We start from the raw sequence: 115,343 nt of genomic DNA, 5'->3' as shown, positions 1-115,343 counted from the left end.
TGCTTCCTTCAAAAAAATTGAGACTCAACCGTTAAAAGTCTTCAGCTATGAAGTGGATATCAAAGGAAAGATCAAACCAGAAACACAAACAGCCTTAGTAGAAGGGACGGACTACACGATCACCTCAAATAGTCTTTACAATACTGCTGTTGAAGTCAAACAAATGGACAAGCAAAAGGCCTATGGTGTTTCTTATCAATTCACGATGAGTTTGACCGCGTTGACGGATTATACTTCTTCTTTTTCAAAAGGGTATCCGACGACCGGATTTGGTTCGGTACAGCTAAAACAAACAGCTGCCCAAAACAGAGGGTTTTCCTTCACGGCAGCAACCAGTAAAGATGAAAAAGAAGTCGATTCTAGGTATTATATGGGGGTTGCTTCTGCCAGTTTTATGAATGGCCTTTCTAAAGGAAACTACTATGTATCAATTCATCAAATGCCGACGGAGATGAAAGCAGGTCAACAAATCATTCTTTCGAGTCAAAACGGACAGCCGATCACGGCGAAACAGTTAACAGCAAGAGACGCCTTCTATCAAAATGTGACTTTTACGGATTATTTTTCTGTCGAAAATAATGGGGACAAACTGATTGTGACGGCCACAAAAGACAGCAATCTCACTCTTGGTTCCACGAACATAACCGTACCCTTTGATCAGAAAGATATCATCCTCAATGTCTCGACACCGTTAATTGCTAATAAAGAATTCAAAATCGTTGAAGACAACTACGTCGAACCAATCAGTGTTCTTAATCCCAATAACGCTGAAACTGCTTGGGGAAATTATGATCAAAATGGTGCCTATGCCAGTGACACTTCAGTCAATATCGAAGGCAGCACCTCACAACCGATCGAAAATTTACAAATGTTTATTGAACATCCCGAGTATCTTTCTTTAAGAAAGGTACCAAAAGTCGGCTTCTATTATACTTTAGGAACTGATTATACGATTGAAGAAGTAGCAGGCGGAACGATGGTCACCTTTACGTCGCCCATTACCTATTCTGTTCAATTTGATATTGGCTTCAATTATGTGCCAGATAGTTTAGCACCGACAAAATCAATTCCTAACGATACAATTCCAATCACGATTTCCGCGACAGGACTTGACACGGTTCATACCTCCGTCTATACCGGAAGAAAACTGTATTCTGAACGCACGCTCCAAAGCAGTAAGAATCAGTTTTTAGTCAACGCTCGTCAAGATACCATCAGTGATTTGACTGTTGAGACCCATGTTCCGAAAAATACGGATGTTGTGTTTTCGATCATCGATGTTTCCAATGAACAAGTCAGTGGCATTTATCCACAGTACTGGGATCGTGGTTATTATGATAATCAAGCCATGAAAGAAAGCGATCCGAATTATCCAACGATCACCCATGATGAGGCAACCAACTATTATACCTTTGATTTTGGGACGACTAACCATCGCTACATCATTTCCTATCAGTACGCCAATGGTTGGCAGGAAATGAGTACGATTTATGTACCTGGTTTTGCAAAAGAGCCGCTATCAAATAATCAGCAAGGCTCAACTACCGTTTCGGTTTCCAATACAGCGACGGATATTATTGGGATTACTCAAAATACCGTGAATAATACAAAAAACATGACTCAGGTCAAGGTCACAACAAAAAATATCGATGATGGCTCGAAAAAAGTAGCAAATCCAACGATCCTTCTAAAATCATTGGGAAATACCAATGGTGAAATCGATCTTAGGTCAATCAATGTTTCAAATGTGCCAGACGATAGCTACGAAATCAAAGAAATTGACGGAGACGTACAGCTTGTCTTTTCAAACTATGTTTTAACGAAAAATATCGAAATCAGTTACAACGTCCTTTCACAAAACGCCGGCCAAATCTCAGCTTCAGCAACGATCGTTTCTGATACGATTGATACCTTGTCGGAAGCCAAACGGACGGCTACTTCGACGGTGACTAACCTGCAATTTTCGGCAGGTGATTCAAACGGGATCATTTACAAAACTAGTGCGTCACTTGATGTTTATAATACCGAAGAACCAACTCAGAAAATTGCAGGCGTTACATTGATGCTTTGGAATCAGTTGACTGGAGATGTTATTTCTGTTGTAACGGATGAGAAGGGAGAGTATCAATTAGCTGATATTTATACAGGGACCTATATGCTTTATGTTTCCTACGTCCCAGAAGGTTACGTCATACCACAGGAACTTCAGCTTGGTAAAGAGGTGCAAGTGAACCGGACGGGCAATCATCTTTCTGTCGGCATCACACCAGAAGAAGACTTGTCGACGATCGACGCCAAAGATAGCACGATCTACGTGGGAGATGAATGGCATGCTGAAGACAACTTTGTTTCAGCGACAGACAAGCATGGCAATGCGTTGACCTTCTCGGAAATTACCGTCAACGGTGAGGTCGACACATCTAAAGTCGGCACTTATGAAGTCAAATACATGAATGGCAACGTGAGCGAGACAGCGACGATCACTGTGGTGGCCAACCAAGAAACGGTGGCAGCCAAAGACAGCACGTTATATGTGGGCGATGACTGGACAGCAGCTGATAATTTTCTAGCGGCAACGGATAAAGACGGTAACACAGTGGCAATCACAGAAGTGACCATCACCGGTGAAGTTGACACGGATACACCTGGAGAATACCAAGTGATCTATCGTAACGGCAAAGCCGAAGCAACAGCGACGATCACGGTCTTAGCAGACCAAACTTCGGTTAAAGCCAAAGACAGCACCTTATACATCGGGGACGACTGGCATGCGGTTGATAACTTTGTTTCGGCAACGGACAAAACAGGAGCGAACGTTCCATTTTCAAATGTGACAGTTAGTGGAGCCGTGGATACTTCCAAAGAAGGTCAATATCCAGTAATTTACCAAAATGGCAATCAAAAAGCAGTCGCAACAATTACGGTCGTTACCAACCAAGAAACAGTCGTGGCCAAGGATAGTACACTTTATGTTGGAGATGCATGGGAGCTTGCGGACAACTTTGTTTCAGCAACGGATAAGAATGGGCAACCGTTAAGCTTGGCAGAAGTCACCACCAGTGGTGAAGTGGATACGAAAGTACCAGGAGAATACCAAGTAACCTATCGCAATGGCAAAGCCGAAGCAACTGCCACGATTACCGTGTTAGCGGATCAAACGAGCGTTCAAGCTAAAGACAGTACTTTATATGTCGGTGATGAATGGGAAGCCGCCGACAACTTTGTTTCCGCAACGGACAAAACCGGATCAAACCTACCATTTTCAGGAGTGACGGTTAGTGGGTCAGTCGATACCTCCAAAGCAGGCGAATATCCAGTGGTTTACCAGAATGGCCATGTTAAAGCAACGGCGACGATTACGGTCGTTGCCAACCAAGAAACGGTAGTCGCCAAAGATAGTACGATTTATGAAGGCGATGACTGGCAAGTCGCCGATAACTTTGTGTCGGCAACAGACAAAGACGGTAACGCAGTAAAACTGGCTGATATCACAACGATAGGTACAGTCGACAGCGCCATACCAGGGAAATATGAAGTAATTTATCGCAATGGCAAAGCTGAGGCGAAAGCGACGATCACCGTGTTAGCTGAGCAAACATCAGTTAAAGCCAAAGATAGCACCTTATATGTCGGGGATGACTGGCAAGCAATCGACAACTTTGTCTCAGCCACAGACAAAACCGGAGCAAACCTACCATTTTCAGGAGTGATCGTTAGCGGATCAGTTGATACCAGCAAAGAAGGTCAGTATAAAGTTACTTATAGCAATGAGAAAATGGAAGCTATTGCTACGATTACGGTCGTTGCCAACCAAGAAACGGTAGTCGCCAAAGATAGTACGATTTATGAAGGCGATGACTGGCAAGCCGCCGATAACTTTGTGTCGGCAACAGACAAAGACGGCAACGAAGTAAAACTGGCTGACATCACAACAGTAGGTACAGTCGATAGCGATACACCAGGGAAATACGAAGTGGTTTACCGCAATGGCAAAGCCGAAGCAAAAGCGACGATCACCGTGTTAGCTGATCAAACAAGCATTAAAGCTAAAGACAGTACCCTATACGTCGGCGACGAATGGGAAGCTGCCGATAACTTTGTCTTAGCCACAGACAAAACGGGAGCAAATCTACCGTTTTCAGGAGTGACGGTTAGTGGCACAGTCGATACCTCCAAAGCAGACGAGTACCCAGTGGTTTATCAAAATGGCAATGTAAAAGCAACTGCGATGATTACCGTGGTGGCTGACCAAGAAACGGTAGTTGCCAAAGACAGTACGATTTATGAGGGTGAAGACTGGCAAGCAGCCGATAACTTTGTGTCTGCAACAGATAAAGACGGCAACGAAGTGCAACTGACTGATATCATAACAGTAGGTACAGTTGACAGCACCACACCAGGCAGATACCAAGTAACCTATCGCAATGGCAAAGCCGAAGCCACTGCCACAATCACCGTGTTGGCAGACCAAACGTCTGTGACTGTGAAAGATAGCGTGATTTATGTCGGTGATAACTGGACAGCTGGCGACAATTTTGTCTCCGCTACAGATCGTGATGGTAAGACACTTACGTTGGAGCAACTGTTGGTGGACGGTTCGGTTGATACCAAAAAAACCGGAACCTATCAAGTCACCTATTCAATCGTAACCGATGAAGCAGCAACTCCTAACTTTTTCGCACGCTTATTTGGTACTCGCTCACAAGAAGCAGTCACCGCCACAGCGAAGATCAAAGTCGTTGAAAAAGCAGAAGAACCAGAGGAAAATGATAAGCAGCCAGAGAAAGATGATTCTAATAAAGGGCAAGAAAAACCAACGGATGCAGGGCAGCCTGGTAAACAAAGCAAAGCGACCGCAAAGGACAAGCGGGTGTTACCAAAGACCGGTACAGCCATCACTCAAGGCTATTCGATTGCAGGAGTGAGCCTTATTGCACTAGCGGGGATCGTCTTCTTTCGTAAGAAACACACGAACAAAAGCAGAAAAACAAAATAAGTCTCAATGACTCTAACAGCGGATATCCTTCACGATATCCGCTGTTTTTGTTTTTTTTCTAAAAAAAACCTGCTGTATTGCGGTTTTCTTGTCCGATAAGCAGCCGTATAAAGAAGATATAAAGATGCTAGCAGAAGATTTACACTATTTTTATTTCTTTTTGCGTATGCTTACGTCATGAAGGAGTGAAGAATATGAATCTTGTTTTAGGAATAATCGGAGTGATCGTAATGATCTATCTCTTTTGGTACTTGTTTGAGGGGGGAGAACGATGAGTAGCTATTTTGTGCAAGGCTTTTTATTTTTACTGATCTTACTAGCAGTAGCGGTTCCTTTGGGCTGGTATATCAAAGAAATCATGCAAGGAAAAACACCGCGGTTTGTCCGCTTTATTCAACCCATTGAACGGTTGACCTATCGAGTGATTGGTTCGGTCAGCAAAAAAGAAATGACCGCCAAAACCTATCTATTTTCCGTCTTGGCCGTCAGCGTCTTTTCCATCATCGGATTGACCGGATTATTGATGGTCCAGCACTGGTTACCGCAAGGGGCGGCCGTTGAGAATTTGTCCTTTGACTTAGCATTGAACACAGCCGTCAGTTTTGTGACGAACACGAACTGGCAAGCTTACGCTGGGGAAGAAGCACTGACCAATCTTTCCCAAGCATTAGGATTAACGGTGCAAAATTTCTTATCTGCGGCAGTAGGACTAGCTGTACTGTGTGCCTTGATTCGTGGGCTGCAGCAAAAACAAAAACGAACAGTAGGAAATTTTTGGCAAGACATCACCCGTTCCTTGCTCTATATCCTTTTACCACTCTCATTGATTTTAGCAATCTTGCTCCTGTCTCAAGGCGTCGTCCAAACGTTGAGCAGCGGCGTTGAAGTCAATGGATTTGAGGGAGAATCCTTTTGGATGGCGCTCGGACCGGTAGCGAGTCAAATCGCCATCAAGCAATTAGGGACCAACGGCGGCGGTTTTTTTGGCGCCAACGCCGCCCATCCATTTGAAAACCCAACGATGTTCAGTAATTTTTTAGAAAACTTAGCGATCTTGTTGCTGCCAGCTGCTTTGATTTTTGCCTTTGGCTTTTGGATCAAAGAGTGGAAACAAGGACGTACGATCTTGATCACCGCAACCGTCTTTTTGATCCTTGCTTTTATTGGCGTAGTGATCAGTGAAGCTTATGGACCGCAATTCAGTCAAGTGCTTGGAACGGCCAATCTAGAAGGCAAAGAAGTACGTTTTGGTATCGGTTGGTCGAGCCTCTGGGCAGTGAGTACCACCGCCGCTTCCAGTGGATCAGTCAATGCCATGCTGGATAGTTTCACACCACTCGGGGGTGCGATCCCAATGTTCTTGATGCAGCTGGGGGAAATCATCTTTGGCGGTGTCGGTAGCGGACTTTATGGCATGATCGCTTTTCTATTATTGACGGTCTTTATCGCTGGTTTACTCGTGGGACGAACACCAGAATATATCGGCAAAAAAATCGAAGCCTTTGACATTAAAATGACGAGTATCGTTATTTTGACGCCATTGCTACTGACGCTTTTCGGGGCTATGTTGATGACCTTGCATCCTGACATCATGAGCTGGCTAACCAACCAAGGCGCCCATGGCTTTAGCGAACTGTTGTATGCAGCAACTTCCTTCAGCAACAACAACGGGAGTGCCTTTGGCGGCTTGACCGCAGATACTGTTTTCCTGAATAGTTTGGGTAGTATCTTGATGTTCGTTTCACGTTTCGTTCCCATCGCAGCCATCTTGTATCTGGCAGAAAACATGGGGGCCAAAAAGAAAACCGTTCGTAATGAAGGAACCTTGTCAACCACGAGTCCAGTCTTTGTCACGATGCTAATCATTGTGATCATCGTGATCGGTGCACTGAGCTTTTTACCAGCGATGGCTTTAGGACCAATCGCAGACTTTTTTACAACGAAATAGGAGAGAGAAAAAATGAAAAAAATCTATCAATGGGCGATCGGCGAATCCTTTAAGAAATTGGACCCTCGCCAACAAATCAAAAACCCCGTGATGTTTGTGGTTTACCTAGGGGCGATCTTGACAACGATTTTATGTTTTCAAGAACAAACGGTCCCGTTGTGGTTTAGCATCAGTGTGACCGTCTTCTTATGGTTGACTATATTGTTTGCCAATTTTGCCGAAGCAGTGGCAGAAGGGCGCGGCAAAGCACAAGCGGATAGTTTGAAGCAAGCCAAAAAAGACATCATGACCTACAAAGTCATGTCCTTGGAAGATGTCGCCAAAGAGGCTTTTATCGAAGTCCGTTCCTCCGATTTGAAAAAAGGCGACTTGGTTTATGTTCCTTCTGGCGAACAAATTCCTGCCGATGGGGATGTCGTGGAAGGTGCTGCTTCGGTGGACGAAAGTGCCATCACAGGAGAATCAGCACCTGTCATTCGTGAATCTGGTGGCGACCGTAGTGCAGTCACGGGAGGAACCTTAGTCGTTTCCGATTACTTGGTCATTAAAGTGACCGCTGAAAATGGTCATTCTTTTTTGGATAAGATGATTGCGATGGTGGAAGGGACACAGCGGAAAAAAACACCCAATGAGATTGGCTTGCAGCTGTTCTTAGTGACACTGACCATCATCTTCTTGGCTGTTTCCATCACATTGATTCCCTTTACTGATTTTAGCAGTCAGTTATCTGGTCGGGGAACGGCGATTTCCAGTGTGATCGTGATCGCTTTACTGATTTGTCTCGCACCAACCACGATTGGCGCCTTGATTTCCTCGATTGGGATCGCTGGAATGAGCCGTTTGACCAAAGAAAACGTCATCGCCATGAGTGGACGCGCGATTGAAGCTGCAGGAGATGTGGATGTTTTGCTGCTGGATAAAACAGGAACCATTACTTTGGGAAATCGCCGTGCCAGCGAGTTCTTGCCGGTACCAGGGGTCACCGCCAAAGAGTTAGCAGATGCAGCGCAGTTGGCATCTTTTGCCGATGAAACGGCGGAAGGCCGCAGTATCGTGATTTTAGCCAAAGAAGCCTTCAATATTCGTGAACGGGTATTTCAGCAAGCCGATGTCCATTGGATCGATTTTAGTGCCAAAACCCGGATGTCTGGGATCGATTATCGTGGCGATGAGATCCGTAAAGGAGCTGCCGATACGATCAAGCAATATGTGACGGCAAAAGGGCAGACCTATCCCACTGCATGTGACGAGATTGTGGAAAAAGTCGCTAAAGCTGGTGGAACCCCATTGGTCGTAGTGAAAAATGGCCAGGTACTCGGGGTCGTTTATTTAAAAGACATCGTGAAAAATGGCGTCAAAGAAAAATTTGCCGACATGCGAAAGATGGGCATCAAGACGATCATGATCACTGGAGACAACCCTTTGACGGCAGCTGCTATTGCTGCGGAAGCGGGCGTCGATGATTTCTTAGCCGAAGCAACACCAGAAAACAAAATGAACCTGATTCGCGAATATCAGGAAAAAGGGCATTTGGTGGCGATGACGGGGGATGGAACCAACGATGCACCCGCACTCGCCCAAGCCGATGTGGCAATGGCGATGAATACCGGTACGCAAGCAGCCAAAGAAGCGGGCAATATGATCGACCTTGATTCCAGCCCAACCAAATTACTGCAAGTAGTCCAAATTGGTAAACAGCTGCTGATGACCCGAGGAGCATTGACGACCTTTAGTATCGCGAATGATATCGCCAAATATTTCGCAGTGATCCCTGTCCTGTTTTATGCGATTTATCCAGAACTTGCAGCGCTGAACATCATGAATCTTGGTAGTCCCTTAACGGCGATTTTGTCCGCAGTCATTTACAATGCAGTCGTGATCATCGCCTTGATCCCTCTGGCGTTAAAAGGGGTCAAATACCAAGAAAAACCAGCCAGCCAAATGCTGCGGCACAATCTTGTCGTCTACGGCCTAGGCGGCATCATCGCACCATTCATTTGTATCAAGCTAGTAGATTTGCTTTTGTCAGCTGTTCTACTATAAGAGAAGTCCATCAGAGTCAAAGAGTCATTTAGGAGGAAAACATGATGAAGAACACCCTCTTTGCCAGTATCAAATTTTTACTAGTTAGTACCGTGCTATTTGGCGGTCTCTATACATTATTGGTCACCGGTGTCGGACAAGTCTTTTTTGCCCATCAAGCCAACGGCAGTCAGATCGTGGAAGACGGAGCGGTTAAAGGGTCTGAGCTGCTTGCACAACCCTTTGACCAAGCGGGTTACTTCCAAGGACGTGATCAAACCGTTTCACAATTGTCGCCCTATGATCCGACCCAAAAAAAGACTGTAGCTGAGCGGACAGCGGCGTTACTGGCAGAAAACCCAACCCAAACCAGTGTGCCGATCGATCTCGTGACCGCTTCGGGTAGTGGCGTTGATCCTGATATCAGTGTCGAAGCGGCACTTTTTCAACTGCCGCGGATCGCTGACACAAGAGGCATCGATGAACAAACAATTCATGATATAATAAACAGAAATAAAGTAGCTGATCTGTTCTCCACGAGAGAATATGTCAATATCATGACCTTGAATCAGCAGCTCGATCAATTACCCGAAGAATAGGGGGAAGCATCTATGAGTGAAAACAACCAGCAGACGATCCCAGAAGAGATGCTGCTGCAAGCCGGATTTGGCCCCAAACGTGGCAAGCTGCGGGTATTTTTCGGTTTTGCTGCCGGTGTCGGAAAAACCTATACGATGTTAACCGAAGCCCATGAGTGTTTGCTCATGGGCAAAAATGTGGTGATCGGCTATATCGAACCCCACAAACGTCCCGATACCAATCGATTGCTTGAAGGGTTACCACAAGTACCATTAAAGCAATACCAGCACAAGCAATTGACCCTATATGAGCCGGATATCGATCGACTGATCCAACTAAAACCAGATATCGTCTTGATCGATGAGTTAGCACATACCAATCCCATTGGTGCGCGAAACAAAAAACGTTACCAAGATGTTGATGAACTTTTGCATGCAGGAATCACCGTCTACACGACCATCAATGTCCAGCATATCGAAAGTCTGAATGACATCGTGGAAAAGGTCACGGAAGTGGAAGTCAGAGAAACTGTACCCGACACCTTTTTCCAGCACGCCAGCTTACGAGTGGTGGACGTTGAACCAGACGAACTGATTGATCGGTTGGAACAAGGCAAAATCTATGCCGATGAAAATGCCAAGCGGGCACTAAAAAACTTTTTTACGCCAGAAAAACTTGATCATTTACGTGGATTAGCGATCCAAAAAGCTTCCAATCATATCAATCAAATGAACGGCGGTCGAAAACGAGTCCAAAGCAAGCTTTTGACGATTATTGATGATCGCTTGCCGAAAATGGCAGAGAAATGCATTCGTTGGACCGCCCGCTTAGCCCAAGGAGTGGGGGCGGAATGGACGGTGATTCAAGTTCGATCGTTAGATGATACACCTACCGAGGTGCCATTGGCAGAGCGTTTGGGAGCAGAAGTCATCAACATCGAAGCGGATGACAGTTTTGAGACCATCGTAGAGTATGCCAAAATGACGGGTGCCAGTGACATTATCATGGGGAAACAGGTTTCTCAGAAGTGGTTCCAAAAATTGTTTGTCGAGGATTTGGAAGACCGCTTGATTCGGCGCCTTGATGATATTGAGATCCATTTGATTCCTTTTAAAGAAAAAATGCAGCGACCACGGCTGACGTTTTCGCAATTATTTGAAGGCGGCGGTCGAGATTTCAGCTTGACCTTTGGGCTGATCATGCTCGCTACCATAGTGACAGAAGGCATGCAGTACTTACATTTCGGCGATCAGAATTTGATGCTGGTTTATATCTTTTTTGTTCTCTTAGTGGCACGTTACACGAGTGGCTATCTATGGAGTGCCATGGCATCAATCATTAGTGTCCTTTCTTACAACTGGTTCTTTGTCGAACCTTTGTATTCCTTGACGGTCTATAAAGCAGGCTATCCAATCACATTAGTGATCATGCTGATCGTTGCCTTAATGATCAGTAATTTGATGGTTCGATTGAAGACCCAGGCAGAAAATGCCAAGGAAAAAGAGCATCAAATGGAGATATTGTATGAGTTGAACAAACAATACATGGAAACGCGGAATGAGCAAGACATTTATGAAAGTACGACCACCTATTTGGCACGCTTACTCCAGCGAGAAGTGGCGTTATATGACAGAGAAGGTCACTTGAGAAGTCTGCATTCTTCAAGAGAAACATTGTCTCAACTAACTGGCAAGGATGAGAAAGCCGTCGCTTTTTGGGTCGTGAAAAATCAAAAAGAAGCCGGTCGCGGCACAGATACTCTGATTGGTGCCAATGGATTTTACTTGCCGATCGTTTTAAACGGCAAACCACTAGGCGCCCTTGGGGTAGAACGCAACGAGGAGCATCAGTTGGCCAATAGTCAATTGAATTACTTGCGCCTTGTGATCACCCAAATTGCTACCGTGTTGGAGCAAGTCTCTCTGGCGAGTGAGAAAGAACAGATCCAATTAGAAAACGAACGGGAAAAAGTCCGCAGCAATCTACTGCGTGCGGTTTCTCATGACTTGCGGACGCCACTGACGACGATTTCTGGCATTGCCGAAACATTGAGCGAAACCGAAGGCGCGATCAAAAAGGAAACGAAACAAAAGCTGCTAGGAGATATCCAAAGTGAATCCCAGTGGTTGATCCGCATGGTCGAAAACTTACTGTCGGTGACCCGCATCAATTTGACTAACATGGCGGTCAAGCGCAGTGAAGAACCAATCGAAGAAATTATCGAAGCGGTTTTAACGCACCTAAAAAAAGTCTATCCGCAACAAAAAATCATCGTGAAGATGCCCGATCAGCTGATTTTTGTCAAAGTCGATCCAATCTTGATCGAACAAGCCTTGTTTAATTTGATTGAAAATGGCGTACGCCATGGAACCGCCGATACACCGATTTTCTTGCGAGTTTTTCAGGAGCAAGAAGTGGTCATTGAAATCGAGAACCAAGGGGAGATCCCCCTAGGGCAATACCAAAAAATCCAAGCGAATTTGACTAATGACACCGAAGTGCCGGTGGATTCCAAAAATGGACTAGGCATCGGACTGAGTATCGTTAAAACCATCATCCATGCCCATGAAGGCAAATTGGCGATCGAAACGAAAGCTGGCAGTACCATCTTTCGTATTTATTTAAAGCAGTAAGGAGGAAGAGCATGCAGCGACATTTTTTATTGATTGAAGATGATTCGAATATCGTTGATTTTATGGAGGTCGTCTTGCAAAGAGAACACTACAACTTTACGTCAGTTGGCACGGGCATGGAGGCATTGATACTCTTGCAGGAAGAAACTATCGACTTCATCTTGCTGGATCTGGGCTTACCGGACATTGACGGCATGGAGCTGTTAAAAATCATTCGTAAGCGCATGAACACACCGATCATCGTGATCTCTGCCCGCAAAGATGAACAAGACAAAGTGCAAGCGTTAGACCTCGGTGCCGATGATTATGTAACAAAGCCCTTCAGTACCAATGAATTATTTGCCCGTATCCGCACGGCATTGCGGCACAAGGAGTCAGCTGCCTTTAGCAGCAGCCCGATTCTCGTAAACAAGGAGTTAACGATCGATTTTGAGAAGAAAATCCTGTACAAGAATCAAAATGAGATCCATTTGACCAAAAACGAATACCGTATCATGGCAGTAATGTTCAAGAATTTAGGCAAAGTCGTCACTTACGATACGCTGACCAGTGAAGTCTGGGGACCTTTTGCAGCGGATGCACAAACCTTACGAGTCAATATCTCAAACATTCGCAAAAAAATCGAAACCAATACGCTGCAGCCAGAATATTTGATCACTGAAATCGGCGTCGGGTATCGCTTGCGGGAGTATCCAGCAGAATCTTCTGTATAAGTTCGATTCAATCCTAAACAGCCTCCTCCTAAAATTTAGGAGGAGGCTGTTTACTTTCATTGCATCAATGACCATAGTATCCACTGCTTTATACCATTTGACAGTGCCAATCCAAGGGAAGATGGGATTGCACGAAGGGGAAAATGTCGCTCATTCAAATTTTGTATATTTGTCCTATATGTATTGCTGGGAAATATGATGTTTGATCAGTCAATTTTTTTTTATTAAACAGTTTCCAAAGGGTTCGTTAACTAACAGGTAGAAAAAAATAGGAAAAAGAGCAGCATCAACGATGCCACTCCATGGTGTTTTCGATTTCATTGGTATCAGAATCCAGTTGTTCAGAAACGATGGTAAAGCCGTTTTTGAGATAAAACGCAATAGCAGCTGTATTTTTTTGGTAGACATTCAGAGTCAGCTTCTCGTGTTCTGCTTGTGCTTTTTGTAAAAGCTGCTTGCCAATGCCGTGGGCACGATAGTCTTTCAAAACGAAAATACCAGCGATATAATCACCCAACATCCCGATGAAGCCGACGGGCTGATCATCCACCGAATAGGTGTAAATAAGGGCATCAGAGAAGGCTTTTTTCACAAAATCATAGTTATCTTGCCAATGGGCAGCCGAAATAAAGTCATGGGCATCCAAATTACTTTGCAGCCAAATCTGGGCGATGGTTTCTAATTCAGAATCAGTAAATTGGGTCACTTGTTGTATCATGAGAACCTCCGTTTTTATTCAGTATAGCATAGGTCCAGTACTGATTGCTGCAAATAGCGGCACTTTTGTAGGCAATCGGTCAGGAGACGAACCGCTTGATAAGTAACGAAGGTTAAATGACGAAGAAAAGCAATCTTTTTCGTTGAAATATTCTAACAATTTTGTTTCAGCTAGATGTCAATTTCTTGCAGCCAGATGTTATTTGTGTGAAAACAGCCCCAAGAATGAAATCTTTCGGTATGCTAGAGAAAGCGATAAGACACATCTAGTTAAGGAGAAAAAATGAAAAAGACACTTTTGGTTGCAAGTTCACTTGTTTTGCTGACGCTGCCTGTCGTGACGGTATCCGCAGACAGCTTTGATCAGAAGATCCAGCAGCAAAATGAAAAAATCAATGACATAAAAAATGAATCTACCTCATTAGAATTACTGAAACGATCCACAGAGGCAGAGATTCAATCGATTGAAGGAGAAATCCAAGCAATCCTACAAAAGAAAACGACGACGGAAGAAGAAGTCAATGCCTTGGCACAAGAGATCCAAGTCCTTGAAGAAAAAATCATCAAGCGCACAGAGGTACTGGCGAATCAAGCGCGTGACATTCAAACGTCGGAACCTTCCAATCGGTTGTTCCAAAAAATCGTTGATGCTGAATCCATCGGAGAAGCCATTCAACGGGCGATTGCTTCAGTAACGATCATGAATGCCAGCAATAGCATCGTCGAACAACAGCAAGAAGATATCGCAACGAGCCAGCAATTGGAAAAAGAGTTGCAGGAACAATTGGTTGTGATCGAAGAGCAGTCAAACGCATTGCAAGGAAAACAAGCGGAATTAGCTGATGTCAAATTGAATCAAGAAGTTGAACTAGCGGACCTTGCCTTGGCATTGAACACCGAAGAAGAGAAAAAAGACCGATTGGAAGCGGACCAAGCAGAAGCAAAACGGCAACGAGAAGCAGCGTTGAAGCAACTGGCTGAGCAAGAAGCACAAGAAGCAAAAGCGCGCAAAGAAGCAGAAGAAGCAGCAAAACGCCAGCAAGCAGCAGAAGCCGAGTCAGCTAAAACTGCTGAAAATCCTGCCGTTCAACAAGCAGCAGTGGCAGCAGCACAGCCGAAGACGGAAGCCGCAGTGTCGTCAGAAACATCGGTGTCGTCAGAAAAACCTGCAGCTACTCCTGCACCTGTGCAGCAAGCAACTGAGCCAAAAGAACAAGCAAGCACAGGTGGATGGCAAATGCCAGTCGATTCGGTTCATATTTCGAGTCGTTTTGGGTATCGAACAGATCCAACAGGGGCATCAGGAAATCAACATAATGGCATCGACTTTACCGGGGGGACAGGAACACCGATCTATGCGATTCAAGCAGGCGAAGTTGTCGAAGCGGGCTATGGTCCGTCAACTGGTAACTATGTGATCATCAAACATGCCAATGGCATTTACAGCTACTACATGCACTTTAGTACACTGCCAGCTGTCTCGGTCGGACAAAGCGTCTCAGCTAGACAATATGTAGGCGGTATGGGAACGACTGGAAATTCAACTGGCGTCCATCTACATTTAGGGATGTCAACAAGCTTATGGTCAGGATTCTTTGATCCGGCACCAGAATTGGGCTTATAATAGTCAGAAAATCCGCAGAAGCGAACAGGCTTCTGCGGATTTTTTGGTTGCTATTCTTTTACGAAGTCTCAATTGGCTCAGCGCCAAAAGCGGGTCATCTCCGCTTTGTCTTTCAGGTTGAAAGCGATCATGTCTTCAATCAATGCTTGATCGATCGGCTCAGTCCACTTGATGCGAAAAATGTTATCCGTATGGCTGTAGCCAGCTTTTTCAATGGCATCGATAAACTGTTCAAGACACTTGGTTTCTGGAGAGACAGAAAAGTGCGGTTTTGAAACGCTGAAACCGATAATAAAGGTTTCATGTGCGGTGAACATCGGCTGATTCCATTTAATGACTGGAACGAGGTCAGGAAATTTCTTGGTAATAGCGGCAAATAAGGCACGCAGTTTTTCTTGTTTTACTGGATCTTCAATGCTGGTTAAGTAAGTTTCTAATACATCCATTGGGAGATCTCCTTTCGTTTTAAGGAACGAGTACAGGCAATGTCGATTAATAAAAATAACGCATGTTTGAAATCAACTATTTTGTCACTTAGAGTGTACTGTAAAGTTAGTAAGTTGACAAACCTGTTGCCTTGCATGGGGGATAAAGCCTTCAGAAACAAACATTTTTTGCAAAAAGTAACGCTAAAAACAACTTTTTTTCTGCTCGAACAAAAGCCAAACATCAGGAACATTCCAGTATTATCCTGCACGGTTCCTTGAGATCAGCTTAACTTTTCAGAAATAACAAATGAAAAAGCAGATTATTTTCAGAGAAAACTTTCAAAAAGAAATCGGTTGCATTCAACAAGAATTCTGCTAGAATATAACTTGTTCGAACAAGTTGTTGAGCGAAAGCAAAAAGAAAGGAGGAGGACTTGTGACCAAAAGGAAACCGGTAACCCAAGCAGCCAAGAAAGAATATGCAAACAAAAGTATGCGGTTTAATCGTTTTTTACTTTTTCGTTATATGACTGCGATCTTTTTCTTTGTCAATCTTTATTGGACCCTATTGAGTCTGTCTCAATGGACATGGGCTGGTTTGATTCCCATTGCCTTATTGATCGTTGATGGACTTATACTTATTGAACAAACTCAAAAATATTGGCAGCAATCGAATCGTTTACTGGTGACAAAAATCGGATATTGGCTCCAATTCGGTGTCAATCTGATTGCAATTCTATTTATTTTGATCGGGCAGCAAGCAACATTGATTCCTTTTATGAATCAATCGGGTAGAGGCATCTTACTTGCCTTGTTTACTGTCGGCATGATCGCGTGCCTGTTCATCCAGCGTAAAGCGTGGTTGATCGAGCATGACCGCGACAAATATTTCACGTATTTGACTACATTTGAAACTCAAGGAGGAACAGTCAATGGATTCAGAAAATAACAAAATGTTTGCCTTCTTGGACCGCTACTTAATGGGTCCAATGGGGAAAATCTCACAATTACGGATCGTTCGTGGGGTCATGGCAGCCGGGATGGCGTCGATTCCTTTCACTATTGTAGGATCAATGTTCTTGATCGTCAGCGTTTTGCCACAAAGCTTCCCTGCATTAGAGGGCATTTGGAGTGCTTCATTCGATAAGATCCAAAATCTTTACATGTTAGGTAATACCGCAACGATGGGGATTTTAGCACTTTACTTCTGTGTCGTGTTTGGTTACGAGTACACCAAAATCCAAGCACAAGAAGAAAAAATCGTTCTTAGCCCAGTCAATGGCGCGTTGCTTTCAATGATGGCGTTCTTTATGTGCTTGCCACAATTAGTTTTTGAAGGCGGTATGGCAACATTAGTCAATGTCATTTCTGATGACCAAAAAATCATCGATGGTTGGGAAATGGCTGGCGGGGTGACTCGTTTAGGAACAACTGGGATCTTTACAGCGATCATCATGGCGATTATTGCCGTAAAAATCTACGCATTCTGTGTGAAACGCAATATTGTCATCAAAATGCCTGACACAGTGCCAACAGGAGTATCTTCCTCTTTTACAGCATTGATCCCAACGGCACTGACTTCATTAGCTGTAATCGTCATCAATGGTGCATTAGTCGCAATGGGCACAGATATTTTCAAAGTCATTGCGATTCCTTTTAGTTTCGTGACGCAATTGACCAGTACCTGGGTCGGACTACTTGTTATCTACTTCTTCATGCATGCGCTCTGGATCGTGGGTATTCATGGGGCAACGATCGTGACCTCATTCTTGACGCCAATCGTATTGTCGAATATGGTGGAAAACCAAAATGGTGCCAACATTGCCTTTGCGGGTGAGTTTAACAATAGTTTCGTAACGATCGGTGGTTCAGGAGCAACGTTAGGAATGGTGATTTTCATCGCCTTCTTTGCAAAATCAGCACAGTTAAGTGCTTTAGGAAAAGCAGCGATCGTGCCATCCTTCTTCAATATCAATGAACCGATTTTGTTCGGGATGCCAGTGGTATACAACCCGTACACAGCGATCCCATTCTTCTTAGCACCGATGGTTTCAATGTCCGTTGCTTATTTTGGCATCAACTTAGGCTTTGTTAACCCACCGATTGCCCAAGTAGCGTGGCCAACCCCAATTGGCTTATCCGGCTTTATTGGTTCAGGTGGTGACTGGCGTGCCTTTGTCTTAGCAATCATCTGTGCAGTCGTTGCTTTCTTGATTTGGTTCCCATTCATCAAAATGTATGATGGCAAATTATACAAGGACGAACAAGCAAACGCAACGAAGGCATAATCTATCCGTTTTTTTGATAAGCCGGCTATGAAAAATAGCTGGCTTTTTTTACGCCAAAGACGATAATAGTAGTAGAGAATCGCAAGGAAAGGAGTAGGCAGATGACGAAACTCAGTATTGAAGACTTAGCAGCAGAATTGATCAGAAAGATCGAAGCCGGTGACATTGGAAATGAGCAGGGGAAGATGCCTAGTGAACGAGAGCTTTTGGCAATTTATCCAGTTTCTCGTTATACGTTACGCCAAGCCCTCAATAAGTTGAGCAAGATGGGCTGGATCTACCAGATGCAAGGCCGCGGCTCTTATATTCGTTTTCATAACAACCAAAAACCGACCATTGAACAAGGAGATCTTGGCTTCAATGAAGACTTGACCCGAGGCGAGAAAAACATTCGAACGGTCAAAGCCTCAAAGCGACTGGTCAAGGTATCAGAGGCGTTGTTTCTACCAAGTCAAAAACAATTTGCGAAAGATCAGCACTTTATCGAAGTCCAACGGTTTCGCACGCTAGATGACAAACCGTATTTGATTGAGCGTTCCTATTATATACCTGAAATCGTAGGGGAGATCTCCGAAACGATGATGGAGGGGTCAATGTTCCAAGCTTTGGCAGAAGAAAAACAACTGACAGTCGCCTTTATCGACAAGTTCATCCAAAGCAAACCGCTATCACAGGAACAAGCTGCGTTTTTTCATCTAGAAGAAGGCATGCCCGCACTGATCGTACGAGACGACAGCTATCTGAGAAATGGGGAGCTATTAGCCTTTTCGATGATCCATTATGATTATCGGATGGCGACATTATACATGCATAAAAAGTTGTTCGTTTAAAGAAAACTGATTTTCAAGAAACGGTTCTTTCTTTTTTTGAAGGCAAGAGAAGAGCAGCCCATTAGGGAGAAAAAACTTACAGTTGCGGATCGGTAGACAGGAACCGGCTTTCAAACTGAGAGAAAAGGGATCGCTTCCAATGGATGAAAGATGACTGAGCAGCAAAACTATATAATAGGTAAAGAATCGATCAGCGACCTTGGCTTATAAGGTCGCTGATTTTTTTTGAGGGGATTGATCGGCGGTTAGGAAGGCGTGATTGTTGATTTAAGATAAAGATCGTTTAAAGAAGACCATTCGTTTCCTTAACACGAAGATATTTTGCTCAATTTTTAACAATATCGTTGAGATGAATGGTTTCCTCTGACAAATATTTCATCAAGTGAAGAAATATCTGATTTTTCAATCTGTTATTGCTTTGATACTATCAAATAGACAACAGATGTTCTGCGAACGGAAGCCGTCTTTTCGTTTAATGGCTATTTTATTGAGAAACAGGCCGATTCATTTACTTGATTTCTATCTTCCAAAATAAATGGAGGTCGTGGAAATCAAGGGATGTGGTGGTCTTTGCTTTCTTTTTTTAAGCGAAGGGGGACAAGAAGCAAGCGGACATCACTGCTCAAAAGGTCACAGCAGAAACGTCAGCTCGTTTGAAAAAAAGACCGAGGTTAGAACAACCAAAGTGCAACTTTTCACGAAAGCAGACGAACAAGCAGACCAATTTGTAGACACATTAAATTGTTCAACGAATCAAATCATCGATGAGTGAGGAATCAGGAGGGGTAACATGGCATTATTTCGCAAAAAGAAAGATGAAGAAACTTACGAAGGCGTTCATGTCTACGACGAGGAATATGATGAAGAAGAGTACGACGAAGACGAGTACGATGATGAAGAATATGATGACGATGAGTATGACGATGAAGAATATGATGACGACGAGTACGAGGACGATGAGTACGAGGATGAAGAATACGAGGAAGACGAGTATGACGATGATGCCCAAGAAGAGCTGCTGGCATTAGAAAATACCGTTTCACAACTGACCAAGACAGTCGAACATTTGACCAAGCAATTGGAAAACAAACAAGAATCCATCAATCGGATGGCTTCGCAAGCGACGCAACAAGAAAGTATCATTTATGAAAACAAGCAGCTGCAAATGCGCTACAACGAGTTACAGCAGCAGTTAAAAGAAGCAGAACGTCAACAAGAAGCCCTCAAAACCAATTATGAGCAAGAAATTGAGCAGTTGACGAGTCAAGAAGACGAATTGATCGAAGTAGAAGAAGAGCTCGAACAATTGCGTCAAAGAGAAGATGAACTGCTAAAAGAATTAGAAGAGAAAAGCAAACAAGTCCAAGCTTTTGAAGAAAAAGCGATTCATTTAGAAGAAAAAGCGGCGATAATCGAAAACTACAAATTAAAAGAAGTCGAAAGCATGCGCCGGATCACTTCGCTTGAAAATGAAAATCAACAGTTGAACTTGCGCTTGCAAGAAGCGGAAGCGAAATATCGGGATCTCGAACGTTCAAGAGTCGAACAATTGGCAGATAAGAATGTCTTACAGCGTGACTTGGAACGTGAGCTGGCAAAGGTCGAACAAATGAAGGACGAGCTGGCGACGATTTTGATCGAAGCAAAAGAAAAAGCACGGGAAACCGCTGCTGAAGCAGAACTGGAAGCCGACAGAAGACGTCAGATGGCGGAAAATGAAGCCCACAAGATCATTTCAGAAGCATCGATGGAGGTGATGAAAATCCGTCAAGAGATCAAGCAATACCAAGAACGACTTACGACGTTTCATCATGAATCGAAAGGGTTGTTTGAGCAGTTGATCCAGCATAGCAAAGTGTTGAATCTGCCAGACTAAAAAGAAGGTTATGAGTCGGAATAGACGAAAAGGTCTGCTAAATAATTTCCGAGAGCGACACGACAAAGGAGGGAAACCCACTAGGACCATATATGCTGTATAAGAAATCACAGGCAACAACTACGACTTGATTTCTTATGAGCATGTTGGTTATTGGGACGAATGTGACGAATGATATTTTAAAAATTGCCATCTATCCAACCTTGAGTCCAAATCTTGAGGAATTATTTTACAAACAAGAGGCACTTCCATCAGTAATCACTGCCTGTGACAACCTCTATCAAAAAAAGTGGCCGCTCAAATCGTCGATTCGCAAACAAGTGACGCATTACTTTGAGCAATTTTATTCCATCGAAGCCTTCACCCATCATATCGAGATGGAGATCTTACGGAAAAAAATCGATTACTCAAAATTACGCATTCCATTGGAACAGCAATTTCCTCAGTTTGTGTGGACGCAAATCGGCATCAATCATGTGTCCGATGAGAAAAGCAATTTGTTTTTGGAGTTTGTACCAATCGCATACACAGAAGAAGAGTTTCCCTTTACGATGCAGTTGCATGCTAGCTTGCAGCAGCAAGCCCCCGCTGGTGTAAGTGATGCGAACGACTTTAAAGAGCAACTGGTAAAAATCGTACAAAGCGTGATCGACGAACAAAATGTCACGTTTGTGAGTCGCCCGAAAGCGCAAGTCCATGAAGAAAAACGTCAGGGCAAAACCAATGCAATGAAAAAAGAACTGGAAGACACGCTCGAGTTCCAAAAGGTCAGTGCGGATGAGCCACCAAAGTTCAAAAAGAAAGTTCGAAAAAAAAGCAGCAAAAAAAAACAGTCAAAAAAAGCCAAGCAATTGTCCAAAGTCAACGCCAATGAATTAGCGTTGGAGGAAGAGGCGAAACGAGAACGAGCAAGCAAAGAGCGCTTGCGCTTGGCCAATCAAAAGCTTGAGATCTACATCGAAAACTTAGAAGCCTCTTTGATCAAAAATAGTATCCACTATTTAAACAGCTTGACCGATGAAGAAGACGAGAACTGGCATACGCAATTGAAAATCAGCTTACGAGAATATACCTATCTTTTTCAAAAAGCCAAATACCTCGAACAGGTTTGGCGCATCAATGACAATCTCGTACAAAAGATCGAAAAAATGACGTTGAACGAAAAAGAATTGACCTATGAGAGAGGGCAAGTGCAGCAAGTGGTCGACAACAACCTATCTGCTAAAGATATCAGTTTAGTTTTTTATGAATGCAGCGTGATTGAATCACGAGTCAAATTGTATGAGCGACCATGGTTTAGAAAACCTTACGCACGCATTATGAAGATGGACTATGACAATCTTTTACGAAAAGCCGCTTACTTTGATCTTCTCCAAAGCGAAAGCTATCTATTAGAAAAAAAAGCATTGATCGAAGGCAATACAGACGTTAGGAGCAGTCTATGAGAACCCAAAAGCAAAAACAACGATTCTTATTCTTATACCGCATCTACTTTATTGCTTCTTTGATCCCATTAGCGGTATTTTTGCAGCTGACCGCCTATTTTTATCTCTCTGCCTTTCGAGAATATGTCACTATCAGTCACTTGTTTTTACTCGCTCTTTTGCTAGGTTTTACGATGTATTTGCGGAACAATGCCTTTCATTATCAATTGCTGCTTGTGCAGCTTGAGAAAAATGAAAGCAAAGACCATGAACGACCAAAAAAAGGCACCAGCAAGAACAGCCCCAAGGAGGAGGATCAAGAAGATGAAAAAGCCCAGAAGAAACGTAAAAAGTCTGTTAGCGATCGGAGCATTTATCGGAATCATCAATAATCAAACGATTTCTGAAGCCATGGTTCGATCGATCTTAGGTGTAGAACCATCTACTTATATGGAAACCATCGATGCACAACGAGAAAGTCGTGGGCAATCGATAACGGATGCCCTCCGACCGGTCTCTTACGAAGGAGCTGACAGGATAACGGAGCAACTTGATACTCCTCCAGAACAAACAAAAGAAACCCTTCCAGAAGAAGCGGAGCAGGGCGAAAAAGGAACGGAAGTCCAAGTCGTAAATGATGTGGAACGACCGGCAGACGAGGGACAGACAGACGAGGAAGAAATGGAGAGCGGCACGGATGAAACAGAAAATCAAGAGGCCGAAGACGTTCCGTCGACGCCAGATCCTTCAGAAGGCGATCAACAGCCGAATCAGCCTGCTGGACCTGAAACGAATGAGCAAGAAACCAACGATACCAACAGCAGCAACAATAGCGGAAACAACCAATCAAATGGGAATCAAACCAATCAGGACAAAGAAAAAGAGCCCGATCCAATCACTGAAGAACCCGAATCGCCGATCGATGAAGAAGAGCGGGAAAGCAACTTTCAATTTTCGGTTTCTCGTAATCTAACGACACAACAATTCATCAATGAGATTGGTTCTGACGCGCAGGATGTTGCCTATAACAATGATCTTTATGCTTCAGTGATGATCGCACAAGCCATCTTGGAGACTGGCTCAGGAAATAGTGCCTTATCCAGTCCGCCAAACCACAATCTCTTTGGCATCAAGGGCAGCTTTCGTGGGCAAAAAGTGACCTTCAATACGCAAGAAGATGATGGAAGTGGTGCGTGGTATACGATCTCTTCCAATTTCCGTAAATACCCAAGTTACCGTGAATCCATCGAAGATTACGCTCGCTTACTAAGAGGAGGCATCACAGGCAACCCGCGCTTTTATGCCCCCGTTTGGAAAGAAAATGCCCCAACTTATCGGGAAGCAACTGCGTGGTTGACAGGGCGCTATGCTACGGACATCCATTATGACCAAAAGCTGAATGCGTTGATTGAGGCCTATGATCTAACCATTTATGATAATGAGCCGACCGAAGAGATTTTGGAAGAGATTGAACGCACACGTGCACAAGCAATCGAAGCAGCCCGCAAGGAAGAAGCGGAGACGACCCGTTCGTTGTTTGAAGACTTGCAAAGAAGCGCGGCAAATCGTCGAGGCTCAGGGAATTTGCCAGCGTCCATTCGGACCGTCAAGGATCGCTTGCAGGAAAATGCCAATGCCAATACTTATGCAAACCAATTAAGAGGGATGGAACGAGCGGGCAGCGAGGTAGATGCCAATGAGTAATCAGTCGCAAGCACCTAGAAGAAAAAAACGTCCGCCACAGCCTGCCAAACGTGAAAAAAAACGAGACCAATCAGAGGATACACCGAGAAATCCCCGAATCGAAAAGTTTCAGGCGCAAGGAAAGCAAGCCAGCCCTTCTAGTGGCAAGAAACGACCAAAAAAGCCGACCCAAAAAGAACCGACAGGACAGGCGCCAGTGAAAAAGAAACGAAAAAAAGCGGCTGGCACAGCGAATCGCCCCAAATTACCGACCGAAAAGCAGCATCCTAGCAAGCAAAAAGAAAGAGCAGCTGCCAGTACGACCAGTGAAGCACCACGCAAAAAGAAAAAGCGTCCACCGCAGCAAGCACGTCCAAGTCAGCACAACGAGCAGGGGAAAATCAAAAAATCAAGTCATCCTAATGCCAAATCAAAAGGGACCCACAAGCACGGCAAAAAACCAGCGGAAGTTTCCCAGAAACGACGTCCCCCGCAAAAAGGCAAAGCCGCGACGAAGAAACCAACAGCCAAAAAGAAATCTGGCAATCTCGTACTGAAAATCATCTATCTGATTTTCTTGGTTTGTAGCATGACTGTCCTATTTACGTTTATCGGCTTATATGTGACTGATCAAAACGAAATGACAGTTTTTAATCATCGGGTGGTGCGTTTATCAGATAATGGGATGGCGAATCTTGACAGCTCCGCATTACGCACACAAGATTTGATCATTTTAAGAGAACAAGCCTTCACTCAAGTACAGCCAAACGGGCTCGCGGTCTTTACAAATGGCTCAGGAACCGGCTATATTGCTCGCCGAGTACTATCGATCGAGGCTGACGAAGAGCAGGGCTATCATTTATCCGTCATTGGTGATGGACAGGCATTTGGGGAAGAAGCCATCGAAGCAGACCGTTTCGTTGGAGAAGTCTCAATGAGTATCAACCATGTAGCAGATGTGTTTCGTTTTATTGATCAAAACTTGATATTATCCATCATCTTCTGTGTATCATTGATCGCCTTATTCATTCTATTAGGCATTTATCTCTTTACTTGAGAGCCGTCATTACTTGAGAAAAGAGGAAACAAGGGTGCAAAAAAAAATTGTGTTAAGAAATAGTATCGCGGGTCTGCTTTTCTTTCTTTTGTTGCTTAGCATCTTGATTTGGCAGAATAATCAGTCTATTCATATTCGTCGATTAGCGGATGAAAATGAAGTGTTCGAAAAAATCGAGATTTTGGAAGAATGGCAGGAACGAATGACCCTTACAGGGACGACGATCCAACGATCCGTTCGGGTAATGAACGCTAGTGAAGTGCCAGTCTTTGTCCGAGCAAGTTTTGAAGAAGTGCTGCGCTATATCGCGCCAGACAGTGAGGAAGCAGCTTTTGAGCAGGCGGCAGATGCGACTGATGCGCCAGACTTATTACCAGTACTGTCTCGCTTTGATGAAAACGAAATTTTAGCAAGGGGGTATCAGAACGTGACCCAGCAGATCCCAGAACTCATTGGAAATGCTCTTGATGGTCAAGTGATGGTTTGGATCAGCGATGAGACGATCGAAGAGTTGGCACCCACGCCTCCCTTGGATGCCTTCGATAGTGAAGAGATGCAGGAGTTATTGGGGGAACTAGACGCTGAAGAACAGGAAAATCCTGAGAACTTCTACGATCGCACCGAAGGCAATGAAGAAATGGAGGAGCTACCGTCATCAGACTTGATCGATGGTCCACCAGATCTCTGGCAAGAACCGGTCCTTGTCGAAGCTCACTTCAGCTATTCCTTTCGACGAAACCAACAACCGGTCATGCAGAAAATGAGTGGGGAACTGCTGCTGCTCAATCCTGCTGATCCGGTTGCTGAGTGGACCTTTGAAGCAGCCAACTTGACCTATAGTTATTATCTTGAAGGGTATCGTTATTTTGTTCGAAACTGGGCGGAGTCGCAGCTAGCCAGCCCCTTTTCCACCAGTGAGAAACCTACGGGATTCACGTATCTCGGAGAACAGGGAACGATTGACCAGTCGTCATTTGATTACACGACGACAGAATCTGGGTTAGGCAGTGCCTTTCACTTGCCAGAGATGATCAGTGCGTTTCCCGATGCTGCTGGCTTGTATCCGACCCAAACGGTGAAAACGCTAAGCAGCTTTGTCTCTGAAAGTCCCGCCCAGATCGATTCAGAAGCCATTATGATCGAATTCGGTTCTTTGAGCGATTACCGTCAGATTGATCGAAATACTTGGATCTATAATCCCGATGATGGCTGGTTTTATTATAGTTTCCCTTTGGACCGATCCTATCAAAGTGAAGACGGTTATGGCGTCACCCGTTCACTGATCGAACAAGTGATGATCGATACAAGTGTCGCAGACGATAGCCATCTTGCCTACGAACTTTTACCGAAAGTCGAAGTCATTCAGGCTTCTGATCGACAATCATTAAAGGAGGTCTTTCAGTTAGACAATGATCGGCCAGAGAGTGCCACTGCGATCATCTATCGGCATTTGCACTCACTTCAATAAGTTGCTAGAAAATAAGTCAAGGAGAGATTCACGTGAAAATGGTCATTGAAGAAATTGAATACCGTTATTTTCTTCAATACGGGAAGTATTTGGATTATTTCTATCAACAATACATGCAAGCGAATGTCGAAGATCCTGATGTTGAAAAAGGGATCGCCGAGATTCAGCGACTGGTTGAAGAAGAAAGGTATCATTATATCAGGGAACGAATCCGCATCACACGCAAAGCCAAAAAAAGTATTCCATTAGCTGACTACCCTGATTTCAATAAACTGATTCACTGGGGGTTTACCCTTAGCAAATTATCTTTTCTTGACCCAGATACAAGTATCAACCAGCTAGAAGAAAAGGATTCTCCTTGATCGGAGGCTAGGCAAAAAGCAGGTGATAAAACTGAAAAACGGCAGACATGCACATAGTGTACTTGATGAATCGGGGTTCAGCCTGGTTGAGATCCTTGGAGCGATCGTCATTCTCGGGATCGCAATGGTCATGATCGCCATGCTGATCATCCAAAACAACCTGATCCTTAGCTACAATACCCGAATGGAAGAAGCCATCGCAGCACGAGATGATGTCAAGGAATGGCTAATATACCGGGCACAGACTCAAGACTTGGCGGATTTGAATATCGGGATCTTTACGGCTAGACCTTCTTGGATGATGGTCGATCCAGATGATCCCTCAGAAGTTCGCCGACACCATTTGGTCCTCGATAATTCAGGGATTCAATACAATGCGCAAGGGCAACCGATGTATGAAGAAATCCCGATTGCTGTAGATGATCTCAATCGGGGCCGATTTATTCGCAAGGTGGTATACGATCATTCTGGCGCTCATTTGCCGCAGCCCTTGGTAAATTCGGAAGAAAATCGCCTCTATATGGGAACGTACTTGTCGGAGAATGAAGAAACCACCAACTATTTGGTCAAGGTCTCCATTCGCGAAGACCCCAGTCATGGACTGCGAGAAGACAGTTACGACCGTCGTCAGCTCGGGCTCGGACTTATTATTCAGGTCTTCGATAAACAAACGGGCGCATTTTTGACAGAAACGTATCTGCATTGGGTAGTAGACTATTGAAAGGGCTGGCTGTTCTTGCGGAGTTGCAAAGGAGGGGCGCAGATGAAGCATCGATTACAGGATGAGCAAGGAATCACGCTTGTCGAATTGTTAGGGGCGATGGTCATATTCGGCATCATCATTGCACTCTTTTCTGGGACACTCTTTTTGATCGTCCAAGCCTCTGTTCGTCAAGGTCGAATTGCTGCCTTTCAAGGGATAGCGAATGAAATCTTGGCGCAAGCAGACCAAATCGCCAAAATTGATGGTATCTATGAACATGCGGGGTATTTAGGAAAATATGATAGTCTTCTTTTCCACGAGGAACATATTGTCAAAACAATGCCCGAAGGAACCTTAGGGGCAACGATTACGGAAGAGGGCAGTCCTCGAATGGTTGTGACGGATATCACAGATACCAACAATATTCGTGCCAGAGTCTATGATACGAAAGATCCTACGATTAAGTTAAAGATCATTCAACAAAAAAATGAGAATGAAGCGACGTTGACCCATCACTATACGCCAAATTATCGCGATACGTTCAGTATCCAGACCAAGTTTTTCGTTTTATTTTACACGGAAACGATCAACTTTGCGGATTATTATGATGATTTGACTGGCTGGTGGCAGATGGAGGATCTGGTCACTGATTACCACAAGCAGATTATCTATAAACGAGAATTTACGATCAATTATCGTGACAATGAGAAAGCAAGAGGGGGGGTACCCGGGAATGGAAGATGGTAGACAAAATGAAGCTGGTTTTGCGCTGATTTATGCCCTTGCGGCGATCATTCTTTCCTCTTTGATGATTGGCTTGGTCTTCCTTGTTGCTCGAAATGTCAATTCACAAATTCGAACGATAGATAGCTTCCGTCGAGTGGAAGATGTACACGAATATTCCTTTCAACTCGCTTCTCAGGAGCTAAAACTGAGAATAGATGATTTCATCACTCGAACCATGCAGAATGGCGGCTTCTATTCTAATAATAATGACTGGCAAGACCATCTAGATAACGAATTGAGATTTGTGCTGGACGAAGTCGATGTGAATGAGACCATCGATGATAAATTTTCTTTTACCTCCTCTGTCGTTGACTATGAATATAATGAGATCGCCCCTTATGTAATGACCAAATCTGGTGGGGAGCAAGGATGGATCCAATCCGCCTCGATGCTGCCAGATAAAACCAATCTTCAAATCATTATTCGAATTCAATCGCAAGTCACGGATCAGACGCAATTGGCTGAAGGGCAACCGCGAGTACATACAGCTTCTGCCGAATATATCTATGAAATGCAGCTTGAAGAAGAAGACCTCGAACAAAGACAAACACAGCTGGATATTTGGCGAAACATTTTTTATCCCTATTACTTACCCTCTACAGCAGGGCAAGCTGTATCCGCCGATACTTGGGTTCGAAAATTGTTTGAAGTCGCCGATTTTCAACGCGTACGTCCATCGTTTGATTATCTCGCTTTTGAATCGGATGACTTCTTGCAATTCGGGTTTGCCAACAATGTCCTGCAAGATTTTCAAGACGGCAGATTTTTAGATTTTCGAACAAAGCCGATTCTTAATTGGCTGCATTTCGATGGTTCCTTTTTCTTTAATCATGGGGTCCAGATGGAAGGACAGGGAAGCGGGCAATTTTCGGCAAAAAGTCTGCTTGCGATCCAGAATGATGGCGGACAGCCTAGTAACGGGTTGAACGTGATCAAAGACATCTTCTTGCAAGCCGGTTTAGGAATGTATATCGATTTGGGCAGTCGAGCTGGCAGTCGCTTGGTCCTCTCACAAGCATATACGGATATCCTTGCTGGAAACGTATGGATCAACAACACCAATAGTTCGGCTTCGAGAGTTGAGCAAGAAGGGGTTCTCTTTGCTGAAGGCCATCTGAATGTTTCCGTAAATTCACCGGATGCGGGCACTGGGTTAGGCGAATTAAATACCAATTATTTTAATTTTTATCATCGAGAAGCCACGAAACAGAACCCTGCGGCAGATGGTAGTTTGACGTTTATGAAGCCGTCGATGGTTCTGACGAGCAGCAATTTTTATGCGGGACCAGTCACGGAAGGCTCGATCGTGCATAGTACCGAAGATACGGAACGAAGGATTACTGTTTATGGTGATTTTATGCTGACGAATACGATGATGCCTAGTGGTGGAACGATCGATGATTTCTCGTATTTTCAGAATCAAAATCAATTCACAGTGCCCCATGACCCGTCAAGAATCACATTGGATGGCAGCAATACCATAATGGAGGTTCACGGGCTTTCATTTATCGATGCGCCGAAAACTGCTCGTAGATTGGCATTAGCAGAAGCCGGCAGTTCCGCGGTTTTTGATTCTTATTATGAAGATCCAGCGTATTGGAATCAAATCACCTTAAAAAATGGTGCCCAGCTGATCTTGGGTCATACAGGCGTTGAACCCTTTCATTTAGCTGTGGATAGAGAGTCGACCTTTGTCATGGAAATACTGCCAGATTTGGCATTATTTGACCCGACTTTTTTAGCAACAGGGGCTCATAACCGTCGTCTTGAAGGAACGGTCGTTCTCGTACCTTACTATATGGATGACCAGGTGGAACTAGAAAATCAACTGCAACAATTAGGCGTCAATTATCGCGTCCGCGACTTTGAAAGTCAGGCGCAATCGGGGGAGGTAACGATCCTCAGAAGTTTTTTGGATCGAAACATGTGGTCTGATGATGAAGCATATTTAACCGTTACACGAATGTTTGACTATATCAACAAACTCGATTATTGAAAGGAGGGCGCCAGTTGCCGCAATCAAGTGAAAGAACGCCACGTAGAAAACCTAGAAGGCCTCTCAAAAAGTCAGAGAACACCACAAGTTCAACCACTGCTGAGAAAACACAAACAGGCAACCTGTTTGACTTAGAGATCAGCTCAGAGGTTTTGTCACTGATCCCCCGCTCGTTTGCCAAACAGCACAGCGTCTTTCCATTAGAAAAAAAAGGCAACCGCTTGACCGTTGCGATGGCAAACCCTGGGGATTATGCGGCGATCAATGAAATGCGTTTGATCACTGGGTTATTGATTCGTCCGCAAAAAGCCCACAATGCCGATATCCAACAACTGATCGTTCGCGATTACCCTTCTGAGATCAGTTTGGATGGCTTGAGCGACTCTCTCGTTGAAACCATCGATCCAGAAGGCGACTCAAAATTAGATGATTCGCCAATCGTAAAATTGGTCAATACCCTGCTGCAAGATGCAGTGGATCGGGGCGCCAGTGATATCCATTTCGATCCCCAAGAAAAAGGATTAGTTGTCCGCTTACGGGTCGATGGGGAGCTTCGTACCCATGAAAACTTGCCTAAGAGTATTCAGACTGGTGTGACTTCACGACTGAAAATCATTTCCTCCTTGGATATCACCGAAACACGTGTGCCACAAGATGGTCGGGCAATGATTCGTAACGGGGGCAACGTGGTTGATTTGCGGGTCTCGGTTTTGCCTGTCATTCATGGGGAGAAAGTTGTGATTCGGGTGTTGGATCGCTCCAGTGGCATTCGGCGCCTAGATGAGTTTCGCTTTGAACCGAAGGTATTGGCAACCTTTAAAGCGATTTTGCATAAACCCCACGGGATCATTCTTGTCACTGGACCGACAGGATCAGGGAAATCCTCTTCCTTGTATGCGGCGCTGCAAGAGTTGAACACGCCTGAGATCAATATTATCACCGTCGAAGACCCAGTGGAGTTTCAGCTGCAAGGCATCAACCAAGTGGCAGTCAACAGCAACGTCGGTTTGACCTTTTCCGCTGGGTTACGGTCGATCTTGCGACAAGACCCCAATGTCGTGATGGTGGGAGAGATTCGAGATGGCGAAACGGCGGAGATTGCGATTCGGGCTTCCATGACCGGGCACTTGGTATTATCCACCCTGCATACCAATGATTCCGTCAGCACCATCAATCGCTTAGTCGACATGGGGGTAGAACCGTTTCTGGTCGCTAATGCGTTAGAAGGCATCTTAGCTCAACGGCTCGTCCGAACCCTTTGTTCTTCTTGTAAGACAGTAGGACCAGCCAGCGACAAGGACAAGCAGTTATTTGAATCCTATGGCATCACGGTTACGGAACTGGCACAGCCTGTGGGCTGTCCAAAGTGTGGCAATACGGGATTCAAAGGGCGAATGGCCGTCCAAGAGCTGTTGACGATCGATGCCAAGCTGCGTCGTATGATCACGAACAAAGCGACCAACGACCAGCTGATGGATTATGTTCAGGAACGAAAGATGCGCTTTTTGTTGGATGATGGGTTAGACAAAGTGCAACAAGGCTTTTCCACCATCGAAGAAGTCTTGAAGGTGGTCGCCGCAGAAGAGTGAGGCACGGATTGATTTATCGGTGATCTAGGGATCACCGAAGAACTACATACATTATTTTAAAAGGAAATGCACATAGAAAGGGGCTGGTTTAATGGATCAAACGAGAGTGGCAACACAAGAGCGAGCAACCAAAAGGGCGACGAGAGAAAAAACAGCTCCGACCCGTACCCGCATTCGGGAAAATCGTGAACTGAGAGAAAAAAAACGTGCCCACAGTCGCCAGAGCGATCAAGACCGATCTGTCTCGACGCGGGAGATCATTCAAAAAGCAGAACGGCAAGCAGTGACAAAAACGACGACTGCCAGCAGTACACAGGGCGTCAATCGCAACGAAGCGGCGCAATTTGCTGCCATGCCACCTAAAGAGCGGATCGATCATTGGTTGATGATCGCCGTCGAACAAAAAGCATCGGATATCCATTTAGTCGAAGGCGTACCGCCGATTTTTCGTCGCCACGGCGACTTGCTACCGATCGAAGGGGTTCCGACCATCGACACCAAGGACATCGAAGCCATTGCCGAAATCCTTTGCAACCAACGGCAATGGGAGGAATTCAAGGGAAAAGGCGAGACCGACTTGGCCTACGAACTAGGCGACATCTGTCGCTTTCGGGTCAATATTTTCCGCCAAAAAGATACCGTTTCGATCGCCTTGCGGCAGATCCCCATCGAGATCCCGAAGCTAAGCAAACTCGGTATGCCGACCGTCTTGCGGACTCTGATCCATAAAAGCCAAGGCTTGTTCTTAGTTACAGGGCCGACCGGCTCAGGGAAATCAACGACACTGGCTGCGATGCTGGACTATTTGAATGATACCAAAAAGACGCATATTTTGACGTTGGAAGACCCGATTGAGTACATCCATAACCACAAAAAAAGCATCGTTGCCCAGCGGGAAGTCGGCAGCGACACCATGTCCTTTGGCAATGGCTTACGAGCTGCCCTGCGTCAAGATCCAGACGTCATCTTAGTAGGGGAGCTACGAGATTTTGAAACAATCTCGATTGCTTTGACGGCAGCGGAAACGGGACACTTGGTATTAGGAACCTTGCATACGTCAAGTGCCCCAGCGACTATTGAACGGATCGTCGATGTCTTTCCTGCCGATCAGCAGACTCAGATTCGTACACAGCTTGCTGGCGCATTACTAGGGATCTTGTCCCAGCGCTTGCTGCCAACGATCGATGGCAACGGACGGGTAGCAGCAACCGAAATGATGCTCAATACCCGAGGGATCGCCAGCTTGATCCGTCAAGGGAAAACCCACCAGATCCATAATATGCTGCAGATGGGAAAAAACGAAGGCATGCATACCATGAGCGCTTCTTTAGAAGAACTCGTTGCTGCGGAACGGGTCGATGCCGATGTGGCAGATAACTTGATGGAGGAAGGGGGCGAATAGCCGATGGCACTCTTTGCCTATCAAGGCACCAATGTCCGAGGCGAAACGTTTTCTGGCAGCTTACGTGCCAATTCCTCCGTTGAAGCCCGCCAAAAGCTGCGCCAAAAGCATATCAAAGTCAACAGTTTGATCGAACAGCCAGAAACCTTGGCGAATAAAGAGATTCAACTCTTTACAAAAGTTTCGTTAAAACTGCTGGTAGGGTATTTGCGCCAGTTTTCGACATTGATCGCTTCGGGGATCACGATTGTTGATGCCTCACGAATGCTGGAAGAGCAACAAAAAAACCCGAATTTCAAGAAAATTCTTGGCGAAGTTCGGGATGAGATTGATAGCGGACGCCCGCTCTCAGAAGCCTACAAAGATCATCCCAATGCCTTTCCGACACTTCTGACCAGTGTCATCGCTGTTTCGGAGATGTCTGGATCACTGGAAGGAAATTTGAAGGATATGGCGGATTACTATGAAAAAAGCGCCGAAAACCGCAGCGGGATCGTCACAGCGATGGTCTATCCGATTATTTTAGTGATTTTAACCTTTATCGTGGGGATCATTTTATTGGTGATGATCGTACCGATGTTCGTGGAAGTATTTGAAGGATTTGATGCGGATCTGCCGACGATCACCGTCGTAACGATGGCGATCAGCGAGTTCCTTCAGACCAGAGGGTGGGTTTTAGTCGTCTTGATCGTCGGATTTTTCGTCGGACTGTGGATCGCGCGACGCAATCCAACCTTCGATTTCGCTTTTCAAAGTTTTCTATTACGTATTCCTTTGGTGGGCGATATGATCACCAAAAATAGTTTTTCATTATTTATGACAACCATGTCGACACTGCTTAGCAGCTCTGTCGGTATGGTGACCGCCTTGAATATGAGTCGGGATGTCGTTTCCAATAAATACATCAAGCGAATCATCGATAATTGTGCCTTTCAAATTGAAGAAGGTGGCAAGATGAGTGATATCTTTCGTGGCAACATGATGGTCCCGATGTTAGTGACCCAGATGGTCGAGATTGGCGAAAGTACTGGTTCCCTAGAGGACATGCTGAAACGATTGAGTATCATCTATCAAAAAGAAGTTGATGAAACCAGTAAGCGACTGAAAACGATCATGGAACCGATTGTCATCTTGATAATCTGTGTGATCGTTGGCTTGATCGTTGCGGCGATCATGATCCCGATGTTCGATTTATTCGGTGCGATCCAAGGGTAATGAATTTTGGTATTATCAAGCCACCTAGACGGCTTGTTTAATATATATGGAAGAAACAGGAGGAGTAAACACACTATGATTGATGCAATTTTAGCAGAAGAAACAACGGACAATCGATTGAATAAATTATTGAAAGACGAGCGCGGCCTCTCCTTGGTCGAGTTGCTGGCAGTAGTCGTTATCTTAGCGATCATCGCTGGGATCGGGGTTATTGCGATTGGGAACGTGATTCAAAATGCTCGAGAAGATGCAGTTGTTTCTGATATTCAACAAGCTTTCTCAGCAGCAGTGCTCTATCAATCAACTAATAGCAACTTGAATGACGGGACAGCTAACGCGGTTTTAGATTTTACCTTAGAAGATGTAATGGATGATGGATTACTAAACAGTACATCATGGGAAGATACTGATAATGTTATGTTTTATATCGGATCAACAGGTGCTTTAACAATGTATGCTCCAGCTGGCGTTTTAAAGGCTGGACAAGAAAATAGCAACGAGATAGGTGTTATCGGTACTGGGTTAACACAAAATCAAATCAATGGTTTAACTCGAGAGTATGTATTTGGAGATCCTCAACCAGCTCCTCCACCGTTATAAGATATTAATTTTTTTAGGAAACTAAAAACACCTCAAGTCACTAACCTGACCTAAGGTGTACGGCAACTCAACCCCCCAGGAAAAAAGGAGTTTTTTATGAACGAAATTTTGCAACAGATCCCAATGGGCCTAATCATTGGTTATCTTTTCATCATAGGAATGTGTCTAGGTTCTTTTTTCCTAGTGGTTGGTTGGCGGGTTCCCAAAAAGGAATCCCTGCTGACTCGCTCGCACTGTGATGACTGCCAACAGACATTAGGTGCAAGGGACCTCATTCCAGTTTTATCATACCTTATTTTAAAAGGCAAGTGCCGTAAGTGTCAAAAAAAGATCCCGCTGATTGCTTTTCTTTATGAAGTGTTGATCGGCATGCTATTTACGGGTACGACCTTGCTGTTTTGGGGCACTGCTGAAGTGATTGCCGCTTGGTGTTTATTAGCCTTATTAGCCATTATTTCTGCCAGCGACATCTTCTATCAGCTGATCCCCAATAAAGTGTTAGCCCCTTTTTTCGCCGGAGGGATCGGTTTACGGTTGATCCAACCGCAAAATGAGTTTTGGTGGTATTGGCTCGTCGGCTTCTTTGCTGGCTTCTTGCCATTGTATCTATTAGCGGAGCTCAGTAAAAAAGGCATGGGTGGCGGCGATATCAAATTATTTGCCGTCTTAGGTGTGTATATCGGCCCAGTGCAAGTCTTGACGGTTTTATTTGTCGCTTCTTGCTTGGCAGTGATCTTTTACGTGATCCAAATGCTACGGGGCAAAGTCAAAAGCCGCTACATTGCTTTTGGTCCCTTTATCGCCATTGCTACCGGCATGGTTTATCTTGGCAGCGGCTGGTTCCTTTGAATTGGGTTGCTGACCTTGACGTTTGCTTGATTAGCTAAGCAAGCGTTGTACATAGAAATAACGTTGGTTCCTTCATATAAAACCAACAAGAAGAAAGCAGGTCCTCGTATGTTTGGCAAAAAAACAATTCCCCGCTTAGTAGGGATCGACATCCAAAAAAACTGCATCCGTTACTGTACCAAAAAAGGTGACCGTCTCAAATACGGCGAGCTGGTTGTGAATGGTACGATTTTTAAAGATGATAAGCTGCGCAATCCTGATAGTCTTGAAGCCGCCTTCAATGAGATTGCCAAACGCTTGGGATTACGCACGATGAGTGTGGTGATCACGGCACTAAATTCTCGGCTGCTGATCAAACAGATCCCAATCGGTAAGATGAACTCGGAAAAAGAGATTCGCGAGTACTTGTATTTTGAATTGGGGGAGTCCATCTCTTTGCCTTTTGAAAACCCGATTTTTGATCTACTGATCCTTGGTAAAGGCAACAAGGAAAAAGCACCAAAAGCACAAAAGAAAAAAGCCAGCAAGAAGGAAGAAAAAGCAGAGCCGCAAGCTGTGGTCATCCAGCGGAATCGGTTTACCATCAATGGCAATGTGCCAGTCGTGGTCACATCAGAGCCGATTTTGATTCAACTCGGCGACACATTGAAAAAAGGCGGCCATCAGTTGATGGGCGTCGATTGCAGTTTTCTGGCGTATAGTCGTATGTTTCAGCGACAGATCAACTGGAGTGAAAATTTCGTGCTGGTCGAGTTAGATGCTGGCATCGCCAATATCACCTTTTTTGAAGAATTGGTGCCGACTTACCTGCAGTATGAAGATTATAATCAAGCCAACTGGAAATATATTGAAAAAGCCCAATCTGTGCAAGTGAACTTTAGGGAAAGTGCGGAGATCCAAGCACTGGAAGGGTTAGCAGAAACCTTGAATTCGGTGATTGCTTACTATTATCAGGAAATCTCGCCTGATTGTGAATTGAAAAAAATCTACTTAGTCGGCGGTCATCCAATGCTGCGGAAAGAAGTCCAAGAAATATTTCATGAGTTGTCTTCTTTGCCGGTCAAAACGATTTCCGCAAAAGTAAGTGAAACCAGCAAGAAAAAAATTCCCGACCGCTATATCTTGGCTGCGGGATTAGCGACGAAAGAGGTGTAACCATGAACATCAATCTATTGCCTAATAAATTTATCCGTAATCGGGCGTTTGAAGTCATTCTTTCGGTTTCGCTTCTCCTTTCGTTAGTAGTCGTTGGGGTTTGTGGGTTAGGCTTTTGGTATTATCAAAGGCTGGTGACCAATAATCAAAGCAATATCATGTCTAGTCAAGCAGAGCGCATCGTTTTCCAGCGCCAGTTAGAAGAGATGCTGGCATCAAAATCACAAGAGCTACAAGAATTCATCGTCCTGCAAAAGCAAGAGAAATATTTCACGGCTCCCATTATGGAAACCTTTGAGGAAGTGGCATCAGGGATCGATGTGACCATCAATTCGTATAATTTGCTGCTAAATGGTGAGGGGGCAATGTCCGAAACAGCCCAAGACGGCACACCATTGTTTCCTTCGGTGAACTTGGCGGTCCAAGGAGATGTTTATGAAAGTCTGATTCGCCTTAAATCGGCTTTTGAAGCAATTGATTGGGTACATCATGTGACTTATCAATCTTTTTCTCATAGTTCAACGCCGCAAGATGGGCGCATCACTGTCTACCTCTCACGAATCGCTGCACCACAAGTGATCAGTGAAGAGAGCGAAGAGGAAAGCGAGGTGGAAGCGGATGACTAAAGTCTTTTTCTCCAAAAAACACATCATCATCTCCGCGGTAATTGCGTTAGTTCTCGCTACCTCAGTACTCATTTTCTGGCTATTTTTACTGAATCCCAAACGTGCCGAAGGGATCGAATTGGCTCAGGAATTAGCTGGGATCGAAGCTGAGATCCGTGACATTCAGGAACAGCTGGTCTACCTACAAGCGGAACCAGACCTTCTTTCCTCAGAGACGGTCAATGAGGTGCCAATCATTCCCAATGGTATGGCGATTGAGTCTTATTTTACCGATCTCGCTGCCCTTGAAACGGAATTGCCGATCACGATTTTGCAATCGACCTTTAATGAAGAGATGCTTTACCCTACACCAGAACAACTGGCGGATCAGACCGGTGACAATCCTTTGGCTACGCAATTTCGGGTCACAAGGATCGGCTTTGACCTCCTGAGTGAGACGAATGAAGGAATCGTGCGTTTTATTGATCGGATGGAAAACCTGAATCGCTTTTTAAAAGTGGAATCAGTCGAATATCGGCAAGGAAGTAATACGTCAGGAGCAGATGCGTTTTCGGCAAGTGTCGTTATCAAGCTGTATTATCTATCGAGCTTTGAAACGGGACAAGAACTGTTGGAGTAATCAAAGGAAAGGGGTGCCTAGATGAAATCATTTACTGTTCTGGCGACTGTCTCGAAAATCAAACTGGCTGCCGCTGCATTAGGGGGCTTTATCGTAATTTCTATCTTGTATGCGGTCTTTGCTATCCATGGTGGCAATTCCTATGAAGTGTCCGGTCACTTTGACCCAGAAACAGGACAATATGTAGTGACGATCGAATCGGAACAAGCCGCAGGCGAGACGCTTTTCTTGATGGCGAATCATGAAGCGCTGGTGTCATTAGAAATGTTTGAAATGCTTGAGCTTGAGGAAGCGACCTTGCATCCAGCTGAACAAGAGGGTGTTTATGGTGTGGCAATCGAAGTGGCGCCTACGGAAGAAACGTTGTCCTTGGCATTACCGGTCTCTTTAGGAGAAGAAGACGCCATCGAATTTGTTCTTAAACGGGGAAACCGAACGCTGCAAAAAATCGCTCCGCCTTCACTCGAGGAACGACATGCCTTGCGATTGGAAGCCGACAAGGCTGTAGAAGAAGCAGCCTTTCTTGACATTCAGCAGCAGGAAACCAATGAGTCAGCGGCAGTCGAACTACTTTCAGAACGGGCGATGCAAGGAGAGCGTGCCGAAGTTTCGGACTATCAAGAGCTGCGGGCTGCTTTTAGTGATTCCTCGATCTCTGAAATCGTGTTTCTTGCTGACATTACCGCTGATTATACGAATGAGGCCAACAATCGCTTAACTGCGTTGAATCGTTCGGTGTCCATCGATGGGAATGGCTTTACCTTAACCACACCGAAGCGTTTCAACACGAACGGGACACCAAACTATAGCACGAATCCTACTGGACGTTTCTTTGAACTGACGACTACCCATGATCGTCAACCAGCGGTCTTTGAGTTAAAAAATATGACGATCGATTTTCAGGGGAACAATCTAGGATTAAACGCGTTGATCTATCAACAATCGCTGGCAGCTTCGGCTTTTTGGACGGTCAAAATAGAAAATATCGAGGCAAAAAGTGGTGTGCTAGAGGGAAGTACGGGCAATGATTTCCTTTATTTGCAGCAAGGAAATCTCGAGATTCGCGGAACGTTCCATTGGGTGGCTCACAAGAATCCAACCGCAGGTACTAATAATGATAATGGCAGCTTTAATGTCAAAAGTGTCTTGATCACGGATGAGGCGGATGTCAAGATCTCAAATACTCGGCCAATTTTTCGACTTCATCCAAATAACAACAACATTTCAACCTCGTTTCGAGTCAATAAGGGTTCCAAAGTAGATCTCTATAGTGTCCAGTGGCAAGCAATTTGGGCAAATCTCGAAGGACGTACTAACGAGGTGATTTTTGAAGTGGATGGAGAAGGTACCGTCTTAAATGCCTCCTCACAAATGGACTTAGCGGGAGCAAACGGTGCAATCATTTCCTTGATTGGACGTCGGGATGAGACGCAAAATAAGTTTTCTCGTACGATTATTTCTGGTGGGGCGGTCGTAAACTCCTATTCTAGAGCCCCCAGTCCCACGAATGGTGTACCGAAAGGAACCACTGCTTTTGTCAATCAAATCTCTAAAGCGGGATCGACCACCAAACTCGGCGGCAATGTGACGGTAACTGGGGAAGGGTCGCAATTTAATTTGTTTGGCGAAGGTCAACATCATGAGTATGGTTCAGTTATGCGGTTTCGCTTAGTAGGGGAACAGACTTTTCTGCTTGCCGACCAAGGGAAAATGAATATCGTCAAATACCATGGCAATGCGGCTGCAGTGCGGATGTACGGGCGGAACAACGAGTTCTATGTGGAGTCAGCCGGTCAGTTGAATATCTTTAACCATGCCGGCACCAGGACTGCGGCAGATGATGGCATCTATATTGATGAAGCAGGCTTTGCCGTATTCGATCAATACAATGATGAAGAACGAGAATTTGACCCATCTGCTGATTCCACCATTACTGCCAGTAATGGCTCAGATACGGCTGGTCGACAAGGCATTCAATTTCCTCTTGATGGCAGTGGAACTTCGGTTTTTCATGCACAAGGTGAAAACAGTCGAATCCATATCTATGCACATCGTGGACCTGCTGTTTGGATGCAAGGCGGAGAAGCCGAGTTCTTAGCTGGAAAAGACGCGACCTTTCGAATGGAAGGTCGGACCCTAGGTGCAAATAATGGAATAATCAGTTCGGTTGCCAGAAGCAATTTTGTGATTGATGAACCACTGTTTTATGACTTCCGAAATAATCGTCCGAATGGCGGACAAGCTTTTTCTAATTCGAACCGTAACAGTACCTTTATGTCTAATCGTGTTGGACTAGCGGTTTGGGAAAAGCGCAACGACGTGAATCTAGATGGTGATCCGGACAATTTCTGGAATCCACTGAGCTATCAACTAGGCAATGTCAATTTTGCACAAATCGTTAGTCCGCAGCCGGGAGAGCCTTTTTCAAATGAATTCAACAGTACGACTTTTAAGGGCGGGAATGCCTATACGCGATTTTCTGCCAATAATTATCCGCCAATGATCCAGCACTTAGTGACCCCGACCAATGCCGACAAAACCTTTTATGCCAAAGCGGTCGTTCCGTATGAATACACGGGGGCGATTCGCGATGCCTGGGATGATGAGGTCTGGGTGGAAGTTGCTTTGAAGGACGAAGCAGGCAACCAGCTTGAAACGCAATGGCTTTCCTCCAAATCAACTGTCGATGTTTTTGGTGAGGTGCATAATGGTGTGATCGCATGGACGCGGGACGACTTTTTCAAGACAGGTCAACGTTTTGAAGTGCTGCGTGCCCACCGAGGATTAGACCCCACGATGGAGGGTGTTGACGATTCGATTTTCATTCATGCAACAGAAGAGAGTATTGCCGCTTTGCCTGATGCGGTCGTCGTGGATGTACGACCACCGACTGGTCTGCAAGTGGCAGAGGATCAGGTCTTTAATGAACGGACGACAACAGTTTCGGGGATCATGGATTTTCATTCTCCGCAAGACGACCAGCCAAAAGAGCGCGTCGCCATTTATGCGAGTACCGCGCAAGGATTGATCCGTGATGCTTCAGGTGACCCATATGTCATTACGCTTGATGCCGAACAAGGCAACTCCGTGCCATGGCAGTATCAATTACCACGTCGCCTTGATCCTGAAGAGGATGTGTATATCGAATTTTACGCGAAAGATTTTGCAAATGATCGTTACGACGATTTCGTAGGAACGTTACCAGATACGACCACGACGGAACCCAATGGTCAGTTGGGGAGCACGAATCCGTCCGCCAGCGATTATGAGGACTATTTAGGGTATCGTGATGCCATTGGCGATGAACGTTTCCCACCAGCGCTCTCCTTTGAAGTCACCAGTATTCGACCTTCTGACCCATCGATTACGTTGCGAGTACCGCAAAGCTTTGATCGTGATGAAGAAGGCAATCCGATTATCACCGTCGGCAATCAATTGATCTTGCGGACGATCGTAGAAAGCAACGATGCGCGAAATTCTGGGAAAGACGATATTGAGAATGCTGTCGTGACGCTAGATATCTCGCCGAATTTATTGACGTTCTTAAATGTCGATGCGCTCGTGTACCAAGACAATATAGCCTCGGCTAGTCTTTCTGGCGATCGTATCACGATCCACTTAGAACGACCAATCGCACCGGGGGATCGCATGGAATGGAACTTGACTGCTCGAGTGGATGAACAGGCAGCTGCTGGTAATGTTCTGACCCCGGTAACGATCAACGGTAGAGTTTCGGGGAATCAACCAGAGACGGAAAACATTTTGATAGGGGAAGACAGTCTCACGCTTCAGACCGGCACACGCGCTGTCACTGGTGAGTTGATCAATCTTGCTGTTCATAACAATCAGCTGCAAATTTTTTATTCCAATCTTAGTACCTTTGACGTCTATATGGATGGCACCTTTTATCGAACATACAACGTGCAACAAAGACCCGTAACGGATTCTGTCACCCTTGACATTCCTGTTCATGACATCCGTAATTTGATTTCTGTGCGCTACAAAGATGAAAATGGCGCAGACCGTGTTTCTTATTGGAACAATATCTGGGACTTCATCGATTAAACGTGAACAACCTGTTTTAAAACAAACAGAAGAAGAACAGTCTTTCACTGCTGGATCCGCTTGTTGCTGACCGAATTGCCTTGGTCAACAAGCGGGGAGCTATGTAGGAAAGGCTGTTTTTTTGTGGGGAATTTACTGGAGGAAAAGGGGAAAGCAGGGTTTTTGTTCCGCAGGTTTTTTCGTGCTAGACTAAAAAGCAGAAGCACGTGAAGCAACAGCAAAACGAAGGGAACCAAGAAAGGACGTGCCGCAATGGCAACAACAGCCAAAGAAACCAAAGTACATGATGTATTTGAATCGATCGCTTCCCGTTATGATCGAATGAACGGTATTATCTCCTTTCAGCTGCACAAACGGTGGCGCAAGGACACCATGAAACGGATGGCAGTACCAATGGGTGCGGAGATATTAGATTTATGCTGCGGGACCGGGGATTGGGCGTTTGCTTTAAATGAAGCGGTCGGTCCGACGGGGCAAGTGACCGGCGTTGATTTTAGCGAAGAAATGTTAACGGTTGCCAAAGCAAAGGCACAGAAAAAGCAACAAACGCAGATCCAGTGGCAGACCGGCAATGCGATGGCATTAAGTTTTCCAGACGCGCACTTTGATTATGTGACGATCGGGTTCGGGTTGAGAAATGTCGCGGATCGCCAACAAGTCTTGGCGGAAATCCATCGGGTGCTGCGCCCAGGCGGGAAAATCGTTTGTCTCGAAACATCACAGCCCGCACTGATCGGCTGGCGGCAACTGTTTACTTTTTATTTTCACCATGTCATGCCGTTATTTGGCAAATTGTTCGCCAAAAGCTATCAAGAATATTCATGGCTCCAGGAGTCTGCGCGGGATTTTCCTGACAAGGAGGCATTGAAACGGGAGTTTCAGGCAGCTGGCTTTGATGTGCTGCAAGTCAAAAGCTATGCAGGAGGTGCGGCCGCGATGCATATGGGCGTTAAACCTCAAAGCTAACGGCGTTTTTTTTCGATAGAAGAGCGACGAAATGAAAGAGACCATCAAGCGGATTGATGGTCTCTTTGCGTTGAGCAATTCAGAAAGTCTGTACGAGTTATTTTTTGTTTGGTCGTAAAACGATGTTGGTGTATAACCAGATGGTCACCACGTAATAAATGGCATAGAGAGCAATAAAGATGCCAAAGGGCAGCCATAGATCGTGGTACGGATCGATCATCAATGTTGTGAACATTTGTAATCCGAACAAGACATGGATCATCCCTAAGATACCAGGAACTAGGAAGAGCACACCAATCTCTTTGCGGATCGATCCTTTCAATAAGCTAGTCCGGGTTCCGATTTTTTTCAACATCGTATAGCGTTGAATGTCGCTGTTGGCCCCAGAAAGAATTTTAAACATCAAGCAGCTTGCTAACATCGTCAAGAAGGCGATCCCCAAGAAAAAGCCCATAAATTCAAAACCGGAGAAGAGACCATTATACGTGTCATAGACGAAAACCCGTTGCGAAAAATTCGTATCGGCAGTTTCAGTAGTATTGGTTTCTTGGTTTGTTTGCGCCAATTCATGTAATGCATCGTAACTTGCTTGAAAGTCTTTGACTTGCACCATTCGCAAGCTGGATTCAGGGGCATTGATTGTGTCAAAAGCGGTTTGATCGACAACTTGGATCTCTTTGCCTCGTTGTTCTGGCAAGAGGTAGCTACGCAATTGGTCCTGCGCGGTGATGTCTTTGGCTAATTGGTCTCCCGACAGCTTGTTGTAGGTAACGTCGATACTCAACTGATTCGTACTGGTGCTGAACAAGTTGTTCTTGTTGAATTGATCTTTATTGTAATAAAGGGTGTCATCTGTTTCCTTCAGACTATAAGTGACATCAAGAGTCGGCTTTAAGGCTGCAACTTTTTCGTCAGAAGCATTTTGGGCATTATTCAAATACAAGTCATAAGGGGCAACGGATTTTGCCATAATTGGGATCTCGTTTTTGAAGCCCAGACCAACAGTCAAAGCACCTAATGCTAGAGCAAAGAGCATGGCTACCATCGATAGCATCTGCGTATAATCACGAATCCGAAAGCTTAGCTGAGACAAGGTGAAATTGTTTAACCTTTTCAAAGCAATGGCATCGGTCCTCTTCAGCAAAGATAAAATCGTGATGATCACGGAACGAAAGACGAGGTAGGTCCCTAAAATAATAGTAACTAGGGCAACACCGATCCCCACCAATTGGAATTTCATCAAGTCGCTCATCATATAATAACCCACTGCTAAAGAACAAATCCCTAAGACAGTTTGCAAAAAGAGCATGAAAGGACGTTGCTTGACTTGCGCCGGTGTGCTAGTTTCTCGTAACAAGGCTAAAATTGATTTTTTGGCAATTGCCCGTGCATTAAAGATAGCAGCGATCAAAAAGAGAATCGAGAAGAATGCAAGTGTCACGACTAATGCTTGTAGATTAAAGGCCGCATAATGGCTGATCTGTAAATTTAATTGGTTCACTAGTAAGGTATTGACACCACTGGCTAATCCAATACCTAGTAAAGAACCAACAGCAGTGGCGGCGATCCCGACCAAGAATGTTTCAATGAAAATCATTTGGGCGATCTTACGTCCTTTGGCTCCTAGCATCATAAACATGGCATAGTCTTTTTGCCGCATCGCCATTAAGAAAGAATTGGCGTATAAAATGTAGGCAAAGGTGATGATCCCCAATAAGACAGAACCAAAGCGAAAGATAAAGACCACCATACTGATGATCGAGTTGCTTTTTAAAAAGGCTTCATTGCTGGCCATTGATTCGAACATATAGAAGATGGCTGAGGCCATGACTAAACCAGAAAAGAGGACGATATAATCCTTCAACCGGCCTTTGATTCCGGTAAGTGATAATTTCCAAAGCATGTGTTCTTCCTCCTTATTGTTCCAAGTTTCCTAGAATGACAAGGATCTTGCGGTAAAATTCTTCCCGGCTTTGATCCTCACGTTTCACTTCTTGATGGATCTTCCCGTCCTTGATAAATAAAATACGTTGGCAATAGCTGGCAGAAAGGGGATCATGAGTGACCAATAAAATCGATACTTGGTCATTGGTATTCAAGTCGTCCATCATATTTAATAAGTCTTTGGCACTTTTTGAATCCAAGGCACCTGTCGGTTCATCTGCAAAAAGAATCGTTGGTTCCGTAATCAAGGCTCGAGCGGCTGCCACCCGTTGTTTTTGTCCACCTGAGATTGCTGCCGGATAGTTGTCGAGGATATGCGTGATAGACAAACGTTCTGCGACTCGTTTGATCCGTTGTTGGATGATCTTTGGTTTGACCCCTTGTAAAGAAAGGGGCACCGCAATGTTTTCAGAAGCTGTTAAGTTTTCTAGGAGATTGAAATCTTGGAAGATGAAGCCAATTTCACGGCTGCGAAAATCTGCCAAGGCATCGCCTTTTAGTTTGGTGATGTCGCTGTTGTTGATGCGGATCGTACCTTTGGTTGGATGATCCAAGGTTGAAAGAATGTTCAACAAGGTAGACTTACCGGAGCCTGAAGCTCCCATGATTCCGATAAATTCACCTTTTTCAATATCAAAGCTGATGCCTTTCAAGGCTTCGGTTTGTTTTTCGTTGGCTTTTCCGTAAACTTTAGTAAGTTCACTTGCTTGAATAATTTTTTCCATGATTAAGTTACGCTCCTTTTAATTGAGTTAGTGCTTTTGCGGGAATGTCTTTTTCTTTGACCTCTTCATAGCTGGTCACGCCTTTTTTCTCATTCCATGTAAGTTTCAAATAGGCTTCTTTACGCAAAGGCCGCTCTTGGAAACCATTGAAATCAAGGGTTTTGCTTTTGCCATTTTCGTCATAAGCCGGTAGTTCATAGTGGTATTGAGTATAGACATTGCCACTGTCATCTTTAGAAGTCGTCTTTTCGCCATCTGTCGTGATTTGGACATAATAGCTGTCGCCCCCCATGATGACTGATTCAGCAATTTGCAATGCACCAAATCCCACAAGCACGACAACTGCTAGTCCAATCAAAAATTTTTTCATAAATAGGTCACCTCGTTTTTTATTATGATGAAAGTATAACGCTAGTTTTCTGAAAAGGAGTGTGAAAAATCTATCAATAAACTTTCAATTTTGTCACGAGGAACGAACAAAAAAACGTTTCTGAATTGTGTGATCCACAAATCAGAAACGTCGTTTGCTTGTTACTCTTCAGTCATATTTTTTGCGAAACAGTTCAACGACTAGTTGTCCCTCATCATACATAATGGCGGCTTCATCGATCATTAATCCCAATAAATAGTAATCTTTTTCTTCATGGATCGTTTGATGACCGCCCAACAGTTCAACGTAATAGTTTTCCAAGGTACTGTCTCTTGGTGTATTGAGCATGTTGATAAAATGTTCTAGATCAGAGGGCTGTTCAGGGAAAGGGCCCTGCACGACTGCTTTGAAACCTTCTGCTTCAAAGGCCATCTCGCTCGTTATCTTTTGACAGTCATGGGACAAAAAGTAGGTGACTACTTCATCGACGATTCGTCGTGCCCGTTCTTTTTCAATCATTTTTTTCGCCGCCTTCTGATTTGTTGGTATTCATCTAACAATGGTACCATTGCCGCCGCGACAAATCCACTGGAAAAACCGTTATTGTATAAGTTCAATCCTCCATGTAAATAAGTGATATTTGTGACCAGTGCTGCATGGACGATGCCTGCTAAGATACCAGCTACAGGACCATAATACCCACTGATCGGAGCTAAACTTGTTCCAAAGATCGCTGTGAGTAATAAGCTGAAGGTGGATACATCAGAAGTCAAACCGACTTTGGTGGCTAAGACCACCCCAATCATCACGGGCAAACTATTTTTCCAATGGTTTCCAAAGGCACTGAAACCAATCACGGTCAATACAGCCCCTAAAAGTGGACCGGAAAGCTCGCCTTGCAGCAGGAAAATAAAGACTAACATCAAGAGCCCCATCATTGCCATGTTCATCATGGTGATTCCTAGTGAAAAAATTGTGACATAATCGGTCATCAGTTTCCCAGAAGTTTTAAAAAGATCCGTTAAACCTTTTATTGATCGTTTATTTAAAAAATAACCAATAAAAAACAAGAAAAAACAAAGGATGAGCAAGAAAGCCGTCAGATAATAGTGATAGTCAGTCGTCAATTGCTTGTTCGAATAGACTTCCATGTCGAATAATCGTAAAAAGCTAGTGAAAAACATAGTGATAATACCGGTGGCAAAGCCAATATTGTACAAAGAAAATCCTTGATGGAATTGTAAAAATTGTGCTGCCAGTGGGGGGAGTGTTAAGCCAATCAAAATGCCGATTCCATAACCTAACGCGATTCCTAGGGGCAAAGGTAAGCCTAAGCCAAATGCTAAGTAACTAATGACGGGTGAGGCAGCACTGCCAAATAAAGCGACAAGTGAGTACTGGGTTGAGGGCCGTTGCTGTATGTAAGAGTATAGATAGACACCCAAGGGAATGGGGATTGAGTTAAAGATGTTTTTTCCAAAAAAAGAAAAGCCGGATATGGTAAAGAAAGCTGCGATCATCGGACCACTAATAATGGTTCCTTGCTTTTTAGCAAGCAGGATACTAATCAAAGTCAATAAGCCGCTATTCAAAAAGGCGCTTCCGAGATTGCCGATTGCAAAATAATCAGAAATCAAATTGCTAGGGGCATTCAAAATAGCCAACGATCCTTGCCACAATGCCTGAGGCGGCGAGGTGAACAAGCCGAGTAGAATCAACACACAGCTGTAAGCCAGAAGCAACCGCTGAGTTAAGAGCTGTGAGATCGGTGCAAAAGGTTTCGATTTCGTTTGTAAGAAAATTCGTTTGTCTGACATAGTTTCACTGAACGCTCCTTTTTTTTCATAGTATCACATCTTTTCTCGTCTAAGAAGGTTTTTTTGACAGTTTCCACAAGGCGTTTTTCGAAAAATATGAGAGAAAAGGAACGTCATAAAAGAAAAACTTAAGAATATTTGAAAAAAAGCAATAGCGATTTATCAATGATTTTCGTCTTATTTTCAATAATTTCATAGATTGATGAAATTATTGACGGAAAGAGTTTTGAGAAAATTGTTATAATTTAGTTAATCTCGTTCAGATTTTCTAATAAAAAAGCCATTTTAAGATAAAAAAACTGTTTGCTTGGTTTTTTTATCAGTGAATCACAAATGAGGGGATTTAATAAGGAGGAAGAGTATGAAGAAAACGAAGTTTGGCATGATTACTTTATTGGCAGCGCTTGTTTTAGGGGCTTGCGGACAAAGTAACGGAGGTGGAACAGGTTCGACAGATACAGGAGAGTCGTCATCAGACGCTGCAGCATCAGATATCAGCACATTACCGTTAGCGGTAGTCAATGATGATGAAGTGATTGAAGGTGGAGTTTTAGACGTTGCTGTAGTAATGGACACCCAGTTCCAAGGATTATTCCAGTGGGAGTTCTATCAGGATGCCTATGACCGTGACTTTATGTTACCAAGTCATGAATATCTATTCTTACAAGATGAGGATTTTAAGATTATTGATGGTGGACCTGCAGACTTAGACTTGGATGTCGAAAACAATAAAGCGACGATCACATTACGTGATGAACTAAAATGGTCGGACGGGGTAGATGTTACAGCCGAAGATGTCATTTTTTCTTATGAAGTCATTGGTCATCAAGACTATGATGGCGTTCGCTACAATAATGACTTTACTAATATTGTTGGAATGGAAGAATACCATAGCGGTGAAGCAGATACGATTTCTGGGATCACAGCAGTTAGCGATAAAGTAGTTGAGATCGAATTTAAGGAAATGCATCCTGGAATGCAGCAATCCGGTGGAGCAATTTGGAACGCGGCATTACCAAAACATACCTTTGAAGGTATTGAAGTAGCAGATATGCCATCCAGTGATCCTGTACGGACAAACCCAATTGGTTTTGGTCCTTACAAGATGACGAATATCGTACCTGGGGAAACCGTAGAGTATGTTCCGAATGAACATTATTATGGGGGAACACCAACATTAGAAAAAATTGTGATGCGTAATGTTCCATCTGCATCGATCAATGAAGCACTAAATGCAAAACAATATGATTTAGTATTGAAAATGCCAACAGATACGTTCGATACGTATCAAGATATGGATGGCTACCAAATGTTAGGACGACCAGAACAATCATACACCTATCTTGGTTTTAATTTAGGAACATGGAATGACGAAACAAATAGTGTTGATTTTGATCCAAACGCAAAAATGGCCAACAAAGCATTGCGTCAAGCAATGGGCTATGCTATCGATAATGATGCGATTGGTGAGCGTTTCTACCATGGCTTGCGTTCAAATGGTACAACATTGATCCCACCGGTTTATGGTAGTTTGCACAGCACTGATGTGGAAGGCTACCACTTAGATATGGATAAAGCAAATCAACTCCTAGATGATGCTGGCTTTATCGATGTTGATGGTGATGGCTTCCGGGAAGATCCAGATGGCAATAAATTAACCATCAATTTTGCTTCAATGTCAGGTGGAGAAGTGGCACAACCACTGGCAGATTACTATGTCCAACAATGGCAAGAAATCGGTTTGGATGTCCAATACTCTACAGGACGTTTGATCGACTTCCAAGCATTCTATGACAAGTTGAAAAATGATGATCCAGATATCGATGTTTTCCAAGCTGCTTGGTCTACTGGATCAGATCCATCACCAACTAGCTTATGGGGACCAAATTCAGCCTTTAACTACACTCGTTACGAGTCTGAACGCAATACAGAATTGTTAGCAGCCATCGATTCAAATGATTCCTTCGATGAAGAAAAACGCAAAGAAGCATTTGATGCATGGCAAGAATATGCATTTGAAGAAGCGTTTGCTATTCCGACATTGTACCGTAACCAAGTTTTGCCGGTCTCTGATCGTGTCGCAAACTTTACGTGGGCATATGATCCAGATCATAATCCATGGGCGACTATCGGAGTGACTTCAGAATCTCGCTAATCGATTTGTTGAATCACTGAAATCAAAAGAGAACAACGCTTTTGTCGTTTTCTGAAAAGCCAGCTCAGTTTACTTCTATAGTTAACCGGAGGGATGAGTTGTGTAAAATCAAATCTGGGTCAGGATAAACCAGATACGTTTTAAGATTTTAGCCCGAAAACCAGTTAGGTCTACGCACCTAACTGGTTTTTTGTGTACAAGTTAGGCTAGCATTTGACTGAAAAACGCCTGTCCTTCAATAAGCAGACAGGCGTTTACGAAAAAGATAAATCATGTTTGTAAGGATATAGGATGATTCAAAGGGAAGAATGTTAAATGGAGATATTCGTCACGGTATGAATCAAGTTTTGCAGGTCATTTTTATGGTTCTGGTAACCGGCTTGTTCGATAACGATTAAGCTGTTTCTTAACACTTCTTTGTTTAATTGAGAAGATTGCAAATAGGAGTAAATTTCTTGATACAAGACTTGATGGATTTTCAAATAAAAATACAGAGGTGTATTAGGCAAGGGATGAGACAAAAGCAGAAACTTGTTAAGCAGATAGGAATCCTTACTTTCACTGGCAAAGGCGCAGCCATTTAAGATCACAACACTTAACAAATTTGCATAAAAGGGATCATTGGCGTAGTGAAGGATTTTTTTGATCCCATGATCTAAGTAATAACTGATGGTTTCTTGGTCAAAAATAAATAACAAATTTGAGAATAAGTTTAACTCAAAGCGCCCCCATGTTTCGATATCAAACAAGTATTGCTTTACCAGTTCAACTTCTTGGGTGTAAGCTCCTCGATTCATCAGAAATGATTCACGGTTGAGCAGCAGCAGGCCTTGGACATACAAAGAATAATAAAAAAAATTTTGTGTCTCAAAGTAGCGTTCCTCAAGGCTAGTCAAGTAGTCGATAGTCAGTGTTCGATCATAGTATCGGGTATAGAAATCTTGCACCAGCTGACGTTTTTGACCTGTGGCTTCGCTGTCGATCAACAGACTGAACTCATGAACCGTGATATTCATTTTGTCTAAGTAGTCAAACAAGGTTTGTGAAGAGAGATTTGTTTTGCGATTTTCGAAAGAAGAAAGGGTGGTGCGAGAGGAAATACCTTCGGCAAGCTTGGCTTGCGAGATTTTGCGATCTGTGCGCAGTTTTTTGATTAAAGAGCCTTGCTGTTTCATGGGGGACCTCCTTAATTGTGACGCATTTCTGAACAATGTGATTTTAATAACATGTTATCAAATATAATAGGGTATAGCAAATAATAAAGGAGGTCGTTTTTCATGGAATTTGAACCATTTGGTCCTTGGGAAATCAACCCATTTAAAAACTAGTACAGGCTTTCATTTAGAAACTTGTCATTGAAGGATCAGTGACAGATTGATAAATGAAATTTAGTTTACGTCCTGCTTTTTTCGCGGCGAACTGCGAACATTCTAAGCAGGAAAGAGAAGATCTTGAAGAATCGAAAGGTTATTTGGTTGATTCCCCCACTCAAAGAGACCTTTTCGTTTGTGGAAGTCATGAAACGCATGAATCGCGCAAGGTGGTCAGTCCCGTTGAATGTCTGTCATGCACCAGACCTTCCCCAATTTTCTGATTCTTTGTGATTGATCGTCTTTCAAGCATCATACTTCCAGCTATGACCGTAATGCACGAAGATTACGGTTTTTTGTGGTCTTATTGTGCTACACAGTAAACCTTGTATTTCAAGTGAACTAAAAGACCAAAGCTAGAAAAGAAATTCAGTGAGAAAGATAGTGAAAAAAAGTCAAAAACAAAAAAGAAAAACGTTTGCAAAAAAAGTGTTGACATTTTTTCTCAGAATGAGTACTATTATCTCAACGGAACACGAGAGTGTTCTCATTACTGGATTCGTTACTGTTCGGCAGGCAAGACCAGAGGAAAAAAGTGCATTGATTACCCAAAGTTTCTTGGGTTGTACACTTTTTTGCTTTGGTCTTCTTTTTTTGCTCCATTATTTCTATTCGCTAAAAAAGAACCGGTTCCAAGGTAAGGTCCAGTCATTGATCATCAAAGGAGGGGAGAAGTAAAACGCAATGAAGTGCCAGCTAGGTTTGACGATATCCTGCAGTACTGCCTGGAGCAGACATTTACCTCGTCACTTAATGGCAAGTCAGAGAAAGAAAAAAATACAAGACCTTCTGCATAGACGTCAAACGATGCAAAGCTGTGTATGCGCTATGCTGATCAAGGAGGATCGTTCGTGAAGATTATCAAGAGGATCAACAACAATGTTGTACTTTCAAAAGAAGATGAAGTTGAAGTGATCCTAATGGGAAAAGGGATCGGCTTTCAAACGAAACCGGGTGACCTGATTCCGGCTGAGCGAATCGAAAAAAAATACTACCCAGAAGATGACTTGACAGTGGAACATATGTCGAAAGTCATGACGAAGGCTGACGAGAAACAAATGGCCGTCATTTATGAAATCGTGCGTCTTTTTCGGGAAAGTGTTGGAACCGATTTCAATCCAAACGTTTATTTCACACTGATGGATCATATCTTGTTTGCCATCAGTCGTCAAAAGCAAGAAATTGTTTTGACCAATCCCATGCATTGGGAAATCAAGAAAATCTATGCCAAGGAATATGCGGTCAGTGTCCAAGCGGTCGAGTTGATCCGCAAAGAGCTGTATCCCGATTTTTCGCAAGAAGAAGCTGCGTTTATCACTTTGCATTTCGTCAATGCGCAAATTGAAAAAAGCGCCAATCAAAGTGCCTATGAGCACACCGAGTTGACCAACAATATTTTACGGATCGTTAAGTATAGCATGAACATCGAGTACGATGAGAATTCTTCCTACTTCCAACGGTTTGTGACCCACATTCGCTATTATTTAATTCGACAAAGTCAAGAAAAAGAAGAGCCAGTATTGGCTAATCCGATGATTGCCTTGGCTTTCAGCAGCTATCCGAAAGAAAAAGAAACCGCAGATTCGATCAAAGAATACTTATTTGAACAAAAGGGCTGGCATGTCAACGATATGGAATTGATGTATTTGATTCTGCATATCGGTAACTTAGCCGCTCACTCAAAATTAACCTAAGAATGGAAATGGATTCGTTACAGTTCGGCTGGCAAGACCTGCACTTTCTTACAATACTCGTTGAGGAGACCCGTCTCGTTTTTTATGGGTGATACTCCTGCTTGTTTATTGTAGAAATGGCCGGTCTTTTTATTTTTATTAAATGATCTATTAAAAAGGAGAAATCAAAATGGCAAAATATACTGAATTAGCACAAGACATTTTGGCCCACGTTGGCGGCAAAGAAAATGTCTCTTCTGTAAAACACTGTGTGACTCGCTTACGTTTCCACTTAAAAGACGAAAGCAAAGCAGACACAGATTATTTGCAAAAACGTGACGGTGTCGTGACCGTTGTCAAAGCAGGCGGACAATACCAAGTGGTTATCGGTAATCATGTGCCAGATGTTTACGATGAAGTGCTGAAAGTCGGCGGATTAGCCGATGGCGGCAGTCTTGATATCGACGAAGGCGACGAAAAGAAAGGCAGTTTGTTTGACCGCTTTATCGATGTCATCTCAAGCTTGTTTCAACCGTTCTTAGGTCCATTAGCGGCAGCCGGTATTTTAAAAGGGATCACGGCGCTACTTGCAGCAACTGGGATGGAAGCGACCAATGGAATCTATGTAGTAATGAATACCCTAGGCGATGGTTTGTTCCAATACTTACCTATGATCTTAGCCGTAACTGCTGCAAAGAAATTCAAGATGAATACCTATACAGCATTAGCGATTGCAGGTGCGATGGTCTATCCTGGTTTAGCAGAAAGCGTTGCTGAAGCGAGCAAAGTCTTTGGTCTAACCTTGACCTTACCAGCAGGTGGCTACTTTAATAGCGTACTGCCGATTATTTTAGCGATTTTTGTCGCTTCGAAAATTGAACAGTTTATGCGCAAAGTTACACCTGATGTAGTCAAAATGTTTGTGGTTCCTTTTGTAACGATTTTGATCACTGTGCCGTTGACCTTCTTTGTGGTAGGTCCAGTCGCAAATACAGCATCTAGCTGGATCGGTATTGCTTTCCAAGCGGTTTATGATTTCAGCCCAATCATTTATGGATTTGCTTTAGGGGCATTATGGCAAGTATTGGTAATGTTTGGTCTTCACTGGGGTCTTGTGCCATTGGCGATCATGGATATGGCGCAAAACGGCTCTTCGATTATTTTGACCGCCGCAGTGCTACCATGTTTCACGCAAACGGGTGTGCTAGCAGCGATTTGGTTGAAAACGAAAGAACCAAAAGTCAAACAAGGCGCAATGCCAGCATTGATCTCATCGATCTTCGGTGTGACTGAACCTGCGATCTACGGTTACACTTTGCCAATGAAAACACCATTTATCGTTTCTTGTTTAGTTTCAGGTTTCGTTGGTATCTACTTGTCAATCTTTAACGTCACTGGTTACGCAATGGGCGGTATGGGCATCTTCTTGTATCCTGCATATATCGATCCAGCAACAGGCAGCTTCCATAGCGTGATCCACTTAGCCATCGGTACAGTTATTGCAATCGTAGCGTCATTTATCATCATGATGTTATTGAAAGTACCAACTTTGTATACAACTGTTGATTCACCAGTCGACGGTCAAGCAACACCAGCAGCACCAGCACCAGAAGTAAAAACCGTTTCTGCCAGCGTCAAAGATGAAACAGTCAAAAGTCCAGTAACCGGTCAAGTGGTTGCTTTAGCAGATGTGGAAGACAAAGTCTTTTCTTCAGGTGCTATGGGAAAAGGGATCGCCGTTGAACCAGCGATCGGTGAAATCACTGCTCCAGCAGATGCAGAAGTCAAAATCTTGTTTCCAACAAAACATGCCATCGGCTTAGTCACTGAGGATGGGACAGAATTATTGATCCACATCGGCATGAATACGGTGGAACTTGAAGGCAATCACTTTACTGCCTACATCAACCAAGGAGACAAAGTCAAAGCCGGTCAAAAATTGATCTCATTTGATACTGAAGCGATTCGTGCGGAAGGCTATTCCTTACTGACACCAGTCATCGTCACAAACTCTAACGACTACAGTGACATCCAAACGACACAGTCAAAAGAAGTAACAGCGAACGACAATTTGATCGAAGTCGTAAAATAAATGCGTTTATCGGCACGTCGTAGGATCAGTAAGAATGCTTTCTTGCTGATCCGCTGTGTCGATAAATAAAGAAAAAGAAAGTAGGCTAATCATGACAGAAAAACAATTTCCAGAAGGCTTTTTATGGGGCGGCGCCACTGCAGCCAACCAATTTGAAGGAGCATGGAACGAAGGCGGACGTGGCCCAGCGACATCCGATACGGCGATCGCTGTCAAACCAGAAGACCGCAAAAACATGGCAGAATTTGCTGCACCAATGACTCGGGAAAAAGTCTTGTTTGCCTTAAATGACAAAGAAGGCTTGTATCCAAAACGTTGGGGATCAGATTTCTATCATCGTTACAAAGAAGATATCGCCTTGTACGCAGAGATGGGCTTTAAAACGTTCCGTCTGTCCATCGCTTGGTCAAGAATTTTTCCAAATGGTGACGATGTTCAGCCAAATGAAGAAGGTTTGCAATTTTATGACAACGTGTTTGATGAGTGTGCAAAATACGGGATCGAACCCTTAGTGACCCTCTCTCACTACGAAACACCTATCGGGATCGCGTTAAACTATGGCGGCTGGAAAAATCGCCAAGTGATCGATTTGTTCGTCAAATACGCAGAAACTGTGTTGACCCGCTACAAAGACAAAGTCAAATATTGGTTGACCTTCAATGAAATCAATATCATGGGGATCTCTGGCTATGTTGGCGGTGCCTTGTTATCTGAAGATGGCACGCAAAATCTTTCTGACATGTATCAAGCTGTGCATCATCAATTTGTGGCTTCTAGTTTAGCAACAAAATTTGCCCACGAAATCAATCCTGATATCAAAGTAGGGATGATGTTGGCACGGATGCAAGCCTACCCAGCTACACCAAATCCAGCAGATGTGATGGAAGAAATCAAGCGTGACCACGAGAATCTCTTCTTCTCTGATGTCCAAGTTCGTGGGAAGTATCCAGCGTATACGAAGCGCTTCTTTAAAGAAAACGGCATCGAAGTGACCTTCGAAGATGGCGATTTAGACATTCTTGCGCAATACCCTGTCGACTTCATGTCCTTTTCTTACTACATGAGTTCTATTGCCCGCCACAATCCTGAAGAAGGCGGCGAAGCAACGGCCGGCAACTTTTCTTTAGGCGAATCAAACCCTTACTTGGAAGCCTCTGACTGGGGGTGGCAAATCGATCCAATCGGCTTGCGTGTGACTTTGAATAACTTGTACGACCGCTACCAAGTACCATTGTTTATCGTTGAAAACGGCTTAGGTGCCTTGGATACGGTGGAAGAGGATGGTTCGATCCATGACAGCTATCGAATCGATTATTTGAAGGCGCATATCGAACAAATGTATGAAGCGATCGAAGATGGTGTGGAATTGATGGGCTATACGCCTTGGGGTTGTACCGACTTAGTTTCGGCTTCAACGTCAGAAATGTCGAAACGCTACGGCTTTGTCTATGTAGACGCGGATGATGAAGGAAACGGTAGCTTTGACCGTTCCCGTAAAGATAGTTTTTACTGGTACAAAGAAGTCATTGCTACCAATGGCGGTAGTTTGTTACAGGATTAAAAATAAACCAAAGCGGCTCTCAAAAAAGAGAGCCGCTTTTTTGTTGTGCTCAGTAAAAAAAGAAGAGAAAGGGGGTTAGCAGCTGCCATGCTAGAAAGATCAATGAAACAGTCAACGCCCATTTTTTCATTTTGGGCTTAGGCACAAGGGATTCGGGCATCAAATAGACGAGAGAGAATACTGTAAGAAAAAACAGCAGGGTCAGTGGTTGGACGACAAAGGTCAGCCAGTTCATAGGGTAAGCTCCTTTTATGAGGATAGATGATTTGTTCTTTTGTGTTATTATTTTGCAAATTCATTATATATTTAGTTCGTTAAAAAGGCAAGGAGCTCATGGAATAACGATCGTGTGCAGGAAGGGGGGAGAAAAACGAGTGGCACATCCTTGTATTTTGATTCGAATCTTTCTAGAGTAACACAGTAAGCTTGAGGTTAGAATCAGAACTAGCAATAAAAAAGCCCCTTTTCAGGGGAGGGGAGTTCTTTAAAAAGATAGGAAGAAACCCGTGTATTTGATGAAGCTATTGGTCCTTAGTTACTGGGGACCTGACTAATTTACGTGGAAAACCCGCCACTGTCATTCACCGTTTTCTGATCCTCAAGTAGAAAATAAAACAAAGAAGACTAGCCGAAATCAAGAAACCCATAAAATAGAAAGTTAGCTGCATGTCAGGCATCGTATAGGAATACTCTAAAATCTTACAAACAAAGATCACTAAAGAAACCGTGATGGATAAGGAAACCCATGTGAAACGCGGCAATCGTTTCGTTACGATGATCAATCCTAACGAAAAAAAGATGACTGGTACCCAAAAGATCAAGCGAGCAAGTTGGATCATTTTATCTCTCCTCATTCAAATTGATTTGAGTAAAAGGATAGCTTACAACGTTTGTTATTAAAAATAATAACCATTGTTTCTGAGCATTTTTTCGGAAATTGTGTCTTTAACTTAAAGCATGAGCGTAATGTTTCTCTTTAAATTCTTTTGGTGTTTGCCCCGTAACTGCTTTGAAATTGCGGATAAAATGGCTTTGATTGGCGAATGCCAACTGGGTGCTGATTTTTTCGTAGGAAAAATCTGTGAACAGCAATAGATGCTTGGCTTCGCTGATCTTTCGTTCCTGAATGTAGCTGTGGATCGTTTTGTTCATTTCTTTTTTGAACTGATTACATAGATGGGTCTTATGTTTTTGAGTGATGGCTGCGAGATCATCAATGGTCACTTTTTCATAGAGATGGCTGTCGACATAATTAACAATCGTCTTGACCAACAGTGATTTTTGCGCCAGCGGATAGCTATGCAGAAGCTCCATAAAGCGGTAGGTGGCTTCTTTGATATAGCGGAGGCACTCCTCGGCAGAATGAATATAAACCAGACCTTGGATCAATGAATCAGATAAGCCGAATGCTTGGTTGACTGGTACTCCTTCATCAATGCTCATGCGGGTCACGACAGCGACAAAGGCCGAAAACTTTAGTTTTAAGCCTTCCAGTTCATGAGGGGAAAGGGAAACACTGTAGGTCTCTTTCATTTTGTTAAATACCCAGACTACTTTTTCCGGCTCGTTTCGTTTGATGTAGTCAAGATAGCGCAATTCAAAATGATAGGAATCAAAGGTAGCTTCATGCACACGGCGTTCATAAAGATTGGTTTCCAAGCTAAGATCTGTTTGCATGGATCGGTCGTGGGATTCAGTTTGGTAATGCCAATGGATTTGGTCTTTTGCCAACGGCTGCTCCGCAAACAGCGTATAAAGCAGCTGGATGTATTCTTCAAAGGAGTATTTGTCTTCTTTGGAATAGTGCACATTGTAGTGGTATTCATGTTCAAGAAATAGGTAAGACGTATCTGGTGTACCAATCACTCCACAGGGTCCGATGACCATATAACAGGTTTTTCCAGCTAACTGAAACGCAAAACAACCAAGCATATATTTGCCGAAATGATAGAGATTTGCAACTGGGCCGTTCGTTTCTTCCAAATAGTGTTTCAGAGGATTCTTGGCTGTTAAGGTGAGTGGGGGATACAGCGGAGTCCCTTCTTGATCCAAGAGAATCATCGGGATCAAATATTTGCGATAAAGCAGATCCATGGCGGTCGTAAGTGTTGTTTTGTTCATGAGACACCTCAAAGTCCAAACATTGTTTTTTCTTTTAGTATAACGTAAATTTTTTAGCATTCAATAAACAATTTATTATAAACACTAGTTTTTTAGTATATCTAAGGAAGGATTCTTTCTATAATTCAGATAAATAAAACGGTTACAGGAAGGAGTAAACATGGATAGTAAAAAATTGAAAGAATTGTTTCAGCAATTGACGCCAGAAGAAAAAATCGCTCAGACGATTCAATTGAATGGCAGTTTAGTCATTGAAAATGAGGTGATGACTACTGGCCCGATGCAAGATTTAGGGCTTCCACCAAATTTGAAGATTCACGAGATTGGTTCGATTTATAATGTGAACGATTACCAAAAATTGATTCAGTTACAGAGGGAAACGTTAGCACACAGCCGACTAAAGATTCCTATGCTGTTTATGTCGGACGTCATCTACGGGTTTCGAACGATTTTTCCGATTCCCCTTGCCCAAGCAGGTTCCTACGATTTTAATTTGATCGGGCAAGCCGCTGAGATGACCGCCAAAGAATGTTACCAAAATGGCCTTCATGTGATCTTTTCACCCATGCTGGATCTTGTTCGCGATCCTCGCTGGGGCAGAGTGATGGAGTCGCCAGGAGAGGATGTGTATACGGCAAAACGTTTTGCTAAAAGCGTCGTGACCGGCTACCAAGGCAATCTTGATCAAGGAGTGGCAGAAAATCACGTTGCTGCTTGCATCAAACATTTTGCTGGTTATGGTGCACCCGAAGCGGGCAGAGAATACAATACGGTCGATATGTCCAATCAGCGCTTATTCAATGAATATTTGCAACCCTATCAAGCGGCGATCGAAGCCCAAGCACTGCTAGTGATGACGGCCTTCAACCTATTGAATGGTGAACCTGCAACGGGTAGCCGCTGGTTGAACCGAGAGATTTTGCGCGAACGTTTCGGTTTTGATGGGGTACTGGTCTCCGATCATGCCGCCATCAAAGAATTGGTCCCCCACGGTTTTGTCAAAGATGAACGGGAGGCCGCTCAGAAAGGTTTGGAAGCGGGCGTTGATTTTGATATGATGACATCGGTCTATGCGACGCACTTGCCAGAACTGATTAAAGAACCCGAATTAGCCGCGTTGCTGGATGAAGCAGTCTGGCGAATTCTCGTACTAAAAAATCAATTAGGTTTGTTTGAGGAACCCTATCGAGGGTTGAAAACGCAACAAACTGGAGAGGTTTTGTCGGATAAAGCCAAAGAGCTAGCCGTTAAGCTAGTAGAAAAAAGCTGTGTGCTGTTAAAAAATGAGGGCAGCTTACCTTTGAAAAAGGACCAAACCGTCGCTGTGATCGGTCCTTATGGAGAAAGCCGGTTGACCTTAGGTTTTTGGGCGTCAGTCAGCGGCAAGCCACAAGACACGATTCCTTTAAAAACCGGTTTGCTGCAGCATTTCGCACCCGAAAACTTGATCTTTGCTCGTGGATACAATCTATTCGACTCGTATGAGCAATTTGGTCCTTTAAAAGCCGGGATCGAACAGCTGAATGGACCGATCGAACCAGAAGATCAGTTGCTTTTGGAAGCCATGGAAGCCGCCGAAGCCGCCGAAGTTATCGTCTTGACTTTTGGAGAGCAGTTTTTGGAGAGCGGCGAAGGGGCATCAAAAGCTCATTTGCAGCTGCCATTGAAACAAATTCGTTTGATCCAAGCGTTGAAAAAAACTGGCAAGCCTTTGATTGGCGTGCTTTACACTGGCAGACCGTTAGTCTTAACACAAGTGGAAGCATTATTTGATAGTCTGTTGCTCGTATGGTATCCAGGAACGATGGGCGGGATCGGGATCGCCAATCTGTTGAGTGGGCAGGCTTCTCCGACGGCAAAACTGGCGATGACCTTTCCTCGGAGTGAAGGACAGATCCCACTATACAGTGCCCAACTGCCAACGGGCAGACCTTTGACAGATAGTGAGCATTCTGATCGCTTTTTGTCAAAATACCGCGATGAATCAAATGAACCCTTATTCGCATTCGGAACAGGTCTTAGTTACAGTTCGTTTACTGGTGAATGGCTTGGTAGTGAAGTATCTAGCGAGACAATCCATTTGGCTTATCGAGTGAAAAACCAATCGGCAATAGCTGCAGAAACCGTCATCCAAATTTATCTCATGCAGCGCCCAGCGGCAATGGTTCGTCCAAGTCGCCAATTAATTGCGAGTGACCTCATCTCATTCGCGCCCCAAGAAGAAAAAGAGCGCAGATTGTCACTGCCGTTGTCAGAACTTGTTTTCTATGACAATCAAGGGAAGAAACACATAACCAAAGGTACTTATCGATTCCTAATGCGGATCGATCAAAAAGAAACGATGCTTAGTGTAACGATCTAAACTAAAGGAGTGAGAAAGAATGGAAAAATTAGAAGCATTTTTAAGTAGCAAACTATTACCAATGTCACAAAAATTACAACAAAACAAAGTATTGGCCGCTTTGATGGAGGGGTTTATTCGAACAAGTCCCATCACTTTAGGAATTGCGTTTATCACGATCATTGGAAATTTTCCGATTCCTGGTTGGACGGACTATTTGACGAAAATTGGCATCTTCCAGCATGTTGAAGCGATCACCAACGGAGCAACTGGCGTTTTTGCCTTGTATGTTGTATACAGTTTGGCGTATTCTTACGCAAAACAATTAGGAAGCAATGAACGCAATTCAGCGATTATTTCTTTAGCTAGTTTCATTATGTTGATGCCACAAACCGTCGCAACAACTGTCATGCAAGATGGCCAAGCAGTGGAACAAACGATTGGTGCCTTGAAGCTTGATTTCTTAGGCGGGCAAGGACTGTTTATCGGCATGCTGACCGCTTTGTTGGTCACTCGCTTTTATGCTTTCTTATCGAGAAAAAACATTATGATCAAGCTACCGGATAGTGTTCCCCCAATGGTAACCCAATCTTTAGCACCAGTGTTTGTTGTCACGATCATTTTTGTCGTCGTCTTTGTCTTACGTGTCTTATTTGGGTTTACTTCATCCGGTTCGATTTTCCAATTCTTTATCGATGTGATCAATGCGCCGTTGAACTCCTTAGTTGCCAGCCCGCTATCGATCATCATCATTATGGAATTATTAGCTGTTTTATGGTTTTTCGGAATTCATAATGCAGTTTTACAAGGACCACTCGGGGCGATTAGTATGACCATGGTCGTTTCAAATATTGCCGCTTACCAACAAGGACAAGCGCTGCCTTATCTGATTCCTTCAGTGATTTATATGGGCATGTATGCTGCTGGCTTCATGGGCTTTGTGACTTTCTTTATGATTCGCAGCAAATCGGCAAAAATGAAACAATTAGGAAAATTGTCGTTTATCCCGTCGATCTTTAACATCACAGAGCCAATCATGTTCGGGATGCCGATTATTTTGAATCCGTTGTTCTTTATTCCGCAAGTCTTTACACAATTGATCGCTGGCTTTGTGACCTGGGGATTGGCAACAACGATCCTCCCAATCAGCTTGAATCCAACCATGAGTCTATTGCCATGGACCACACCGACTTTTATCAAAATGCCCTTTTCAGGAGGGCTTAACTACACGATCTTAATGATCATCTGTATGCTGATCGGTATTGTTATGTGGTATCCGTTTCTAAAAATTGCGGATAAAAAAGAGTACGAATTAGAAATGGCTGCTGAAAAAAAGCAAGCAAGTGAAGCAGCAAAAATGACAGAAAAAGTCGTGGAAGAAATTCAAGCGTAAACAAAGGAAGTGGCACATTTGGTTTATTTAGGAATTGATATCGGTGGGACGCACATCAAAACGGGATGGGTTGAAAACAATGAAGTCACCGACGGACGAAGTTTTCCCACCCCGGCAACGCTGGCGGCATTTAGTGAAACTATCAAAACGATCCTCCAAAGCTATGCCCGTCAAGTTTCTTTCACGAAAGTGGCTATCGCAGTCCCTGGTTCAGTTAATGAAACAGGGACTGTCTTCTTTGGTGGTGCCTTGCCATACCTTGATGGGGTAAATTTGCCAGAATTGATCTGCCAGTTAAGCGATGGCATGGTGACAGAGGTTACTGTCGAAAACGACGCAAAAGCCGCCGCGCTAGGGGAAATGAAAGCCGGCAATCTGCAAGGGATCCAAAATGGTGCGGCGATCATTTTAGGAACCGGCGTGGGAGTTGGTCTTTGTCTCAATGGAAAACTCTATCGTGGGCATCATGGACAAGCTGGTGAAGTCAGTTTTATGATTCGTGACCGACAAATGAGAGGCGCGGACTCTTTTGTGGGGATCGGTCTTTCGGCTGTCGGATTAATTGAGCGTTTGGCTGCTAGTATGGCTATCGCGCCTGATGGTCCTTTGGTCTTTGATACCCTTACGAAAACTGCTGATCCTGAGGCAGAGGCTTTATTTTTAACTTATACCAAAGAAGTCGCTGTCTTGTGTTTCGATCTTCAGTGTCTTTTAGCTCTGGAGAAAATCGTTATCGGTGGCGGGATCAGCCGTCAGCCACGCTTGATCGAAGCCATAGCTAGCAGCTATCAAACTATTTTTAAAACCGCACCAATCATTGAGAAAACGCTGCAGCCAGTTGCGATCCAAGCCGCTTATTTTCAAGCGGACGCCAATTTGATCGGCGCAGCCAAGGAGGAACCGTGGGATGAGTAAATTTCCGGAAGCATTTTTGTGGGGAGCATCCACTAGTGCTTATCAAGTAGAGGGCGCATGGGCAGAAGACGGCAAAGGTCCCTCAGTGCAAGATATCAAAGAGATTCCGCAAGGGACCACTAATTTTAAAGTAGCATCAGATCACTATCACCGATATGAAGAAGATGTGAAATTGTTTAAAGAATTAGGGTTAAAAGCCTATCGTTTTTCCATATCATGGAGTCGAGTCATGCCCGATGGTCAGGTCAACCCAGCAGGATTGGCGTTTTATCAAAAACTGATCGATCTGCTACTAGAAAACGAGATTCAACCGATCGTCACCGTTTTCCATTTTGACCTGCCCGTTGCGATCGCGAAGCAAGGTGGGTGGGAAAACCGAGAGACGATCCAAGCATTTGCTGATTACTGCCAAGTACTGTTCGAAAACTTTGGTCATCAAGTACCGCTATGGCAAACCATCAACGAGCAAAATGTGATGGCACTTGCTGGTTCGGTCATTGGTACGAGTCAAAAATCCATGAAAGAAAAATTTCAAGAAAATCACCATATGCTAGTGGCCCAAGCATTGGTGACCCAACAGTTTCATGCCGGTAATTTTAGCGGCAAGATTGGCCCAGCACCGAATATCGCCAGTGTCTATCCAGCTTCTGAAAAACCAGCCGATCAGCTGGCAGCTCTTTCTATGAGTGCGCTGAGAAATTGGTTATTCCTAGATGCGGCTGTTTTCGGCACATACAACCATAACGCATGGCATTTGTTAGAGACGATTGGTGCAGCACCGACAGTCACTGAAGCAGATCGAAAGATTTTGGCAGCTGGAACATGTGATTACATCGCATTGAATTATTATAATACGATGACCGTCAGCAGCTATTTTCAAAAAGAGACAAAACTCGATCAACAGTCTGGTTTCGGGATTCCTGGCTTTTTCCAAGTAGTAGAAAACACCCATTTGCCCATGACTGAATTCGGTTGGCCTATTGATCCAGAAGGCTTTCGCTTTACGTTGAACGAAATCTATTCCCGTTATCGTCTGCCTCTTTTGATCACGGAAAACGGAATCGGTGCCAAGGATGTTTTGACAACTGATGGTAAAATCCACGATGATTATCGCATCGACTACTTGCAGCAGCACATAAAACAGATGGCATTGGCGATCGAAGACGGTGTCGATGTGATCGGCTATTGCCCGTGGAGTGCCATTGATCTCGTCAGTACTCACGAAGGCATCGCTAAACGGTACGGGTTTATCTATGTCAATCGTACGGACGATCAGCTGTTGGACTTGGCGCGATACAAGAAAGATAGTTTTTATTGGTATCAAAACGTTATCGATAAAAACGGGTTAGGAGAGTAAGCGATGTTTTTTCAGGAATATCTATTTGATCCAGAAGCGCAAGCCGGTTTGACAGTGTACCTGCATGAGGAAAAAGCCGAGTATGAACGGGTGGGCGATCGTCCGTTTGTCTTGGTGATTCCCGGTGGCGGCTACTCCTTTTGCAGTGAGCGGGAAGCTGAGCCAATTGCCTTAAATTTTGCTGCCCAAGGCTTTCACGCCGGGGTCTTACGCTATCATGTAGGGACACATCGCAGTTTCAGCCATTCCTTAGCAGATGCCGAAAAAGCGATTGTCAAAATCCAAGAACTAACCAGTGAATGGGGAATCGATGCCGAAAAAATCGCTGTGATCGGCTTTTCTGCCGGCGGCCATTTGGCAGCGGCGTTATCAACACTCTCCTCAATGAAACCGAGCTTATGTATTTTAGGCTACCCAGCGATATTGTCTTCATTTGCTACTGTGATGAAGATCGATGCCCCTTCATTAGAGGAATGTGTCACAAAAGATACGCCGCCCACCTTTTTGTTTTCAACCTTTGAAGACAATGTCGTTCCTATCGAAAATTCATTGGCGTATCTGCAGGCCCTAGAAGATCACGAGGTTCCCTTTGAAAGTCATATTTTCCAAAAAGGACGTCACGGTCTTTCTTTGGCGACCGAACGCTTCGGTAATCGTAAAGAAATGGTTGATCCACGTTTTGCCCGTTGGTTTGATGAATGCGTCGAATGGCTAGAGTTGAACTGGGCAGATAAAGTTGCCCAGCCAGCTTTGTTTCCTGATTTAGGGCAGTGGCCAATTCGGGCATTACTCGAGTCAGGTGAAAACAAACGCTTGCTGTTGCAGGCTTTTCCATCATGGGCAGACAATAGCCGCTTAAAAATCGTAAAAAACATCAGCTTGCAGCAACTACTAACGATCATGCCAGAAGCTTTTGAGAATGTTTCTTATCAAGCGCTTGTTTTGCAGCTGATTGATCCTAGAAAGGAAGAGTAAAAATGAAAGCAATCCTGGTCCATGAAAGCTATAAGGCTTCAACAGAATTGATCACCCAAGAGCCACAAGCGATTGAACAGTTATCAGCTGTTCGTAACAGTACTGCTGCTTGTCAGTTGCTGCTGCACGATGGCAACCGCAATCATTATATTATTGGCGACGAGTTTTCGATCCCCGATGAAATCGAGATTCCCATGATACGCGTTGAGATTTTTAGCGAATTGCCGGTCAAAGCGCAATTCGTCGACTATTATGTCGGTCAGCAGGAAGTGGCGTACGCCGATAAATTACTTGAACGAACTGCCAAAACCTATCCTGGCGATCGCTTTGCGCCTCTTTATTTGGAGTGGCAGATCGATGAGACGATCAAACCGCAAGCTTATCCTGTGAAAATCAAGGTCTATCGGGCACATCTGACTAGCCAAGAGGAGTGCTTGTTAGAAAAGAACCTAACGATTGAAGTGGACGCTTTTACTTTTCCAAAAGATTATTTAGAGACGTTCCACTTAAATATGTGGCAGCAGCCCAGCAATTTGGCTCGCACCTTTGACGTTCCGTTATGGAGCGATGCCCACTTTGACTTGATCAAGGAAATGGCTGAGAGTCTCGCTGTGATCGGACAAAAAGCGATCACAGTGATCGCCGGAGAGATTCCTTGGAAGGGCTGGTTCAATTACATCGTCAAAGATTATCCCGCCAATTTATATGAGTATTCGATGGTAAAGGTCAAAAAGACGCCAGACGGAGAACTTTCCTGCGATTTTTCTGTGCTGACACGTTACCTTGATTGTTTTTTTGCTGCGGGCATCAAAGATGAAATTGATGTGTTTGGTTTATTAGGGGTCTGGGAACCGCCATTTTTTCCGTTAGTCAACTTGGACCATCCAGAAAAATTGGTGATTCGCTTTTATGATGAGGGGAAAGGCGCCTTTGGCTTTATTAATCAAAAAGCTGAGTTGCAGGAGTATCTACGCCAAGTATTTGATTATTTTAAAGGAAAGAATCTGTGGGAGAAGGTTCGCATCGTTTCTGACGAACCGAAGAAACATCAAATCGACAGTTTCCGAGCCTCGTTAGCTGTTTTAAAAGAAATTGATCCGTCGATCCAGATCAAAGCTGCTTTTGATAAAGAAGACGTGTTATTTGAGCTGCTGCCAGTGATCGATCATCCTGTGACTTCCTATTACTGTACTTGCAACCATTACGAAACACTAGCACAAAGCCATCCGGGCAAGATGCAGTACTATGTCTGCAATTATCCCGACAAACCAAATACCTTTTTGCATAGTCCCCTGTTAGAGACGCGAATGCAAGGAATCTTATCGTATCAGTTCAAAACAGACGGCTTTCTGCGTTGGGCCTACAATTGCTGGCCAGAACATGCTCGGTCCGATATTCGGTACAATACGAGCTCACTACCGATCGGTGATCTTTGTTTCGTCTATCCTGGCAATCACGGACATTTATTGTTGTCCCTAAGGTATAAACAACTACAGCGGGGGATTGAAGATTTCTATCTCTTGAAGACCGCTCAAGCTGCACAACCGCATCAAACCGACGCCGTAGTAGCAGATTTTCTTAAAGTTACAGACACGAAACACTGGATGATCGACAGCCATCACAGTCATCCCGATGTTTTTCTACAGACCGCGGAGGAGATTGAGGTCTTTCATCGGGCCCTCCTCGAACTGCTAGAAAAGTAGCAAAATCAAACACTGCACCCAGAAATTTCACTACGATTTTCCAGAAGAATAGTGAGATACCTGTGGGCGTTTTCACTACTGATTCACGCAGCTTTTTCGTTTTACTAGGCATCTGTTTTCTTACAGATGCTTTTTTTCTGGTGAGCGTTTCGTTTTTCATTCCCTCCATCTTCCTTTACACTTTTAAGTAAGGTCATAACAAACTATGACAAATAGAAGTAGAAATAATCAAGGAGGAAACGAGCATGTCAGAAAAAATCAACAATCCGTTAACGAAGTATTATGATGGCAAATTTGAAAAACAGGTGCAAGAAGCACCGGCAATTCAAGGAAAGATGCAGCCAGTACCTGATTGCGGGGAAGAAAGCTACGCAGGTTCAGGCAAATTAGCTGGACGCAAAGCATTAGTGACCGGTGGTGATTCTGGTATTGGTCGAGCAGCAGCGATTGCTTTTGCCAAAGAAGGCGCCGATGTTGCAATCAACTATCTTCCTTTTGAAGAAGAAGACGCGCAAGAAGTCAAGGCAGTCATTGAAAAAGCCGGACGCAAAGCAGTTTTGATCCCAGGAGACTTGAAAGATGAAACTTTCGCTCGTCAATTGGTTCATGAAGCAGCCAAAGAATTAGGCGGGTTAGATACGTTGGTTCTAAATGCTGGGATGCAACAAGCGGTGAAGGACATCAAAGAGTTGACTACACAACAAATTCAAGATACCTTTACAACGAATATCATCTCGATGTATTGGACAGTCCAAGAAGCGTTGGATTATCTGCCAGCTGGTGGGAGCATCATCACGACCACTTCGATCCAAAGTGCGGAGCCTAGTGCCCATCTTTTAGACTATGCAGCCACGAAAGGTGCTATTACTTCCTTTAGTAAAGGGCTAGCTGCTCAATTAAGTGAAAAAGGCATTCGGGTCAATACGGTGGCTCCTGGTCCAATCTGGACACCACTTCAAATTTCGGGTGGACAGCCACAATCTGCGATCCCAGAATTTGGTCAAAAAGAACTGATGAAACGCGCTGGACAACCAGTCGAATTAGCACCAGTCTATGTTTTCTTAGCCTCTGATGAAGCAAGTTATGTAACTGGTCAAGTTTACAGTGTAACTGGCGGTAGCTTCTTCGCTTAAAATTCCCAGGACTAAAATAGTAGAAAAAAAGCTCGAGCAAAGAGGCTCGGGCTTTTTTTGCGGATGAAAATGGAATCGGCAACTTATTTTCCTTGTTCGGCAAACATCTTGGTCATCATCAGTTGATTGATCTTTGCAAAAACGGCTGCCCACTCTTGCTCGGCTTGCAGGTTAGACAGTAAGACTAATTTTTCGGAAAACATCACTTCTTCATAATTATCCGTGATCAATAAATCTGCGGCTTCCATTTGTTTGACGAAAGTCACAGAAGCTTTAGAATAAATCGAACGAATCCTCGTCTCAATCATTTGCTTTGTGCGGTATTGAATCGTCGTTTGAATATAGATCGACACGGTCGGGGGCGTATTCATCTGTGTTTCCAAATACAAGAGATGAGCCAGATAAGGCAACTGTGTCTGTTCAAAATACTCTTTATCCAAGTCAGCAAATGGATACTTTTCAACATGGGTCAGTAAAAGTGTGCAGATTGCTTCATAGGTTCTGTCTTTAGAAGGAGCATTTTCAGTCAACAGTTGGTGTTCTAGCTGCCACACTTCCAGAAGATCGATGCCGATAATGATCGATAGATTGAAGACCAGTAGACAGCTGCTTAATAATTTTTCGAATTCGGCGGCTTCCTGACTTGGAGCAAAGGTATCGTGCCAATCTTTGATCATTGCAGTGAAAAAGCGCACAAGATCAGTATCAGAATGTTTGATCTCTTGGATGATCGTTTGATTCTTTTCTTGGGGAACAACCCCTGGCAAAAAGACATGCAAAAAGAAATTCAAGTAAAGATACTCTGACTGAAGCATCTTTTCTGAGGCATAATCGGCACTCAAAAAAAGTGATTCGAGAATTTCTTCTGGTAAAAAACAATAGAAATTCATCAATCCCATGTATTTTTCAGGAATCGGCGGCAAATATTTTTTCTGGATCGTTCGGCTGACCACTGCTTGCCAAAATGCAGCGAGTTTATTTTTCGTCAACGGATCAAAGTGAGAAACAGCAAAGAATGCCGTAAATTCTTCGACATTTTTATGGGAAACACTCGGCAAAAGCCACAAATCAGCAGGCGCACTTTGGGTCAAGAAACTGTAGGTGAAAATACGGATATCAAGCTCTTTTCCAGCAAGAACGATGCGATTATTCAGGTCTGTTCGAATTCGGATTTGAAATTTTTCCAATAGTTGGTTGATTTTCTTGATCAACCGATACATATGCGATTGGCTGACATGCAAATCCAAACATAATTGAGTCAAGGTCATTTGCGGGCGCCCAATCAAGTAATGAATCAGGTTGTATTGTGTGGAGTTGAGCAAGTAATGATACATCAATTGTGCATAAAAAGGTTCATCATCCTCTGTTCGATCAAGAAAATACTGATTGTAATGATTTTTTGATAGAAGCAGGTGAGGTGAGAGCAGCTGCAAATCTTCATTTAAAAAATAGATATATTTTTGCAGGCTTTTTTGCGGGATATTCAAAACTTCTGATAGTTGGACCAATGTCACTCCGTTGGAATTGCAGACAACTTTGAAAATCTCTAATTTCTTTTCTTCTGCGGGAGAAATGAATTCTCGATACATAAGGGATTCTCCTTTTTGGCGTTTTTTTTACGCTAAATCTGTGAACCGTATGATAACCATGATGGATTATACTTATGATAGATGAGAATAGAATGAAAAAACACCAATTAAATTATTATTTTTTAAGGCTGTTTTTTCGATGACCCTCGGTTTCTCATTAAAAAAAGTGAAGGAAGAGATGAAAATGAACAAAAAGGTACGAATGTTAGGTTTGGTCGGAATGGGTTTAGGAATGGCGCCCACTGCGGCAGCTGCAGCAGAAGCGAATCCAACGGCTTCAATGACGAGTCAAGCAACACTAACGATCGAACAAGGAATCTTGTCACTGGATCAGGTGACCAATTTTAACTTCGGTACAAGCAGTATCCAAGATATCGCTACCGATGAACAAGTGATTCAAACAACGTCGGATGAAGTGACATCGATCACGGATTACCGTGGACCAAATCAAGCTGGCTGGCAGTTGACTGCGCAATTATCGAAAATGACGAATGCCAGCGATAACGAGCTAGCAAATGCCAAAGTCACTTTAAATGGTTCAACGGCTTCGGGCGATGCAACGCTAGTATCGGGCACCGAATTGATGGTAGGAGCAACAGAACCTACATTGATCGCTTCTGCTAATGGGACGACCGGCTTAGCAACCAATGACTTTAACTTTTCCAATGCTTCATTAACCGTACCAAAACAAAATGTGAACAGCGGCACTTATAGTGGAACGATCACTTGGACATTATCAAACACCTATCAAGCAGAATAGCAAGGAAAGGGCGACAATGAAAAAACAAATCAAGTGCTTCGTACTCATTAGTTTCTTTATCAGTTTGTGTTGCTTTACGAAAGTCACCGGTCATGCACAGACCACACGGTTCACTGTAACCCCAGAACTTCCCCAAAATCAAGTCAGTGACGTCAGTTATTTCGACTTACTGGTAAATCATGAGACCGAACAGAATTTGACCGTTGCCCTTCATAATACAAGTTCAGAGCCGTTGACCATTAAAGCAGTAGCACTAAATAGTTATACGGCCTCTACTGGGATCATCGCGTACCAAGCAGAACAGACCGCCGAAGAGAACCAAGGAATCTCGTTTAGTCAATTGATTGAAAATCCGAGACAGACGATCCAGCTTGACCCTGGAGAAAGTCGTCAGGTCCATTTTACCCTTTCAATGAAGGCAAAAGAATTTGCAGGAGAAATACTTGGTGTGTTTGACTTTGAAGAAGAACCGGCGGAAACAACTGAAAGTCAGCAAACAAATCTGCAAGCCAACTATAAAATTCAACAAGGGATCCGCTTGCGTCAGAATGTAGCAACCATGCCTGACCCCCAGTTGTCTTTGGTCAATTCTGAGGCGGTGGAAAGATATGGTTCTACAGCTCTCAAAAGTAGGATCCGCAATGATCAGCCCACAGCCTTTGGCAACATCACTGTCAAAACAGTGATACGTGAGCAAGATAGCGGCAACAAGGTCGGTGGGTTTTCTGCAGAGAATTTTCAAATAGCTCCGAATTCGGTTTTGGAGCTGTTTAGTGCCTTTGATCAGAACATTCTCGAAGCGGGGACCTATCTATTACGGATTGAGTTGAATGCGCCTAAAGGAACATGGGTGTTTGAGGATTCGGTGGTGGTTGATCGCAAGCAAGCCAACCTTATCAACCGTCAGACAACGTTAGGTGCAGCGTATCTTCAAAAACAGTACTGGCTCTATGCAGGAGGGCTACTTCTCTTCCTGTTTGTCCTACTTCTCTTGTTCATTTTATATAGGAGACGTAAAAAAGCAGAAGCAGATGTTAGGCTGTCAGTGCAAGAAGAATCAGAATGAAGAAAGCGGAGGACAGTGATGAAAAAGTTTGGCATTATCCGATGGGGCTATGTGTTCTTTTTTAGCATTTTGCTGCTATGTGGGAAACAAGAAATCGTCCATGCTGCGGTATCTGCGCCAGATTTTCCTACGTTAGCGATTGACGATTCTCTGATCACTCCTGTGGGACAAGCGGGGTCGCCACAAGGGGAACCGGGCGTTAATTATGTTCAGATTAATGATGGAGCTACTACCAACTCCAGTGGTGGTGTCTGGTTCAATAAGCCGGTTTCTTTTACTCGCTCTTTTCGGTTAGAAATGGCATTTTGTATCGATAATACAGCAACGGACAGCGATGGGCTCGCTTTTGTGATGCAAAGCAATGGCTTAAATGTGCTGGCAGAACAAGCAGGACCGACGATTGGCGTCTGGTCAAATACAGGAGGAACGACTCCTTTAAATACGGGGGCAATCCCGCAAAGTTTTGCGATTGAATTCGATACGTTCTATAATAATGCCGGTTTGACTGGGGACGGTATGATGGATCGCGATGTTCCTTCCGGCCATCATATCGCATGGAATTTTCCCGGCTCAAATGACGCATATACCACCGATGGCTGGCTGATTATCGATAAAGTCTTAAATCATCGTGATACGGTATCAGTGAGTGATATTTCCGATGGGGTGTGGCATAGTTTTACAGTAGTTTTTGATCAGCCAACGCAAACGTTGCGTTACACCGTACCAGATTTCGGTGTTGATGTGACGGTACCTGTTGATGACACCTTCAAATCAAATTTGAACCTGACTAATAGTGCACCGGTCTATTTTGGTTTTACTGGTGCAAACGGGGGCTATGTTCAAGAAAAAGCAGTGGCGTTTGTCGATGTTGAAGGATTAGTAGAACTTGAGATGCGAACCGGTGTTTTTGAAAAAGACCCAGTCAAACTATTGTTGGATACTGGTACGACACTTTCCCAGCCAGCCACTGTCGACAATAGCAAAACCATTACTTATGCGACCTATCTCTCCTATAAAAGCACCAGTGATCTAGCTGACTTGGAATCGGGAATCTTGCTCTCATCGCTTTTTCCAGAAGGACTATCATTAGTTCCCGAGGCGGTTTATTTTGGAAAAGCCAGTGAAATCATGGTTAATGGCATGCCGGAAGGCGGAACTGCCTTACCTTTTGTCATTGAAAATGGGCAATTGGTTGCGACACTGCCTGACATGGTCAAAGGGAATGAATACATCGTTCACTTTTCCGTCAATTACACAGAAGCGCCGCTCAATCAGAATTTAGATATAACCATCCCTGTCCAAACTGTTTTTAATGGAAATGCTTTTGTTTCCAGTATGACGTCAGGTGATCCAGAAATTCATTATTATCAAATGACTGGAATCTTTCCACCAACGCTTACAACAGGTTCGGCGTCATTGGCAGAATCAAAAGCAGACCTGCAGATCGTGCGGCAAAAGCGCAATTCCTATATACCGATCACGATTGATGACCAAAACTCGACCCAAGCCAAAATATATGTCACGGAGTTCTTTACGGAGGATGTGACAATCACCGAAACCGATTTCTCTGAAGCAGCGTTGGTTGAACGGGGAACATTGTCGGAGCCGCTAACGGATACATTGGTGTTAGACACCGAAGAACTAGAACCAGGCACAACCTATTATCTGGCTTCCTATGTGATCGATACAGAAGGCAATCGATCGGCGACACGTTATTATGGGATTGACTTTCGTGGGATTGTAGAATTTCAGCGTGCGCCTGCTTCAATCACAGCGACAGTGACCTTGAATGAACTGGTACGATCCATCAGAGACGATGGCTTTGCTTATATAGCGATTGCTTTTGATCAAGAAGCCCTTTTGTCTATCAGCAATACCAGCGAAGGAACCTGGCAGTTAAGTGGACAGATAAAGGATTTTATGCAAGAGCAGCAACTATTGGCAGAGGAAATTCAGTTGGTACTCTATGATCCGGTGACCAATCAGGTGGTGGCTTCTGTCACTTCTGAAGAACAAGTGATTTTCCAGCAGGAGCCAACAGGAGCAACGGACTTAACCTTGGATCTTCAGGAATATGATTGCTACTTTCGCTTTGTCCCCAAGTTAGATTTGATTTTACCAGGTACCTATACAGGCACAGTCAACTGGCTGTTGGAGAGTACAATCATTAATGAATAGAAAAAAAACGCCTAGAAGGCGTTTTTTTCGTCTAAAAGTTTATGTCGGTCCCTTTAACTTTGGCGGCTTTTCGCAATTTTTAAAACTAATGATAGGCCTGCTAAAGCAAAACTGCCGTATTTAACGAATTTTTCCAAGGATTCTAAGGTTTGCTGTTTTTTGTGTTTGCAGTCTGGACAGCTTTTTTCATGGGCATTCATTTTTTTTCCACATTTACAATGACTCTTCATCTGTGATCCACTCCTCGTTTCGTTTTATTTTGATGACTTTCTATAATTTAATTATACATGTTGTATAAGGTTCTGTCTGAAATTATGCTGTGTAAGACGTTTGTTAAAATGAGAAAAAACCTACGTTTATTGGGGGGGAGGCGTGGAAGTGTGTAATTGCGAGGCTATTGGCAGTTACAGAGCCCGATGGGTAGGAATCGCTATAGATAAAAAAGGAAGGAAATCTGACAATTTTCTCATTTTCGATAGGTGCTGAATCGCTTTGCTTATCAGTTTAGCAAAATTTTGCTATTGTGGAGTAAGATTAGGGGACAAGAAAATACGCTTCTCTTTTTTTTCTATATTCTATCCTTAATCTGAGAACGAAAATCACCGATAGTATGCTATATATAAGAACAAGGAGCCATCCTTGACAATGTCGAATATGGCATTTGAATGAAAGGATTGATGAAATAAGTGATTTCTTCAATAATTTATACCGATACAAAGGCTTATTTAGATAAAGTGCTAGACCAAGCACTGTTGGATCTACTAAAATCTGATTATCCTAAAGTCTATGAACACGTGCAAAACTTGATTGTTGCTATGGAACAAACGATCCAACAAATTGACAGCACAAATTTTTGGCGGTTGATGCCGGAAATTTTAGGCTATGATTCTCGCTTTGTTTTGTTGAACTCGCTGCAATTGTCAGAAGACAAACTGTTGACGGAAATCGAGATTATTCAGATGATCGAACGTGATTTTCCGAATTTGAATAAAGAATTTTGTGGCTATTCCTTAAAAGAACAAGAGCATGAGAGTTTGATCTTCAGTGTTCAATAAACACTTCTCGTAGGAATATCAAGTAGAGTAAGAAAACGACTAGCTGATCTAGTCGTTTTTTTTTATCAAGAAAAAGAATAATTAAACATGTTATTTATCATTAAAATAAAAATTATTTTGAAATTATGAATAAAATAGATTATTATTGGTATATAATCCTTTTAGTGAAAGAAAAAACAATCGAAAAAAGGAAGAGGAAAGCCAGCTGACTGAAATAGCTGCGATTGTTTTAATTTAGAAAATAAGAACCAGCCTCATCGGCATGGAAAGGAGCAATTATGGATTACTTGAGTTTTTCAAAAAAAGAGTGGGAAGTCTTAGTTTGTTTTTGGGCTGTGGATGAACCTCTGTGCTGTACAGAATTTAGTGAACGTTTCGGCTTAAACCGTAACACATCACTGTCCGTGATTCGCAAGTTAGTAAACAAAGGAGTTCTGGAGATTGCAAGTATCAAAATGAGCGGATCAGTCTTGGCTCGTCGCTTTCAGCCAGCTGTAAGTGAATTGGAGATATTACAGACAGGCCTAACCGATGACCAGATTTTTGAATTAGTGAAAATCGCCATCAGAAAAATCGAAGATCCTGAACAATTAACCCAGTTGCTAAATGTGATTGGTGAATTGAAAACTAAAGCTTCTTAAAGAATACTCGTTTGCATGATAAAAAAATGATCCGCTGTGAAAACAGCGGATCATTTTTCTTGTTCTTGAAATTTTTGTACCATTTTTGTCGTCAATTGATGGAGCACGGACAGTTCTTCCGGTTCAAGAGGCAAGAATTCGGTCACTCTGTAGGGGATCTCTAACGCTTGTTCATGGAGCGCTTTGCCTGAGTCAGTCAATGTGACCCGCAAAGAACGTTCATCGTCTTGATTTCGATTTCTTGCTAGGTAGCCTTTTGCTTCAAGCTTTTTTAAAACCGGTGTCAGTGTGCCAGAGTCGAGACATAATTGCTTCCCCAATGCTTTGACACTGATCGCTTCATCTTCCCATAACACCAACATCACTAAATATTGGGTATAGGTCAAATTCAACGGGTCCAGTAAGTCTTTGTACTGTTTGATAATTTCTTTTGAAGCGGCGTATAGAGGAAAACACAATTGGTTTTCTAACGCTAAGACATTCATGTTTTCACCCCTTTTTCTAATATCCGCCTCTTATCATAGCTGTTTTTTCAACGAAAGTCTACTCGCTAACGGCTTTGACAGTCACTTCAATGTTGCCAGCTGTGGCTTTTGAATAAGGACATACGGTATGAGCGATCTCAAGCAATTCTTGTGTTTCTTCTGTTGACAATCCTTCGATTTGACCTTCGATCTCAACACCCAAGACAAAACTGGATTCGCTTTCTGCGTACAAGGTCACTTGTGCGCTCACCGTAGAAGCACCATCGATTCCTTTGCTGCTTTTCACCAATTCAAGGGCACTGTTGAAGCAAGCACTAAAACCAGCTGCAAAAAGTTGTTCTGGATTGGTAGCATTTTCGACACGTTTGCCAGGTGCAGTGATGTTTAGCTCAAATGAATGATCGGGACTGTGTACTTCTCCTGAACGGCCACCAGTGTTGATCATTTTAGTCGAATACATTTTTTTCATCATTTCTTCACTCCTGATTTTTATATTTTGTACAATTAAATTGTATGCAATTTAAATGAAAAATGCAAGGAATTGGTTTTCGTTCTATGTTTTTTTTCTAAAAAAAAGCGGAATCAGCATAAGTTTACTGTTCTCTTGGGTGAAACGTGCTATCATAGTTAGTAACACTTGTAATAGATTAACAAATGAGTTTGAAGCTTCAAATTTACTGCATGAAGGCAAAGAGGGTGAAAATCATCGTAGATTATATGGAAAAACGAGCGGTAGGGCGCTATTTTCGATCGTTGACGGATCATTATTCAGGCTATATACGGCTTTATGGCACCTATACAGAATATCGGGTGATTGCAGGGATTCCTGCTGAAAATGTCATGTTAGAGATTATCGGGGTTGAAAACGGTGTCTTATTGACCCGTGTAAACAATACATTATTTGAAAATGGAAGAGGGTTTTTACAATGATCATTATCCAAATTATTTTAGTTATTTTAGTATTAGTGATTCTGATTTGGCTGTTTGCAAGCACTGCTGTGATCGTTCGTCAAGGGGAAGTCAAAGTTGTCGAAAGTTTTGGGAAGTACGTTCGAACGTTGGAACCAGGGCTTCATTTTCTTGTTCCGATTTTGTATACAGTTAGAGAAAGAGTGTCCTTGAAACAGATTCCTTTGGAGATCGAACCCCAAAGTGCAATCACAAAAGATAATGTAATCGTTCAAATTGATGAAGCAATCAAATACCATGTCACAGATGTGCGTGCCTTTGTCTACGAAAATGAAAACTCCGTTGTTTCAATGATCCAAGATGCCCAGTCGAACTTGCGGGGAATCATCGGGAAAATGGATTTAAATGAAGTTTTAAATGGGACTGAAGAAATCAACGTAGCATTGTTTACTTCAATCAAAGATATCACGGCAGGCTATGGGTTAGCGATTGACCGAATCAACATTGGGGAAATCAAAGTTTCGCAAGAAATCATTGAATCAATGAACAAATTGATCACTGCCTCTAGAGACAAAGAATCGATGATCACAAGAGCCCAAGGTGAGAAATCTTCTTCAGTCTTGAGTGCAGAAGCCAAAGCTTCTCAAATGACGATCGACGCCGAAGCCCGAGCGGAACAAACTCAAATCGATGCCGAGGCGCGGGCAAAGCGTGTACGGATTGATGCCGAGGCGGAAGCAGAACGAATCGCGAAAATCACTGAAGCTGAACGCAAACGGATTTTAGCCATCAATGAAGCAATCAAAGAAAGCCAGCTCGACGAGCGCTCACTATCATATCTAGGGATCGAAGCCTTCAGAGATGTGGTGAATAGCAATACCAATACGGTCATTCTGCCATCAAATATGACGGAACTGGGAAATATTCCAGTCGTCAAACAACTTTGGGAAAATGCACCATCTAAATCGGCTGAATAAGTTAAGCACAACAATTGAAAAAGGTTCCCATACTCCGAGAAGAAAGAGGAGTATGGGAACCTTTTTTACTTCGTTTTTTCCGCCGATTGATTATCGACGATCAAGAGGGCCATCATGACATACCCGATCCAACTATCCCGAGAGTATAAAATGTAGCGAGGGGACCAAGAAGCGGCATATTTCTGTTTGTATTCGCGTAACCCTTCAAAAGAATAGAAACGAGAACCAAAGGTGTAAACGAGATAGGCGATCCGCTCTTGCAAGAAACTGCTGCGGAAAGTACCAACGTTGGCTAATGGTGCCATGCCTAAATCAAATTGTTGGTAGCCTTGTTCTTTAAAATAGTCGAATAGCTGAATAAACAAGAAATCCATCGTTCCATTCGGCGCTTTTTCAGGATCGTGGCGCATCAAATCAATGGATGCTAGGCCTGTTTGATAGGTGGGCATAAAGGAAGCGAATGCGACGATCTCCTGTTGCTGATTACGGACGACAGCAATTGGTGCGGTGCTTAGATAGGATTCTGAAAAGAACCCAAGGGAGAACCCTTTTTCTTTCCGTCCATCTAGCCAGTTGTCAGAAATTTCCTTAAGCGTTGCAAATGTTTCGGCTGAAAAGGGAGGGGTGAGCACATCAAAAGTAAAGCCTTCTTTAGTGATCTTATTGTTCAATGCCCGCTGTCCCTTCATTTTCTTTCCTGAGAGGGTGAAGCTAGGTAGATCCACATAAGCTTTCTCACCGAATTTGATAAAGTCATACCCAAATTCATGCAGCAGCATCACCATTTCTTCACTACTTTCATAAAAGACCGGCAGATAATTCCATTGATCCATTTCTGTTAAGAAAGTTTCCAGTGCCTGTGGAAAGTCTGCTTGCTTCCCAGAAGGATCCCCCATGACTAAACATTTGTTATTAAAGGTCGTAAATTGAAAAAAGACCGTCGGCTCGCCAATTTCTGGATACACGTATACTTTCTTGTCTTTTAGATACACCAGATGGCTGTCGCTGTTGCCACCGTAAGTATTTAAAACATGTTTCACTTTATCAGTGGCAGCACTGACGCCTAATTGGTGTTTTGGTCCCATCAAGTACCGGGCAAACAGCAGCATCGCAATGGCGACGAATAAAATCGCAACGAACCCTTGCAGCCATAATTTTTCAGAAGGGAAAAGCAAAAAATCCATCGAATGGTGATGCGTTGGATGTCGATTGATATGAGGCATATTGTAGACCCCGATAATGACATAGAGGATCGTCAACGAACCAATTAACAAACCATCGATCGTCAGCCATTCCCACGAGAAGACGAGTTGTTTACGGAACAACTCGCTTTTTGAAAAAATCATGATTGCTAATAATAATAGAAGAAACAGCATGGTCGAAAAACGGAAGCCCGCAAAAATAGCATAACCGATTGTTGCTGCAATCAACAAAAGCGTCGGCACGTACGCGCGACTGACACGGGCAGATATCCCTCGACCGGCAATTAAAAAGAGGTAACCGAGAAAAATACTCGGGTACTGCATCACAAAATTCAAGCGAATCGGATTGAGGTGGGCTAACCATTTGATTTGATCAAAGGCTTCTGGAATCGTGGCGGAGAGCACCAACATCGTTCCCGTCAAATAAAGCAGCAACACTTCGATCTTGTGGAACACTTCCAACAACAAGCTTTTTGGAATACCAGAAAAGCGCTGGTTGAGGGAGACGCCGACATTTTTTGAGAAAAAAAGCAAACCGATCAAAAAGGGAATGATGTAATAAAACAGGCGGAAAAGCAACAGCCAAGCAATGACACTTTCACGGGGAATCTGCAGTGAGCCCATTCCCATGATCATCATTACATCAAAGGTTCCAAGTTCTCCGGGAATCATCGAAACGATCCCAATCACGGAGGCAGCGATGAAAAGTGGCAACAATTGAAACACATCCACCGAGATGCCCATCAAGAGACCAGTCGTAAAGAAGGCTGCAAAAACACCTAGCCATTCTAATAAGGAAGCGGCGATCAACTGCAGACGATCACGCCGTTGCAGTCCACCTAAGTAAGCATTTTTTTTGGAAAAACTAAGGGCATAGACAACTGGAAAATAAAGACTACCACCTAAAAGCCAGATCCAATACTGTTGCAGATAATCTGTCGTTGGACCAAATAAGACGAAGGCTAGTGCAGCAAGGGATAAAATCGAAAGACCAGACATCAGGTAAATAAAAATCTTCGAAATTGCTTGGGCAACTTCTTTGCCTTTTTTTCCTTTGCCGTAAAATTCCGAGCGTAATCCGATGCTGATGAAGCCGCCGAAGCCGATTAAGTTGTTCATAGTGTTGATGATCCAGCTGGTTTCCAGCAAATAACGGCGATCAGGTTTGTCCCCTAATAGGCGGTTCAAGACAATGTCATATAAGACCATTGGCAAGACACATAATAACCCAATGACAGCCATTAATGCCACTCGCCAAAGTGCCAGTTGCGCAAACAACTCTTTTAATTGATCAATGGAGATCGTCTTGCTTAATGAAAGCAGTTCGCCCAACACGATCACGGCTACTGCAATCAAGAAGAGTGTTTTAAACAGTGAGCGGTGGTCGCGGAGCCAAGTAAAGATTCTCATAGTTATTCACCGACCTTTTCTAAAAAAGATAATACTTTCGTGTTAAATACCTCTGGATTCTTTCGTGCAAAACTATGTCCTTGTCCTTTGACGACGATAAAATTGGACTGAGGGATACTGTTTGCAATATAAAAAGAATGGGAAAGTTTGATCGAATCACGTTTGCCGACCAAAATCAATGTCGGCACACTGAGGTGATTCAAATCGGCTGTAGATAAACCGATTGGACGAAACAACAATCCCAAAATAGGGAGAAAGCCCCGCATTCCTTTTGAGAATGGGGAACAAAGCCAAACGATCAGATATTGCAAGACACTCCCCATTCGAGAAAAGAGTCTAACTCCCCGTGGCTCAGTATTGCCCGAGTTTAAAATCATACAACTAACATACTCAGGGTAAAGATGACAAAAGACCATTGCTAGATTAGCCCCATCACTAAATCCTAATAGGGCGATTTTAGACAAATTTTCTTGCTGAATGATTGCTAAAAGATCCGTTGCCATTTTAAAAAAATCGATCTTTTTCTGTGTGTTAGTGGACTTGCCATGCCCACGGCTATCGATTAAGTACAATTGATGTTTTTGTCGCAATGCGTCGACCTGCTTTGAGAAATAGGCACTGCTACCGCCATTTCCGTGCAATAAAAAAAGAGGGCATCCTGAACCGGTTTTTTCGTAATAGAGGACAGACCCATCCGGTAAGGGTGCGTAACATTTTTCAACTTTCATTTTTTCACCTACTTTCTAAGAGTATACCTTGAAGTCAGTAGCTATCACAAACATATCACTAGATAAAATGAGAAAAAATAACATTCTACTCATTTTTTCTTTAGCAGATATTTAGGAAAAGGCTTTTTTCTTTACAATGTAAATAAAAATAATCGGCTAAGTTAATTAATTTGTTTTCAGAAAATTCTTTACAAACACGGTTTCGTTGACTATAATCGAACTAACTAATTGAGAATGATTTTCATTTATGAAAGAGAGGCTAGCCAATGACCACTATAGCAGATGTTCTGATTATCGGAGGAGGGCCCACGGGGCTTTATGCGAGTTTTTATGCTGGATTACGTGATCTATCGGTCGTATTGTTTGAAGCACAAGCCGAATTAGGCGGGAAGATCAATTTTTATCCTGAAAAAATGGTCTGGGATGTGGGTGCATTGCCGCCAACCAAGGGGAAGAAAGTCAAAGAACACTTGATTGAACAGGCTAAGTTGTTTGATCCAACGATCTATCTGAAAACGAAAATCATCGAATTGACCAAGGAAGACGATCTTTTTTATGCAGTGGATGACCAAGGGAGGACCCATGTTGGACGCACCGTTTTAGTTTGTATTGGCGGCGGTGTCGTTTCTCCGCAAAAATTGCCTTGTTTCATCCATAATAATGTCGACAACTATATCCACTATCAGTTTCCTGACCAGCAAGCGATCCAAGGCAAACATCTTGTGATCTCTGGCGGCGGGGATGCAGCAGTTGATTATGCGATTGAAGCGGCGTCTTATGGGGCAAAAGTTTCGCTTTGTTATCGGGGCGAGAAATTGAAGGCCCATGAAGCACAAGTAAAGAAGATGAAAGCAGAAGGGATTCAAGTGCTGATGAATCACACGATTGACGGGGTGAATCAAGCCGAAACCTTCAATATGGTTCTAAGATTAAAAAACAGTGCTAACCAAGAAACGATCGATTTTTTATGCGATCATTTGTTGATCCAACATGGCTATGACCGGGACAGTGCCTTGTTAGATAAAGTTTCCTTTGATCTCGCGCGTCATGAAGATTTTTATTTGAACTGTGAGATTCCAACAAAAACCAGCCATCCCGGTGTGTTTGCAGCTGGTGACATCCATTACTTCAAAGGCAAAGTGAATCTTTTGGCAGGCGCCTTTCAAGATGCTGCGCAAGCAGTTAACCAGATCAAACAGTATTTAGAGCCCGCTAGTGTCCCACAAGCGATGGTTTCTTCCCATAACGAGAAATTTAGTGAAAGAAATCGACAGCTGCTGGTGAACGAGTAGCAGCGATTCTTTGTGAAAGAAAAAAAGCAAAAAACAGGATTCCCTTGGGAGTCCTGTTTTTTTGGTAGCCTCAGAACAGAAATTCGTTTCACTAGAAGTGAATGTTTGCCACTCCTAAAAAATAAAATCTCTCAAATAAATGATGCAATTGATGAAAATTTCAGCTATTATTTTCAAGTTGACTAATTGGAGGGGATGACATGAATCAAACAAGATATGCAGAATTAAAACAAGCAGAAAGAGGCGCTATCTTAAGTATCGTTGCCTACATTTTTGTTTCCATCGCCAAACTAGTTATTGGTCGTTTGGCAAACTCTGAAGGATTATGGGCGGATGGATTAAACAATGCGACGGATATCGTAGCGTCTATCGCTGTTTTGATCGGTTTGCGTTTGGCTCAAAAGCCAGCAGATGAAGACCATAAATATGGTCATTGGAAAGCAGAAAATGTGGCGAGTCTCGTAACATCCTTGATTATGCTGGCGGTCGGTCTGCAGGTTTTATGGTCCTCCATTCAAACGATTCTACTCGGTGAAACGCAAAGTCCCGATATGATTGCGGCAGTCGTCGGTATCATTTCAGCTATTTTGATGTATGGCATGTATTACTACAATAAGCGATTATCCGCTCGCGTAAAAAGCTCCGCTTTGCTAGCAGCTGCGAAAGACAACCGCAGCGATGCGTGGACAAGTATTGGAACGGCGATCGCTATTTTTGCCGCCTCATTTGGTATCGGTTGGTTAGACAGTTTGACTGCGATCGTGGTAGCTCTTTTGATTATCAAAACCGCCGTTGATATTTTTCGCGAGAGTGCCTTTTCACTTTCTGATGGGTTTGATGAATCGTTAGTCGTGGAGTATGAAGCGGCAATCGCTGGTTTTTCTGAAGTGAAATCTGTTAAATCGATTCGAGGAAGAATGTATGGCGCCAATGTTTTTCTTGATGTCGTCGTGACGATGGACAAATCTTTGACGGTTGAAAAGAGTCATAACGTGGCAGATGCTATTGAAGATCTCTTAGCTGATCGTTTTCAGGTGTTTGATACTGACATCCACATTGAGCCAGCTACCGAATAAATTTTCTGGAAAAACCTTGGTAGGACAAGGATGTAAACCACCCGTTTCCTGTTTGTAAACTGAAAAGTTCTTACGGAACCTGCTCATTCATGGCAAACTAGAGGTAACAAAGGAAGAAAGTAGGGAGCCCTATGAATAATAAGCAGGTAGTAGAAAATGAATTAGTTATTTCTTTAGATAAAATGGATGAAACAGAAATGATGGCAATTTGCCAACAATATATTGCGGCTATCGATGATAGCCAAGTCCTCTTCGCTTTACTGAAAAAAGTTCAAGCCTCTAAAGCAGCAGTAAGCAAATAAAAAAACCGGCATCTTATGCATTGATGTTCCCCACAGCGAAAGCGAAAGGGGCATTGATCAACAGGAAAAGATGCCGGTTACTTTTTGATTCGTTCAAGTCTTTTTAAAAACTTTTAAAGGACGTTTAATAGTGCGGTTAATCCATAGACGAGCAAAGAGGCTATTCCTAAAGGAATAATGCCTCGAAATATAATCTCTTTCAAGCGCTTGCCTGCTTGTCGTTCTTTTTCATAGTTAGGATCATGAGCGTGTGCTTTAAATTGCTGAGGAAAACGAGAAAAGATCAAGCCATTGGTCATCGATAAAACCCATCCAATCAACACCATGAAGAAAGAAACAAAAATGATTGCCAGTAAAAGTAGTTGTAAGAGTTGCATCGTATTGCTACCTCCTTTTTGTAGCCATTTTTTCACTTCTAGTTTACCATCTTTTGAAACTTTTAGGGATCTTTATTCAACGTGCCCTTTCTTTTTTTGGTTCTTCCCTTATAATAGAGATATTTATAAGCGAGTTTCTGTTTCGCACAGCAACAGAGAGAAGGGATTCTTATGGCAATTACACAAAAAATCATTCAATCACCAGAAGACTTCCAAACGTTGGATCGTTTGATCAAAGAAATCTGGCCAGAAGTGTTTACACCAATCATTGGTTCGGATCAAGTCGCGTATATGCTGGCTCATTATCAATCACCAGCAGCGATTCAAAACGAAGTCCAGCAAGGAGCCGTCTATCTTTTACTAATGGAAGGTGACCGAGCAGTGGGGTATACAGCGTATGAAGAAACGCCGCAGCAGATTTATTTAAGTAAACTGTATCTCCACCTATCCACAAGAGGCAAAGGCTATGCCAGCCAAGTCTTTGATTGGTATGAGGAAATCGCCTCAGGCAAAACGTTGCATTTAAACGTCAACAAACAAAATCAGCAGGCGATCGCTGTTTATGAACATCGCGGCTTTGAACGCGTTTCTGAACGCATCGTTACGATTGGTTCGGGATTTGTTATGGATGATTTTATTTATGAGAAGAAGATTGCTGGAGACGAAGGGGCGTAACAAGGAGAAAACGAATGGAACTCACTGCCAAGAATAAGTCGTTCAGTAAGAAAGAATGGCAACTATTTCAATACGTTTTAAATCAACAAGCAGAAGTCTGTTCGATGTCTATTCGTGAACTGGCTGATACAACAAAAACTAGCTCAACGACTGTTCTGCGGTTTTGTCGAAAATTTGATTGCGAAGGTTTTTCAGAATTTAAAATCAAATTGAAAAAGACGTTACAGAAACAAGGAAAGACTGATCGATTATTCAAACAAGATAAAAAAGCCCTGCACTATTTTTTTGAACGTATGGATGAATCCTTCTATCGAGAAACATTATTAACGATCGCCAAACGAATAAGTAAAGCAAAACTTTTGATCTTAGCCAGTGATAGGGAATCGACACTTGCTTTGAGCTATGCCCAACAAAAGTTTACACGTTTAGATAAGATCGTGAGCGTAGAGGAAGAAGCAACATCGATTAAATCCGTTTGGCGAACCTTAAGTAGCGAAACCACGTTGCTGGTCTTTTCTAATAAAGGCGCCGATCCATTCCTTGAATCTTTGATCACTGAATGTAGCCTCGCTGGAATTTCAACCATTTCACTGACAAATCGTTCAACAACGTCAATTGCTAAACTATCTGAGCGAAATTTTGCTTATTATTATTCCGATAATCAAGAAGCTGATTCATTGTCCTCACAAATTCCAGCCATTTATTTGGTGGAACTTTTATTTGATTTAGTTACTGATTGTGAAGGCCGCTGAATAATTAAAACTACCTACGCCTATCAGAGAAGTTCTTCTGATAGGCGTATTCTTTTGGCAATTTTTTCAATTAAATAGATTGCTGGTAGTTGAGAAGTCAGTTCAATGGTTTTCTCTTTTTTCTGACTGGCTTTAAAAATGGTCTCTCTTTCGATGTAATAGGGCACCGTCAAGTCGGATAACTGGCTGATGGTTGAATCTTCGGTATTCGTGATGGCAATAATCTGACAATCTTTTTGATTTAACTTTTGTAAGTATCGAATCATTTCTTGTGTTTCCCCAGAAATCGACAAAACAATGATACCGGTTTTGCACAATATGTCTTCTGGAAACCAGTCGATAGGATAATTTGAGGGATCGTCAACTTTTAATGCCGTTTTTCCCAAGTCAGTAAAATAGAGTGCGCCATATTCCGCAATCGTTTCAGATAAGCCTGATCCAATAAATAGAACGAAGCTTTTGTTCTTAAGAATCTCTGTTGCTCGATTGATTCTCTCAGATAAAAAGGGCTGGTTTACTCGCTTTAAGAAATCAATTGTTTGAGATTCATCACTATCGGATATTTTGGATTTTACGAGAGAATCTAAGTAAAAGCGCAAATTGATCTTAAATTCGGTAAACGTATCACATTCAAATTTCTTGCAAAAGCGGCTAATACTAGCAGTACTGGTATGAGTCTCTTTGGCAAGTTCTTTCATCTTCATTTTAGACACTGAAGCCAAGTTTTTTGATACAAATCGGTAAACCTCGTATTCTAGTGCAGTAAGTTCAGGATTGTAGTCAAGAAAAAGCATGATGCACCTCCGTAACAAAGTGTTTTTTTTGTGGAACAAATGACAAGGGATGAAAACGTTCTCTATTTAGGATTATAACATTATATTGATTTTACTTCATGCTATACTTTCGTTGTTCAATAATGTAAGCGGATGCTTCGCTTAGTAAAAAAGGAATTGTAGGAGGGCGACATGGAGTATAATTTTTCGAAGGACTTTTTCTGGGGTGCAGCAACGAGTGCGACACAATCAGAAGGAACGATAGCTGGAGACAATAAAGGAGAAAACATTTGGGATTATGCATCAAAAAACTATAACCATCGGTTTTTTGAAGGAGTTACAACAGAACATACATCAAGGTTTTATCAGGAAATGGAAGCGGATCTGGATCGAATGGCGGCACTTTCTTTTAATTCTTTTCGGACTTCGATCTCTTGGTCACGTCTTATTCCCGAAGGTATAGGGGAAGTCAATCCAGAAGCTGTTGACTTTTATACCAGAATGCTTGATGGGTTAAATCAAAGAGGCATCAAACCGTTTATCAATCTTTATCACTTTGACATGCCGATGAAATTACAAGAAATCGGCGGATTTGAAAATCGTGAGGTCATCGAAGCGTATCGGGCGTATGCGAAAATTTGTTTTGATCTATTTCATGAGAAAGTTGCGTACTGGTTTACCTTTAATGAGCCGATGATTCCAGCAGAAGCCGGCTATTTGCATGACCGACACTATCCTTATGTAGTAGATTTTAAACGGGCGGCACAAGTACTTCACCATATCATCCTTGCTCACTGTGAGGCAGTTAAGGTCTTTCGACAAGGAACTTATCAAGGAAAAATCGGTATCATCATGGATGTGATCCCAGTTTACCCAAGAAGCCAGCATCCTGCCGACTTAAATGCAGCGGAAATGGCAGACCTCTTCTATACTCGCTCCCTTAATGAAGCGATATTAAAAGGTCGTTACCCTCAAGAGTTAAAGGCTATTTTAACGCGCTACGACAAAATGCCACGAATGGAAGAACAAGATCTTGCTTTGATTGCTGAAACAACGATTGATCTGTTAGGGATCAATTATTACCGTCCACGGCGAGTGAAAGCCAAAGAATTTTTGCCTAATCCCGAGGGAGTTTTCTCACCAGAATGGTTTTACGATGATTACGAGATGCCTGGCAGAAGAATGAATACTTCAAGGGGGATTGAGATTTATCCTCATGGCTTGTATGATATCGCTAAAAAAATCCAGTTAGAATATGGGAATATTGATTGGTTTGTTTCAGAAAATGGCATCGGGATTCAGGGAGAAGAAACATTTATCGAAGGGGGGCAAGTACAAGACAACTATCGGATTGCTTTTTTAAAAGAGCATTTAATTGAGCTTCACCAAGCAATGACGGAGGGTAGTAACTGTCTGGGGTATCATATGTGGACATTTGTGGACTGTTGGAGTTGGCAGAATGCGTTCAAAAATCGCTATGGCTTTTATCGTCTGGATTTAGAAACGGGAGAAAAAACGATGAAAAAGTCTGGTCTATGGTTTAAAGAAGTGATTCAAAGAAATGGTTTTTCAAACGAATTTTAGGAGGTTTTTACAATGAAAGTTTTAGACTCGGTTGCAATGAAGTTATTACCGATTGCCAATGCTATTGGACAGCAGCGGCACTTGCAGGCAATTCGAAATGGGTTGATTTCTATTTTGCCGCTCACGATCGTTGGCTCTTTTTTCACCATTATTTTAAATTTGCCGATTCCTGGTTATACCGAATGGGTCGCTCCTTATTTACCGGCACTTGACATTCCTTTTCGATTTACGGTGGGGCTAATGTCTCTCTATGCCTCATTTACGATCGGCTCCAACTTAGGTGCAAGTTACAAACTCGATCGGATAACAAGTGGGTTTTTATCCATGTTAGCGACGATTTTAATGGTCGTTCCAATCAATTTGGCGGAAGGCATCAGCACGACAGGAGATGCCGTACTTGCAGGAAGGTATTTACCCATCGCTTCACTTGGATCACAAGGATTATTCGGTGCGATCATTGCGGCGCTAGTTTCAGTAGAGATTTATCATTTTACGAAAGCAAAAAACTTGGAAATCAAGATGCCAGAAGGCGTACCTCCTGTGGTAGGAGAATCCTTTGCGGCATTACTGCCAACATTGCTAGTTATCTTAGTCTTTTGGATTCCGCGACACTTTTTTGGTTTTGATTTAAATGGATTGTTGACGATCGCAATCTCTCCTTTAAAAGGGTTCTTAACGGGAAATAATTTGATTGGTGGGATCATCACACAATTTGTAATCTGTGTATTCTGGGTATTGGGTATTCATGGCCATGCCGTTTTAGGTCCCATCATTCGCCCGTTTTGGGATCAGGCAATTTTAGAAAATGCAGAATTGTTCCAAAATGGGATGTCTGCCTTTGATCTACCAAATCTTTTTACCGAGCAATTTTATCAATGGTATGCCCAAATGGGTGGAACAGGATCAACGCTTGCATTGGTTGTTTTGTTTATGTTCTCCCGTTCAAACTATTTAAAACAATTGGGGCGTCTTTCCATTTTACCGGGAATTTTTAATATTAATGAACCAATGATCTTTGGGACACCGATTGTAATGAATCCGCTATTGGCGATTCCCTTTATTCTAGTGCCAATTGCTAATACCATTATAGTTTATATCGTTACCGCTTTAAATTGGATGCCTAAGATGATGGTCAAACCACCATTTTCAATTCCCGCACCTCTTGGCGCATTGATTACCTCAAATTGGAATTGGGTTGCTTGTTTGATGGTCTTCGTCTGTTTCTTCGTTTCCTTAGCGATTTATTATCCATTCTTCAAAGCATTTGAGAAACTTCAAGTGGCGCAAGAGCTAGAAACAGTTAAAGAAGGTGAGTAGAATGGTTCTAGTAGTGAGTTGTTTGCTCTTGATTTTTCTGACCCATCTTCTTTTAGAAAAAAATAATGCTAGAATCACGCTGTCTTTTTGGAAACTATTACTTGTTTCCTTACTTTTCTTACTCAGTTTGTTTTTCCTGTTGATCCGCACTCCTTTGGCGCCAGTTTTCATTTTGTTACTTATCATCAATTGTACCGTCATCCAAAATCGATTTATGTATCAGTATCGACCGAAAGGACAACGATAGGACGCTTGATGGTTACTGTAAGAAATGTTATTGCGAAAAGATTATTCTATCTACTGTTTAAAAAACTATTTACGAACCTTGATCCTATGTGCTATTATCCTTGTATAAACATTATAATGTTATAAACTAAGGAGGCAATTATGAAAGGGTTTGTAGAATTTATTGAACAGAAATTGATGCCGATTGCAAATAAAGTGGGGATGCAACGGCACATGGTAGCGATTCGAAAGGGGATCATCGCTACTTTACCATTAACGATCGTTGGGTCGTTCTTTACGATTTTGCTGAATTTCCCCATTGAATCGGTCGCTGCGGTGATCGAACCGTATCGGGAAGTTTTGGATATTCCCTTTCGTTATACAGTAGGATTATTGGCATTATATGCAACGTATGGGATTGCTTCATCGCTAGCCAAAAGCTACAAGCTGGATTCATTGACTGCGGGTATCTTAGCAACGATGTCCTTTCTTGTAACCGCTGCACCACCGTTGCGAGTCTTTGATTCTGTGGAAGGTATCATTGATGCCGGGCGTTATATCAATGTGGCCAACCTAGGTTCCGGCTCTTTGTTTGGTGCGATCGTTACGGCGATCTTGTCCGTTGAAATCTATCGTTTCTTTATCGTAAAAAATATCACCATCAAAATGCCAGATGGTGTGCCGCCAGAAGTGACAAATTCATTTATGGCATTGATTCCCGGTGGAGCGATCTTGATTTTGTTCTGGGTGATCCGTCATATGCTCGGTTTTGATATCAATGGCTTTTTAAGTAACTTGTTGATGCCGTTAAAAGATGTGCTAGCGGGTAACAGTTTGTTTGGTGGTTTATTGACTGTCTTCTTGATCTGTTTCTTCTGGGTACTGGGAATTCATGGACCAGCCATCATGGGTCCTGTCATTCGTCCCTTCTGGGATATTTCCATCGCTGAAAATATGGAAGCCTTCCAAGCATCTGGCAATGCGCATGAATTGCCTAATATTTTTACGGAACAATTTTTACAATGGTTCGTATGGATCGGTGGAGCCGGTACGACCTTAGCGTTGGTCGTTTTGTTCTTCTTCTCCAAATCAAAATACTTGAAACAATTGGGCCGTTTGTCCATCTTGCCAGGCCTATTCAATATTAATGAACCAGTGATTTTCGGTGCACCGATCGTAATGAATCCGATCTTAGGCATTCCTTTCTTGGTGGCACCGTTGATTACGACAACGATTTCTTACTTCGCGACCATTACGGGCGTCGTACCGATGATGGCTGCCAGACTTGGGTTTGCCATTCCAGCACCAATCGCCGCCTGGATGAGTACAGACTGGAGTATCGCAGCAGCGATTTTAGTAATCGTCAACTTCTTTATCACACTCGCAATCTATTACCCATTCTTTAAAGTCTTTGAGAAACAACAGATTGCCCGAGAGCAAGAAGAAGAAACAGCCGCTTAAGCAAAACAAAAAGAGTGAGGTGCAAACATGGGGATTTATGCCATTTGTTTATTTTTTGGTTGTCAAATTTGGTTAACAAAATCAGCACAAGGGAAAAAAATTCAAGAAGTGCCGTTTTGGCGGATGCTTTTGTTCGGGATTCTTGGCGTTGCTGCAGCGATCCTACTGAGCCGTCAGTTTCCATGGGGACCATTTTTGACGATGACGGCGACGATTGTTTGCAGTTCGCTTTTACTGACACGTTTTACTGCTTTTTATGAAGAAATGAGGATGAGATAAGTTGAAAAGAAAACTAGGAGTATCGGTGTATCCCGATCACAGTGATTTTGAAACAGATAAAGCCTATCTGCAATTAGCCCATGATTATGGCTTTAGCCGCATTTTTATGAGTATGTTGGAAGTGAGCGACGGCAAAGAAAACGTGCAGAAAAAATTTAAAGCGTTGATTGATTTTGCCAAAGGGTTAGGCTATGAAACGATTTTAGACGTGGCACCAGCCATCTTTTCTGAACTAGGCATCTCCTATGATGACTTGACCTTTTTCCATGAACTAGGTGCCGATGGGATTCGTTTAGATTTAGGTTTTGACGGCAACAAAGAAGCGATGTTGACCTACAATCCCTTTGGTTTAGCTGTTGAATTGAATATGAGCAATGATGTGGCGTATTTAGACAATATTTTGACCTATCAAGCCAACATTCCTTACTTATACGGCTGCCACAATTTCTATCCACAAGAAGGGACTGCCTTACCCTATGATTTCTTTGAAAAATGCAGTCGTCGTTTCAAGGAAAAAGGCATTCGAACCGCCGCATTTATCTCTTCTCAAACGGGAACGATCGGACCATGGGATATCAATGATGGCTTACCGACCTTAGAAATGCACCGAAGAATGCCTGTAGAAACTGCCGCAAAGCATTTGTTTGCCACAGGCTTGATTGATGATGTCATTATCGGCAATGCTTATGCTTCGGAAGCAGAATTGGCGGCACTAGGAGCGATTGATCGCTACCAGACGGCATTTGCGATTGAATTTGTGCCTGAAATCAATGAAGTTGAACGCCGAATCGCCCTTGACGAGCAGCATTACCGCCGAGGCGACATCACTGACCGGATGATCCGTTCCACAGAAGTTCGTAAAAAGTATAAGAACCATGACAATCCTGCCCATGACCACGAAGGCGTCTTTCAACGAGGGGATGTTGTGATCGGCAATGATCGTTTTGGCAAGTACAAAAACGAGCTGCAAGTAGTGCTAGAGCCTCACTCAGACCCACGAAAAAATAAAATCGGTTCGATCGTCGAACAAGAGTTAGTTCTGCTGCCCTTTATCCATCCTTGGTCGAAATTCACTTTCACAGAGAGGAAGGTGTAACGAAATGTTTGATTTGATTATTCGTCAAGCCCGCACGATCGATGAAGAAGTATTTGATATTGGGGTTCAAGACGGCAAAATCACTGCTTTGGCACCCACGTTGCAGGAGCAGGCGAAACAAGAGCTGACCTTAGCAGAAGGGGAGTTCTTGTCAGCTGGTTGGATCGATGACCATGTCCATTGTTTCGAGGAAATGACGCTCTATTATGATTATCCAGACGAGATCGGTGTCAAACGAGGCGTCACGACCGTTATCGATGCGGGGACGACTGGCGCCGAAAATATCCATCGGTTTTATGATTTAGCCAAAGAAGCCAAAACCAATGTCTTTGCTTTAGTCAATATTTCCAAATGGGGGATCGTAGAGCAGGATGAACTTGCGGATCTGTCAAAAGTCAAAAAAGAATTGGTCAAAGAAGCGCTGCAGAAGTTTCCTGACTTTATCGTCGGAATCAAAGCCCGAATGAGCAAAACGGTGATCGGCGAAAATGGCATCACACCGTTGAAATTAGCCAAAGCGATCCAGGCTGAAAATCAACCGCTGCCTCTGATGGTTCACATCGGCTCAGCACCACCGAATTTAGCAGAGATTCTCGCTGAATTGGAAGCAGGCGATGTGGTGACCCATTGCTTTAACGGCAAAGCCAATGGGATTTTGGATCAGACGAACCAAACCATCAAGCCTTTCGTCTTTGCTGCCTATGAAAAAGGCTTGGTCTTCGATATTGGTCATGGGACAGACAGTTTTAATTTTGATGTGGCGGAGACGGCCTTTGCCAATCAGCTAAAGGCTTCTTCCATTAGTACGGATATCTACATCCGCAATCGTACCAATGGACCTGTTTTTGATTTAGCGACGACTATGGAAAAATTAGCGGTCGTAGGGTATGATTGGCGTGAGATCATCGAGAAGGTGACCAGTGCCCCTGCGAAGCAATTTCATTTACAGAACAAAGGCGAGATCGCATTGGGATATGATGCTGATTTTACGATTTTCCGCTTTGAAGAGGGCGAAAAGGAATTGACGGATTCTAACGGCAATCGCCGAATCACGACACAACAGATCGTGCCGCAAAAAGCGGTGATAGGAGGGGAACTTTTTGACACTGAATATTGAAGAACTAGGCTTGAAAGAAGTCATCAATGCTTCCGGCAAAATGACGATTCTAGGTGTCTCGAAAGTCAGCGAAGGCGTGCTTGCAGCCCAGCGCTATGGCGGGGAGCATTTCTTTGAAATGGCAGATCTAGCAGAAAAAACCGGTGCCTATTTAGCAAAATTGTTGAAAACGGAAGATGCGCAAATCGTTTCTTCCGCTTCGGCGGGAATCGCCCAATCAGTGGCGGCACTCATCGGTCAAGGAGACAGCTATCATTTGTACCACCCATATAGTGAGAAAATCAGCAAGCGGGAGATCATTTTGCCCAAAGGCCACAACGTAGATTATGGCACACCGGTGGAAGTGATGGTGGCGCAAGGGGGCGGAAAAGTCGTAGAAGCAGGCTATGCCAATATGTGCACACCCGAGCACATTGAACAGATGATTACGCCCGAAACGGCGGGGATCCTCTACATAAAGAGTCATCATACCGTTCAAAAAAGTATGCTGACGGTAGCAGAAACGGCCCAAGTTGCCAAGGCACACGATCTTCCATTGATCGTTGATGCGGCTGCTGAGGAAGATTTGTTTGCCTATACCCAAGCAGGTGCTGATTTAGTGATCTATTCAGGTGCGAAAGCACTGTCAGGACCAAGTGCTGGCTTAGTGATCGGCAAGCAGCCCTATGTCTCTTGGGTGCGCCTGCAATCCAAAGGTATTGGTCGAGCAATGAAAATCGGTAAAGACAATATTCTCGGATTTACCCAAGCCGTGACGGATTATCTAGCGGAGGGAACAGAATCTGGCGCTTCGATGCAAGAGCGCCTACAACCATTTATTGCGGCAATCAATGAAATCACTGGTTTCGAAGCAAAAATCGTTCAAGACAGCGCCGGCAGAGACATTTATCGAGCGAGTGTCAAAGTGAAAGAACCAAGTGCCAAAGCAGTGATCGACGCGCTAAAAGCGGGAGAACCAGCGATTTATACCCGTGAATACCAAGCCAATAACGGCATTATTGAATTTGATATCCGAGCAGTCAATGAACAAGAAATGGCAGTGATCACCGATCGCTTACAAGAAATTATGTTAGGAGCAACCCAAAAATGAAAACTTCACCCAATTATTTCGCTGACCGTGTCTGTCTGAATGTGTTAGCAAACTCTATTGAAAATGCGAAAGCTTGTTATGAAGCAGCAGAGGGCAACATCGTCCTAGGTGTTTTATCAAAAAACTATGATAGTGATGAGGCGGCTATCGCTGACATGAAGAACTATCAAGCGGCAACAAATAATGCCCTTTCTGTAGGGCTTGGTGCTGGCGACCCCAACCAAAGTGAAATGGTCTCCCGAATTTCCGCTGTTCTACAGCCACAGCATGTTAACCAAGTGTTCACGGGAGCGGGGACCTCACGAGCTTTGCTAGGACAATCTGAAACGATCGTCAATGCCCTTGTTTCACCAACGGGAAAAGTCGGCTATGTCAATATTGCTACTGGACCATTGAGTTCACAAACTCCAGCTGCAGAAGTCCCCGTCGAAACAGCGATCGCTTTATTAAAAGATATGGGGGCTAGTTCTATCAAGTATTTTCCAATGAAAGGGTTGGCTCATAAAGCAGAGTATCAAGCAGTAGCAGAGGCTTGTGCTGCGAATGATTTTTATTTGGAACCGACCGGCGGCATCGATTTAGAAAACTTTGAAGAAATTTTGCAGATCGCTGTTGATGCAGGAGTGAAAAAAGTCATTCCACATATTTACAGCTCGATCATCGATGGCGAAACAGGGGACACACGCCCTGAAGATGTACAGACATTAGCAGAAATGACGAAAAAGGTGTTGGCAGCAGCCAAATAGGGGGGGATCAATGATGCGGATCGGTGCTTATGGTGAGGTAATGATGCGATTGACGCCACCAGAATATCGAACACTGGAACAGACCCACTCTTTGCGGATGGATTTTACAGGAACAGGGGTCAATCTGTTAGGCAATTTGGCGCATTTCGGCTTGACCACCTCGATGCTGACACAAGTGCCAGCCAACCGTTTAGGGGATACGGCGAAAGCCAGCTTGCGTTCCTATGGGATTCAAACAGCATTTGTTGGCAAAAAATACAGCCATATCGGCAGTTATTTCGCCGAGATCGGCTACGGCGCTCGTCCGACTTACGTGACTTATCAAAATCGCCATCATAGTTCCTTTGGCGTTTCAGGTCCAGAAGAATATGCCATCGATGGATTTCTAGAAACAGTCGATCTCATTCATATTTGCGGGATCTCTCTTAGTTTGACTGAGAAAACCTGGCAAACTGCATTGGCTTTGGCGAAACAGGCCCATGTAAAGCAGATTCGCGTCTGCTTTGATTTTAACTTCCGCCCAAGCTTGAATGAAGAATTAAATCGTGAGGTACTAAAACAACGGTATGAAACGATCCTGCCTTATTGTGACCTAGTTTTCGGCTCTGTCCGTGACTTGGAGGAGCTGCTGGCGTATCCCTTAGAGGAAACAGAAGGTGCCGAGCTTGCGTTGATCCAATCCTTTATTGACCAGTATCAACTAGAATGGTTCTGCGGGACACGCCGTCTAGCCGTGGAAGACAAGCAATTTATCAGTGGAAGAATCATTACGGCGCAGGATGCCTATGAAACGGCACCGCAGCTGCTGCAAGTATTGGATCGGATCGGGGCAGGGGATGCCTATGCCGCTGGTGTATTATTAGGCTATGCCGAAAAATGGTCGCTCCAACGCACCGCTGATTTTGCAATCACGAATGCTGTATTGGCTCATACGATGCTGGGAGATGTCCCCTTAACCACCAAAGAACAAGTGGAACAAGTCTTACGGGCACCTGGGAAAGACTTGATTCGCTAGAAAAAACACTTGCGTCCTTCTCCTAAAAGCGATGGATGATTGCGCAAAAGCAGCCGATTGTTCTGCTTTTGCGCAGTTATCCATCAGGAGAAGGACGCAAGTGTTTTTATTGTTTTAAAAAGGTTTCTACTTTTTTCTCAGGGATCACCCACAATAATAGCACGAGACTATCCAGCGTGATGATAAGTAGTGGATGGACCAGCCAGCCGAGGAGCAATGCCAGCACGTTGATAAACAACGTAAAGTAGAGTTTCTTGTATCCGCGAAACAGTTCTACGATGGCTTGATTGTCAGGGTTGGCACGCACCAAGGACTTTCCTACAAGGAAATAGCTGAAATCCGTCAATAAAATGACAGACCCGTATAGCAGCTGAGGGGCAAGAGCGACTGGATAACGACTGACCCATGACGTTACAAAAGGAAAGAGGGTTAGTGCCAGGATCAATAAATGATTCGCCCACAAGGTCCAACCGTCAATTTTAGATACTACTTGAAATAGATGATGGTGATTGTTCCAGTAGATCGCTAACATCACAAAGCTGATCAAATAAATAATAAATTGCTGTTCCACTCCTAAAAAAGAAGCAAATGTATCGCCTTCGGGCTGGTGCAATTCCAGTACTAATAAGGTCATTACGATCGCAATGACCGCATCCGTAAAGGCTTCGATTCGATTTTTTGACATGTACATCCATCCTTTTATGTTCCAGTTTACAGGATCAGTGTACGCGATTGTCAGAAATTCGTCTAATAATTTTTCTCGCGCATTACCCAATTGGACTCGCTATTTCGCAATTGGCCCACTGCCTAGTGCACCGAATAAAAACAAATCGATCGCTTCTGGCATTTTGTCTTCTTTTCCCGGTGAGTCCAAGTGAGCCGCCATCAGCACTAACAACTGGCTGGTAACAAATTCTGGATCGACATCCGAACGAAGATTGGAATCACTGCGACGGAACAAGTCAAGAAACGGTTCTTTGTAATTTTTCCGCCAAAGCAAGTACAGTTTTTTTGAAGTGTCCTCAGAAACGGTATGCTGAATGTCGTGCATCATCATATAAAAATTGATGCGATGCCGACTTCTTAAAAAAAGAAACATGTTTAAGATTTTTTCAGAGATCGTCAAGGAAGTATCTTCAACAGTCTGATTTAGTTTTCCAGAAACCTCTTGTGCCAAAGAGACCATCACTTCATAATAGATGGCTTCTTTGCCTTTGAAGTGATAATAAAGATTGGGTTGGGTGATGCCGACGGCTTCTGCGATCTGTCTAGTAGAAGTTGCTTGATACCCCTGCTGCATAAACAGGTTTTCTGCGACTCGTAATATTTTTTCTCGCAAGTTCAAAGTCAGCCCTCCCAACGTTCCTGACGAAGCATTTTTTTCGCGGTAAACAAAAGTTGGATTTTCCGTTGTTTCGGTACCGCTGTTTTTTCAGCAAATACTTGATAGTTGTTTTTGCGGATCACAGTCAAGATTTCCCGATAGATCAAAGCAGCTGCTAATAGAGCTTCACGGCAATCTTCATCGATTTGCGGCATCATGACAAAAGATTCCTGATAAAGCGTCTCAGCAAGTTGCGCTTCGTGTTCCCACATCTCGATAAACTGCTGGTTTTGATTGCCAGCTGCTAATGCCTCTCGCGAAAGGTTGAATTGCGCCAAGACCGTTTGTGGCAAATAGATGCGGCCCATTCGCAGATCCTCGCCAATATCACGTAAAATATTGGTGCGTTGCATCGCTTCACCCAATTTTATGGCGGGCTCTTGAATCGCAGCGGCTGTTTGTGAGAGAATCGGCAAGAGCATCAGACCCACACTGCCGGCTACGTAGTAACTATAGTCGGAAAGCTCTTTTTCAGAGGTGGGCTGCTGGAAGTCAAGGTCTTGTTTTTGTCCCACCAATAGATCGAAAAAGGGTTGAAACTGTAGGTCAAACTGTTGGAAAGAAAGGGTCAATGCCCGCCAAATGGCTTCATCAGGATCTTCTTCCTTGATGGCTTGCGGCAAGTCGATCGCATCGCCGGTTAATAGTTCTTGTATTTCTTCCAAGCGTTTTTTCATGGCTTCGATCAACAATGGGTCATGCTTTTCATCGACGGCATCATCGGCACGTCGGCAAAAGGCGTAGACGGCATAGACGGCGCGTGCTTTGTCTTTTGGCAATTGAGAAAAGGCGGTATGAAAGTTTTTCGAATGCTTTTTTATGATGGCCTCACAGTATAAAAAATCGTTGTCGTATTCATCAAAGACGCTTAATGATTTAACGGTCATCTTTTAACAACTCCTCCACAGCTAACTTGGCACTTTGCATCACGATTGGCACACCCGCTCCCGGATGCGTACTGCTGCCGCAGAAGTATAGGCCTTCTGCATAATCAAATTTATTATGGGGACGATAGTAATTGCTTTGCGCCAAGGTTGGTTTCAAGCCAAATGTCGCACCGTTGTAGGCATTGAACCGATCATTGAACGTATCTGGCGTATACATTTTTTCATACACGATGTGTTCATCGATATCCGTAAAGATCGTTTTTTCTTTTAATAATCCAATGATCTGCTGGCGGTAGCTTTGAATCGTTTCATCCGTCCATTGATCAAATTTAGATAATTCAGGTACTGGGACTAAAACATAAAGACCTTCTTGACCATCAGGTGCTAAGGAAGCATCTTTCAGGGTTGGACGATACAAGTAGAAGGATGGATCTTCTGGCAGCTTGCCAGCCTCGAAAAGATCGTCTACATTGCGTTTGAAATCATTGGCAAAATAAATGCTATGGAGTGCGCTATCTTCATATTTTTTGTCCAGTCCTAAATAAAGCAAGAAACAAGAACAAGAGTAATCCATCGAAGCGATTTTTTGATTGGTGTATTTGCCGCGTTTTGATTCATCAGGAATCAAGCTTTCCATAGCATAAGGAAAATCAGCCGCACAAATCACGGCATCTGCGGTGATCGTTTCTCCATTGACACGAACGCCTTTGGTTTGCTTGTTTTCGATCAATAATTCATCGATTGGGGTATTGTAATGGATCGTTCCGCCTAATTCTTGGAACAAACGTGCCATACCAGTGGCTAATGTATACATGCCGCCTTTGATGAAATAGACCCCATACATCAACTCGATCATAGGGATGATGGTATAAAGGGACGGCCCTTGGTAAGGGGAGACACCGATATACAAGGTTTGAAACGCCAATGATTTTCGCAGGCGATCATCTTTGACAAATTTAGAAATGGAAGAGTAGGCGTCACTAAACGTTCGCAGCTTTAACCCTGCCCATAATGATTTGGGATTGTAAAAGTCTCGCCATGTCCGAAACGACTTGGTGATGAAGGACTCTTTGGCGATCACATAGCGTTTGTAAATATCTGCTAAAAAGGCAAAATAGCCTTGAGCATCTTCTTCCGAGATCGCTTCTAGCGTTTTGGTCAATTCTACTAAGTCGTTTGAGAAGGTCAGCGGTTCGTCTTGAGCAAAATACAGCTGCAGCATCGGATCGACTTTCTCCATAGGAATATAGTCATTCGGATCAACGCCAGCAAATTCAAACACTTCACGATAAATTTCAGGCATCATCACGATGGTGGGTCCCACATCAAAGGTAAAGCCGTTTTCCTTGATCTGATTCATTTTGCCCCCAGGTTGACCTTCTTTTTCGTAGAGGGTGACGTCATAGCCAAGTTTTTGCAAACGGACAGCAGCAGCTAATCCTGACACGCCCGCACCGACAACAATAATTTTTTTCATGCTTGCTCCTTCTGCGAATCACTTGATTCGGCTTCTTTTTTCGTGTGTTCTTTTTCTTCTAAAACGCCATCCTTCATGACGAGGACCCGATCACAATAATCTGTCAAACGGGTATCATGGGTCACCATAATGGTGGCTTTTTGTTTTTCTTTGGTTTCTTTTGCTAAGATTTTGACGACTTCGACGGCTTTTTTTGAATCAAGACTCGCCGTTGGTTCATCTGCCAAAATGATGGTGGGATCATGATAGAGCGCTCGGGCAATAGCCACACGCTGCCTTTCACCACCAGATAGTTCATCGGGGTATTTGTTTTGCAGCTTTTCAATCCCTAGTTGTTCAAACAATTCAGTAGCTGATTGTTCTTGGGGTTTTTTGCTGACCTTATCCACCAATTGAAGTTGCTTTTTGACCGTCAAAAAAGGGACAAGGTTGGAAGCTTGTAAAATAAAGCCGATCTTTTTGAAACGAGTTTTTGCCCTTTGCTTTTCTTTTTGTTTACTAAAGGGTTCGTCATTGATAAATACTTCGCCTTCAGAGGGAGCTTGTAGACCACCGGCAATCGTCAGAAAGGTACTTTTCCCAGAGCCGGAAGGACCGATGATGGCGACAAATTCGCCTTTTTCTACCGAAAAGTTGGTTTCTTTCAAGGCTTCAATCGTCGCGTCCCCATCTTTAAATGATTTTTTGACTTGTTTGAATTCAATGGCACTCATGTTTTTTCCTCCTATCCGATTGCTTTCAATGGGTCGATTTTTACAATCGTTCGCACCGAGAAGAAAGCACCTAGCATCGCGATCAGAATCATCATTACACTGATACTAGCAAAGAATAATAGATTGATTTGGAATGGCACTGCTGCAGGTAACACGAGGGCGGTACCGATCGTTGCCAACCCACCGATCAAAACACCCGAGGTTGCCAATAAGAACGTTTGGGCAATCACCGAAAAAGCAATGTAGCGGCTAGAGATCCCTTGGGCTTTCATGACACCGAAAATTTCTGATTTTTGCATCGTTAGCACATAGATAAAAATACCGATAACGATGGCAGCGATCACGATCAAGAACCCGATCATAAAGCCAAAGGTCAGCACTTGTGCGTTGTAACCAGGCAATTCATTAATAAATTTGCTGATATCCGTAGCGACTAGATCATCTGGCACTTCTTTGATTTTGCCACGAGTTACGATCGCGTTGATACGGGCATTTTCTGAATCATCTTCTTTTTCAAAACGAATTTCTTGATAGGCACCGATCGAGGTGTAGAGGACCGGAGCAACACTGAAGCGGGCGTTATCTGTAAAACCGACGATTTTCAATTTTTTGTCACTGCCGGCTAATTTGATGGTGTCACCAATGGAAATCCCGTATTCTTCCTCAATGCTGCTGTCTGCGACCGCTTCATCATCTGACGCAAACATCTCGCCATCGGTAATATTTGGTGCTAGAAATTGATCTGGATCAATGCCGAAAAAGGTGACATCGACTTTTTCACCGTTGTCTTCTTTAGTCACTACCCCAGCGGTTTGCGCCAAAACAGCTTTTTCTGGTGCATCGACTTCGTCATAAAGACTGCGAGGAAGCATCGACATGTTTAAATTATCATTTGCTTCTTCAGTCAACAAAATTTGATCTGCCTCCCATTTGTCGACCGCCATCCGATTATCTTGAGCCAACCCATACGCTAAGCCAGTTAAAAAAAAGACCAGATAGGCGATTAAAAACATGACTCCTGTGACTAGGGCGTAACGCAATTTGGAATGGCGTATTTCATTGATTGCCAAAAACATAACGATTCCTCCTATTATTTTATCACTTGATAAAATAAAAATACCATTTTTTTTATTTTCAGCAAACTATCTTGCTTACAAAGAGTAAATTCGGTGAAAAAAGGAAGGTTATTTAGAAGGGCGTCTGTCGATTGAAGAAAACCAATTACTGCTCTTTTATTTCGATAGAATCGTTTGAGCAATGAAGGAGAGGGGCGACTTCCGTGAAAAAAGAACTAGAATAACAATAAAAGCCCTCTGATTCAGCGCACGCAAACACTTGGCGTATTTTGAAATCAGAGGGTTTCTATTTAAAGTCTGGTGCTGGATCAAAGTGTCAATCGTCAGTTTCTTTGCTTGTAGCGATAACTAACGGCACGATTTTTTCAAAGGAGTGACGAAAGCTTTCAGGTTGTGCTAACTTTTGATAAATGATCGCCAAACCGTCTTGGTTTTTGCGATAATCCAAACAAACCTTCAGCTCACTTTGAGGACCATATTTCTTTGAAATGTACTGATACGCTTCTTGGTGCAATTGTTCTAGATCTGTGAGTTGCTTTTTCTCATAAGCAAAAAGCAAGGTTCGCTTGAGGATTCGCTCAAAATCTAAGTCACGATCGGCTTCGGAAATAATTTTGCCATAAAGCGAGCGAGGCTCATAGGGCAGCGAGGCGCGATGGTCTTCTACTGCTTCGCCGATCATTGAAATGACTGGAGGAGAGAAAAAGCGTGGCAACACAGCATCTTGTTCAACGATCTTGCGGGAATTGCTTTCGTGGTTTTTGCGGCCATAGAGCAAGCCGATATCATGGTAGGCAGCTACCGTATAGACGATATTCAGGTCAACAGGCAATGTTTCAGCAATCTCAAAACTATTTTGGATCACTTGGTGGACGTGCGCTGGGGAGTGACTGCTATCCAATTGGTTGTATTGTGGGATGATGGAGCTTTCAATATAGTGCTTTAGTTGTGGATCAATCTTCATTTATCTGGTTCTCCTGCCTTTCTTATGCTAGATGAGGAGGAATTGAGCCAGTGCTAAACCGATCACTCGTTTCTAGACCTAGCGGCTGACGACAAAAGCCAAAGGGCTGTCCATCAATGGTGATTTGCTGCTTGAGCCACGGAAGATAGCTGATGGTATCTGTTGGATCGCCGGCAGCTGCTTGTTCCATTTTCTGCCATTCATTCGACGTAGAAATCGTTGCAGCACCTTTGAGTAACCCTTGCCAAATCACCTGGATCTCCTCGGGACAAAGGTTTCCTGCCATTGATGACAGCCCGTTAAACCCTAGTGCGACCTTTTCCGCCAAGTCCGCTTCACCACCAGCATAAAAACGAAAATCGGCAGCCGTCTTTGTTTTTAGTTGAGGCACTCGCTCCTTACTGCCAGCTTCTTTTAAGCCGATCACCCGAGGGTCAGCGATCAAGGTCAAGAGACTTTCTGCAGATAAATCAAAGCCCGTGCGGCGGGGATTGTTGTATAAAATAACTGGTTTTTCGCAAGTATGGATCAATCCCTGAGCATAGAGGACGGCTTCCTTTTGGGTCAGGCAAAGATAAGGGGGAAAGCCTAAAACCACACCATCGATTCGGGGATTTTTGCTGATTGTTTCTGCCAACGCGAGCGTTTCATGAAATACAATGCCAGCTAAACCGAAGAGGACTTCGAAATCGGCTGCCCAGCTGGTTTCTTGCGCTAAGGCATGTAGAAGCTGTTTTTTTTCTGTTAAAGTCAATGAATGCTGTTCACCGGTGGAGCCACACACCAAAACCGATTTGATCCCTTGCTTTTGCAGTTGCAAGATATGAGCGATCGTCCTTTTCGTGTCAAGTCTTTCTGCATGGTCAAATGCTGTGGGGACGGCAACATGCAGTGAGTGATTCAATGGCGTCATCCTTATTCATCCTTTCTTATGATACGTTTAGCCAGCGGTGTTCTTCTTGCTTCTGGTGCAAGCCAAGGTAGACGAAACAACTGATTATCCACTAAGTGTAACAAACTTCCAGATTCAGAAAAAGACTTGAGGAAAATTTTTAAAAAACAGTGGTTGCGTTTTCAAATGAAGCATGGTATTATGCAAGTAATAAAACAGGCATGTGACTGGTAATGCAGGCAGGACCTATAAAAAACATGGAAGGGATCGTTGGATTCCGTTCAATGTTTTTGTAGGTGTTGTCTGCTTTTTTCTTTGTTTGGCCAACAAAGGAAAACTAATTAAAGGAGAAGAAAATTATGAATGTAAAAGAAACGGCAACTGCCATCGTTGAGTTGATTGGCGGAAAAGAAAATATCGCACATTTGGAACATTGCTCCACACGCTTGCGCTTTACCTTAAAAGACAATGGCCTCGTACAAAAAGATGCCTTGGAAAAAGTCGATGGCGTGATTGGGGTGCGACAAAATGTCCAATGCCAAGTCATCATCGGCAATGATGTCGTCGAAGTGTATGATGAGGTTATGAACGTGTTAGGTCATGAGCTAACAGCGGATGGAGGAAGTGAAGGCAAACAAAAACAATCGTGGGGTGCGGTCCTGCTTGATTTTATTATCTCGATTTTTCAACCGTTGATTCCAGCAGTCGCTGGAGGGGGCGTCTTGAAATCCTTACTGTTACTTGCTTCTGTCACTGGATTGATGGACAATACGAGCCAGACGTATCAAATTTTGAATCTGATCGGTGGCGCACCATTGTATTTCTTACCGATTTTAGTGGCGATCACCACGGCAAATAAATTAAAGGTTAACCAATTGGTGGCGGTTTCCGCTGTCGGTGCCTTGATTTTGCCTGAACTAACGACACTATTGACAGATGGCGCAGCTTTCATGGGCTTCGGTTTACAAAATATCGCCTATGCGTCACAAGTATTTCCAGCTATTTTAACGGTTTTATTTTACGCTCAAATTGAAAAACTGTTTACCCGAATCTCACCAAAACCGATCCGTATCTTCTTTGTTCCAATGATGAGCTTAGTTATTACGGTTCCAGTTGCTTTATTGATTTTAGGCCCATTAGGCTTTGAAGTCGGAACGATTTTTTCAGCAGCGATCATTTGGCTGTATGCCCATTTAGGTTGGGTGGCAACAGGGATCTTAGCCGCTGTTTTACCATTGATGGTGGTTACCGGTATGCACAAAGCTATGATTCCTTATGCTGTTTCGTCTATGAGTGAGATGGGGGCAGAGCTGTTATACTTACCTGCCTCATTGGCACATAACATCGCAGAAGCCGGTGCTTGTTTTGCGGTGAGTGTTCGGACCAAAGACCAAAAACTTCGTTCAACTGCTGTTTCTGCAGGCATCTCCGCCCTTTTTGGCATAACCGAGCCTGCTTTGTATGGGGTGACGATCCTGCACAAACGAGTGCTTTACGGCGTGATGGCTTCCAGCCTAGTTGGTGGTGCAGTGGCTGGGTTGTTTGCCATCAAGGCCTTCGCATTAGTTGGTCCCGGTCTAGCAAGTATCACTATGTTCGTCGATGAAGCCAACCCGATGAATCTTGTGTGGGCATTAGTCACGTTAGGGGTATCCTTTGCTGTTTCCTTCGTCCTTGTCCTTTTCTTATTCAAAGACAAAACAGTGGAAAATAAGACGACAGTTGCCGATCCGAAAGCCGAAGTATTGAGTAAACCAGTAGAAGGCCAAGTGGTAGCCCTATCTGAAGTCAACGATGAAGTCTTTTCAAGCGGTATGATTGGAGAAGGTTTCGGGATTATCCCGACGTCTGGCGAATTGATCGCACCGGAAGATGGCGAAATCACGATGTTGTTTGAAACCAACCATGCGATCGGGTTAAAAACTCGTAATGGCGCAGAATTGCTCTTTCATATCGGCTTGGATACCGTTCAATTAGAAGGCAAACACTTTACCCCTTATGTGAAAGCGGGGGATCAAGTGAAACAAGGGCAACCCCTGATTCAATTTGATCTAGATGCCATCAAAGCAGCTGGATTTGATCCAATCGTGATCTGTGTGGTCACCAATCAAGAAAACTTTACGGTCAAACCGATCAAATCAACTGATGAGCGCAACGAACAAGGCGTTCTATCGATTGCACCGATCGTCTAAACCAATGAGCAATGCAACAAAAACAATGTAAAAGAGGATTGAAAAAATGACTGAAACAACTTTTCCAAAGGACTTCTTATGGGGTGGCGCTATCGCCGCAAATCAAGTAGAAGGGGGATGGAATCTTGGCGGCAAAGGCTTGTCGGTAGCGGATGTGGCTACTTACAAACCTCATGTCGACGTGAAAAACTTTGCAGCACATATGAGTGTGACTGTTGAAGCCGTCAAAGAAGCAATGGCGGATTCAACGGATACCATCTATCCAAAACGCCGAGGGATCGACTTCTATCATCGCTATCCAGAAGATTTGGCTTTATTTGCGGAGATAGGTTTTAAAGTATTGCGTTTATCGATTGCATGGACCCGCTTGTTCCCAACTGGGGAAGAAACGACACCCAATCCAGAAGGGATCACTTTTTACCGCAATGTCTTCCAAGAAATGCAGCGTTTGGGAATCAAACCGATCGTAACGTTGTCTCACTATGAGATGCCGTTAGCGCTGAGCTTGAAGTACAATGGCTGGGTGGAACGTAAAGTGATCGATGACTTTGTCCGTTTTGCGACCGTCTGCTTTGAAGAATTTGGGGAGTATGTGGAGTATTGGCTGACCTTTAACGAAATCGACAGTATCCATCGTCATCCTTTTACAACAGCAGGTCTCATTCCTGAGCAATCAGAAGCTGGTAAGGAAGAGCAAGACGTATATCAAGCCCTCCATCACCAATTTGTGGCCAGCTCATTAGTGACAAAAATCGCCCATGAAATAAATCCCGACAACAAAGTCGGCTGTATGATCACGAAGTTGATGACGTATCCATTGACTTGTGACCCATTGGATGTTGAATTAACTTTAAAGAAAAACTTGGAAAATGATTTTTATGCGGACGTTCAAGTCAAAGGTGCTTATCCGCGAATGATTGAAAAAGATCTCGAAAAACGGGGCATCAAGATTGAAATGGCACCAGAAGACCGCCAAATCTTAAAAGATCACACCGTTGATTTTCTTTCTTTCAGTTATTATATGTCTATGGCTGAATCAGGCGACCCACATGCGGAACGGACACCGGGCAATACGGTTTTAGGGGTAAAAAATCCCAAGCTGCCGTCAACTGAATGGGGCTGGCAGATCGATCCTAAAGGCTTGAAAATCTCCTTGCTTTCATTGTATGATCGGTATCAAGTGCCATTGATGATCGTTGAAAATGGTATGGGTGCCGTGGATGTCCTTGAAGACGGTCAAGTGCATGATCCGTATCGGGTCGATTATTTCAAGGCACACTTCAAACAAATGAAGGAAGCCATCGATGAAGGAGTCGATTTGATTGGTTATACTTCATGGGCACCGATCGATCTGGTCAGTGCGGGGACGTCACAAGTGACGAAACGCTACGGCTTCATTTATGTGGATGCCGATGATGAAGGAAACGGCAGTTATGACCGTATGAAAAAAGATTCCTTCGATTGGTACAAAGAAGTGATCGCTACCAATGGCGCAAGTTTGGCAGAATAAACAGTGAGGAGCGAGAGTGCATGATTTACATCAAGAAAGTCTTAAATTCAAGTGTCGTACTTGTTGATAAGGAAGGCCAGGAAATGATTGCACTTGGGAAGGGGATCGGCTATGGAAAGAAAGTCGGCGACAGCATAGCCGATACCCAGATCGATCAAGTTTTTCTGCCAATCGATGAAAAAAAATCGGGTCAGTTTGCCGATTTGGTGGATGAGATTCCGTTGTACTATTTTGAAATGACCAAAGAAATCGTTCAGCTGGCGCAAAAAATGCTGCCGTATCCGCTAAATTCAACGATTTACCTTACCTTATCGGATCACTTGCACTTTGCTGTGGAACGTCAGCAAAAAGGCTTGAGTGTGACGAATCGGCTCTATTGGGAAATCAAGAATTACTATACGGAGGAATTTCGAGCCGCCGAACAGGCACTACGCTTGTTGAAAGAGAAGTATCAAATTGATCTGCCGGAAGAAGAAGCCTCCAATATCGCGTTTCATTTGATCAATGCCCAGTCGAACACCGAGGAAAATCAAGATGGGTTGAAAAAAGCCAAATTGATCGGGTTGATCGTCAATATGGTACGCTACTCGATCCAGCAAGACGTCAACACCAATTCGATCCATTATAATCGCTTTATCACCCACGTGCGTTTCTTCGTTGACCGGTTCTTTTTGGATGGTCTGCTGCAAGAAGAAGACGAAGGACTATACCGTCAAATGTGGGCTCTTTATCCAAATGCTATGGAGATCGCGACAAAAGTCAAAGCCTATATCGATAAAGAATATCAAACGAAGATCCCTGTCAATGAAATCGTCTATCTAGGCGTTCATATCAATCGGTTGATGAACCATTCAGCGATCAATTCCTAAGCGTCCTCATTTTTAACAAACACAAACAAGCCGTTTCCCTTTGCTGGAAGAAACGGCTCGTTTGTATTTAGTAGGCTTGCTTGTCAGGAATCACGCCTCGAACGCCGCCTTTTGGTTCCTCCACGTCGCCTTGGTAGCGTGGGATCAAATGACAATGGCAATGAAAGACCGTCTGTCCGGCAGCCTCCCCGCAATTGAAGCCGATGTTGAAGCCGTCTGGTCGATAGGTTTCCAACAAATAGGCTTTGCCTTCCTGCAACAAAGCCTGCAAGTCTTGTAATTCCTCTTGGGTGAGGGCAAAATAATCCCTTCGATGTTCTTTGGGGATCAATAGCAGGTGTCCAGGGGTGACGGGAAACTTATCAAAGATCGCATAAAAGCGTTCGTTTTCAATGATCGCATGTTTTGAGGCAGTACAAAAAATACAAGTCAAAATCTTCCGCTCCTTTTTCTCAGCTAGATAGCGTATCGATACTTATCTTTAGTGTACCAAAAGCTGATTCGAAATGAAACGCACGACAAAAAGCATGTCATTATGAGTCATTTGCGAGTAAAATGAAAAAAAGTTTGCTGATTCGCTTGACTTAGAGTGCACTTCAACCTGTATGCTTAGTGTAACTTAAAAAACAGGAGGACGAGCAAATGAACTATGTAAAATTTGGCAATACGGGACTTGATGTGTCACCATTATGTTTAGGGACAATGGGATTTGGCGATCCCAATAGTGGCTTTCATGAGTGGGTGTTAGAAGAAGCAGATAGTCGCGAAGTCATCAAAAAAGCCTTGGATCTAGGCATCAACTTTTTTGATACGGCAAATGTCTATTCTTATGGAGCGAGCGAAGAAATCGTCGGTCGAGCATTGAATGATTTTGCTCCGCGGGATGAGATCGTGGTTGCCACAAAACTGTATTCAAAAATGAAGCAACGGCCAAACAGTGGAGGGCTGTCTCGAAAAGCGATCTTTTATCAAGTCGAACAAAGCTTAAAACGCCTACAAATGGACTACATTGATTTGTATATCATCCATCGTTGGGATTACCACACGCCAATTGAAGAAACCATGAAGGCCTTACATGATTTGGTGGTTTCTGGAAAAGTGCGCTATATTGGTGCATCCGCGATGTACGCTTGGCAATTTGCCAAAGCACAAGCAGTTGCAGAGAAAAATGGCTGGACCAAATTTGTTTCGATGCAAAATCACTTAAACTTGCTTTATCGAGAAGAAGAGCGAGAAATGATGCCCTTGTGTGCCGATCAAAAAATTGCCGTGACGCCATATAGTCCTTTGGCTGCTGGACGTTTAACAAGAGATTGGGGTGCAGAGACCAAACGGTACTTAACGGATAAAACCGCCAATCAAAAGTACGACAAAACGATGGAACAAGACCGGGAGATCGTGGCACGAGTCGCAAAGATCGCTGACAATCACCAAAGCAAACGGTCGCAAATCGCCTTGGCTTGGTTATTGCAAAAAGAACAAGTGGTCGCACCAATTATTGGCGCAACAAAAGAAAGCCACTTATTGGATGCTTTACCTGCCCTTGATCTAAAGCTGACTGCCGAAGAGATTGCTTATTTGGAAGAGCCTTACTTGCCTCATGCAGTGGTAGGAGCGGAATAACGAGTAACAAAAGGGCTTCTGGCTCGTAGCATGTAAATCGATCTAGGAAAAAATGCAAAACAAGGAAGTGAAGTCATGAATATCAAAAAAGTCAGTGAACTGAGCGGTGTCTCAGCTGATACCATCCGTTACTATGAAAAAATTGGGCTGATTCCGCCGGTCAAACGCAATAAAAACGGTGTTCGTGAATTTGATGATGACGACTTAAAATGGATCACCTTTACTAGGCAAATGCGTAATGCTGGACTATCGATTGATGGGTTGAGTCATTACCTGGCTTTATTTGAAGAAGGGCGAGGGACGGTTCCTGAGCGCAAGCAGCTCTTAGCAGAACAAATTGCGGTACTCAGGGAGAAAATCTCAGATATGACGGAAGCTGTTGAACGTTTAGAATACAAACTAGAACATTACGACGAGCATGTTCTGCCGACAGAAGAACGATTGCGTCAACGAAAAGCCAATTTGGTCACTAAGTCTTAATGACTGAATTCGCTACTATGGAAATTGAAACGTTCTGCTCAATGGAATCCAATAGAAAGGAAGCTTATGAAACGACTTGCGATTTTAGGTGCTGCTGGAACGATTGGGCAGCTGACACGCCAAACACTTTTAGAAAGAACCAATTTCTCCCTAGTACTCTATGCCCGCCAGGCAACGGAGCGTTTGCAACAGATTGATGCTGCGCGTGAGACGATCATTGATGGTGACTTTCTCGATTTAGGGCGACTCGTTCGGGCATTGCAAGGTTGCCAGTCGGTTTTTTTGACGGATATCCATGATCCGCGGGCAACGCTGCGGGTGATCGAGGCGATGAAATTAGCAGAGGTCAGCCAATTGATCAGTGTCGCACCAGAAAGAAACCTTTGTCATCCAGAGGCATTAAAGCAATTGGTGTCCGCAACTGATCTTTCCCTTTCCCCGAAAAAGCATCAGCTGTTATTGCAGCAAAAAAATCGCTTGATGTCCTATCAATTGATTAAAGGATCAGAATTGTCGGTTTACTTTGTTCATTTGCCGTCAGAGAAGAAACGTATGGCGAATAGAAGAGCATGGCGGGAATCTGTTGTAGAAGAAATCCTTTCCGCTTGTGATTGCTGTGCAGCTTAACAGCAATCTTAAAGGAATGAAAAAATAGCAGAATACTTTCTTGAAGGTCAGAATCAATTTTTTCATGTTTTCATGAAAAAATTGGTTCTTTCTTTTACGATTTTTTTGATAGAATAGACAGAAGCTTTTATACATAAAAATAGTTGCCAGATCGAAAGGAGAACGTTGATGGAAACACTTATCAAAAAAAATCTTGCTTTATTGCTTGGGGTGCTATGGATCTGCATCGCATTAAACTTCTTCCTTTTACCTCACAGCATTGCTTCTGCCGGTGTCGGGTCGATTGGCTACCTCATCGAAACTGGCTGGTCGATCAATCGCCATATCGTTGTCTGGGGTATAAATTTATTGATGCTGGCCCTTGCGTTTTTACTTTTGAAACGAGAGGTCTTTGTCAATACGGTTATCGGTAGTTTGGCATTTCCCGTTCTTCTAGCACTTTTACCAGAAATTATGCTGCTGCGCTTTTATTCCATCTCATTGATTTTAGGTAGTTTCTTCTTTAGCTTCGGCATCTTTTCGCTCTACAAAATTGGTGCGTCTAATGGCGGCGTGACGATTCCGCCACTAATTTTGGAAAAATACTATGGCATTCGCAGATCTAGTGGGGTTTTCTTGACCAATTTGATCATCATCTTATTGAACCTTCTGATCTTTTCTTGGCAAGAAGCACTTATTTCTGCCTTTTCAATCTACTTGATTGCCTTCTTCATGCGGCTCTTCATGAGAATCGAACAAAAAATGCAGGCCAAGAAATCTGTGAAAGTCCAAGGAACAGCAAAATAGAGTAACATTTCAGAAGCAAAACATCGGTGCAAAAAATCTGCACCGATGTTTTTTAATATTTTCTTTTTCTTAGAACAGCTATGGAACCAGTCAAACAAGCGATGATCAAAAAGCAAGTTAACAACAGTGCTGGCAGCAGTTCCCCTAGTTTGATTTGGTCGGTTAAGTAGTTAGGAAATTGGCTGGAAAGGGAATATGGATTCCAGTTTGTTACTTGACTCCATAGGTTGCCTAACGTGCCCATCAGATAACAGACGCCAATAAACAACAAACCTTGATAGATACTTTTAGCAAAGCTGGAACCTAGCAGCAGGATGCTGATTGCTAGTAAACCGAAAAGCCAATAGCTGACCAAAGCGCTAGGGACTTGAGCAGCGCTGGAATCATCGAAATAAATCATCGTATAAAAAGCACTGACACTGGCACTTATAAGGTAACTCAAAGACCAAAGAATCATCAAATAGCAAGCTTTTGCTATGACGATCGTGGTTTTTGGTAAGCCTCTGGTGATCAGCTGAATAAAGGTACCCTGATTTATTTCGGCTGAGAGCGTATCGGTAAAAAGAATCACAAATATTAGCAGGCCAATCGTGCCGATGTTGCTGTAAAACTGAAGCCACGCATCGATCGATGTCGGATCAGCAATCGTGATTTCAATCGATTCCGGCATCATACTGGCCATCAGATCTGGCATAATTTTGGCAGTAAAGGGAGAAAGCATACCAATCAGGGCAAACAGGATCAAGCAAATCAGTAGTTTTTTGCTACGAAGACCGCCGAGAAACTCTTTCTTTAAGAAAACAAGAAACGCATTCATTTGATCACCTCCAAATAAATCGACTCTAACGATGGTTCGATTCTTTGAAAGGATTCTGGGACAATGTGTTGTTCGTTCAGCAATTGTAGCAACTGTGAACCGATATTGGTTCCAGTTTGTTCATCGATCAGTAATTGATTGTTCTTTCTTTTCGCCGAAATGCCATGGATTGCTAACACTTTGGCAAATTTTAAATGGTCTCCTTCGTCGGTAAAGACAATCCCAAAGACGGTTTTTCGATAACGGTTTTTTAAGGAATCCATCGTTTCGAACGCACGGATCTGACCTTTGTGCAAAATTGCAATATAATCTGACAGCTGTTCGACATCTGCGAGAATATGAGAGGAAAAAAGCACTGTCGTTTCTTCTTTGATTTTTTCCAATACATCAAGAAATGCTTTGCGTCCGAGAGGGTCTAGTGCGGATGTTGGTTCATCACAAATCAAGATGGCGGGGCGGTTGATCAGAGCTTGGGCTAACCCTAGACGTTGCTTCATGCCGCGAGAAAAGCCAGCGATTTTTTGTTTCGAAGCTTCCAGGCCTACCAACTCTAAGACTTCCATCACTCGCTGAGGCTGAAAAGATTCTTTATTTGGCTGAATTTTTCCGCAGAAAGTCAAATATTCTACAGCTGTCATAAAAGAGTAAAACTGCGGCACATCTGGCAAATAGCCGATCCAGCGATTGGTCTTGGTTGAGCCAAATTGTACTGGTTCGCCACAGACAGTGATTTCGCCTTCATCAATAGGGAGTAACCCTAAAATCGCTTTCATAGTGGTTGTTTTGCCAGCGCCGTTTTCCCCTACAAATCCCACGACACTCCCTTTGGGGACCGAAAAGGATAGGTCTTGTAGCACTTGTTTGTGCCCAAAACGTTTGGATAAGTGATTGATCTCGATCATCTTCATTGTTGATCCCCTTTTCCAAAAGCAAAATAAAGGATAGGACCGATCAGGCTAACAAAACAGGCGATGAAGAGCCAAAGAATACGAGAGCCGAACTTAAATTGTTCTTGTTTTAAAATATCTCGAACTGCCAAAACGATCAAGATCAATTGCAAAAGAATCAGAGGGATCAGTATGGGCAAATAATCAGATATATTTTCTGGTACGTTTAGTGAAAAACTATTCATGTGAGTCACTCCTTTGCGAATTAGATACTTGTTCAGCCAGATTGCTCAAGCGCTGAAACAACTCTTTAAATGGGGGTTTTTCTTGATACGGTTCAAACAAGGGTGTCAGCTGTGCTATTGCAAGAAATTGTTTTTTGACACTACCTGAGTTACGCGGGATCTGACTCCCTAATTCTAATTCACTGATCCACTCATCGATGCTGTTGAAATAATCATCTCCTTTCAAAACGATTTCCTCTGGAGTAGCTTCTAATGTTTTGACATACAGCGTTAATGCTTGTAACAATAAGCTTTCTTTTCCTAAAGCAGCAAACGAAACCATCCCAGCGGCTAGAAAATTCAGTAAAGAGAGGGGATGCAATTCGGCCAGTTGGAAGCTCTCGCTGAGTGCCAGTCCACGTGCATAGGTTTTTTCCAGTTGCTCCTCGTCTTGTGTGAGCATTGCTAAATAATTCGTTAGCAAACTCATAAAAATAATTAAGTACTGGTAAATCGCACTTTGCGTAACGATCTCAGCTTGTTGCAACTGATTGTTTTGCTGAAATGCTGCGGCAATCAACGGTTCGCTAGGTAAAAAAGAGAGAGTTTTCGTGCCAAGGATCGCCAAGACTTCTTCTGGCTTGTTTCTCATCAGAAGACAATAAGCATCGATCTGTTTCGCTTGTTGTGCCAGCTCACTGTCTCCTTGGTCCATGATCCGTTGGTACAGGGTTTCTGCTTCCTTCAAATAGGTATTTTTCTTTGCTTCCATCAAAGCGTCTTCGTAAGTTTGCCCTTTCGGGACGCCTTCTACGGGGACATCCGGCAACAGATCCCAATGATTCAAGTAAAAGGACCCCATTTGTAATAAGAATGGATAACAAGAGTAATACC

At 43.4% G+C, this 115,343-nt stretch carries 101 protein-coding genes (2 of these 101 cut by a window edge); 69 read left to right on the top strand and 32 right to left on the bottom strand.

What is annotated here, in order from left to right; translation table 11 throughout:
* The 6 genes from IGJ26_RS10565 to IGJ26_RS10540 all read left to right on the top strand — a co-directional run.
* Positions 1–4,996: the 3' portion of a bacterial Ig-like domain-containing protein gene (locus tag IGJ26_RS10565; protein ID WP_430599603.1), read on the top strand. It extends 935 nt beyond the left edge of the window; the window shows 4,996 of its 5,931 coding nt (coding positions 936–5,931); the start codon falls outside the window, past its left edge; it ends in the stop codon at positions 4,994–4,996.
* 271 nt (positions 4,997–5,267) lie between these two features.
* Positions 5,268–6,944 carry a potassium-transporting ATPase subunit KdpA gene (gene kdpA / locus IGJ26_RS10560; RefSeq protein WP_194199541.1) on the top strand — a complete coding sequence of 559 codons (1,677 nt, stop codon included), beginning with the start codon at positions 5,268–5,270 and terminating at the stop codon, positions 6,942–6,944.
* Between the two features lie 12 nt (positions 6,945–6,956).
* On the top strand, positions 6,957–8,987 hold the full coding sequence (gene kdpB / locus IGJ26_RS10555; RefSeq protein WP_087663933.1) for a potassium-transporting ATPase subunit KdpB: 2,031 nt from the start codon (positions 6,957–6,959) through the stop codon (positions 8,985–8,987).
* Positions 8,988–9,028: 41 nt separating this feature from the next.
* Positions 9,029–9,565 (top strand): potassium-transporting ATPase subunit C, encoded by a 537-nt coding sequence (locus IGJ26_RS10550; protein WP_005235035.1) that lies wholly within the window; start codon positions 9,029–9,031, stop codon positions 9,563–9,565.
* 12 nt (positions 9,566–9,577) lie between these two features.
* A complete protein-coding gene (locus tag IGJ26_RS10545; RefSeq protein WP_194199543.1) occupies positions 9,578–12,178 on the top strand; it encodes a sensor histidine kinase in 2,601 nt (866 codons plus the stop codon).
* An 11-nt stretch (positions 12,179–12,189) separates the two neighbouring features.
* The gene (locus IGJ26_RS10540; RefSeq protein ID WP_194199544.1) at positions 12,190–12,891 is read left to right on the top strand and encodes a response regulator transcription factor; all 702 of its coding nucleotides are present in this window, start codon (positions 12,190–12,192) and stop codon (positions 12,889–12,891) included.
* A 286-nt stretch (positions 12,892–13,177) separates the two neighbouring features.
* On the opposite strand, the gene IGJ26_RS10535 is transcribed toward IGJ26_RS10540, so the two are convergent.
* Positions 13,178–13,609: a GNAT family N-acetyltransferase gene (locus IGJ26_RS10535; protein ID WP_016613476.1), complete on the bottom strand. Its 432-nt coding sequence runs from the start codon at positions 13,607–13,609 to the stop codon at positions 13,178–13,180.
* Positions 13,610–13,891: 282 nt separating this feature from the next.
* On the opposite strand from IGJ26_RS10535, the gene IGJ26_RS10530 reads away from it, so the two are divergent.
* Entirely contained in the window at positions 13,892–15,232 is a 1,341-nt protein-coding gene (locus tag IGJ26_RS10530) for a peptidoglycan DD-metalloendopeptidase family protein (RefSeq protein WP_086316332.1), read from the top strand.
* A 77-nt stretch (positions 15,233–15,309) separates the two neighbouring features.
* Here the strand turns inward: IGJ26_RS10530 and IGJ26_RS10525 are convergent, their stop codons facing one another.
* The gene (locus tag IGJ26_RS10525) at positions 15,310–15,678 is read right to left on the bottom strand and encodes an iron chaperone (RefSeq protein ID WP_005235074.1); all 369 of its coding nucleotides are present in this window, start codon (positions 15,676–15,678) and stop codon (positions 15,310–15,312) included.
* Positions 15,679–16,096: 418 nt separating this feature from the next.
* Between IGJ26_RS10525 and IGJ26_RS10520 the strand changes: the two genes are divergently transcribed.
* From IGJ26_RS10520 to IGJ26_RS10410, 23 genes are all read left to right on the top strand, one after another.
* Positions 16,097–16,609: a hypothetical protein gene (locus IGJ26_RS10520; RefSeq protein WP_034878497.1), complete on the top strand. Its 513-nt coding sequence runs from the start codon at positions 16,097–16,099 to the stop codon at positions 16,607–16,609.
* Positions 16,593–17,948, top strand: coding sequence for a PTS cellobiose transporter subunit IIC (gene celB / locus IGJ26_RS10515; protein ID WP_005235081.1), 1,356 nt, complete (start codon positions 16,593–16,595; stop codon positions 17,946–17,948). The genes IGJ26_RS10520 and celB overlap by 17 nt, the downstream gene beginning before the upstream one ends.
* 101 nt (positions 17,949–18,049) lie before the next feature.
* Positions 18,050–18,778: a GntR family transcriptional regulator gene (locus IGJ26_RS10510; protein WP_008378710.1), complete on the top strand. Its 729-nt coding sequence runs from the start codon at positions 18,050–18,052 to the stop codon at positions 18,776–18,778.
* A 790-nt stretch (positions 18,779–19,568) separates the two neighbouring features.
* Positions 19,569–20,654: a DivIVA domain-containing protein gene (locus IGJ26_RS10505; RefSeq protein WP_373192198.1), complete on the top strand. Its 1,086-nt coding sequence runs from the start codon at positions 19,569–19,571 to the stop codon at positions 20,652–20,654.
* Positions 20,655–20,791: 137 nt separating this feature from the next.
* A complete protein-coding gene (locus tag IGJ26_RS10500; protein ID WP_008378705.1) occupies positions 20,792–22,099 on the top strand; it encodes a hypothetical protein in 1,308 nt (435 codons plus the stop codon).
* Positions 22,096–22,470: a hypothetical protein gene (locus IGJ26_RS10495; RefSeq protein WP_005235091.1), complete on the top strand. Its 375-nt coding sequence runs from the start codon at positions 22,096–22,098 to the stop codon at positions 22,468–22,470. The genes IGJ26_RS10500 and IGJ26_RS10495 overlap by 4 nt, the downstream gene beginning before the upstream one ends.
* Complete coding sequence (locus tag IGJ26_RS10490) at positions 22,403–23,782, top strand: glucosaminidase domain-containing protein (RefSeq protein ID WP_034872257.1); 1,380 nt, start codon at positions 22,403–22,405, stop codon at positions 23,780–23,782. The genes IGJ26_RS10495 and IGJ26_RS10490 overlap by 68 nt, the downstream gene beginning before the upstream one ends.
* Positions 23,775–24,818 carry a hypothetical protein gene (locus tag IGJ26_RS10485; RefSeq protein WP_008378699.1) on the top strand — a complete coding sequence of 348 codons (1,044 nt, stop codon included), beginning with the start codon at positions 23,775–23,777 and terminating at the stop codon, positions 24,816–24,818. The genes IGJ26_RS10490 and IGJ26_RS10485 overlap by 8 nt, the downstream gene beginning before the upstream one ends.
* 13 nt (positions 24,819–24,831) lie before the next feature.
* On the top strand, positions 24,832–26,286 hold the full coding sequence (locus IGJ26_RS10480) for a hypothetical protein (RefSeq protein ID WP_422705856.1): 1,455 nt from the start codon (positions 24,832–24,834) through the stop codon (positions 26,284–26,286).
* Positions 26,287–26,324: 38 nt separating this feature from the next.
* Positions 26,325–26,648, top strand: a complete 324-nt coding sequence (locus IGJ26_RS10475) for a hypothetical protein (protein WP_016610400.1) — start codon at positions 26,325–26,327, stop codon at positions 26,646–26,648.
* A 22-nt stretch (positions 26,649–26,670) separates the two neighbouring features.
* Entirely contained in the window at positions 26,671–27,369 is a 699-nt protein-coding gene (locus IGJ26_RS10470; RefSeq protein ID WP_254908531.1) for a type IV pilus modification PilV family protein, read from the top strand.
* 42 nt (positions 27,370–27,411) lie between these two features.
* A complete protein-coding gene (locus IGJ26_RS10465) occupies positions 27,412–28,098 on the top strand; it encodes a PulJ/GspJ family protein (protein ID WP_101699182.1) in 687 nt (228 codons plus the stop codon).
* Positions 28,085–30,133 (top strand): type II secretion system protein, encoded by a 2,049-nt coding sequence (locus IGJ26_RS10460; RefSeq protein ID WP_430599598.1) that lies wholly within the window; start codon positions 28,085–28,087, stop codon positions 30,131–30,133. The genes IGJ26_RS10465 and IGJ26_RS10460 overlap by 14 nt, the downstream gene beginning before the upstream one ends.
* A gap of 14 nt (positions 30,134–30,147) precedes the next feature.
* Positions 30,148–31,722 carry a GspE/PulE family protein gene (locus IGJ26_RS10455; RefSeq protein WP_223347100.1) on the top strand — a complete coding sequence of 525 codons (1,575 nt, stop codon included), beginning with the start codon at positions 30,148–30,150 and terminating at the stop codon, positions 31,720–31,722.
* Positions 31,723–31,813: 91 nt separating this feature from the next.
* Positions 31,814–33,124 carry a type IV pilus twitching motility protein PilT gene (locus IGJ26_RS10450; RefSeq protein ID WP_086316322.1) on the top strand — a complete coding sequence of 437 codons (1,311 nt, stop codon included), beginning with the start codon at positions 31,814–31,816 and terminating at the stop codon, positions 33,122–33,124.
* 3 nt (positions 33,125–33,127) lie between these two features.
* Entirely contained in the window at positions 33,128–34,339 is a 1,212-nt protein-coding gene (locus IGJ26_RS10445; RefSeq protein ID WP_139960148.1) for a type II secretion system F family protein, read from the top strand.
* Positions 34,340–34,414: 75 nt separating this feature from the next.
* Positions 34,415–34,939, top strand: a complete 525-nt coding sequence (locus IGJ26_RS10440) for a type II secretion system protein (protein WP_139960149.1) — start codon at positions 34,415–34,417, stop codon at positions 34,937–34,939.
* Between the two features lie 96 nt (positions 34,940–35,035).
* The gene (locus tag IGJ26_RS10435; RefSeq protein WP_008378680.1) at positions 35,036–35,788 is read left to right on the top strand and encodes a prepilin peptidase; all 753 of its coding nucleotides are present in this window, start codon (positions 35,036–35,038) and stop codon (positions 35,786–35,788) included.
* Positions 35,789–35,896: 108 nt separating this feature from the next.
* Positions 35,897–36,943 carry a type IV pilus biogenesis protein PilM gene (gene pilM, locus IGJ26_RS10430; protein WP_139960150.1) on the top strand — a complete coding sequence of 349 codons (1,047 nt, stop codon included), beginning with the start codon at positions 35,897–35,899 and terminating at the stop codon, positions 36,941–36,943.
* Between the two features lie 2 nt (positions 36,944–36,945).
* A complete protein-coding gene (locus IGJ26_RS10425; RefSeq protein WP_139960151.1) occupies positions 36,946–37,569 on the top strand; it encodes a hypothetical protein in 624 nt (207 codons plus the stop codon).
* Positions 37,562–38,188 (top strand): hypothetical protein, encoded by a 627-nt coding sequence (locus IGJ26_RS10420; RefSeq protein WP_005235123.1) that lies wholly within the window; start codon positions 37,562–37,564, stop codon positions 38,186–38,188. The genes IGJ26_RS10425 and IGJ26_RS10420 overlap by 8 nt, the downstream gene beginning before the upstream one ends.
* 21 nt (positions 38,189–38,209) lie before the next feature.
* Entirely contained in the window at positions 38,210–42,253 is a 4,044-nt protein-coding gene (locus IGJ26_RS10415; protein ID WP_430599597.1) for a pectate lyase-like adhesive domain-containing protein, read from the top strand.
* 252 nt (positions 42,254–42,505) lie between these two features.
* Positions 42,506–43,219 carry a demethylmenaquinone methyltransferase gene (locus IGJ26_RS10410; protein WP_008378674.1) on the top strand — a complete coding sequence of 238 codons (714 nt, stop codon included), beginning with the start codon at positions 42,506–42,508 and terminating at the stop codon, positions 43,217–43,219.
* Positions 43,220–43,316: 97 nt separating this feature from the next.
* Here IGJ26_RS10410 and IGJ26_RS10405 read toward each other — a convergent pair whose 3' ends face one another.
* The 5 genes from IGJ26_RS10405 to IGJ26_RS10385 form a co-directional block, all read right to left on the bottom strand.
* Positions 43,317–45,122, bottom strand: a complete 1,806-nt coding sequence (locus IGJ26_RS10405) for an ABC transporter permease (protein ID WP_086299324.1) — start codon at positions 45,120–45,122, stop codon at positions 43,317–43,319.
* A gap of 13 nt (positions 45,123–45,135) precedes the next feature.
* Positions 45,136–45,888 (bottom strand): ABC transporter ATP-binding protein, encoded by a 753-nt coding sequence (locus IGJ26_RS10400; RefSeq protein ID WP_005235131.1) that lies wholly within the window; start codon positions 45,886–45,888, stop codon positions 45,136–45,138.
* 7 nt (positions 45,889–45,895) lie between these two features.
* Positions 45,896–46,258: a YxeA family protein gene (locus IGJ26_RS10395; protein WP_005235132.1), complete on the bottom strand. Its 363-nt coding sequence runs from the start codon at positions 46,256–46,258 to the stop codon at positions 45,896–45,898.
* Between the two features lie 168 nt (positions 46,259–46,426).
* A complete protein-coding gene (locus IGJ26_RS10390; RefSeq protein ID WP_008378669.1) occupies positions 46,427–46,777 on the bottom strand; it encodes a hypothetical protein in 351 nt (116 codons plus the stop codon).
* Positions 46,774–48,075, bottom strand: a complete 1,302-nt coding sequence (locus IGJ26_RS10385; protein WP_005235137.1) for a DUF1576 domain-containing protein — start codon at positions 48,073–48,075, stop codon at positions 46,774–46,776. The genes IGJ26_RS10390 and IGJ26_RS10385 overlap by 4 nt, the downstream gene beginning before the upstream one ends.
* A 361-nt stretch (positions 48,076–48,436) precedes the next feature.
* Between IGJ26_RS10385 and IGJ26_RS10380 the strand changes: the two genes are divergently transcribed.
* The gene (locus tag IGJ26_RS10380) at positions 48,437–50,230 is read left to right on the top strand and encodes an oligopeptide ABC transporter substrate-binding protein (RefSeq protein WP_016613448.1); all 1,794 of its coding nucleotides are present in this window, start codon (positions 48,437–48,439) and stop codon (positions 50,228–50,230) included.
* Positions 50,231–50,541: 311 nt separating this feature from the next.
* Here IGJ26_RS10380 and IGJ26_RS10375 read toward each other — a convergent pair whose 3' ends face one another.
* On the bottom strand, positions 50,542–51,405 hold the full coding sequence (locus tag IGJ26_RS10375) for a helix-turn-helix domain-containing protein (protein ID WP_016613447.1): 864 nt from the start codon (positions 51,403–51,405) through the stop codon (positions 50,542–50,544).
* Between the two features lie 1,046 nt (positions 51,406–52,451).
* Between IGJ26_RS10375 and IGJ26_RS10370 the strand changes: the two genes are divergently transcribed.
* The 3 genes from IGJ26_RS10370 (at position 52,452) to IGJ26_RS10360 (ending at position 56,926) form a co-directional block, all read left to right on the top strand.
* Positions 52,452–53,294 (top strand): PRD domain-containing protein, encoded by an 843-nt coding sequence (locus tag IGJ26_RS10370; protein WP_008378663.1) that lies wholly within the window; start codon positions 52,452–52,454, stop codon positions 53,292–53,294.
* Between the two features lie 169 nt (positions 53,295–53,463).
* The gene (locus tag IGJ26_RS10365) at positions 53,464–55,365 is read left to right on the top strand and encodes a beta-glucoside-specific PTS transporter subunit IIABC (RefSeq protein WP_016613444.1); all 1,902 of its coding nucleotides are present in this window, start codon (positions 53,464–53,466) and stop codon (positions 55,363–55,365) included.
* Between the two features lie 91 nt (positions 55,366–55,456).
* Entirely contained in the window at positions 55,457–56,926 is a 1,470-nt protein-coding gene (locus tag IGJ26_RS10360) for a glycoside hydrolase family 1 protein (protein ID WP_086299326.1), read from the top strand.
* Positions 56,927–56,975: 49 nt separating this feature from the next.
* Here IGJ26_RS10360 and IGJ26_RS10355 read toward each other — a convergent pair whose 3' ends face one another.
* The 3 genes from IGJ26_RS10355 to IGJ26_RS10345 all read right to left on the bottom strand — a co-directional run bounded on the left by IGJ26_RS10355 (position 56,976) and on the right by IGJ26_RS10345 (position 59,047).
* Positions 56,976–57,161, bottom strand: a complete 186-nt coding sequence (locus IGJ26_RS10355; RefSeq protein WP_008378656.1) for a hypothetical protein — start codon at positions 57,159–57,161, stop codon at positions 56,976–56,978.
* 346 nt (positions 57,162–57,507) lie between these two features.
* The gene (locus tag IGJ26_RS10350; protein ID WP_005235163.1) at positions 57,508–57,765 is read right to left on the bottom strand and encodes a hypothetical protein; all 258 of its coding nucleotides are present in this window, start codon (positions 57,763–57,765) and stop codon (positions 57,508–57,510) included.
* A 106-nt stretch (positions 57,766–57,871) separates the two neighbouring features.
* Positions 57,872–59,047, bottom strand: coding sequence for a helix-turn-helix transcriptional regulator (locus IGJ26_RS10345; RefSeq protein WP_008378650.1), 1,176 nt, complete (start codon positions 59,045–59,047; stop codon positions 57,872–57,874).
* A 160-nt stretch (positions 59,048–59,207) separates the two neighbouring features.
* Between IGJ26_RS10345 and IGJ26_RS10340 the strand changes: the two genes are divergently transcribed.
* The 7 genes from IGJ26_RS10340 to IGJ26_RS10310 all read left to right on the top strand — a co-directional run bounded on the left by IGJ26_RS10340 (position 59,208) and on the right by IGJ26_RS10310 (position 68,864).
* Positions 59,208–61,409: a glycoside hydrolase family 3 N-terminal domain-containing protein gene (locus IGJ26_RS10340; protein WP_194199553.1), complete on the top strand. Its 2,202-nt coding sequence runs from the start codon at positions 59,208–59,210 to the stop codon at positions 61,407–61,409.
* Positions 61,410–61,428: 19 nt separating this feature from the next.
* A complete protein-coding gene (locus tag IGJ26_RS10335) occupies positions 61,429–62,781 on the top strand; it encodes a PTS transporter subunit EIIC (protein ID WP_194199554.1) in 1,353 nt (450 codons plus the stop codon).
* 9 nt (positions 62,782–62,790) lie between these two features.
* Entirely contained in the window at positions 62,791–63,696 is a 906-nt protein-coding gene (locus IGJ26_RS10330; RefSeq protein ID WP_061054304.1) for an ROK family protein, read from the top strand.
* Entirely contained in the window at positions 63,689–65,053 is a 1,365-nt protein-coding gene (locus IGJ26_RS10325) for a glycoside hydrolase family 1 protein (protein ID WP_061054303.1), read from the top strand. The genes IGJ26_RS10330 and IGJ26_RS10325 overlap by 8 nt, the downstream gene beginning before the upstream one ends.
* A gap of 3 nt (positions 65,054–65,056) precedes the next feature.
* Positions 65,057–66,028, top strand: coding sequence for an alpha/beta hydrolase (locus tag IGJ26_RS10320; protein WP_005235171.1), 972 nt, complete (start codon positions 65,057–65,059; stop codon positions 66,026–66,028).
* A 2-nt stretch (positions 66,029–66,030) separates the two neighbouring features.
* Entirely contained in the window at positions 66,031–67,731 is a 1,701-nt protein-coding gene (locus tag IGJ26_RS10315; protein ID WP_194199555.1) for a DUF4091 domain-containing protein, read from the top strand.
* Between the two features lie 245 nt (positions 67,732–67,976).
* Positions 67,977–68,864, top strand: a complete 888-nt coding sequence (locus IGJ26_RS10310) for an SDR family oxidoreductase (RefSeq protein WP_005235175.1) — start codon at positions 67,977–67,979, stop codon at positions 68,862–68,864.
* Between the two features lie 83 nt (positions 68,865–68,947).
* On the opposite strand, the gene IGJ26_RS10305 is transcribed toward IGJ26_RS10310, so the two are convergent.
* Positions 68,948–70,453: a helix-turn-helix domain-containing protein gene (locus IGJ26_RS10305; RefSeq protein ID WP_005235177.1), complete on the bottom strand. Its 1,506-nt coding sequence runs from the start codon at positions 70,451–70,453 to the stop codon at positions 68,948–68,950.
* A 139-nt stretch (positions 70,454–70,592) separates the two neighbouring features.
* Between IGJ26_RS10305 and IGJ26_RS10300 the strand changes: the two genes are divergently transcribed.
* The 3 genes from IGJ26_RS10300 to IGJ26_RS10290 are packed head-to-tail and all read left to right on the top strand — an operon-like array spanning position 70,593 to position 74,457.
* Positions 70,593–71,213 carry a WxL domain-containing protein gene (locus IGJ26_RS10300; RefSeq protein WP_005235179.1) on the top strand — a complete coding sequence of 207 codons (621 nt, stop codon included), beginning with the start codon at positions 70,593–70,595 and terminating at the stop codon, positions 71,211–71,213.
* A 16-nt stretch (positions 71,214–71,229) separates the two neighbouring features.
* Complete coding sequence (locus tag IGJ26_RS10295; protein ID WP_086299331.1) at positions 71,230–72,279, top strand: DUF916 and DUF3324 domain-containing protein; 1,050 nt, start codon at positions 71,230–71,232, stop codon at positions 72,277–72,279.
* Between the two features lie 18 nt (positions 72,280–72,297).
* Complete coding sequence (locus IGJ26_RS10290; protein WP_194199556.1) at positions 72,298–74,457, top strand: lectin-like domain-containing protein; 2,160 nt, start codon at positions 72,298–72,300, stop codon at positions 74,455–74,457.
* A 53-nt stretch (positions 74,458–74,510) separates the two neighbouring features.
* On the opposite strand, the gene IGJ26_RS10285 is transcribed toward IGJ26_RS10290, so the two are convergent.
* On the bottom strand, positions 74,511–74,687 hold the full coding sequence (locus IGJ26_RS10285; protein ID WP_005235184.1) for a hypothetical protein: 177 nt from the start codon (positions 74,685–74,687) through the stop codon (positions 74,511–74,513).
* A 456-nt stretch (positions 74,688–75,143) separates the two neighbouring features.
* On the opposite strand from IGJ26_RS10285, the gene IGJ26_RS10280 reads away from it, so the two are divergent.
* Complete coding sequence (locus IGJ26_RS10280) at positions 75,144–75,512, top strand: DUF7006 family protein (RefSeq protein ID WP_005235188.1); 369 nt, start codon at positions 75,144–75,146, stop codon at positions 75,510–75,512.
* Positions 75,513–75,790: 278 nt separating this feature from the next.
* On the top strand, positions 75,791–76,153 hold the full coding sequence (locus IGJ26_RS10275; RefSeq protein ID WP_008378626.1) for a hypothetical protein: 363 nt from the start codon (positions 75,791–75,793) through the stop codon (positions 76,151–76,153).
* 50 nt (positions 76,154–76,203) lie between these two features.
* On the opposite strand, the gene IGJ26_RS10270 is transcribed toward IGJ26_RS10275, so the two are convergent.
* Positions 76,204–76,638, bottom strand: coding sequence for a MarR family winged helix-turn-helix transcriptional regulator (locus IGJ26_RS10270; protein ID WP_008378623.1), 435 nt, complete (start codon positions 76,636–76,638; stop codon positions 76,204–76,206).
* A 58-nt stretch (positions 76,639–76,696) separates the two neighbouring features.
* A complete protein-coding gene (locus tag IGJ26_RS10265; protein WP_034872372.1) occupies positions 76,697–77,107 on the bottom strand; it encodes an organic hydroperoxide resistance protein in 411 nt (136 codons plus the stop codon).
* 185 nt (positions 77,108–77,292) lie between these two features.
* Between IGJ26_RS10265 and IGJ26_RS10260 the strand changes: the two genes are divergently transcribed.
* Both IGJ26_RS10260 and IGJ26_RS10255 read left to right on the top strand, forming a co-directional pair.
* Positions 77,293–77,568: a hypothetical protein gene (locus IGJ26_RS10260; RefSeq protein WP_016620494.1), complete on the top strand. Its 276-nt coding sequence runs from the start codon at positions 77,293–77,295 to the stop codon at positions 77,566–77,568.
* On the top strand, positions 77,565–78,524 hold the full coding sequence (locus IGJ26_RS10255; protein ID WP_086299333.1) for an SPFH domain-containing protein: 960 nt from the start codon (positions 77,565–77,567) through the stop codon (positions 78,522–78,524). Before IGJ26_RS10260 ends, IGJ26_RS10255 begins: the two co-directional genes overlap by 4 nt.
* A gap of 65 nt (positions 78,525–78,589) precedes the next feature.
* Here the strand turns inward: IGJ26_RS10255 and mprF are convergent, their stop codons facing one another.
* Together mprF and IGJ26_RS10245 are read right to left on the bottom strand one after the other, a co-directional pair.
* Positions 78,590–81,136: a bifunctional lysylphosphatidylglycerol flippase/synthetase MprF gene (gene mprF, locus IGJ26_RS10250; protein WP_005235200.1), complete on the bottom strand. Its 2,547-nt coding sequence runs from the start codon at positions 81,134–81,136 to the stop codon at positions 78,590–78,592.
* A 2-nt stretch (positions 81,137–81,138) separates the two neighbouring features.
* The gene (locus IGJ26_RS10245) at positions 81,139–81,864 is read right to left on the bottom strand and encodes an alpha/beta fold hydrolase (RefSeq protein WP_005235202.1); all 726 of its coding nucleotides are present in this window, start codon (positions 81,862–81,864) and stop codon (positions 81,139–81,141) included.
* Between the two features lie 266 nt (positions 81,865–82,130).
* On the opposite strand from IGJ26_RS10245, the gene IGJ26_RS10240 reads away from it, so the two are divergent.
* From IGJ26_RS10240 to IGJ26_RS10230, 3 genes are all read left to right on the top strand, one after another.
* Positions 82,131–83,156 (top strand): NAD(P)/FAD-dependent oxidoreductase, encoded by a 1,026-nt coding sequence (locus tag IGJ26_RS10240; RefSeq protein ID WP_086299335.1) that lies wholly within the window; start codon positions 82,131–82,133, stop codon positions 83,154–83,156.
* A 200-nt stretch (positions 83,157–83,356) separates the two neighbouring features.
* A complete protein-coding gene (locus IGJ26_RS10235) occupies positions 83,357–84,232 on the top strand; it encodes a cation diffusion facilitator family transporter (protein ID WP_005235206.1) in 876 nt (291 codons plus the stop codon).
* A gap of 131 nt (positions 84,233–84,363) precedes the next feature.
* On the top strand, positions 84,364–84,534 hold the full coding sequence (locus tag IGJ26_RS10230) for a hypothetical protein (protein WP_005235207.1): 171 nt from the start codon (positions 84,364–84,366) through the stop codon (positions 84,532–84,534).
* A 113-nt stretch (positions 84,535–84,647) separates the two neighbouring features.
* On the opposite strand, the gene IGJ26_RS10225 is transcribed toward IGJ26_RS10230, so the two are convergent.
* Entirely contained in the window at positions 84,648–84,911 is a 264-nt protein-coding gene (locus tag IGJ26_RS10225; RefSeq protein WP_086299336.1) for a hypothetical protein, read from the bottom strand.
* A gap of 171 nt (positions 84,912–85,082) precedes the next feature.
* Between IGJ26_RS10225 and IGJ26_RS10220 the strand changes: the two genes are divergently transcribed.
* Positions 85,083–85,586 carry a GNAT family N-acetyltransferase gene (locus IGJ26_RS10220; protein ID WP_430599593.1) on the top strand — a complete coding sequence of 168 codons (504 nt, stop codon included), beginning with the start codon at positions 85,083–85,085 and terminating at the stop codon, positions 85,584–85,586.
* 14 nt (positions 85,587–85,600) lie between these two features.
* Complete coding sequence (locus IGJ26_RS10215) at positions 85,601–86,338, top strand: MurR/RpiR family transcriptional regulator (RefSeq protein WP_086299338.1); 738 nt, start codon at positions 85,601–85,603, stop codon at positions 86,336–86,338.
* A 23-nt stretch (positions 86,339–86,361) separates the two neighbouring features.
* Here the strand turns inward: IGJ26_RS10215 and IGJ26_RS10210 are convergent, their stop codons facing one another.
* Positions 86,362–87,132 carry a MurR/RpiR family transcriptional regulator gene (locus IGJ26_RS10210; RefSeq protein ID WP_086299339.1) on the bottom strand — a complete coding sequence of 257 codons (771 nt, stop codon included), beginning with the start codon at positions 87,130–87,132 and terminating at the stop codon, positions 86,362–86,364.
* 171 nt (positions 87,133–87,303) lie between these two features.
* On the opposite strand from IGJ26_RS10210, the gene IGJ26_RS10205 reads away from it, so the two are divergent.
* The 9 genes from IGJ26_RS10205 to IGJ26_RS10165 all read left to right on the top strand — a co-directional run bounded on the left by IGJ26_RS10205 (position 87,304) and on the right by IGJ26_RS10165 (position 97,041).
* Positions 87,304–88,695, top strand: a complete 1,392-nt coding sequence (locus IGJ26_RS10205) for a glycoside hydrolase family 1 protein (protein ID WP_194199559.1) — start codon at positions 87,304–87,306, stop codon at positions 88,693–88,695.
* Between the two features lie 12 nt (positions 88,696–88,707).
* Complete coding sequence (locus IGJ26_RS10200; RefSeq protein ID WP_008378600.1) at positions 88,708–90,012, top strand: PTS sugar transporter subunit IIC; 1,305 nt, start codon at positions 88,708–88,710, stop codon at positions 90,010–90,012.
* A gap of 387 nt (positions 90,013–90,399) precedes the next feature.
* A complete protein-coding gene (locus IGJ26_RS10195; RefSeq protein ID WP_005225702.1) occupies positions 90,400–91,698 on the top strand; it encodes a PTS sugar transporter subunit IIC in 1,299 nt (432 codons plus the stop codon).
* Between the two features lie 27 nt (positions 91,699–91,725).
* On the top strand, positions 91,726–91,977 hold the full coding sequence (locus IGJ26_RS10190; protein WP_005235223.1) for a hypothetical protein: 252 nt from the start codon (positions 91,726–91,728) through the stop codon (positions 91,975–91,977).
* A 1-nt stretch (position 91,978) separates the two neighbouring features.
* Positions 91,979–93,073, top strand: a complete 1,095-nt coding sequence (locus IGJ26_RS10185) for a DUF871 domain-containing protein (RefSeq protein ID WP_035006620.1) — start codon at positions 91,979–91,981, stop codon at positions 93,071–93,073.
* A 4-nt stretch (positions 93,074–93,077) separates the two neighbouring features.
* Positions 93,078–94,190: an amidohydrolase/deacetylase family metallohydrolase gene (locus IGJ26_RS10180; protein WP_194199560.1), complete on the top strand. Its 1,113-nt coding sequence runs from the start codon at positions 93,078–93,080 to the stop codon at positions 94,188–94,190.
* Positions 94,174–95,280, top strand: a complete 1,107-nt coding sequence (locus IGJ26_RS10175; protein WP_008378592.1) for a DgaE family pyridoxal phosphate-dependent ammonia lyase — start codon at positions 94,174–94,176, stop codon at positions 95,278–95,280. The genes IGJ26_RS10180 and IGJ26_RS10175 overlap by 17 nt, the downstream gene beginning before the upstream one ends.
* Positions 95,277–96,026 (top strand): 2-dehydro-3-deoxy-phosphogluconate aldolase, encoded by a 750-nt coding sequence (dagF, locus tag IGJ26_RS10170; RefSeq protein WP_430599591.1) that lies wholly within the window; start codon positions 95,277–95,279, stop codon positions 96,024–96,026. Before IGJ26_RS10175 ends, dagF begins: the two co-directional genes overlap by 4 nt.
* Positions 96,027–96,036: 10 nt before the next feature.
* Complete coding sequence (locus IGJ26_RS10165; protein ID WP_005235232.1) at positions 96,037–97,041, top strand: sugar kinase; 1,005 nt, start codon at positions 96,037–96,039, stop codon at positions 97,039–97,041.
* Between the two features lie 106 nt (positions 97,042–97,147).
* Here the strand turns inward: IGJ26_RS10165 and IGJ26_RS10160 are convergent, their stop codons facing one another.
* The 8 genes from IGJ26_RS10160 to IGJ26_RS10125 all read right to left on the bottom strand — a co-directional run bounded on the left by IGJ26_RS10160 (position 97,148) and on the right by IGJ26_RS10125 (position 104,455).
* A complete protein-coding gene (locus IGJ26_RS10160; RefSeq protein WP_042890962.1) occupies positions 97,148–97,726 on the bottom strand; it encodes a TMEM175 family protein in 579 nt (192 codons plus the stop codon).
* 99 nt (positions 97,727–97,825) lie between these two features.
* Positions 97,826–98,386: a TetR/AcrR family transcriptional regulator gene (locus IGJ26_RS10155; RefSeq protein WP_008378578.1), complete on the bottom strand. Its 561-nt coding sequence runs from the start codon at positions 98,384–98,386 to the stop codon at positions 97,826–97,828.
* 2 nt (positions 98,387–98,388) lie between these two features.
* Positions 98,389–99,312 (bottom strand): phytoene/squalene synthase family protein, encoded by a 924-nt coding sequence (locus IGJ26_RS10150; protein WP_008378577.1) that lies wholly within the window; start codon positions 99,310–99,312, stop codon positions 98,389–98,391.
* Entirely contained in the window at positions 99,302–100,789 is a 1,488-nt protein-coding gene (locus IGJ26_RS10145) for a phytoene desaturase family protein (protein ID WP_005235239.1), read from the bottom strand. Before IGJ26_RS10145 ends, IGJ26_RS10150 begins: the two co-directional genes overlap by 11 nt.
* On the bottom strand, positions 100,786–101,502 hold the full coding sequence (locus tag IGJ26_RS10140; RefSeq protein ID WP_016620478.1) for an ABC transporter ATP-binding protein: 717 nt from the start codon (positions 101,500–101,502) through the stop codon (positions 100,786–100,788). Before IGJ26_RS10140 ends, IGJ26_RS10145 begins: the two co-directional genes overlap by 4 nt.
* Before the next feature lie 11 nt (positions 101,503–101,513).
* Positions 101,514–102,578 carry an ABC transporter permease gene (locus IGJ26_RS10135; protein ID WP_005235249.1) on the bottom strand — a complete coding sequence of 355 codons (1,065 nt, stop codon included), beginning with the start codon at positions 102,576–102,578 and terminating at the stop codon, positions 101,514–101,516.
* Positions 102,579–102,894: 316 nt separating this feature from the next.
* Positions 102,895–103,542, bottom strand: coding sequence for an HD domain-containing protein (locus tag IGJ26_RS10130; RefSeq protein WP_086299345.1), 648 nt, complete (start codon positions 103,540–103,542; stop codon positions 102,895–102,897).
* A 22-nt stretch (positions 103,543–103,564) separates the two neighbouring features.
* Positions 103,565–104,455: a dihydrodipicolinate synthase family protein gene (locus IGJ26_RS10125; protein WP_016620475.1), complete on the bottom strand. Its 891-nt coding sequence runs from the start codon at positions 104,453–104,455 to the stop codon at positions 103,565–103,567.
* Between the two features lie 338 nt (positions 104,456–104,793).
* On the opposite strand from IGJ26_RS10125, the gene IGJ26_RS10120 reads away from it, so the two are divergent.
* Genes IGJ26_RS10120 through IGJ26_RS10110 form a run of 3 tightly spaced genes read left to right on the top strand, consistent with a single transcriptional unit; the run spans position 104,794 to position 109,005 of the window.
* Entirely contained in the window at positions 104,794–106,626 is a 1,833-nt protein-coding gene (locus IGJ26_RS10120) for a beta-glucoside-specific PTS transporter subunit IIABC (protein WP_016620474.1), read from the top strand.
* Positions 106,627–106,672: 46 nt separating this feature from the next.
* Positions 106,673–108,136, top strand: a complete 1,464-nt coding sequence (locus tag IGJ26_RS10115; protein ID WP_194199565.1) for a family 1 glycosylhydrolase — start codon at positions 106,673–106,675, stop codon at positions 108,134–108,136.
* A gap of 20 nt (positions 108,137–108,156) precedes the next feature.
* Entirely contained in the window at positions 108,157–109,005 is an 849-nt protein-coding gene (locus IGJ26_RS10110) for a PRD domain-containing protein (RefSeq protein WP_005235258.1), read from the top strand.
* Positions 109,006–109,072: 67 nt separating this feature from the next.
* On the opposite strand, the gene IGJ26_RS10105 is transcribed toward IGJ26_RS10110, so the two are convergent.
* On the bottom strand, positions 109,073–109,474 hold the full coding sequence (locus IGJ26_RS10105) for an HIT family protein (RefSeq protein ID WP_254905026.1): 402 nt from the start codon (positions 109,472–109,474) through the stop codon (positions 109,073–109,075).
* A gap of 173 nt (positions 109,475–109,647) precedes the next feature.
* Here IGJ26_RS10105 and IGJ26_RS10100 point away from each other — a divergent pair, with 173 nt between their 5' ends.
* From IGJ26_RS10100 to IGJ26_RS10085, 4 genes are all read left to right on the top strand, one after another.
* Complete coding sequence (locus IGJ26_RS10100) at positions 109,648–110,628, top strand: aldo/keto reductase (RefSeq protein WP_005235260.1); 981 nt, start codon at positions 109,648–109,650, stop codon at positions 110,626–110,628.
* A 75-nt stretch (positions 110,629–110,703) separates the two neighbouring features.
* On the top strand, positions 110,704–111,108 hold the full coding sequence (locus IGJ26_RS10095) for a MerR family transcriptional regulator (RefSeq protein ID WP_005235261.1): 405 nt from the start codon (positions 110,704–110,706) through the stop codon (positions 111,106–111,108).
* Between the two features lie 66 nt (positions 111,109–111,174).
* Positions 111,175–111,735 (top strand): NAD(P)H-binding protein, encoded by a 561-nt coding sequence (locus IGJ26_RS10090; RefSeq protein WP_008378567.1) that lies wholly within the window; start codon positions 111,175–111,177, stop codon positions 111,733–111,735.
* Positions 111,736–111,903: 168 nt separating this feature from the next.
* Complete coding sequence (locus IGJ26_RS10085) at positions 111,904–112,521, top strand: YitT family protein (protein WP_008378566.1); 618 nt, start codon at positions 111,904–111,906, stop codon at positions 112,519–112,521.
* Between the two features lie 52 nt (positions 112,522–112,573).
* Here the strand turns inward: IGJ26_RS10085 and IGJ26_RS10080 are convergent, their stop codons facing one another.
* The 4 genes in view from IGJ26_RS10080 to IGJ26_RS10065 are tightly spaced (each overlapping or abutting the next) and all read right to left on the bottom strand, a layout consistent with a single transcriptional unit that may run on beyond the window.
* Positions 112,574–113,338 (bottom strand): ABC transporter permease, encoded by a 765-nt coding sequence (locus tag IGJ26_RS10080; RefSeq protein WP_016620472.1) that lies wholly within the window; start codon positions 113,336–113,338, stop codon positions 112,574–112,576.
* Positions 113,335–114,246: an ABC transporter ATP-binding protein gene (locus tag IGJ26_RS10075; RefSeq protein WP_008378547.1), complete on the bottom strand. Its 912-nt coding sequence runs from the start codon at positions 114,244–114,246 to the stop codon at positions 113,335–113,337. Before IGJ26_RS10075 ends, IGJ26_RS10080 begins: the two co-directional genes overlap by 4 nt.
* The gene (locus IGJ26_RS10070; RefSeq protein WP_005235274.1) at positions 114,243–114,470 is read right to left on the bottom strand and encodes a PLD nuclease N-terminal domain-containing protein; all 228 of its coding nucleotides are present in this window, start codon (positions 114,468–114,470) and stop codon (positions 114,243–114,245) included. Before IGJ26_RS10070 ends, IGJ26_RS10075 begins: the two co-directional genes overlap by 4 nt.
* On the bottom strand, positions 114,463–115,343 hold the 3' portion of the coding sequence (locus IGJ26_RS10065) for a helix-turn-helix domain-containing protein (protein ID WP_086299351.1). It continues 310 nt past the right edge of the window; 881 of the gene's 1,191 nt are visible here — the last part of the coding sequence; its start codon lies off the right edge, out of view; its stop codon occupies positions 114,463–114,465. The genes IGJ26_RS10070 and IGJ26_RS10065 overlap by 8 nt, the downstream gene beginning before the upstream one ends.

It is taken from the genome of Enterococcus sp. AZ095a, from assembly GCF_050546735.1.
Taxonomy (GTDB): Bacteria; Bacillota; Bacilli; order Lactobacillales; family Enterococcaceae; genus Enterococcus_D; species Enterococcus_D entomosocium.
The sequence above is the reverse complement of the archived record's forward strand: the minus strand, read 5'-3'. Positions and strand labels throughout refer to the sequence as shown.

What these genes read in the sequence shown, in the direction of transcription:
- IGJ26_RS10460 (WP_430599598.1), top strand. Translation starts at nt 28,085, where the DNA reads ATGGAAGATGGTAGACAAAATGAAGCTGGTTTTGCGCTGATTTATGCC.
- IGJ26_RS10325 (WP_061054303.1), top strand. Translation starts at nt 63,689, where the DNA reads ATGAGTAAATTTCCGGAAGCATTTTTGTGGGGAGCATCCACTAGTGCT.
- IGJ26_RS10380 (WP_016613448.1), top strand. Translation starts at nt 48,437, where the DNA reads ATGAAGAAAACGAAGTTTGGCATGATTACTTTATTGGCAGCGCTTGTT.
- IGJ26_RS10310 (WP_005235175.1), top strand. Translation starts at nt 67,977, where the DNA reads ATGTCAGAAAAAATCAACAATCCGTTAACGAAGTATTATGATGGCAAA.
- IGJ26_RS10075 (WP_008378547.1), bottom strand. Translation starts at nt 114,246, where the DNA reads ATGAAGATGATCGAGATCAATCACTTATCCAAACGTTTTGGGCACAAA.
- IGJ26_RS10215 (WP_086299338.1), top strand. Translation starts at nt 85,601, where the DNA reads ATGGAACTCACTGCCAAGAATAAGTCGTTCAGTAAGAAAGAATGGCAA.
- IGJ26_RS10120 (WP_016620474.1), top strand. Translation starts at nt 104,794, where the DNA reads ATGAATGTAAAAGAAACGGCAACTGCCATCGTTGAGTTGATTGGCGGA.
- IGJ26_RS10395 (WP_005235132.1), bottom strand. Translation starts at nt 46,258, where the DNA reads ATGAAAAAATTTTTGATTGGACTAGCAGTTGTCGTGCTTGTGGGATTT.
- IGJ26_RS10385 (WP_005235137.1), bottom strand. Translation starts at nt 48,075, where the DNA reads ATGTCAGACAAACGAATTTTCTTACAAACGAAATCGAAACCTTTTGCA.
- IGJ26_RS10495 (WP_005235091.1), top strand. Translation starts at nt 22,096, where the DNA reads ATGAGAACCCAAAAGCAAAAACAACGATTCTTATTCTTATACCGCATC.
- pilM (WP_139960150.1), top strand. Translation starts at nt 35,897, where the DNA reads ATGTTTGGCAAAAAAACAATTCCCCGCTTAGTAGGGATCGACATCCAA.
- IGJ26_RS10355 (WP_008378656.1), bottom strand. Translation starts at nt 57,161, where the DNA reads ATGAACTGGCTGACCTTTGTCGTCCAACCACTGACCCTGCTGTTTTTT.
- IGJ26_RS10415 (WP_430599597.1), top strand. Translation starts at nt 38,210, where the DNA reads ATGAAATCATTTACTGTTCTGGCGACTGTCTCGAAAATCAAACTGGCT.
- IGJ26_RS10345 (WP_008378650.1), bottom strand. Translation starts at nt 59,047, where the DNA reads ATGAACAAAACAACACTTACGACCGCCATGGATCTGCTTTATCGCAAA.
- IGJ26_RS10090 (WP_008378567.1), top strand. Translation starts at nt 111,175, where the DNA reads ATGAAACGACTTGCGATTTTAGGTGCTGCTGGAACGATTGGGCAGCTG.
- IGJ26_RS10125 (WP_016620475.1), bottom strand. Translation starts at nt 104,455, where the DNA reads ATGACGCCATTGAATCACTCACTGCATGTTGCCGTCCCCACAGCATTT.
- mprF (WP_005235200.1), bottom strand. Translation starts at nt 81,136, where the DNA reads ATGAGAATCTTTACTTGGCTCCGCGACCACCGCTCACTGTTTAAAACA.
- IGJ26_RS10435 (WP_008378680.1), top strand. Translation starts at nt 35,036, where the DNA reads ATGAACGAAATTTTGCAACAGATCCCAATGGGCCTAATCATTGGTTAT.
- IGJ26_RS10540 (WP_194199544.1), top strand. Translation starts at nt 12,190, where the DNA reads ATGCAGCGACATTTTTTATTGATTGAAGATGATTCGAATATCGTTGAT.
- IGJ26_RS10545 (WP_194199543.1), top strand. Translation starts at nt 9,578, where the DNA reads ATGAGTGAAAACAACCAGCAGACGATCCCAGAAGAGATGCTGCTGCAA.
- IGJ26_RS10375 (WP_016613447.1), bottom strand. Translation starts at nt 51,405, where the DNA reads ATGAAACAGCAAGGCTCTTTAATCAAAAAACTGCGCACAGATCGCAAA.
- IGJ26_RS10195 (WP_005225702.1), top strand. Translation starts at nt 90,400, where the DNA reads ATGAAAGGGTTTGTAGAATTTATTGAACAGAAATTGATGCCGATTGCA.
- dagF (WP_430599591.1), top strand. Translation starts at nt 95,277, where the DNA reads ATGAAAACTTCACCCAATTATTTCGCTGACCGTGTCTGTCTGAATGTG.
- IGJ26_RS10410 (WP_008378674.1), top strand. Translation starts at nt 42,506, where the DNA reads ATGGCAACAACAGCCAAAGAAACCAAAGTACATGATGTATTTGAATCG.
- IGJ26_RS10365 (WP_016613444.1), top strand. Translation starts at nt 53,464, where the DNA reads ATGGCAAAATATACTGAATTAGCACAAGACATTTTGGCCCACGTTGGC.
- IGJ26_RS10525 (WP_005235074.1), bottom strand. Translation starts at nt 15,678, where the DNA reads ATGGATGTATTAGAAACTTACTTAACCAGCATTGAAGATCCAGTAAAA.
- IGJ26_RS10440 (WP_139960149.1), top strand. Translation starts at nt 34,415, where the DNA reads ATGATTGATGCAATTTTAGCAGAAGAAACAACGGACAATCGATTGAAT.
- IGJ26_RS10510 (WP_008378710.1), top strand. Translation starts at nt 18,050, where the DNA reads ATGACGAAACTCAGTATTGAAGACTTAGCAGCAGAATTGATCAGAAAG.
- IGJ26_RS10300 (WP_005235179.1), top strand. Translation starts at nt 70,593, where the DNA reads ATGACCCTCGGTTTCTCATTAAAAAAAGTGAAGGAAGAGATGAAAATG.
- IGJ26_RS10070 (WP_005235274.1), bottom strand. Translation starts at nt 114,470, where the DNA reads ATGAATAGTTTTTCACTAAACGTACCAGAAAATATATCTGATTATTTG.
- IGJ26_RS10425 (WP_139960151.1), top strand. Translation starts at nt 36,946, where the DNA reads ATGAACATCAATCTATTGCCTAATAAATTTATCCGTAATCGGGCGTTT.
- IGJ26_RS10530 (WP_086316332.1), top strand. Translation starts at nt 13,892, where the DNA reads ATGAAAAAGACACTTTTGGTTGCAAGTTCACTTGTTTTGCTGACGCTG.
- IGJ26_RS10340 (WP_194199553.1), top strand. Translation starts at nt 59,208, where the DNA reads ATGGATAGTAAAAAATTGAAAGAATTGTTTCAGCAATTGACGCCAGAA.
- IGJ26_RS10245 (WP_005235202.1), bottom strand. Translation starts at nt 81,864, where the DNA reads ATGAAAGTTGAAAAATGTTACGCACCCTTACCGGATGGGTCTGTCCTC.
- IGJ26_RS10205 (WP_194199559.1), top strand. Translation starts at nt 87,304, where the DNA reads ATGGAGTATAATTTTTCGAAGGACTTTTTCTGGGGTGCAGCAACGAGT.
- IGJ26_RS10145 (WP_005235239.1), bottom strand. Translation starts at nt 100,789, where the DNA reads ATGAAAAAAATTATTGTTGTCGGTGCGGGCGTGTCAGGATTAGCTGCT.
- IGJ26_RS10445 (WP_139960148.1), top strand. Translation starts at nt 33,128, where the DNA reads ATGGCACTCTTTGCCTATCAAGGCACCAATGTCCGAGGCGAAACGTTT.
- IGJ26_RS10220 (WP_430599593.1), top strand. Translation starts at nt 85,083, where the DNA reads ATGGCAATTACACAAAAAATCATTCAATCACCAGAAGACTTCCAAACG.
- IGJ26_RS10305 (WP_005235177.1), bottom strand. Translation starts at nt 70,453, where the DNA reads ATGTATCGAGAATTCATTTCTCCCGCAGAAGAAAAGAAATTAGAGATT.
- IGJ26_RS10190 (WP_005235223.1), top strand. Translation starts at nt 91,726, where the DNA reads ATGGGGATTTATGCCATTTGTTTATTTTTTGGTTGTCAAATTTGGTTA.
- IGJ26_RS10550 (WP_005235035.1), top strand. Translation starts at nt 9,029, where the DNA reads ATGATGAAGAACACCCTCTTTGCCAGTATCAAATTTTTACTAGTTAGT.
- IGJ26_RS10285 (WP_005235184.1), bottom strand. Translation starts at nt 74,687, where the DNA reads ATGAAGAGTCATTGTAAATGTGGAAAAAAAATGAATGCCCATGAAAAA.
- IGJ26_RS10295 (WP_086299331.1), top strand. Translation starts at nt 71,230, where the DNA reads ATGAAAAAACAAATCAAGTGCTTCGTACTCATTAGTTTCTTTATCAGT.
- IGJ26_RS10235 (WP_005235206.1), top strand. Translation starts at nt 83,357, where the DNA reads ATGAATCAAACAAGATATGCAGAATTAAAACAAGCAGAAAGAGGCGCT.
- IGJ26_RS10400 (WP_005235131.1), bottom strand. Translation starts at nt 45,888, where the DNA reads ATGGAAAAAATTATTCAAGCAAGTGAACTTACTAAAGTTTACGGAAAA.
- IGJ26_RS10240 (WP_086299335.1), top strand. Translation starts at nt 82,131, where the DNA reads ATGACCACTATAGCAGATGTTCTGATTATCGGAGGAGGGCCCACGGGG.
- IGJ26_RS10420 (WP_005235123.1), top strand. Translation starts at nt 37,562, where the DNA reads ATGACTAAAGTCTTTTTCTCCAAAAAACACATCATCATCTCCGCGGTA.
- IGJ26_RS10465 (WP_101699182.1), top strand. Translation starts at nt 27,412, where the DNA reads ATGAAGCATCGATTACAGGATGAGCAAGGAATCACGCTTGTCGAATTG.
- IGJ26_RS10150 (WP_008378577.1), bottom strand. Translation starts at nt 99,312, where the DNA reads ATGACCGTTAAATCATTAAGCGTCTTTGATGAATACGACAACGATTTT.
- IGJ26_RS10100 (WP_005235260.1), top strand. Translation starts at nt 109,648, where the DNA reads ATGAACTATGTAAAATTTGGCAATACGGGACTTGATGTGTCACCATTA.
- IGJ26_RS10160 (WP_042890962.1), bottom strand. Translation starts at nt 97,726, where the DNA reads ATGTCAAAAAATCGAATCGAAGCCTTTACGGATGCGGTCATTGCGATC.
- IGJ26_RS10270 (WP_008378623.1), bottom strand. Translation starts at nt 76,638, where the DNA reads ATGAATGTCTTAGCGTTAGAAAACCAATTGTGTTTTCCTCTATACGCC.
- IGJ26_RS10485 (WP_008378699.1), top strand. Translation starts at nt 23,775, where the DNA reads ATGAGTAATCAGTCGCAAGCACCTAGAAGAAAAAAACGTCCGCCACAG.
- IGJ26_RS10475 (WP_016610400.1), top strand. Translation starts at nt 26,325, where the DNA reads ATGGTCATTGAAGAAATTGAATACCGTTATTTTCTTCAATACGGGAAG.
- IGJ26_RS10080 (WP_016620472.1), bottom strand. Translation starts at nt 113,338, where the DNA reads ATGAATGCGTTTCTTGTTTTCTTAAAGAAAGAGTTTCTCGGCGGTCTT.
- IGJ26_RS10130 (WP_086299345.1), bottom strand. Translation starts at nt 103,542, where the DNA reads ATGAAGATTGATCCACAACTAAAGCACTATATTGAAAGCTCCATCATC.
- IGJ26_RS10500 (WP_008378705.1), top strand. Translation starts at nt 20,792, where the DNA reads ATGAGCATGTTGGTTATTGGGACGAATGTGACGAATGATATTTTAAAA.
- IGJ26_RS10210 (WP_086299339.1), bottom strand. Translation starts at nt 87,132, where the DNA reads ATGCTTTTTCTTGACTACAATCCTGAACTTACTGCACTAGAATACGAG.
- IGJ26_RS10390 (WP_008378669.1), bottom strand. Translation starts at nt 46,777, where the DNA reads ATGATTGAAAAAGAACGGGCACGACGAATCGTCGATGAAGTAGTCACC.
- IGJ26_RS10275 (WP_008378626.1), top strand. Translation starts at nt 75,791, where the DNA reads ATGGATTACTTGAGTTTTTCAAAAAAAGAGTGGGAAGTCTTAGTTTGT.
- IGJ26_RS10290 (WP_194199556.1), top strand. Translation starts at nt 72,298, where the DNA reads ATGAAAAAGTTTGGCATTATCCGATGGGGCTATGTGTTCTTTTTTAGC.
- IGJ26_RS10315 (WP_194199555.1), top strand. Translation starts at nt 66,031, where the DNA reads ATGAAAGCAATCCTGGTCCATGAAAGCTATAAGGCTTCAACAGAATTG.
- IGJ26_RS10320 (WP_005235171.1), top strand. Translation starts at nt 65,057, where the DNA reads ATGTTTTTTCAGGAATATCTATTTGATCCAGAAGCGCAAGCCGGTTTG.
- kdpB (WP_087663933.1), top strand. Translation starts at nt 6,957, where the DNA reads ATGAAAAAAATCTATCAATGGGCGATCGGCGAATCCTTTAAGAAATTG.
- IGJ26_RS10535 (WP_016613476.1), bottom strand. Translation starts at nt 13,609, where the DNA reads ATGATACAACAAGTGACCCAATTTACTGATTCTGAATTAGAAACCATC.
- IGJ26_RS10350 (WP_005235163.1), bottom strand. Translation starts at nt 57,765, where the DNA reads ATGATCCAACTTGCTCGCTTGATCTTTTGGGTACCAGTCATCTTTTTT.
- IGJ26_RS10450 (WP_086316322.1), top strand. Translation starts at nt 31,814, where the DNA reads ATGGATCAAACGAGAGTGGCAACACAAGAGCGAGCAACCAAAAGGGCG.
- IGJ26_RS10405 (WP_086299324.1), bottom strand. Translation starts at nt 45,122, where the DNA reads ATGCTTTGGAAATTATCACTTACCGGAATCAAAGGCCGGTTGAAGGAT.
- IGJ26_RS10140 (WP_016620478.1), bottom strand. Translation starts at nt 101,502, where the DNA reads ATGAGTGCCATTGAATTCAAACAAGTCAAAAAATCATTTAAAGATGGG.
- IGJ26_RS10255 (WP_086299333.1), top strand. Translation starts at nt 77,565, where the DNA reads ATGATCATTATCCAAATTATTTTAGTTATTTTAGTATTAGTGATTCTG.
- kdpA (WP_194199541.1), top strand. Translation starts at nt 5,268, where the DNA reads ATGAGTAGCTATTTTGTGCAAGGCTTTTTATTTTTACTGATCTTACTA.
- IGJ26_RS10180 (WP_194199560.1), top strand. Translation starts at nt 93,078, where the DNA reads ATGTTTGATTTGATTATTCGTCAAGCCCGCACGATCGATGAAGAAGTA.
- IGJ26_RS10110 (WP_005235258.1), top strand. Translation starts at nt 108,157, where the DNA reads ATGATTTACATCAAGAAAGTCTTAAATTCAAGTGTCGTACTTGTTGAT.
- IGJ26_RS10225 (WP_086299336.1), bottom strand. Translation starts at nt 84,911, where the DNA reads ATGCAACTCTTACAACTACTTTTACTGGCAATCATTTTTGTTTCTTTC.
- IGJ26_RS10230 (WP_005235207.1), top strand. Translation starts at nt 84,364, where the DNA reads ATGAATAATAAGCAGGTAGTAGAAAATGAATTAGTTATTTCTTTAGAT.
- celB (WP_005235081.1), top strand. Translation starts at nt 16,593, where the DNA reads ATGGATTCAGAAAATAACAAAATGTTTGCCTTCTTGGACCGCTACTTA.
- IGJ26_RS10165 (WP_005235232.1), top strand. Translation starts at nt 96,037, where the DNA reads ATGATGCGGATCGGTGCTTATGGTGAGGTAATGATGCGATTGACGCCA.
- IGJ26_RS10265 (WP_034872372.1), bottom strand. Translation starts at nt 77,107, where the DNA reads ATGAAAAAAATGTATTCGACTAAAATGATCAACACTGGTGGCCGTTCA.
- IGJ26_RS10335 (WP_194199554.1), top strand. Translation starts at nt 61,429, where the DNA reads ATGGAAAAATTAGAAGCATTTTTAAGTAGCAAACTATTACCAATGTCA.
- IGJ26_RS10505 (WP_373192198.1), top strand. Translation starts at nt 19,569, where the DNA reads ATGGCATTATTTCGCAAAAAGAAAGATGAAGAAACTTACGAAGGCGTT.
- IGJ26_RS10360 (WP_086299326.1), top strand. Translation starts at nt 55,457, where the DNA reads ATGACAGAAAAACAATTTCCAGAAGGCTTTTTATGGGGCGGCGCCACT.
- IGJ26_RS10135 (WP_005235249.1), bottom strand. Translation starts at nt 102,578, where the DNA reads ATGTTTTTGGCAATCAATGAAATACGCCATTCCAAATTGCGTTACGCC.
- IGJ26_RS10200 (WP_008378600.1), top strand. Translation starts at nt 88,708, where the DNA reads ATGAAAGTTTTAGACTCGGTTGCAATGAAGTTATTACCGATTGCCAAT.
- IGJ26_RS10260 (WP_016620494.1), top strand. Translation starts at nt 77,293, where the DNA reads ATGAGTTTGAAGCTTCAAATTTACTGCATGAAGGCAAAGAGGGTGAAA.
- IGJ26_RS10115 (WP_194199565.1), top strand. Translation starts at nt 106,673, where the DNA reads ATGACTGAAACAACTTTTCCAAAGGACTTCTTATGGGGTGGCGCTATC.
- IGJ26_RS10490 (WP_034872257.1), top strand. Translation starts at nt 22,403, where the DNA reads ATGAAAAAGCCCAGAAGAAACGTAAAAAGTCTGTTAGCGATCGGAGCA.
- IGJ26_RS10095 (WP_005235261.1), top strand. Translation starts at nt 110,704, where the DNA reads ATGAATATCAAAAAAGTCAGTGAACTGAGCGGTGTCTCAGCTGATACC.
- IGJ26_RS10085 (WP_008378566.1), top strand. Translation starts at nt 111,904, where the DNA reads ATGGAAACACTTATCAAAAAAAATCTTGCTTTATTGCTTGGGGTGCTA.